This is a genomic window from Devosia sp. 919 (genome assembly GCF_013185965.1).
In the GTDB taxonomy this organism is placed as follows: domain Bacteria; phylum Pseudomonadota; class Alphaproteobacteria; order Rhizobiales; family Devosiaceae; genus Devosia.
Genome location: NZ_JABAOL010000001.1, coordinates 960425 through 1070781, shown reverse-complemented (window position 1 = coordinate 1070781; position 110357 = coordinate 960425). Strand labels below are relative to the sequence as shown.

113 protein-coding genes, 1 tRNA gene, 1 other RNA gene and 1 riboswitch (2 of these 116 running past the window's edge) are annotated in these 110357 nt (G+C 63.4%); of the genes, 49 read left to right on the top strand and 66 right to left on the bottom strand.

The genetic code is table 11. From position 1 onward, the window contains the following. The 3 genes from HRQ64_RS05160 to HRQ64_RS05150 form a co-directional block, all read left to right on the top strand. Positions 1–981, top strand: partial view of a peptidoglycan-binding protein gene (locus tag HRQ64_RS05160; protein ID WP_172122464.1) — the 3' portion only. Its footprint begins 2610 nt before the window's first position; 981 of the gene's 3591 nt are visible here — the last part of the coding sequence; its start codon lies off the left edge, out of view; its stop codon occupies positions 979–981. Between the two features lie 141 nt (positions 982–1122). Beyond that, positions 1123–2049: a sulfite exporter TauE/SafE family protein gene (locus tag HRQ64_RS05155; protein ID WP_127752052.1), complete on the top strand. Its 927-nt coding sequence runs from the start codon at positions 1123–1125 to the stop codon at positions 2047–2049. After that, positions 2046–2807, top strand: a complete 762-nt coding sequence (locus HRQ64_RS05150) for a TIGR02186 family protein (protein ID WP_172122463.1) — start codon at positions 2046–2048, stop codon at positions 2805–2807. The genes HRQ64_RS05155 and HRQ64_RS05150 overlap by 4 nt, the downstream gene beginning before the upstream one ends. A 1-nt stretch (position 2808) precedes the next feature. Here HRQ64_RS05150 and pdeM read toward each other — a convergent pair whose 3' ends face one another. Next, positions 2809–3516, bottom strand: coding sequence for a ligase-associated DNA damage response endonuclease PdeM (pdeM, locus tag HRQ64_RS05145; protein ID WP_172122462.1), 708 nt, complete (start codon positions 3514–3516; stop codon positions 2809–2811). A 44-nt stretch (positions 3517–3560) separates the two neighbouring features. Further along, positions 3561–6086 carry a ligase-associated DNA damage response DEXH box helicase gene (locus HRQ64_RS05140; protein WP_248305228.1) on the bottom strand — a complete coding sequence of 842 codons (2526 nt, stop codon included), beginning with the start codon at positions 6084–6086 and terminating at the stop codon, positions 3561–3563. A gap of 24 nt (positions 6087–6110) precedes the next feature. On the opposite strand from HRQ64_RS05140, the gene HRQ64_RS05135 reads away from it, so the two are divergent. From HRQ64_RS05135 to HRQ64_RS05125, 3 genes are all read left to right on the top strand, one after another. Further along, complete coding sequence (locus HRQ64_RS05135; protein ID WP_164854675.1) at positions 6111–6458, top strand: DUF6460 domain-containing protein; 348 nt, start codon at positions 6111–6113, stop codon at positions 6456–6458. Next, positions 6455–7123, top strand: coding sequence for a nucleoside/nucleotide kinase family protein (locus HRQ64_RS05130; RefSeq protein ID WP_172122460.1), 669 nt, complete (start codon positions 6455–6457; stop codon positions 7121–7123). Before HRQ64_RS05135 ends, HRQ64_RS05130 begins: the two co-directional genes overlap by 4 nt. A 91-nt stretch (positions 7124–7214) precedes the next feature. Further along, positions 7215–8570, top strand: a complete 1356-nt coding sequence (locus HRQ64_RS05125; protein WP_172122459.1) for an MATE family efflux transporter — start codon at positions 7215–7217, stop codon at positions 8568–8570. Here the strand turns inward: HRQ64_RS05125 and HRQ64_RS05120 are convergent. Continuing rightward, positions 8567–9676: a quinone-dependent dihydroorotate dehydrogenase gene (locus HRQ64_RS05120; RefSeq protein WP_172122458.1), complete on the bottom strand. Its 1110-nt coding sequence runs from the start codon at positions 9674–9676 to the stop codon at positions 8567–8569. The two genes, HRQ64_RS05125 and HRQ64_RS05120, sit on opposite strands and share 4 nt — an antisense overlap. Beyond that, on the bottom strand, positions 9673–10026 hold the full coding sequence (locus HRQ64_RS05115; RefSeq protein ID WP_172122457.1) for a DUF952 domain-containing protein: 354 nt from the start codon (positions 10024–10026) through the stop codon (positions 9673–9675). The genes HRQ64_RS05120 and HRQ64_RS05115 overlap by 4 nt, the downstream gene beginning before the upstream one ends. 130 nt (positions 10027–10156) lie before the next feature. Between HRQ64_RS05115 and HRQ64_RS05110 the strand changes: the two genes are divergently transcribed. Continuing rightward, on the top strand, positions 10157–10798 hold the full coding sequence (locus HRQ64_RS05110; RefSeq protein ID WP_127752043.1) for a helix-turn-helix transcriptional regulator: 642 nt from the start codon (positions 10157–10159) through the stop codon (positions 10796–10798). A 79-nt stretch (positions 10799–10877) separates the two neighbouring features. On the opposite strand, the gene HRQ64_RS05105 is transcribed toward HRQ64_RS05110, so the two are convergent. After that, positions 10878–12500: a lysine--tRNA ligase gene (locus HRQ64_RS05105; protein ID WP_172122456.1), complete on the bottom strand. Its 1623-nt coding sequence runs from the start codon at positions 12498–12500 to the stop codon at positions 10878–10880. Between the two features lie 138 nt (positions 12501–12638). Between HRQ64_RS05105 and HRQ64_RS05100 the strand changes: the two genes are divergently transcribed. Further along, positions 12639–13217 carry a hypothetical protein gene (locus HRQ64_RS05100; protein ID WP_172122455.1) on the top strand — a complete coding sequence of 193 codons (579 nt, stop codon included), beginning with the start codon at positions 12639–12641 and terminating at the stop codon, positions 13215–13217. Here the strand turns inward: HRQ64_RS05100 and HRQ64_RS05095 are convergent. Both HRQ64_RS05095 and metZ read right to left on the bottom strand, forming a co-directional pair. Further along, on the bottom strand, positions 13156–13983 hold the full coding sequence (locus HRQ64_RS05095; RefSeq protein ID WP_172122454.1) for a transporter substrate-binding domain-containing protein: 828 nt from the start codon (positions 13981–13983) through the stop codon (positions 13156–13158). The genes HRQ64_RS05100 and HRQ64_RS05095 overlap by 62 nt on opposite strands. Further along, positions 13984–15189 carry an O-succinylhomoserine sulfhydrylase gene (gene metZ, locus HRQ64_RS05090; protein ID WP_172122453.1) on the bottom strand — a complete coding sequence of 402 codons (1206 nt, stop codon included), beginning with the start codon at positions 15187–15189 and terminating at the stop codon, positions 13984–13986. A 35-nt stretch (positions 15190–15224) separates the two neighbouring features. After that, positions 15225–15301: riboswitch (SAM riboswitch) on the bottom strand. Positions 15302–15363: 62 nt separating this feature from the next. Between metZ and HRQ64_RS05085 the strand changes: the two genes are divergently transcribed. Continuing rightward, a complete protein-coding gene (locus tag HRQ64_RS05085) occupies positions 15364–16473 on the top strand; it encodes a 2'-deoxycytidine 5'-triphosphate deaminase (protein WP_127752038.1) in 1110 nt (369 codons plus the stop codon). A 42-nt stretch (positions 16474–16515) separates the two neighbouring features. Here the strand turns inward: HRQ64_RS05085 and HRQ64_RS05080 are convergent, their stop codons facing one another. Together HRQ64_RS05080 and HRQ64_RS05075 are read right to left on the bottom strand one after the other, a co-directional pair. Beyond that, a complete protein-coding gene (locus HRQ64_RS05080) occupies positions 16516–17046 on the bottom strand; it encodes a YidB family protein (protein WP_127752037.1) in 531 nt (176 codons plus the stop codon). A 23-nt stretch (positions 17047–17069) separates the two neighbouring features. Further along, the gene (locus HRQ64_RS05075) at positions 17070–17321 is read right to left on the bottom strand and encodes a GlsB/YeaQ/YmgE family stress response membrane protein (protein WP_172122452.1); all 252 of its coding nucleotides are present in this window, start codon (positions 17319–17321) and stop codon (positions 17070–17072) included. A 134-nt stretch (positions 17322–17455) separates the two neighbouring features. On the opposite strand from HRQ64_RS05075, the gene HRQ64_RS05070 reads away from it, so the two are divergent. The 8 genes from HRQ64_RS05070 to HRQ64_RS05035 all read left to right on the top strand — a co-directional run bounded on the left by HRQ64_RS05070 (position 17456) and on the right by HRQ64_RS05035 (position 26679). Beyond that, a tRNA-Gly gene (locus HRQ64_RS05070) sits at positions 17456–17529 on the top strand. 247 nt (positions 17530–17776) lie between these two features. Continuing rightward, a complete protein-coding gene (locus HRQ64_RS05065) occupies positions 17777–19324 on the top strand; it encodes a UbiA family prenyltransferase (RefSeq protein WP_349236671.1) in 1548 nt (515 codons plus the stop codon). A gap of 66 nt (positions 19325–19390) precedes the next feature. Continuing rightward, on the top strand, positions 19391–19789 hold the full coding sequence (locus HRQ64_RS05060) for a GtrA family protein (RefSeq protein ID WP_172122451.1): 399 nt from the start codon (positions 19391–19393) through the stop codon (positions 19787–19789). Then, complete coding sequence (locus HRQ64_RS05055; protein ID WP_248308193.1) at positions 19786–21114, top strand: FAD-binding oxidoreductase; 1329 nt, start codon at positions 19786–19788, stop codon at positions 21112–21114. Before HRQ64_RS05060 ends, HRQ64_RS05055 begins: the two co-directional genes overlap by 4 nt. Positions 21115–21118: 4 nt before the next feature. Beyond that, entirely contained in the window at positions 21119–21859 is a 741-nt protein-coding gene (locus tag HRQ64_RS05050; protein ID WP_172122449.1) for an SDR family oxidoreductase, read from the top strand. 1 nt (position 21860) lies between these two features. Then, positions 21861–23492: a hypothetical protein gene (locus tag HRQ64_RS05045; RefSeq protein ID WP_172122448.1), complete on the top strand. Its 1632-nt coding sequence runs from the start codon at positions 21861–21863 to the stop codon at positions 23490–23492. Then, positions 23492–25027 (top strand): hypothetical protein, encoded by a 1536-nt coding sequence (locus tag HRQ64_RS05040; RefSeq protein ID WP_172122447.1) that lies wholly within the window; start codon positions 23492–23494, stop codon positions 25025–25027. The genes HRQ64_RS05045 and HRQ64_RS05040 overlap by 1 nt, the downstream gene beginning before the upstream one ends. After that, a complete protein-coding gene (locus HRQ64_RS05035; protein ID WP_210258510.1) occupies positions 25024–26679 on the top strand; it encodes a hypothetical protein in 1656 nt (551 codons plus the stop codon). The genes HRQ64_RS05040 and HRQ64_RS05035 overlap by 4 nt, the downstream gene beginning before the upstream one ends. Here HRQ64_RS05035 and HRQ64_RS05030 read toward each other — a convergent pair. Next, on the bottom strand, positions 26592–27755 hold the full coding sequence (locus HRQ64_RS05030) for a glycosyltransferase family 87 protein (RefSeq protein ID WP_349236732.1): 1164 nt from the start codon (positions 27753–27755) through the stop codon (positions 26592–26594). The two genes, HRQ64_RS05035 and HRQ64_RS05030, sit on opposite strands and share 88 nt — an antisense overlap. Before the next feature lie 112 nt (positions 27756–27867). After that, positions 27868–28086, bottom strand: coding sequence for a hypothetical protein (locus HRQ64_RS05025; protein ID WP_127752029.1), 219 nt, complete (start codon positions 28084–28086; stop codon positions 27868–27870). A gap of 108 nt (positions 28087–28194) precedes the next feature. Between HRQ64_RS05025 and HRQ64_RS05020 the strand changes: the two genes are divergently transcribed. The 4 genes from HRQ64_RS05020 (at position 28195) to HRQ64_RS05005 (ending at position 32077) form a co-directional block, all read left to right on the top strand. Then, positions 28195–28932 carry an SGNH/GDSL hydrolase family protein gene (locus HRQ64_RS05020; RefSeq protein ID WP_172122445.1) on the top strand — a complete coding sequence of 246 codons (738 nt, stop codon included), beginning with the start codon at positions 28195–28197 and terminating at the stop codon, positions 28930–28932. Between the two features lie 155 nt (positions 28933–29087). After that, positions 29088–30032, top strand: a complete 945-nt coding sequence (locus HRQ64_RS05015; RefSeq protein ID WP_172122444.1) for a tripartite tricarboxylate transporter substrate-binding protein — start codon at positions 29088–29090, stop codon at positions 30030–30032. Then, a complete protein-coding gene (locus HRQ64_RS05010; protein ID WP_172122443.1) occupies positions 30029–30514 on the top strand; it encodes a tripartite tricarboxylate transporter TctB family protein in 486 nt (161 codons plus the stop codon). Before HRQ64_RS05015 ends, HRQ64_RS05010 begins: the two co-directional genes overlap by 4 nt. Positions 30515–30529: 15 nt before the next feature. Further along, positions 30530–32077, top strand: coding sequence for a tripartite tricarboxylate transporter permease (locus tag HRQ64_RS05005; protein WP_172122442.1), 1548 nt, complete (start codon positions 30530–30532; stop codon positions 32075–32077). Between the two features lie 116 nt (positions 32078–32193). Here the strand turns inward: HRQ64_RS05005 and HRQ64_RS05000 are convergent, their stop codons facing one another. From HRQ64_RS05000 to HRQ64_RS04980, 5 genes are all read right to left on the bottom strand, one after another. Continuing rightward, complete coding sequence (locus HRQ64_RS05000) at positions 32194–32367, bottom strand: hypothetical protein (RefSeq protein ID WP_164854717.1); 174 nt, start codon at positions 32365–32367, stop codon at positions 32194–32196. A gap of 197 nt (positions 32368–32564) precedes the next feature. Continuing rightward, positions 32565–34427, bottom strand: coding sequence for a glycosyltransferase (locus tag HRQ64_RS04995; RefSeq protein ID WP_172122441.1), 1863 nt, complete (start codon positions 34425–34427; stop codon positions 32565–32567). A 143-nt stretch (positions 34428–34570) separates the two neighbouring features. Then, positions 34571–35557 (bottom strand): Hsp33 family molecular chaperone, encoded by a 987-nt coding sequence (locus HRQ64_RS04990; protein WP_248305311.1) that lies wholly within the window; start codon positions 35555–35557, stop codon positions 34571–34573. Between the two features lie 185 nt (positions 35558–35742). Continuing rightward, entirely contained in the window at positions 35743–36669 is a 927-nt protein-coding gene (argF, locus tag HRQ64_RS04985; protein WP_172122440.1) for an ornithine carbamoyltransferase, read from the bottom strand. A 39-nt stretch (positions 36670–36708) separates the two neighbouring features. After that, entirely contained in the window at positions 36709–37890 is a 1182-nt protein-coding gene (locus HRQ64_RS04980) for an aspartate aminotransferase family protein (RefSeq protein WP_172122439.1), read from the bottom strand. A 372-nt stretch (positions 37891–38262) separates the two neighbouring features. Here HRQ64_RS04980 and HRQ64_RS04975 point away from each other — a divergent pair, with 372 nt between their 5' ends. Next, positions 38263–38838, top strand: a complete 576-nt coding sequence (locus HRQ64_RS04975; RefSeq protein WP_282567795.1) for a GcrA family cell cycle regulator — start codon at positions 38263–38265, stop codon at positions 38836–38838. Between the two features lie 174 nt (positions 38839–39012). Here the strand turns inward: HRQ64_RS04975 and HRQ64_RS20440 are convergent, their stop codons facing one another. Further along, a complete protein-coding gene (locus tag HRQ64_RS20440; protein WP_172122437.1) occupies positions 39013–40227 on the bottom strand; it encodes an ATP-binding protein in 1215 nt (404 codons plus the stop codon). A gap of 157 nt (positions 40228–40384) precedes the next feature. Between HRQ64_RS20440 and ppk2 the strand changes: the two genes are divergently transcribed. Continuing rightward, a complete protein-coding gene (gene ppk2 / locus HRQ64_RS04965) occupies positions 40385–41242 on the top strand; it encodes a polyphosphate kinase 2 (protein ID WP_348983126.1) in 858 nt (285 codons plus the stop codon). A 93-nt stretch (positions 41243–41335) separates the two neighbouring features. Next, positions 41336–42103 carry an N-formylglutamate amidohydrolase gene (locus tag HRQ64_RS04960; protein WP_349236670.1) on the top strand — a complete coding sequence of 256 codons (768 nt, stop codon included), beginning with the start codon at positions 41336–41338 and terminating at the stop codon, positions 42101–42103. A 9-nt stretch (positions 42104–42112) separates the two neighbouring features. Here HRQ64_RS04960 and HRQ64_RS04955 read toward each other — a convergent pair whose 3' ends face one another. Next, a complete protein-coding gene (locus HRQ64_RS04955) occupies positions 42113–43585 on the bottom strand; it encodes a mannitol dehydrogenase family protein (protein WP_172122436.1) in 1473 nt (490 codons plus the stop codon). A gap of 158 nt (positions 43586–43743) precedes the next feature. Here HRQ64_RS04955 and HRQ64_RS04950 point away from each other — a divergent pair, with 158 nt between their 5' ends. Then, positions 43744–44652, top strand: a complete 909-nt coding sequence (locus HRQ64_RS04950) for a sugar kinase (protein WP_172122435.1) — start codon at positions 43744–43746, stop codon at positions 44650–44652. Here HRQ64_RS04950 and HRQ64_RS04945 read toward each other — a convergent pair. From HRQ64_RS04945 to HRQ64_RS04935, 3 genes are read right to left on the bottom strand one after another with little or no spacing between them, the layout of a single operon-like run. Further along, entirely contained in the window at positions 44649–44828 is a 180-nt protein-coding gene (locus HRQ64_RS04945) for a hypothetical protein (RefSeq protein WP_172122434.1), read from the bottom strand. The genes HRQ64_RS04950 and HRQ64_RS04945 overlap by 4 nt on opposite strands. Before the next feature lie 48 nt (positions 44829–44876). Continuing rightward, positions 44877–45422 carry a DUF924 family protein gene (locus tag HRQ64_RS04940; RefSeq protein WP_172122433.1) on the bottom strand — a complete coding sequence of 182 codons (546 nt, stop codon included), beginning with the start codon at positions 45420–45422 and terminating at the stop codon, positions 44877–44879. A 48-nt stretch (positions 45423–45470) separates the two neighbouring features. Continuing rightward, positions 45471–46391 (bottom strand): VOC family protein, encoded by a 921-nt coding sequence (locus HRQ64_RS04935; RefSeq protein WP_172122432.1) that lies wholly within the window; start codon positions 46389–46391, stop codon positions 45471–45473. A gap of 371 nt (positions 46392–46762) precedes the next feature. Here HRQ64_RS04935 and HRQ64_RS04930 point away from each other — a divergent pair, with 371 nt between their 5' ends. After that, complete coding sequence (locus HRQ64_RS04930; protein ID WP_127752012.1) at positions 46763–47188, top strand: organic hydroperoxide resistance protein; 426 nt, start codon at positions 46763–46765, stop codon at positions 47186–47188. Positions 47189–47326: 138 nt separating this feature from the next. On the opposite strand, the gene HRQ64_RS04925 is transcribed toward HRQ64_RS04930, so the two are convergent. After that, entirely contained in the window at positions 47327–49135 is a 1809-nt protein-coding gene (locus tag HRQ64_RS04925) for an ABC transporter ATP-binding protein (protein WP_172122431.1), read from the bottom strand. Positions 49136–49765: 630 nt separating this feature from the next. On the opposite strand from HRQ64_RS04925, the gene HRQ64_RS04920 reads away from it, so the two are divergent. Next, positions 49766–51007: an aminopeptidase gene (locus HRQ64_RS04920; RefSeq protein WP_172122430.1), complete on the top strand. Its 1242-nt coding sequence runs from the start codon at positions 49766–49768 to the stop codon at positions 51005–51007. Further along, entirely contained in the window at positions 50998–51591 is a 594-nt protein-coding gene (locus tag HRQ64_RS04915; RefSeq protein WP_172122429.1) for a YdcF family protein, read from the top strand. Before HRQ64_RS04920 ends, HRQ64_RS04915 begins: the two co-directional genes overlap by 10 nt. Positions 51592–51596: 5 nt before the next feature. Here the strand turns inward: HRQ64_RS04915 and HRQ64_RS04910 are convergent, their stop codons facing one another. Then, positions 51597–52976: an FAD-containing oxidoreductase gene (locus HRQ64_RS04910; RefSeq protein ID WP_172122428.1), complete on the bottom strand. Its 1380-nt coding sequence runs from the start codon at positions 52974–52976 to the stop codon at positions 51597–51599. A gap of 159 nt (positions 52977–53135) precedes the next feature. On the opposite strand from HRQ64_RS04910, the gene HRQ64_RS04905 reads away from it, so the two are divergent. Next, positions 53136–53981, top strand: coding sequence for a TIM barrel protein (locus HRQ64_RS04905; protein WP_172122427.1), 846 nt, complete (start codon positions 53136–53138; stop codon positions 53979–53981). Here the strand turns inward: HRQ64_RS04905 and sthA are convergent. Beyond that, positions 53978–55399, bottom strand: a complete 1422-nt coding sequence (sthA, locus tag HRQ64_RS04900) for a Si-specific NAD(P)(+) transhydrogenase (protein ID WP_172122426.1) — start codon at positions 55397–55399, stop codon at positions 53978–53980. The two genes, HRQ64_RS04905 and sthA, sit on opposite strands and share 4 nt — an antisense overlap. A gap of 115 nt (positions 55400–55514) precedes the next feature. Further along, positions 55515–56366, bottom strand: coding sequence for an LOG family protein (locus HRQ64_RS04895; protein WP_248307218.1), 852 nt, complete (start codon positions 56364–56366; stop codon positions 55515–55517). A 247-nt stretch (positions 56367–56613) separates the two neighbouring features. Between HRQ64_RS04895 and ffs the strand changes: the two genes are divergently transcribed. The 4 genes from ffs to recR all read left to right on the top strand — a co-directional run bounded on the left by ffs (position 56614) and on the right by recR (position 59613). Further along, an RNA gene (gene ffs / locus HRQ64_RS04890) (signal recognition particle sRNA small type) lies at positions 56614–56709 on the top strand. Between the two features lie 64 nt (positions 56710–56773). Then, positions 56774–58591, top strand: coding sequence for a DNA polymerase III subunit gamma/tau (locus tag HRQ64_RS04885; RefSeq protein ID WP_172122425.1), 1818 nt, complete (start codon positions 56774–56776; stop codon positions 58589–58591). Beyond that, the gene (locus tag HRQ64_RS04880; protein WP_172122424.1) at positions 58588–58911 is read left to right on the top strand and encodes a YbaB/EbfC family nucleoid-associated protein; all 324 of its coding nucleotides are present in this window, start codon (positions 58588–58590) and stop codon (positions 58909–58911) included. Before HRQ64_RS04885 ends, HRQ64_RS04880 begins: the two co-directional genes overlap by 4 nt. A 105-nt stretch (positions 58912–59016) precedes the next feature. Then, positions 59017–59613, top strand: a complete 597-nt coding sequence (recR, locus tag HRQ64_RS04875) for a recombination mediator RecR (protein ID WP_172122423.1) — start codon at positions 59017–59019, stop codon at positions 59611–59613. Here recR and HRQ64_RS04870 read toward each other — a convergent pair. Further along, entirely contained in the window at positions 59610–60113 is a 504-nt protein-coding gene (locus HRQ64_RS04870) for a hypothetical protein (protein WP_172122422.1), read from the bottom strand. The two genes, recR and HRQ64_RS04870, sit on opposite strands and share 4 nt — an antisense overlap. A 140-nt stretch (positions 60114–60253) precedes the next feature. Between HRQ64_RS04870 and HRQ64_RS04865 the strand changes: the two genes are divergently transcribed. Continuing rightward, positions 60254–60472 carry a DUF2945 domain-containing protein gene (locus HRQ64_RS04865; protein WP_172122421.1) on the top strand — a complete coding sequence of 73 codons (219 nt, stop codon included), beginning with the start codon at positions 60254–60256 and terminating at the stop codon, positions 60470–60472. Positions 60473–60481: 9 nt separating this feature from the next. Here HRQ64_RS04865 and rmuC read toward each other — a convergent pair whose 3' ends face one another. Then, positions 60482–61627 (bottom strand): DNA recombination protein RmuC, encoded by a 1146-nt coding sequence (rmuC, locus tag HRQ64_RS04860; protein ID WP_172122420.1) that lies wholly within the window; start codon positions 61625–61627, stop codon positions 60482–60484. A gap of 172 nt (positions 61628–61799) precedes the next feature. On the opposite strand from rmuC, the gene HRQ64_RS04855 reads away from it, so the two are divergent. Then, positions 61800–62039: a hypothetical protein gene (locus HRQ64_RS04855; RefSeq protein ID WP_172122419.1), complete on the top strand. Its 240-nt coding sequence runs from the start codon at positions 61800–61802 to the stop codon at positions 62037–62039. Positions 62040–62071: 32 nt separating this feature from the next. On the opposite strand, the gene HRQ64_RS04850 is transcribed toward HRQ64_RS04855, so the two are convergent. Genes HRQ64_RS04850 through HRQ64_RS04840 form a run of 3 tightly spaced genes read right to left on the bottom strand, consistent with a single transcriptional unit; the run spans position 62072 to position 63331 of the window. Continuing rightward, a complete protein-coding gene (locus tag HRQ64_RS04850) occupies positions 62072–62536 on the bottom strand; it encodes an SRPBCC domain-containing protein (RefSeq protein WP_172122418.1) in 465 nt (154 codons plus the stop codon). Beyond that, positions 62533–62895 carry a metalloregulator ArsR/SmtB family transcription factor gene (locus tag HRQ64_RS04845; protein WP_248307217.1) on the bottom strand — a complete coding sequence of 121 codons (363 nt, stop codon included), beginning with the start codon at positions 62893–62895 and terminating at the stop codon, positions 62533–62535. The genes HRQ64_RS04850 and HRQ64_RS04845 overlap by 4 nt, the downstream gene beginning before the upstream one ends. Before the next feature lie 49 nt (positions 62896–62944). Continuing rightward, the gene (locus HRQ64_RS04840) at positions 62945–63331 is read right to left on the bottom strand and encodes a GFA family protein (protein WP_172122417.1); all 387 of its coding nucleotides are present in this window, start codon (positions 63329–63331) and stop codon (positions 62945–62947) included. Positions 63332–63450: 119 nt separating this feature from the next. On the opposite strand from HRQ64_RS04840, the gene def reads away from it, so the two are divergent. The 3 genes from def to truA all read left to right on the top strand — a co-directional run bounded on the left by def (position 63451) and on the right by truA (position 65895). Beyond that, entirely contained in the window at positions 63451–63966 is a 516-nt protein-coding gene (gene def, locus HRQ64_RS04835) for a peptide deformylase (RefSeq protein WP_127751996.1), read from the top strand. A gap of 124 nt (positions 63967–64090) precedes the next feature. Next, complete coding sequence (gene fmt, locus HRQ64_RS04830; protein WP_172122416.1) at positions 64091–65011, top strand: methionyl-tRNA formyltransferase; 921 nt, start codon at positions 64091–64093, stop codon at positions 65009–65011. A 146-nt stretch (positions 65012–65157) separates the two neighbouring features. Further along, entirely contained in the window at positions 65158–65895 is a 738-nt protein-coding gene (truA, locus tag HRQ64_RS04825; protein ID WP_172122415.1) for a tRNA pseudouridine(38-40) synthase TruA, read from the top strand. On the opposite strand, the gene HRQ64_RS04820 is transcribed toward truA, so the two are convergent. The 5 genes from HRQ64_RS04820 to HRQ64_RS04800 all read right to left on the bottom strand — a co-directional run bounded on the left by HRQ64_RS04820 (position 65892) and on the right by HRQ64_RS04800 (position 69980). Next, positions 65892–66464, bottom strand: coding sequence for a hypothetical protein (locus tag HRQ64_RS04820; RefSeq protein WP_172122414.1), 573 nt, complete (start codon positions 66462–66464; stop codon positions 65892–65894). The two genes, truA and HRQ64_RS04820, sit on opposite strands and share 4 nt — an antisense overlap. Positions 66465–66478: 14 nt before the next feature. Then, positions 66479–67021, bottom strand: a complete 543-nt coding sequence (locus HRQ64_RS04815; protein WP_172122413.1) for a hypothetical protein — start codon at positions 67019–67021, stop codon at positions 66479–66481. Further along, the gene (dapE, locus tag HRQ64_RS04810) at positions 67018–68169 is read right to left on the bottom strand and encodes a succinyl-diaminopimelate desuccinylase (RefSeq protein WP_172122412.1); all 1152 of its coding nucleotides are present in this window, start codon (positions 68167–68169) and stop codon (positions 67018–67020) included. The genes HRQ64_RS04815 and dapE overlap by 4 nt, the downstream gene beginning before the upstream one ends. 84 nt (positions 68170–68253) lie before the next feature. Further along, complete coding sequence (gene dapD / locus HRQ64_RS04805; protein ID WP_172122411.1) at positions 68254–69096, bottom strand: 2,3,4,5-tetrahydropyridine-2,6-dicarboxylate N-succinyltransferase; 843 nt, start codon at positions 69094–69096, stop codon at positions 68254–68256. Positions 69097–69143: 47 nt separating this feature from the next. Then, positions 69144–69980: a prephenate dehydratase gene (locus HRQ64_RS04800; protein ID WP_172122410.1), complete on the bottom strand. Its 837-nt coding sequence runs from the start codon at positions 69978–69980 to the stop codon at positions 69144–69146. 256 nt (positions 69981–70236) lie between these two features. On the opposite strand from HRQ64_RS04800, the gene HRQ64_RS04795 reads away from it, so the two are divergent. After that, positions 70237–71109, top strand: a complete 873-nt coding sequence (locus HRQ64_RS04795) for a cytochrome c family protein (protein ID WP_127751988.1) — start codon at positions 70237–70239, stop codon at positions 71107–71109. Between the two features lie 70 nt (positions 71110–71179). Next, positions 71180–72118, top strand: a complete 939-nt coding sequence (locus HRQ64_RS04790; protein ID WP_172122409.1) for a glyoxylate/hydroxypyruvate reductase A — start codon at positions 71180–71182, stop codon at positions 72116–72118. Between the two features lie 230 nt (positions 72119–72348). On the opposite strand, the gene HRQ64_RS04785 is transcribed toward HRQ64_RS04790, so the two are convergent. Then, positions 72349–73707 (bottom strand): leucyl aminopeptidase family protein, encoded by a 1359-nt coding sequence (locus tag HRQ64_RS04785; protein ID WP_172122408.1) that lies wholly within the window; start codon positions 73705–73707, stop codon positions 72349–72351. 263 nt (positions 73708–73970) lie between these two features. On the opposite strand from HRQ64_RS04785, the gene HRQ64_RS04780 reads away from it, so the two are divergent. After that, a complete protein-coding gene (locus tag HRQ64_RS04780; RefSeq protein ID WP_172122407.1) occupies positions 73971–74609 on the top strand; it encodes a tetratricopeptide repeat protein in 639 nt (212 codons plus the stop codon). Between the two features lie 121 nt (positions 74610–74730). Here HRQ64_RS04780 and HRQ64_RS04775 read toward each other — a convergent pair whose 3' ends face one another. The 8 genes from HRQ64_RS04775 to HRQ64_RS04740 all read right to left on the bottom strand — a co-directional run bounded on the left by HRQ64_RS04775 (position 74731) and on the right by HRQ64_RS04740 (position 83045). Then, positions 74731–75738, bottom strand: a complete 1008-nt coding sequence (locus HRQ64_RS04775) for a type II secretion system F family protein (RefSeq protein WP_127751984.1) — start codon at positions 75736–75738, stop codon at positions 74731–74733. A 24-nt stretch (positions 75739–75762) separates the two neighbouring features. Continuing rightward, the gene (locus HRQ64_RS20435; protein ID WP_127751983.1) at positions 75763–76737 is read right to left on the bottom strand and encodes a type II secretion system F family protein; all 975 of its coding nucleotides are present in this window, start codon (positions 76735–76737) and stop codon (positions 75763–75765) included. Between the two features lie 3 nt (positions 76738–76740). Beyond that, a complete protein-coding gene (locus HRQ64_RS04765) occupies positions 76741–78225 on the bottom strand; it encodes a CpaF family protein (protein ID WP_172122406.1) in 1485 nt (494 codons plus the stop codon). A gap of 39 nt (positions 78226–78264) precedes the next feature. Continuing rightward, complete coding sequence (locus tag HRQ64_RS04760) at positions 78265–79533, bottom strand: AAA family ATPase (RefSeq protein WP_172122405.1); 1269 nt, start codon at positions 79531–79533, stop codon at positions 78265–78267. A gap of 32 nt (positions 79534–79565) precedes the next feature. Next, the gene (locus HRQ64_RS04755) at positions 79566–80981 is read right to left on the bottom strand and encodes a type II and III secretion system protein family protein (protein WP_172122404.1); all 1416 of its coding nucleotides are present in this window, start codon (positions 80979–80981) and stop codon (positions 79566–79568) included. Positions 80982–80993: 12 nt separating this feature from the next. Continuing rightward, a complete protein-coding gene (cpaB, locus tag HRQ64_RS04750; protein WP_172122403.1) occupies positions 80994–81947 on the bottom strand; it encodes a Flp pilus assembly protein CpaB in 954 nt (317 codons plus the stop codon). A 169-nt stretch (positions 81948–82116) separates the two neighbouring features. Continuing rightward, the gene (locus HRQ64_RS04745; RefSeq protein WP_248305223.1) at positions 82117–82617 is read right to left on the bottom strand and encodes a prepilin peptidase; all 501 of its coding nucleotides are present in this window, start codon (positions 82615–82617) and stop codon (positions 82117–82119) included. Between the two features lie 248 nt (positions 82618–82865). Further along, a complete protein-coding gene (locus HRQ64_RS04740) occupies positions 82866–83045 on the bottom strand; it encodes a Flp family type IVb pilin (protein WP_127751978.1) in 180 nt (59 codons plus the stop codon). Positions 83046–83397: 352 nt separating this feature from the next. Here HRQ64_RS04740 and HRQ64_RS04735 point away from each other — a divergent pair, with 352 nt between their 5' ends. From HRQ64_RS04735 to HRQ64_RS04720, 4 genes are all read left to right on the top strand, one after another. Beyond that, complete coding sequence (locus HRQ64_RS04735; protein WP_127751977.1) at positions 83398–83847, top strand: pilus assembly protein N-terminal domain-containing protein; 450 nt, start codon at positions 83398–83400, stop codon at positions 83845–83847. Positions 83848–83959: 112 nt separating this feature from the next. Further along, positions 83960–84526 carry a TadE/TadG family type IV pilus assembly protein gene (locus HRQ64_RS04730; RefSeq protein ID WP_172122402.1) on the top strand — a complete coding sequence of 189 codons (567 nt, stop codon included), beginning with the start codon at positions 83960–83962 and terminating at the stop codon, positions 84524–84526. After that, positions 84526–85092 (top strand): TadE/TadG family type IV pilus assembly protein, encoded by a 567-nt coding sequence (locus HRQ64_RS04725; RefSeq protein WP_172122401.1) that lies wholly within the window; start codon positions 84526–84528, stop codon positions 85090–85092. The genes HRQ64_RS04730 and HRQ64_RS04725 overlap by 1 nt, the downstream gene beginning before the upstream one ends. Positions 85093–85155: 63 nt before the next feature. After that, on the top strand, positions 85156–85776 hold the full coding sequence (locus tag HRQ64_RS04720) for an HAD family phosphatase (RefSeq protein WP_127751974.1): 621 nt from the start codon (positions 85156–85158) through the stop codon (positions 85774–85776). Positions 85777–85796: 20 nt separating this feature from the next. Here the strand turns inward: HRQ64_RS04720 and HRQ64_RS04715 are convergent, their stop codons facing one another. From HRQ64_RS04715 to HRQ64_RS04650, 14 genes are all read right to left on the bottom strand, one after another. Beyond that, positions 85797–86192, bottom strand: coding sequence for a VOC family protein (locus HRQ64_RS04715; protein ID WP_172122400.1), 396 nt, complete (start codon positions 86190–86192; stop codon positions 85797–85799). Further along, a complete protein-coding gene (gene upp / locus HRQ64_RS04710) occupies positions 86193–86837 on the bottom strand; it encodes a uracil phosphoribosyltransferase (protein ID WP_127751972.1) in 645 nt (214 codons plus the stop codon). It abuts the gene before it with no gap. A 4-nt stretch (positions 86838–86841) separates the two neighbouring features. Further along, positions 86842–88074 (bottom strand): phosphopentomutase, encoded by a 1233-nt coding sequence (locus HRQ64_RS04705; RefSeq protein ID WP_172122399.1) that lies wholly within the window; start codon positions 88072–88074, stop codon positions 86842–86844. Positions 88075–88079: 5 nt separating this feature from the next. Further along, a complete protein-coding gene (deoA, locus tag HRQ64_RS04700) occupies positions 88080–89414 on the bottom strand; it encodes a thymidine phosphorylase (RefSeq protein ID WP_172122398.1) in 1335 nt (444 codons plus the stop codon). Positions 89415–89431: 17 nt separating this feature from the next. Next, positions 89432–91810 carry an aldehyde dehydrogenase family protein gene (locus HRQ64_RS04695; protein ID WP_172122397.1) on the bottom strand — a complete coding sequence of 793 codons (2379 nt, stop codon included), beginning with the start codon at positions 91808–91810 and terminating at the stop codon, positions 89432–89434. Between the two features lie 19 nt (positions 91811–91829). Further along, entirely contained in the window at positions 91830–92249 is a 420-nt protein-coding gene (locus tag HRQ64_RS04690) for a hypothetical protein (RefSeq protein WP_172122396.1), read from the bottom strand. Between the two features lies 1 nt (position 92250). Beyond that, complete coding sequence (gene deoC, locus HRQ64_RS04685) at positions 92251–93240, bottom strand: deoxyribose-phosphate aldolase (protein WP_172122395.1); 990 nt, start codon at positions 93238–93240, stop codon at positions 92251–92253. Next, on the bottom strand, positions 93237–94031 hold the full coding sequence (locus HRQ64_RS04680) for a purine-nucleoside phosphorylase (RefSeq protein WP_172122394.1): 795 nt from the start codon (positions 94029–94031) through the stop codon (positions 93237–93239). Before HRQ64_RS04680 ends, deoC begins: the two co-directional genes overlap by 4 nt. A gap of 194 nt (positions 94032–94225) precedes the next feature. Then, the gene (locus HRQ64_RS04675; RefSeq protein WP_127751966.1) at positions 94226–94636 is read right to left on the bottom strand and encodes a cytidine deaminase; all 411 of its coding nucleotides are present in this window, start codon (positions 94634–94636) and stop codon (positions 94226–94228) included. A 28-nt stretch (positions 94637–94664) separates the two neighbouring features. Then, positions 94665–95633: an ABC transporter permease gene (locus HRQ64_RS04670; RefSeq protein WP_172122393.1), complete on the bottom strand. Its 969-nt coding sequence runs from the start codon at positions 95631–95633 to the stop codon at positions 94665–94667. Between the two features lie 3 nt (positions 95634–95636). Continuing rightward, positions 95637–96767, bottom strand: a complete 1131-nt coding sequence (locus tag HRQ64_RS04665) for an ABC transporter permease (protein ID WP_127751964.1) — start codon at positions 96765–96767, stop codon at positions 95637–95639. Then, positions 96764–98359, bottom strand: coding sequence for an ABC transporter ATP-binding protein (locus HRQ64_RS04660; protein ID WP_172122392.1), 1596 nt, complete (start codon positions 98357–98359; stop codon positions 96764–96766). Before HRQ64_RS04660 ends, HRQ64_RS04665 begins: the two co-directional genes overlap by 4 nt. A gap of 12 nt (positions 98360–98371) precedes the next feature. After that, entirely contained in the window at positions 98372–99376 is a 1005-nt protein-coding gene (locus HRQ64_RS04655) for a BMP family ABC transporter substrate-binding protein (RefSeq protein WP_172122391.1), read from the bottom strand. A 176-nt stretch (positions 99377–99552) separates the two neighbouring features. Further along, complete coding sequence (locus HRQ64_RS04650) at positions 99553–100029, bottom strand: SRPBCC domain-containing protein (RefSeq protein WP_172122390.1); 477 nt, start codon at positions 100027–100029, stop codon at positions 99553–99555. Between the two features lie 233 nt (positions 100030–100262). Between HRQ64_RS04650 and HRQ64_RS04645 the strand changes: the two genes are divergently transcribed. The 3 genes from HRQ64_RS04645 to HRQ64_RS04635 are packed head-to-tail and all read left to right on the top strand — an operon-like array spanning position 100263 to position 103985. Beyond that, on the top strand, positions 100263–101489 hold the full coding sequence (locus tag HRQ64_RS04645) for a cell surface protein (RefSeq protein ID WP_206524685.1): 1227 nt from the start codon (positions 100263–100265) through the stop codon (positions 101487–101489). Between the two features lie 29 nt (positions 101490–101518). Beyond that, on the top strand, positions 101519–102463 hold the full coding sequence (locus tag HRQ64_RS04640; RefSeq protein ID WP_127751960.1) for a DUF6384 family protein: 945 nt from the start codon (positions 101519–101521) through the stop codon (positions 102461–102463). 4 nt (positions 102464–102467) lie between these two features. After that, positions 102468–103985 (top strand): hypothetical protein, encoded by a 1518-nt coding sequence (locus tag HRQ64_RS04635; protein WP_172122389.1) that lies wholly within the window; start codon positions 102468–102470, stop codon positions 103983–103985. 23 nt (positions 103986–104008) lie between these two features. On the opposite strand, the gene HRQ64_RS04630 is transcribed toward HRQ64_RS04635, so the two are convergent. Continuing rightward, positions 104009–104758 (bottom strand): SDR family oxidoreductase, encoded by a 750-nt coding sequence (locus tag HRQ64_RS04630; protein ID WP_172122388.1) that lies wholly within the window; start codon positions 104756–104758, stop codon positions 104009–104011. 100 nt (positions 104759–104858) lie between these two features. On the opposite strand from HRQ64_RS04630, the gene HRQ64_RS04625 reads away from it, so the two are divergent. Continuing rightward, positions 104859–105281 carry a helix-turn-helix domain-containing protein gene (locus HRQ64_RS04625; protein WP_127751957.1) on the top strand — a complete coding sequence of 141 codons (423 nt, stop codon included), beginning with the start codon at positions 104859–104861 and terminating at the stop codon, positions 105279–105281. On the opposite strand, the gene HRQ64_RS04620 is transcribed toward HRQ64_RS04625, so the two are convergent. The 7 genes from HRQ64_RS04620 to HRQ64_RS04590 all read right to left on the bottom strand — a co-directional run. Further along, complete coding sequence (locus HRQ64_RS04620) at positions 105278–105676, bottom strand: VOC family protein (protein ID WP_172122387.1); 399 nt, start codon at positions 105674–105676, stop codon at positions 105278–105280. The genes HRQ64_RS04625 and HRQ64_RS04620 overlap by 4 nt on opposite strands. A gap of 34 nt (positions 105677–105710) precedes the next feature. Beyond that, positions 105711–106469, bottom strand: coding sequence for an ABC transporter ATP-binding protein (locus HRQ64_RS04615; protein WP_172122386.1), 759 nt, complete (start codon positions 106467–106469; stop codon positions 105711–105713). Further along, positions 106466–107431 carry an iron chelate uptake ABC transporter family permease subunit gene (locus HRQ64_RS04610; protein WP_349236731.1) on the bottom strand — a complete coding sequence of 322 codons (966 nt, stop codon included), beginning with the start codon at positions 107429–107431 and terminating at the stop codon, positions 106466–106468. Before HRQ64_RS04610 ends, HRQ64_RS04615 begins: the two co-directional genes overlap by 4 nt. Before the next feature lie 31 nt (positions 107432–107462). Next, positions 107463–108434 (bottom strand): ABC transporter permease, encoded by a 972-nt coding sequence (locus HRQ64_RS04605; protein WP_172122384.1) that lies wholly within the window; start codon positions 108432–108434, stop codon positions 107463–107465. A 75-nt stretch (positions 108435–108509) separates the two neighbouring features. Continuing rightward, positions 108510–109436 carry an ABC transporter substrate-binding protein gene (locus HRQ64_RS04600; RefSeq protein WP_172122383.1) on the bottom strand — a complete coding sequence of 309 codons (927 nt, stop codon included), beginning with the start codon at positions 109434–109436 and terminating at the stop codon, positions 108510–108512. A 157-nt stretch (positions 109437–109593) separates the two neighbouring features. Continuing rightward, entirely contained in the window at positions 109594–110139 is a 546-nt protein-coding gene (locus HRQ64_RS04595; protein ID WP_248308192.1) for a copper chaperone PCu(A)C, read from the bottom strand. A gap of 49 nt (positions 110140–110188) precedes the next feature. Continuing rightward, on the bottom strand, positions 110189–110357 hold the final stretch of the coding sequence (locus HRQ64_RS04590; protein ID WP_172122381.1) for a LysR family transcriptional regulator. It continues 743 nt past the right edge of the window; the window shows 169 of its 912 coding nt (coding positions 744–912); its start codon lies off the right edge, out of view; it ends in the stop codon at positions 110189–110191.

Genomic DNA, 110357 nt, shown 5'->3' with positions numbered 1-110357 from the left:
CCCGAGGCCCTGACCGAAGACGCCGTTGCGGCAGCCATGGCTTACCTGCCGCTTGATCCTGCCGCAGGCGAGCCGGCCGGGCTGGTGACGGGAAGCACTCCCGATACCAGCGCGCCGGTGCAGAGCTTTGGCTTGCCACCCGAGGCGATCGGTCCGATCGAGTTGCGCCAGGCGGCTGCCGATGGCGATGCCAAGGCCCAGTTCGAAGTGGCTGCGATCTACACCGAAGGCCAGGCAATTGCCCAGGACTATGCCGAAGCTGCCATCTGGTATGAGCGCTCGGCAGCGCAGGGTTTTGGCCCGGCGCAGTATCGGCTGGGCAATCTTTATGAGGCCGGCAACGGCGTCGACAAGGACCTCGAAGTCGCCAAGCTCTGGTATCAGCGCGGCGCAGAGGCCGGCAATCGCATGGCCATGCACAATCTGGCGGCGCTTTATGCTGGCGGGCAAATGGGCGAGCAGCAGTTCGAGCTAGCCGCCGAATGGTTCGAAAAAGCGGCAATGCTCGGAATGACCGACAGCCAGTTCAATCTCGGCATGCTTTATGCCCGTGGCCTGGGCGTCGAGCAGAATCTCGAGCAGTCGTTCAAGTGGTTCTCGCTGGCGGCGCGCAGTGGCGATGCGGATGCGACCAAAGCGCGCGATGACGTGGCCAAGTCTTTGACGGCCGACGCCGTCCAGACCGTGGGTGACGAGATTGCGGCTTGGCGGGCCCAGCCCATCGATCTGGCGGCGAACTATGCTCCGATCGGGACCTGGCTGGCCAACTTCGAAGCGGGCGAAACCATCACCAAGACCGATGTTGTGGCCAAGGTGCAGCAGGCGCTGGCGAAACTCGGCTTTGATGTGGGCACGCCCGACGGGATGGCCGGCCCCAAGACAGCCGAAGCCATCAAGGCCTTCGAGCGCGGCACGGGCATGAGCGAAAGCGGCGCCATCAATCCGCGGCTGCTCGCGGTGCTGGGTAGCCAGCCGGCCTGACCCGAGCCGTTTGACACGAGCGGGATGGGCACGTAAGCCCATCAAGCATTGCGGGTTCCGGGGGTGCAAAACACTGCCGGGACCCTGCCGCGTTTTTTGGCAGGCCTGCCAGCGGGCGGCCGCCCTGGATGGATTTGGATCTTGCAGGTTTATCTGCCGATCGCCGAACTTTCCATGAACCTCTTCTTTCTCGTGGGGATCGGAGGGGCGGTCGGCTTTCTGTCGGGCATGTTCGGCGTGGGCGGCGGATTTCTCCTCACCCCGCTCCTCATCTTTTCGGGCGTGCCGGCGCCTGTTGCCGTGGCCTCGGTAACCGGCCAGGTGGTGGCCGCGTCCACCTCGGGAGCCCTCAGTCATTATCGACGGGGCGGGATCGATTTGCATCTGGCGATGTATCTCATCTTGTCGAGCGTGCTCGGCGCCTTTGCGGGCGTAGCGATGTTCTCGTTCTTGAGCGCGGCGGGGCAGCTGGACCTCGTGATCTCGCTGGGCTTTCTGGTGCTGCTTGGCTCGATCGGGATCATGATGCTGATCGAATCTAGCCGCGCCATCCTGCGGCGGCGGTCGGGCGTGGTGGTGCGGGAGCGGCAGGCCAACCAACATAATTGGATGCACGGCCTGCCCTGGCGCGTGCGGTTCAAGAAGTCGCGCCTTTATATCAGCGTGCTGCCGGTGCTGGTGATCGGGCTGTTTATCGGCTTTGTCGGCTCGCTACTCGGTATTGGCGGCGGCTTCATCATGGTGCCGGCGCTGGTTTATCTGCTGCGAGTGCCGGGCAATGTGGTGATCGGGACGTCCTCGCTGCAGGTGGTGGCGATGATGTCGGTGACGACGGTGCTGCATGCCGTGCAGAGCCAGAGCGTCGATATTCTCCTCGCCTTCTGCCTGATGGTGGGGGGCGTGGTGGGGGCGCAGTTCGGCGCTTCGGCCGGCAAGCAGTTGCGCGGCGAGCAGTTGCGGGGACTGCTGGCGCTTTTGGTGCTGGCGGTGGCGATCCGATTTGGCTTGTCGTTGGTGCTGACTCCGGCCGATCCGTTCAGCATGGCCGTGATTGGGTCACTGCAATGATCCGACTGGTGCTCTGGCTCGTCGCCGCTTTGCTTCTCGCCATGCCGGCGCAGGGCGCGCGGCTGGTGTCCCAGCTCTCCAGCGATACGGTGGATATCACCTCAAGCTTTTCGGGTGAGCGGATGACGTTTTTTGGCACCATCGCGCCTGATGTGGGCTCGAGCCAGTTGACGGTGCCTGGGCCGTTCCATGTGGTGGTGGTGGTGGTCGGGCCGACCCAGAACCGGGTGGCGCGGCAGAAAACGCATAATCTGGGGATCTGGCTCAACACCGACCAGGTGGTGTTTCCCAACTTCCCCAGCTACTTCCATGTGCTTTCGAGCGGGCGGCTGCGTGACATCACCAATCTGACGACGCTGACGGCCGAAAAGATCCTACCCGAAGCCTATACGCTCACGCCCAATGATGCCGGCTGGTGGAAGACAGCGGTGTTCGGGCGCGAATTGGTGCGCCTGATGACCGAGCAGGGCTTGTTTGGGGTGGATGAGAACGCCATCAACTTTCCCACCGAGAACTTTTATTCGGCGCGCCTGACCCTCCCCAGCAATGCGCCGCCCGGCCCTTATCTGGCGCTCACTTATGTGTTCCAGAATGGCGAGGTGATCGCCCGCAAATCCGAGGGCTTTGCCGTGCGCAAGATCGGGTTCGAGCGGTTTCTGGCGATCACCTCCAAGCAATACCCGCTGGCTTACGGGCTGATCTGCGTCGTGCTGGCTCTGTTCACCGGCTGGGCGGGTGGGGTGATCTTCCGGCGCTAGCTTAGCCGCGCACCAGGCGCCTGGGGCTGACCGGATAAAGCCGGTGCTTGCCCAGCATGGTGACTTCGAGCGCTGGCCAATGGAAGAGGCCGACAAAGGCGGGCGAGAGGATATTGAGCGATCCCGTGGCTGCGCCATAGGCCGGCAGGATCAGCAGCCGGTTGTCGTGCACGAAACAGGGCCGACGCGTGGTGCGACCGGCCATATGGAGATGAGCGCCGGGATGCAGATGGCCCGCAATGAGGCCAGGCCGGTCGCGACGTGGCTCGTGCGTCAGGTGCAGGCCCGCCAGATCGAGATGGGGCAGGCAGCGCCCGCCCAGAGCGTGGGGCGCGGGATCGTGGTTGCCGGAAAGCCAGAGCCATTCGGCCATGTCGGTCATGCCATCGAGCCGAGCACGATCGCCGTCGTTGAGGGTGCGCGAGCCTTCGTCGCGGTGGAAGCTGTCGCCCAGGGCAATAAGGCGGGTCGCGCCCGTGCGGCGCAGGTCCCGTTCCAACTTGGCGAGCGTGACCCCCGTGTCATAGGGCGGCAGCATCTGGCCATGGCGGGCATAGGAGCTGAGTTTTTCCAGATGCAGGTCAGCGACCAAAAGCGTCCCTTGGGCGTGCCAATACAGGGCGCCCGAAGGGAGCGGCTCAAACAAGTGTCCGGCAAAGCGCAAGACCGGGGTCTCCGTGATCTCGGCTGTAGATAAGACTTGGCTCAAAGCTTGTCCTTGCCCTTGGAGCGCAACTCTCCGGGCCGTCCGTATTAAACCGCTTCGCCGGAGCGCTGTTGTCCTTCGGGGCCACTCATGGCCTCGCGCATCAACTCATCGGCGGCATCTGCCATAGCTGATTCGCGCCCTTCCCCATAAATCGGCTCACGGCCGATATCGAGGAGAATTGGAACGGCGAGCGGGGAAACGCGATGGAGCGGCTTGTGGACGATGTGCTGGCGGATGCGGCGCAGCATCTGGCCAAGGCGCTCGATATCAAGGAGGCCGCGGGCGGCATCGCGGCGGGTGGCCTGGATCAGGATGTGGTCTGGCTCGTGCTGGTAAAGCACGTCATAGATGAGATCGGAGGACATGGTGAGCTGCCGCCCGGTTTTCTCCTTGCCGGGATGGCGGCGTTCGATCAGCCCGGCAATGATGGCGCAGTTGCGGAAGGTGCGCTTCATCAAAGCGGATTCATCGAGCCAATCCTCGAGGTCTTCGCCCAGCATGTCTTCGGCAAAGAGTTCGTCGAGCGAAAGCCGGTCGGTGCGGATCAGAGCGGAGAGATCACCGAGACCCCAGATCGCCAGCGCATATTCGGAGGCGACGAAACCAAGCGGTCGCGCGCGGGCGCGTTCCAGCCGGCGCGTCAGCAGCATGCCCAAGGTCTGGTGGGCGAGCCGGCCTTCAAAGGGGTAGCAGACCATGAAGTTCTGGCTGCCGCGCGCGAAGGTTTCAACCAAGAGACTATCCGAGCGGGGCAGCACCGAGACTTCCTCCTGCAGGCGCAGCCAGTCGCTGACCTGATCGGGGAGCTTGGACCATTCATGGGGATCATCGAGCAAGCGGCGCACCCGATCGGCGAGGTAGGTAGAGAGGGGAAAGCGGCCGCCCATATAGGAGGGGATCTTGGGATCGGTGGACTGGGCCCGGCTCACATAGGCCTCGTTGTCCTTCATGCCCTCGAAGGCGACGATTTCACCGCCGAACATGAAGGTGTCTCCCAGCAGCAGGGTGCCAAAAAAGTATTCCTCCATTTCCCCCAGCACGCGGCCACCATAGCCGATTGGGCCAGTTGTGGCGCCGCGCTTAAAGCCGCGGCCCCGAACGAGGCGCACCTTGACCATGGGCTCTTCAACAATGGTGCCGATATTGAGCCGATATTGCTGGGCGACCTGGGGATGGGCGATGCGCCAGCGCCCGTCGGGCATGAGCTTCAACCGGGCATAGCGCTCATAGGCGCGCAGCGCATAGCCACCGGTGGCGACAAAGTCGAGAATGCGATCGAACTGAGAGCGCGCCAGATCGCGATAAGGCCAAGCGCGACAAATCTCGGCAAAGAGCTCATCGGGGTGGAAGGGCTCGGCACAGGCCATGCCCAGGATGTGCTGGGCGAGAACATCATAGGCGCCCGAGGTCGGGTCCTCACTATCCTGATGGTTCTCCGAGACAGCTTCCACCGCCGCTTCGCATTCCAGCACTTCAAAGCGGTTGGAGGGGACCAGCAGAGCCTTGGACGGGTCATCGAGCCGGTGATTGGCGCGGCCGATGCGCTGGAGCATGCGCGACGAGCCTTTGGGCGCGCCAACCTGCACGACGAGATCCACATCGCCCCAGTCGATGCCGAGATCAAGCGTCGAGGTGCAGACCACGGCCTTAAGGACACCTGCAGACATAGCCGCTTCCACCTTGCGGCGCTGCTCGACCGAAAGCGAGCCGTGGTGGAGGGCGATGGGCAGCAGGTCCTCGTTCTGCGCCCAGAGGCCTTGGAATAAGGCCTCGGCCTGGGAGCGGGTATTGACGAAAAGGAGCGTAGTGCGGTGCTGTTTGATGGTCTCGTAGAGTTCACGATGGGCATAGGCCGCTGAGTGCCCTGCCCAAGGCAGCCGTTCTTCGGTCTGAAGGATCGCCAGCTCGGGCGGGGCGCCACCGCCAGCCGTCAGCAGATGCGTAGGCGCTTCTGGGAGTGGCTGGGCGATCCAGTCGCGCAATAGATCGGGTCGCGCAACCGTGGCGCTGAGCGCGGTGATGCGCATATCGGGCGCCATCCGCGCCAGCCGGGCAATGGCCAGCGACAGCAATTCGCCGCGCTTGGAGGTGACCAGCGCATGGAGTTCATCGAGCACGATGCGGCGCACCGAGCCGAACAGCAGCTCGGCCTGAGGGTGGCTGAGCAGCAAGGCGATCTGTTCGGGGGTGGTGAGCAGGATTTGGGGCGGATTGGTGCGCTGGCGGGCGCGGCGCGACGCGGGCGTGTCGCCGGTCCGGGTCTCAACCCTGATCGGCAGGCCCATTTCCGCAATCGGGGTTTCAAGATTGCGAGCGACGTCCACCGCGAGGGCCTTGAGCGGGGAAATATAGAGCGTGTGCAAGCCCGGGCGAGGCTCGGCAATCAGGTCGGCAAGCGTGGGGAGAAAACCGGCCAGCGTCTTGCCGGCTCCGGTCGGCGCAATCAGCAGCGCCGAGGCACTGGCATTCCAGCTCTCGAGCACCGCCAGCTGATGGGCGCGCGGCGCCCATCCTTTGCTGGCGAACCAATCGGTGATCACAGGGGGCAGTTGCGGGAGGAGTTCGGTCACAGACACGCCAAGGTCTTGGGCAAGATGCAAACAGCCTATATGGTGACGAGGCGGCACAGAAGCGAGGTTGGCGGCATGATCGAGGATCGCGATGAATTGGTTGATCACCGCTCCTGGCTGGAGCGCTTCATGGGCGGCCGTCCCGGTGGCGTGATCCTGCGGTTGATCCTGTTATCGCTGGTGGCAGGCTTTTTCATGTCGGTATTCGGGGTTGATGCCACCGAGATCTTCCGGGGTGCCGTTGAACTGGTGCGCGAAACGCTGCGCGACAGTGCCGGGGTGGCGCGGACCACGCTCAATTATGTGCTGACGGGCGCAGCACTGGTGATCCCAATCTGGCTGCTGCTGCGCTTGACGGGCAAGCGCCGATGACCGCGACGCTCCATCTCACCCCGGGCGAGGCGCTGGGGCGGTTGGTGCCCCATATTCTGGAGCTGATGAGCCAGAAGCATGGCCGCATCGGGGTGGGGATCGCCGGGGGTCCGGGCGTGGGCAAATCGACGCTGGCGGCAGAACTCGTGACCATGATCAACGCGACCCATCCCGGGATTGCGGCCCTTGTGCCCATGGACGGGTTTCACATGCGCCATGCCAAGCTCGAAGCGCTGGGGCAGACCGACCGCAAGGGCGCGCCCCACACCTTCGAGGGCGAAGCCTTCGTCGACTTCCTGCACCAGCTGAAGCGGGCAACGGAAACCATCAGCGGCCCGGGCTATTCGCGCAAGATCGAGGATGTGGTGGAGGATGCCTTTGCAATTGGTCCGGAAGTGCGGGTGCTGATTGTCGAGGGTAACTACCTGCTGCTGACGCAGGGGCCATGGGCCGGCGTCAAGTCGCTGCTCGACTATTGCGTCTTCATCAACGTGCCGCGTGAACGGGTGGAGCAACGATTGCTGCGGCGCCACGCAGCCGAAGGGCTGTTCACCGAGGAGCGCAATCGCGCCCACATCGCGCGCAATGACCTGCCCAATTATGACCTGGTTTGGGAATCGCGCGACCGCGCCGATGTGATCATCGAACTCGATACCGAAAGCTGAAACTGTGCTGAACAGCCACTGGCAGCACGGCGAAATGCCGTTATAAGCTGGGAGCTGTTGCCCCTCCCCTGCTTTTCCCCCGAGTTGATCGATGACCACGACCACGCCGCTGCGGCCGCAATATCCATTCGTGGTGCGGCATGGTGATGTGTGGAAAATCGCCCTGCCCGCGAGCCTGGCCTTTATCACCGAGCCCATTGTGGGGCTGGTTGATATCACGGTAATCGGGCGGCTGGGCGATGCGAGCCTGCTGGGCGGGCTGGTACTGGCCGCACTGCTGTTCGATGTGCTGTTTTCCTTGGCTTATTTCCTGCGCATCGGCACGGCCGGGCTGACCGCCCAGGCGGTTGGCGCGCGTGAGGCCAATGGTGGGCTGGTGCATGCCAGCCGGGCCATCGTGCTCGCGGTGCTGATCGGGCTGGCGATGATCGCGCTGGCCGGGCCGATCCTGTGGTTGAGCAATCGCTTGCTTGCCCCCGAAGCGGGAGTATCCGCTGCAATGGACGAGTATTTTGCCGTTCGCATCTGGGCGGCGCCCTTTGCGCTGTTGAACTATGCGCTGCTGGGGTGGTTTTACGGCCGGGCGCAGGCCACCACCGGCATGATGCTGCAAATGCTGCTCCATGGCATCGATATCGTACTCAGCATCTGGTTCGTGCATGGCCTGGGCTGGGGCGTGCCGGGCGCGGCCTGGGCCACGGTGATCGGCCAAGCGGTCGCGGCCCTGCTTGGGCTGGGGCTGCTGGTGCGCCATTTCGGCGGCTTGGGCCGGATCGCTCACCTTGTGCCACTGACCGAGCTGCTCGATCCGAAGGGCCTCAAGCGCATGTTCGGCCTGAGCCGGGATCTGATGATCCGGTCCATGGCGCTGATGGGCGCCTATGCGTGGTTTGCCGCGCAGGGCACGCGCATGGGCGAGGTGGCGCTATCGGGCAATGCCTTGTTGCTGAACCTCCTCATGGTGGCCGGGTATTTTCTGGATGGCATCGCGCAGGCGGCCGAGCAATTGAGCGGCAAAGCACTCGGCGCCAATTGGCGGCCAGCCTTTGATCAGGCTTATCGGCTCAGCTTTGCCTGGGGTTTCATGTTGGCGGCGGGGCTGGGCCTGGCCTGGTTCGCCGGCGGGCCCTGGATCATTGGCCTCATGACGACCAATGCGGAAGTGCAGCAGCATGCCCTGCTCTACCTGCCCGTGGCGGCGCTCTGTGCCGTCACCTTCATGCCGGCCGTGGTGTTTGACGGCATTCTGGTGGGCACGACGCTCAATGTGCTGATGCGCAATGGCATGGTGGCGTCGCTGGTGGTGTTCTTGGCCGCCGTCGCCGTGCTGCAGCCGCTGTGGGGTAATTGGGGCCTGTGGGCCGCGCTCCATTGCTGGTTTTTGGCGCGCGGCGCGATTTATTGGTGGGCGTTGGAGCGGCGCAAGGCCGGCTTGTTCGCCGCCTAGGGGGTGGTGGCGTCGCCAGCCCAGTGCTCGACACGGGTGCCGACGAGCTCGCTTATATTGGTTTTGCCCTGGGCGCGCACGGCAGCGGCAAGGCCCTGCTTGATGCGGTCGAGCAGGTCCAGACCGCCAAACACCAGCGCGGAATAAAGCTGGACGGCATTGGCACCCGCTTCGAACTTGGCGAGAGCCGTTTGCGGCGAATGAATGCCACCGACCCCGATGATGGGCAAATCGCCGACACGCTGGCGCGTTTGGGCCAGGCGTTGCGTAGCGCGGTTGAACAAGGGCTTGCCCGAAAGCCCGCCCGCCTCGGAGGCGTTGGATTGGCCCTGCACAGTGTCGCGGCTGAGCGTGGTGTTGGAGACAATGAGGCCATCAAGATCGGTGGCCAGCACCACTTTGGCGATGGCATCGAGCGCAGCTTCGTCGAGATCGGGGGCGATCTTGAGGAAAACCGGAACCCGGACGCGGCTCTTGGCGCGGGCCTGCAGCACTTCACCCAGGAGACGACGCAGGGCCTCATCGCTTTGTAGATCACGCAGGCCGGGCGTGTTGGGCGAGGAGATATTGACGGTCAGGTAATCGGCGAGATCGGCAAAGCGCTGCACACCCAAGACGTAATCGGCGACGAAATCGGGGCTGTCCTTGTTGGCGCCGATATTGATGCCAAGGGCGGCAGGAACGCGGGCGTCCTTGAGGCGGGCAAAAACCGCTTGGTGGCCTTCATTGTTGAAGCCCATGCGGTTGATAACGCCCTCGCCCTCGGGCAGGCGGAACAGACGTGGCTTGGGATTGCCCGCTTGCGGACGCGGGGTGACGGTGCCGATCTCGACCATGCCAAAGCCCATCAGGGCCAGGGGCCGTGCCACTTCGGCATTCTTGTCGAAGCCGGCGGCCATGCCCACGGGATTGCTCAGCTCCAGCCCGCATAAAGTAGTGCGCAGCTCGGGCGGATCAGCCTGGGTCTGTTCGGGACCGAGACCCAGTCGCAGCGCCTTGATCGTGGCGAGGTGGGCGGTTTCCGCATCGAGCTTGAGCAAGGCGTCGCGCGTCAGCTCCTGAACCGGGGCGAGACGCAGCAATGGTGAAAGAGCCGAAAAGATCATTGCACGGCCTCGGGCAAGATGCAGGTGCCGTCAGCCGCAACAGCAAGCGGCGCTTCCCAGACAATGGCCGTTGTGGGTAGATCAGCATAAAGATGGGGGAAGAGCTGGTCGCCGCGCGAGGGCTCCCAGACGAGCAGTTGCGCCAGATCGGCCGTGCGCACCGCCAGCAGCACCAGGTCGGACTGACCGGCGAAGTGGAGGCGCAGGGTTTCGGGCAGTTGCGCAGCCGTAGAAAAATGCATGTAGCCATCGGCAGCATCAACCGGCATGCCGGGAAAAGCCGGCGCATTCCGGTAAGGCGCGAATGCGGCCTCGGTGGCAATCTTGTAGATCAGAACGGGCGTGGTCATGGCGCGACCCTAATCACCACTTCGGCAAAGGGGCAAGCGGCTCTGACTTTACAGGCGGTGGGAAGATGTGTAGAAAATAGGACTTATTGCCTAAGAGAGACAAGTTTCCTGCCGCAGTGAGTTGCCACCCATGTTGTCACACCGAGCCGTTTGGGATGGGATCGACGCCCTAGCGCGCCGGCAGCGCCTGTCCGTTTCAGCGCTGGCCAAGCTTGCGGGGCTCGATGCCACGGCGTTCAATGTGTCCAAGCGCGTGAGCAAGGATGGGCGGGAGCGCTGGCCATCCACGGAAAGCCTCGCCAAGATCCTCGAAGCGACGGGCGAGGGTTTCGATACGTTCCTGGCCGGCACCGGGGCCTTCATGCAGATGCCCGAGCGTGGATCAGCCCCTACTGTGCCACTGCTGGGCTTGGCGCAGGCCGGTTCAGGCGGGTTTTTCGACAGCGCGGGTTTCCCAGCCGGTCAGGGCTGGGAGGAGATTGCCCTGCCCACCCCTGGAGAAGCCGGGATCTATGCGCTTGAGGTGCAGGGCGACTCCATGGAGCCGCTGTATCGCGAAGGCGACCGGATCGTGGTGTCGCCTACCGAGCAGGTGCGGCGGGGCGACCGGGTCGTGGTCAAGACGCGCGATGGCGAAGTGATGGCCAAGATCCTCGCGCGGCAAACGGCCAAGCAGATCGAGCTGCATTCAGTCAATCCCGCCTATGAGCCGCGCTTGATCAACACCGCCGATATTGAATGGATCGCGCGGATCATCTGGGCCAGCCAATAAGGCGGCCCCGATGGTGATGGCCCCCGGCTCAGAGCCGGGGTGACAGCCGGATGTGGCGGACGAATCTCGTCCAGTCAGGTCAGGCGGCGGATGAGTTCAGCAGCTTGCCTTCGAGGGCGTCCTCGATGAGCCTGCGCGTTTCCCCCACGCCGTAAAGGGCGATGAAGGAGCCGAAGCGCGGGCCTTGATCCTCGCCGAGCAGCACCTGGTAGATAGCCTTGAACCAGTCGCGCAGCGGCTCGAACTTGTGGGCCTTGCCGATTTCGTAGACCAGGTTCTGCAGCGCCTCGGCATCGGTCGAGCCGGCATAGGCCTCGAGCTGGGTGCGCAGGTCCTCAAGCGCGGCGCGCTCGTGGTCGGTTGGCGCGCGGTAGATCTTGAACGGCTTAACGCGGTCGTTGAAGTAGCGCACCGCATAGCCGGCGAGCTTGTCGAGCTCGGGATGGGTCACGGGGCTCGCGCCGGGGATGTAGCGCGAGATAAAGCCCCACATCACCTTGGTATCCTGGGCATTGGCAGTAGCGACCAGGTTGAGCAGCAGCGCAAAGCTGAGCGGCACGTCGGGGTTCGGCACGTCGCCGTAGTGGACGTGGAACGCAGGGTTCTCGAGCCGGGCAGCCGCGTCCTGCTCCTGATAAGCGGCGACATGGGAATAATAGTCGTCCACCTGGCGCGGGATGACGTCGAAGTGCAGGCGCTTGGCGACGCGCGGCTTGAGGAACATGTAGAGCCCCAGACTCTCGGTCGAGGCATAGGTCAGCCATTCATCGATGGTTAGCCCGTTGCCCTTGGACTTGGAGATCTTCTGGCCCTCGGAATCCAGAAAGAGCTCGTAGACATAGTGCTCGGGCGGGGTGCCGCCGAGAATGGCGCAGATCTTGTCGTAGATGTGCTGGTTGGTTTGATGATCCTTGCCGAACATCTCGAAATCGACGCCCAGGGCAGCCCAGCGCATGCCGAAATCGGGCTTCCACTGCAGCTTTACGTGGCCGCCGGTGACCGGGACCGTGGTGTCGCGTCCATCTTCGTCGGTGAAGGTGACAGTGCCGTCCTTGGCATTGACCTCCTTCATCGGCACGTAGAGCACGCGGCCGGAGATAGGGGAGATGGGCAAAAAGGGCGAGTAGGTTGCCTGCCGCTCGGCACCCAGGGTCGGCAGCATCACCGCCATGATGTCGTCGTAGCGTTCGGCGGCGAGGCGCAGCACCGTGTCGAAGCGGCCGGACTTGTAGTAGTCGGTAGCGCTGGCGAACTCGTAGTCGAAGCCGAACGTGTCGAGGAAACGCCGGAGCATGGCGTTGTTGTGGTCGCCGAAGCTGTTGTGCTCGTTGGTCCACGGGTCCGGCACGGAGGTCAGCGGCTTTTGCAGATGCGGCTCCATCGCCTCCTTGGAGGGCACGGTTTCCGGGATCTTGCGCATGCCGTCCATGTCATCGGAGAAGCAGAGGAGCCGCGTGGGTACCTGGTCGCGGGTGAGCAAGCGAAAGGCCGTGCGCACCATGGTGGTACGGGCCACTTCGCCGAACGTGCCGATATGGGGCAGGCCCGAGGGACCATAGCCGGTTTCGAACAGGGCTTCCTTTTTCCCGGTTTTTTCGAGCCGCGCGACGAGCTTGCGGGCTTCCTCAAACGGCCAGGCGCGGGCGGTTTGGGCAGCGTCAAAAAACGCAGGATCGAGTTCGGGCAGCGGAGCGGGCGACAATGCAACAAGCCTTTCGGAGGAGGTTTGAGCGTGTGTTGCATCCCCTGCCCCTTGCGTCAATTGTGCTGGCGCTTGCCGCCCGCCCGCCAACTGCCTAGGGTCGCCCGCGCAGAGACAAGGAAAAAGGCCGTTTCGTTAATGATTTCTGAAGAGGCAGCAACGCGGCCCGATGCTCTTGCCGGCTTTGCCGAGCGGTTTCCCGGCATTCAACTGCGCCTGCATTATGAGCGGATTGCGCCGGGAACAGCGACAGTCGGGGTGCAGGAGATCACCGACCGCGCGGCTCTTGGCGACGTGTTCACCGCCTACCGCGGCACGGAGCGGCAGGTGGAGGTGTCGATGAAGAACCTATTCGCGCGGCCAATGCGCATCGGCGATATTGCGGCGCGGCTGGGTGAGTTCCCGGTGGCTAACCGGCAAGCCTTTATCGCCTATCGCGATCGCTTTGCCCAAGAGGCGGGTCCGATCACCGTTGACGCACCGGCTTATGATCTGGGTGCGGGGCGCTTGCTGCTGCTGGACGGCAATCATCGCGCGACGGCCCTGTTCATGGGCGAGGTGCCGTTCGTGTTGCGCCTGCATGTGCTGAGCGCGCCGGTCAGCCGGCGCGTGCTCATCGACCTCAAATACTGGGATGGCGGCTGGCGGCGCCTGTTCAGTAAAATCCGACCGGGAACCAGCGCAGATAAAGCTCGTCCAGCGCACCGCTTTCCTTGAGCTCCACCAGCGCCCAATCAATGGCGTGACGGATGGCGTCGTTGCCGGCGGGAACGGCGATGGCCAAGCCTTCCCCAAACAGGGCCGGACGGAAATAGGCGGGCCCGGCAAAACCGCAGCAGCTCAGATTATCGTTGAGCCAGAAGGATGCGCGCATGCCGTCACCGAAATAAGCGTCGACCGTGCCCTCGGCTACCGCGGCAAGGGCAGCCGCTTCGCTGTCAAAGCCCTGGATGGTGGCGCCCGGCAGGTAGCGGGTCATGAAGGTTTCGTGGGCGCTGCCGCGGCGCACCGCCACCGTCTTGCCCGCAAGCTGGGCCGGATCGAACTGCTCGATATCGGCGGCTCGGGTCACAAAGCGCCCTGGCAGGGCCAAGTAAGTGGTGGAATAATCAAAACGCTGGCCGTTCTCGGGCGAAAGCGCGAGGCCTGCGATCAAGGCGTCGCCCTGATTGTCCGCCAAGGCATTGGCAGCCTGATCCCAGGGCCAGGCCTGGATGGTGCAGGCGGTATCGACCTGAGTGCAGATGCGCCGAGCCAGATCGATGTTGAAGCCGATCAGTTCGCCGCTGGCGTCACGGAAGTTGAACGGCGGGAAGTCCGCCGTGGTGAGAAAGCGGATTGCCGGCACCTGCGCGAGGCTAGGCGCGATTTCCCGTGCGCTGGGATCGGCGTGATAAGGCAAGGGCTGCGCCTGTGCCAACGCTACGCCACCCAGCGCACTCGCCAACAGGACGATCAGGCGCAGAAACGCGGGGGCGCGCATCTAGACCTGATCCAGTCCGTAAAGCAGATCGGCCAGCAGATCCTCAGTTGCTTCTAGCCCCACGGAAAGACGCAGCAGGCCGGGGGTGATCCCCGATTCAAGCTTGACCTCTTCGGACAAGCGCTGGTGAGTGGTGGTGCGCGGATGGGTAATGATCGACTTGGCGTCACCCAGATTGTTGGAAATCAGGATCACCGCCAATGCATCGGCCATGCGGAATGCCGCTTCCTGGCCGCCCTCGACTTCGAAGGCGACAAGGGTGGAGCCAGCGCGCATCTGACGCATGCCGAGTTCGTATTGGGGATGATCGGGATGGTGCGGATAAAGCACCCGGCTGATCTTGGGGTGATCGCTCAGCGCATTGGCAATGGCCGCAGCCGAGGCATTGGACTGGCGCAACCGGATCGGCAGGGTTTCCAGTCCTTTAAGCAGCGTCCAGGCGTTGAACGGGCTCATGGATGGGCCGGTCTGGCGGATAAAAGTATGGATATCGCCCCCGATCCGCTCTTGGCTGCCTAGAATGGCGCCACCCATAACGCGGCCCTGGCCATCGATATGCTTGGTGGCGGAATAAACGACGAGGTCGGCACCCAGGGCCAGGGGCGACTGGTTGATGGGGGTGGCAAAGACATTGTCGACGATCAGCACGGCGCCATGGGCGTGCGCAATATCGGCAACGGCGGCAATGTCGACCAGCTCGAGCGTGGGGTTGGTGGGCGTTTCGAGAAACACCGCTTTGGTATTGGGCTGCATGGCGGCGGCAAAATTGTTGGGGTCGCGGCCATCAACCAAGGTGGAGCTGACGCCCCAGCGCGGCAAATAGTCTTCCACGACATAGCGGCAGGAGCCGAACAGGGCGCGCGCCGATACGACGTGATCGCCCGCGCGCAGCTGGCTCATTAGCGCCAAGGTCACGGCAGCCATGCCCGTTGCCGTGCCGCGCGCCGCCTCGGCCCCTTCCAGCAGCGCGATACGGTTCTGGAACATTTCGACGGTGGGATTGGAAAAGCGCGAATAGATATAGCCGGGATCGTCACCCTTGAAGCGCGCTTCGGCTGCGCCCGAACTGGGATAAACATAGCCCGAGTTCAAATACAGGGCCTCGGAGGTTTCGCCCGCCGGCGAGCGTTCAGTGCCACCATGGACCAGCTGCGTTTCGGGGGCCCTACGCGCAGGATCGAATAGCGGATTTTCGGTCTTGGACATGGTGATCTCAACAAAAAACCGGCGCGCAGGAAAGCGGCCGGTGTGAAACGGTCCTTTAGCGACTTATTTTAAGTGGCTGCAATCGGCCGGCCAAATCACCACTTCGCGCATCTAAAGGCAATTGCTCGCCGCCGTCAATTGTTGCTAGGGGTTGCGGCGAACTTGGAGAAGCGCATGGACAAGCAGGGCGACTGGCCATCGGGGGTGTTCCCAGCCCGGCTGATCGAGGCCTTGCATGCGCAAGGCGCCATCAGGACCGAGCGGGCATTCGATGCCGACCAGGTGCAGCCGGCAAGCCTTGATCTGCGGTTGGGAGCGGTGGCTTATCGGGTGCGCTCAAGCTTTTTGCCGGGCCCGGATCATTCGGTGGCCGAGCGGATCGATGCGCTCAAGCTGCATGAGATTGACCTTTCGGGCGGGGCGGTGCTGGAGCGCGGCTGCGTTTATCTCGTGCCGCTGCAGGAAAGCCTGGCCTTGCCGCCAAGCGTAAGCGCTTCAACCAACCCCAAGAGCTCGACCGGACGGCTCGATGTTTTTACCCGGGTGATTGGGGACCGCGCGCGCGGCTTTGACCAGATGCCGGCGGGGTACCACGGCCCGCTTTATCTCGAAGTCAGCCCGCGCACCTTTCCCATTCTGGTGCGCAGCGGCTCGCGGTTGTCGCAGATGCGCTTTCGGGTGGGTGACTCGCGGCTGTCCCAGGCCGAGCATGTGCAGCTGCACGGCCTTGAAAAGTTGGTGTTTGGCGGCGATCATCCGGTGGGTGACGGGGTGGCGTTGTCCATCGACCTCAAGGGCGAGGGGCGCAACGGGCTGGTTGGGTTCCGGTCCAAACGGCATACGGCAGTGGTGGATGTGGATCGCAAGGGCGCGCTCGATGTGCTCGATTTCTGGGACCCGCTCTACAATCGCGGCAGCGATGAGCTGATCCTTGATCCCGACGAATTCTATATCCTGGTCAGCGACGAAGCCGTGCATGTGCCGCCCACCCATGCAGCCGAAATGGTGCCGTTTGATCCGCTGGTGGGGGAATTTCGCGTGCATTACGCCGGGTTCTTCGACCCCGGCTTTGGCCATTCGCCCGCCGGGGGCACGGGTAGCCGGGCGGTGCTCGAAGTGCGCAGCCGGGAGGTGCCATTTCTCTTGGGCCATCGGCAGACCATTGGCCGGCTGGTTTATGAACGCCTGGCGGAGCGCCCGGAGCGCCTATACGGCACCGAGCTCAACTCGAACTACCAGGCGCAGACGCTCAAGCTGTCGAAACACTTCAAGCCCTATCCGTAACCGGAAAGGGCTTGAAGTGCAGACCAATAGCTGAGGTTCGCCTCAAGTGATCAGGCGCGCAGCCTCTTCCTCGGTGGGAATGTGGCCGTCAGGCGTGAAGTGGTTGACGGCTTCAGGCAGGGTCTGGCTCAGGCGCTGCAGCAATTCGGTGCGGGAAAGCCCGGTTTGCTGGGTGAGCGAGGTGATTGTGTCCTCGCCCAGCGTTTCTTCCAGATCGCTGGTGTCGAGCGGCTCGTTGTTGCCGGGTCCAACCCAGCTTTGAGCCTTGTTGCCGCGTCCCGACTGATTGAAGCTATCCATCAGATCGCCGAGACCGCCGCTCAGCATGCCGCCCAGACCGCCTGCTGCGGCGCCCCCGCCCAGGAGGCCACCGAGCATGCCGCCCAAATTGCCCAGGCCGCCGCCTTGGGCGCCGGTTTGGCCGGGTTCGCCAAGACCACCCTGACCGCCCTGGCCCCCTAGCCCTCCCTGCCGACCGGCGTTGCCGAGCAGTTCGCCGAGTTTATCGCGGTTTTGATAGCCGGCTACCGCCAGCAAGCCCAACAGGGCCATCATGGAAGGGCCACGTTTCATTTTGCTTCTCCTTCAGGTGCCGCTTAGCGGCGACGGGCGATAAAGCCCCAGATTGCCAGCACGATTACTGCGCCGACGATTGCGCCAATAAAGCCTGCACCTTCATCGGCGCTGTACCAGCCGAGCGCCTGACCAAGGAAGGTCGCGACAAAGGCACCAACAATGCCGAGGATAGTGGTGAGGATAAAGCCCGAAGGCTCATTGTTGCCCGGCATGATAAACTTGGCGATGATGCCGGCGACGAAACCGATGATGATGGTCCAGATAATACCCATGACGCTGTGCTCCAAAGAGATGGTGCTCAAGCAACGCCGCCACTGCCGCGCGGTTCCCCCGCCAGGAGGTTTGACGGTTAAGGCGGGCGGAATCGCTTGACGGCTCGGGAGGTTTCGCGCATCTAGAAACCCGTGCGGGTGTAGCTCAATGGTAGAGCAGAAGCTTCCCAAGCTTACGACGAGGGTTCGATTCCCTTCACCCGCTCCAACTTTTCCATTCAGCTTGTTGGTTTGCCGGGGCCCGAGAACATGACTCAGCCGCGATTCATCATGCTTGAAGCCGCTTGTTGCGGCCATTTTTCAGCCCTTTTACAAGAACATAGCTCCCATGCAGCTTTCGGGGGGCGAAGGCGCGCTTTCATTGCTTCACATTATCGATGACCAATGAAGGGAACGCGCACGGGCTTTCTCTGGTTTCGGGTGGGGTTCGGCCCTTCTTCCCAAGCAGGTGATACGTGAGTGAACTTGAACAGCATGCAACAGAAGTCTTGAAGTTCTCGGCACGCAATGCCCGGCCCAAGCGGCCAGCCTATCTGCGGGACGCAACGGTGGATTCCGATGGGAATATCGCCGTTCTCAAGCAAAGCGAGCATCTTCGGCCTTTGGTCGTGGATCTCGATGGCACCCTGTTGCGCTCTGACCTGTTGATTGAGACGGCGTTCGCCGAACTGTCCCGGCGCCCCCTCGCGCTGCTGGAACTGATCGCCGCGCTCAAGCAGGGCAAGGCGGCGCTGAAGCATCGCCTGGCGGCGACGGCCGTATTTGACCCGGCCGTTTTGCCCTATGACGAGGAAGTGCTGCGTTGCATTCGCCAGGCGCGGGCCGAAGGGCGTCCGGTTTATCTGGCCTCAGCCAGCCATGAAGTGCTGGTTGGCGCCGTGGCAGATCACCTCGAGCTGTTCGATGGCTGGTTCGCAACCGATGAGTTGACCAATTGCGCGGGCAAGGTGAAGGCGCACAAGCTGGTGGAGGCTTTTGGGGAGAAGGGCTTCGATTACATCGGCAATGATGCGGCCGACCTGCATGTCTGGCCACACGCCGCCAAGGCCCTGGCGATCCGGGCCCCAGCGCGGGTTGGGCGGGCGCTGGCAAGTTCCAGCGACGATGTTGAGCACTTGACCCATGAGCGGGCGGGCTGGAAAGCCTGGGCCAAGCTGATGCGGGTGCATCAATATGCCAAGAACGGCCTCGTCTTTGTGCCTCTGATCACCAGCCAGATGTTTGAGCTGGCGGCATTCATGCACGTCCTCGTGGCAGCAATTGCCTTTTCGCTTTGCGCCTCCAGCGTTTACATCCTCAACGACCTGATCGACCTGCAGGACGACCGCGGCCACCGCAGCAAGCGGCATCGCCCGCTCGCCAATGGCTCCGTTCCGCTTTCGGAAGCCATGCTGGCTATCCCGGTTCTGCTCGGCATCTCGCTGGCGCTGGGCGCCTGGGTTTCCCTGCCCTTCCTTGGGGTCCTGCTGGGCTATTTTGCTCTCACCAGCGCTTATACTTTCCTGCTCAAGCGCAAGATGATTGCCGATGTGATCACGCTCGCTGGCCTTTATTCCGTGCGCGTCGTCGGCGGTGCCGTGGCTTTGTCCGTGGTGCTCTCGCCCTGGTTGCTGGCGTTCACCATGTCCTGGTTCCTGTCGCTCGCACTGATCAAGCGCTATGTAGAACTTCAGGCCCGGCGCGAAGCGAACCTGCCCGACGCCACCAGCCGCGACTATCGCAACGACGACATCCACATGGTTGGGGCGCTCGCCGCAGCGGCTTCGCTCAACGCCATCACACTGTTCCTGCTTTATGCCTCGAGCGAAAGCGTGGTCACCACCTTCAGCCGCCCGGAAATCTTGTGGTTCGTGGCGCCCATTCTGGCTTATTGGATTGGCCGGGCCTTGCTGGTTGCGCGCCGTGGGGAAATGCATGATGACCCGGTGGTGTTCGCTCTCAAGGATCGACTCAGCGTGGCAACGCTGGCGACCGCCGGCGTTCTTTTCGTGGCAGCCTTCTAGAACAAGCAGGACCTGAACCATTTGCTACCCTGTTCCCTATCCGCGTTCGCGTGAGGCAAGGCCCGCATGAGCATTGCCTTTCGCTATGTCCTGTTCGCCATTCTTTCGAGCTTGATCAATTTTGGCGTCCAGGAACTGGTCGTCACCGGGCTGCCCTGGGCGCCGCTGATGCTATCCATTCTGGCCGGAACTGCGGCGGGCTTTGCCGCCAAATATGTGCTGGACAAGAACTGGATCTTTTTTGACAGCTCAAGCTCCCACGGGGAGGAGGCGCGCAAGGTGGGCCTTTACGGCCTGTTCAGCGTCTTCACCACTATCGTTTTCTGGAGCTTTGAAATCGCCGCCTGGTCCATCTGGCAGACCGACGTGGCCAAATACTCCGGCGGCGCGCTCGGCCTTGCTATCGGCTATGTCGCCAAATACTGGCTCGACCGGCGCTTTGTGTTCCGGACGGAGGCATCTTGATGCGCCTGGACGGCTGGGGACGCTATCCAAGCCTGGATGGCCGGGTTGTCGCTGCCGCGAGCCCGGACGACCTCGCGCGGCTCATGCGCGATGGCTCCGGTCTGGTGGCTCGGGGCAATGGCCGCGCCTATGGCGACGCCGCCATGGGCGAAGCCCTGACGGTGCTCGGCCGCAGTCTCAATCGCATGAAAGAATTTGATCCGGTCAGCGGCAATCTTACGGTCGAGGCCGGAGTGCTGCTATCCGATATTCTCGACACCTTTGTGCCACGCGGGTTTTTCCCACCGGTAGTGCCGGGCACCAAGCTCGTGACCGTGGGCGGCATGATTGCCTCCGATATTCACGGCAAGAACCATCATCGCGATGGTGGCTTTGGCGCTTATTTGCAGAGCCTTGATCTCGTGGTGCCAGGCGGCGAAACCGTTCATTGTTCGCGCGAGAACAATAGTGAGCTGTTCTTCGCTACGATCGGCGGCATGGGGCTTACGGGCATCATTGCGCAAGCGACAATGACACTGCGCACCATCGAAACAGCCTGGATCGACCAGCGCACCGTGGTTGCCCCTGATCTTGGCGCCGCGCTGCAGGCCCTCGATGACTCGAGCGAGGCGACATACTCGGTAGCCTGGATCGACTGCATTGCTGGCGGCGCAGCGCTGGGCCGCTCGCTGGTTTATGTGGGTGAACATGCTACCCGGGATCAACTTGCCGCCGCGCAATCCAAACGTGGTGTGCTGGCCCCAGCCCCTCGGGCAAAACTGGGCGTGCCGCTGGAATTGCCCAGCTGGACGCTGAACCGGGCTTCGGTCCGGGCCTTTAACGAGGTTTACTTCCGCGCGGGGTCCCGCACCGAGCAGGCTTTGGTGCACTTCAATCCGTATTTCTTTCCGCTGGACGGCGTGGACCAGTGGAACCGCATCTATGGGCGGCGCGGCTTCCTGCAGCATCAATGCGTGGTGCCGCCCGACAATGCCCATGCCGTGCTGAGCGAAATTCTCGAGCGGTTTTCGCGTTCGGGCAAGGCATCGTTCCTTGCCGTGCTCAAAAAGCTCGGGGATGGCACCGGCCCGCTGTCCTTCCCAATGCCAGGCTATACGCTGGCGCTGGATGTGCGGGTCACCGACGAGATCTTCGCGCTTCTTGATGAGATCGATGCTATCGTGGTGCGCGCCGGCGGTCGGCTTTATCTCACCAAGGACGCGCGCCAGTCACGGGATACCTTCGAGGCGGGTTATCCGCGCCTGGACGAGTTCCGGCAGGTGCGGCGCGCGGTGGGAGCCAAGGGCCGGTTGCAATCCCGTCTTTCCAGCAGGCTAGGTATATAGGCGAATGTCCAAGACGCTTCTTTTGATCGGCGCAACTTCCGATATCGGCCATGCTACGGCGGGCGCCTATGCCGCGCAGGGCTGGACCGTGCTGCTGACCGCCCGCAATGTGGCCAGCGCCGAGCGCAACCGCGCCGACCTCGCGGCACGAAGCGGCGGCGCGGTTTCGCTCCATATGCTGGATGTGACCGACAGTTCTAGCTTTGAGAGCTTCATCACCGGCCTGCCGGCCCTGCCCGACACCGTGGTGTGCGTGGTCGGCGAAATGGGTGAGCAGGAGCGCGCCCAGAGCGATCTTGATCATGCCGCCGTAGTGTTGCGGACCAATTTCGAGGGCCCCGCACTGCTGTTGGGTCTGCTGGCGCAAAAGTTCGAGGCGCGCGGCTCGGGCACGATTGTGGGCGTGAGCTCGGTAGCGGGCGACCGCGGTCGTGGCTCCAACTATGTTTATGGGGCGGCTAAGGCCGGGTTCAGCGCCTTTCTTTCGGGCCTGCGCAACCGGCTGTCGCAAACCGGGGTGCGCGTCGTGACGGTCAAGCCGGGCTTCGTGCGCACACGGATGACGGCGGGGATGAAGCTGCCGCCGGCGCTGACCGCCGAGCCCAAAGAGGTGGGCGACGCCATCCTGGCTGCGGCCGACGGCGCCCGGCCCCGCGACGTGATCTATGTGCGCTGGATGTGGCGCTACGTGATGATGATCATCACCGCCATTCCCGAGCCGGTATTCAAGAAGCTCCGGCTCTAGCATGGTGTCGGCGGCAAGCCATTCGCGGGGTGTGCTCGAACAAGAGCGCAGCCGCTGGCGTGCGCCGGCGCTGCTGATTTTCGGGCTGGGCGTTGTGCTGGCGCTTGTTCTCGCCTTGCCGGGGGAAACGATCGCGACGAGGGGGCTGGAGGACCTGTTTTCGATCCTCGACGGCGCTCATCGCATTGCCTGGGGCCAGGTGCCGAACCGGGATTTCCATTCCGCTTTGGGGCCGCTCGTTTATTACCTGCCCGCTTTTGGGCTTGGCCTGAGCGGAAGCTATGGCGCTGCCCTGCCAATCGGCATGGGGTTGCTGCTGGTGGTGGTCGCTGCGATCGCGGCGCATGTACTGAGCTCGCGGCTGCATCTGGCGCTGGCCCTGCCCTTTGCCGCTTTTCTGTTCCTGGTCCTGGCCGTGCCCATGCATTTGGGCGAAGGCGTTACGGCGCTGTCGTTCCTGTTCTTTCATAACCGCATCGGCTGGGTGTGCCTGGCGCTGCTGCTGGTGATGTATGTCGAGCCCAAGAAAGCCGTTGGTCGTGGCGTGGCGCTCGATATTGCCTGCGCCACGATCCTCGTCTTGGTGATGGTTTATACCCGCGCCACCTATGGAATGGTCGGTGGTGCGTTCCTGCTGCTGATGCTGATCACCGGCCGTTGGCGCTGGGCGGGTGGGGCGCTGCTCGGTACGCTGTTGGTTGCTGGCGGAATCGAGTTGGTGTGGCACGGCTCGGCCAGCTATGCCGGCGACGTGCTGATGGCGTTGCAGACCGGGGGCTGGTGGCGCGGAACGCAGGGTAGCATCATTGATCTGCTGCTCGGCAATTTCGCCGATTATCTGCTGTTTGGGCTGCTGGTGGCCCTGTTGTTCTGGCGGCGGTTCAACTGGCGCGACCTGTTGTTCTTTTTGTTCTGCGCCGTCGCCGGCTACTGGCTCATCAACCAGAGCGAGCAGCGCTGGGGCATCCTCACCCTCCATGCGGGGGCAGCGGTGGCGGCCGAATATCTGTTGCGCAACATGGCCGCGCGCGCTGGTCGCCCGGCCGGGGCCGTGGTGAACCCGCCCGGGGTCACGCTCTACTTTGCGGCCTTGCTGCTGCCCACCATCGTGCATTGCTCGACCGCCCTGCTGCTGCATGCCGGCACGGCCTTGGTCAATGGCGGGCAGGCCCTGGCCATTCCGCGCCTCGAAGGCGTGCGGCTGGCCAATCTCTGGACCAATGGCGATTTCAATGGCAGCACCTGGTATCTCGGCACCATCACCGATGGGCTGGCCGCGCTGGAGAACCTTCCGGAGCCAACGCAAACCGTTCAGGTCCTCAACACACCCAACCCCTTCTCGCTGGCGCTGAACTTGCCACCGCCGGCGGGCGACAAGCTCGATCTGCGCTGGAATGCAACGCTGAACGAAACCTTCCATCCGGCCCCGCAAGACCTCTTTGCCGATGCGGCCGTGGTGATGGAGCGGATCAGCGCGGGCGGGAGCGGACCTGTCGGCCAGCTCTACCTGCCCTATGTGACTGAAAACTATTCCCAGGTGGCGCAAACGCCGAACTGGCGCCTGTTCCGCCGCAACCCGGCGGATACCGGCATGCCAGCAGCTTCCGCCGACCCTGCCCCGCTCGCGCCGTGATGAGCGCCCGGGCCACTGCGGCTGTGCTTGCCGGCTTGTCGCTGGTTTGCGCGCTGTTGCTGGCGCTGCCCGCCCGCACGGTCACATCGGCCTATGTGAACGACCTGCTTCTGTTTCTTGATGGGGCACATCGGGTCGCCTGGGGGCAAGTGCCCAATCGCGATTTTCACACTGCGCTTGGGCTGCTGGCCTATTATATCCCGGCGGCAGGGCTGTGGGTTTCGGGGCAAATGGGCGGCGCCCTCCCCGTAGGGATGGCGCTGCTGATCGTGCTGTTTGTGCCGCTGCTGGTGCATGTGCTGGTTGGCCGCTTGCGTCCGGTGCTGGCCCTAGCGCTTGGCGCCTTCCTTGTCCTCGTGCTGGCGGCGCCAATCAATCTGGGGGACTCGCTCTCCTCGATCACCTTTGCGATGTATTACAACCGCATCGGCTGGGTTGCCCTGGCGCTGCTGGCGGTGATGTATCTGCGGCCGCGACCGCAAACCCGTCTCGGCATCTGGCTCGATGCCGCCACGGCCGCGATCCTTGTCGTGCTGCTGATCTATCTCAAGATCACCTATGCCCCCGTAGCTCTCGCCTTCGTGATTTTCATGCTGCTTGACCGCCAGCAATGGCGCTGGGCGGCGCTAGCACTGCTGCTGATTGCAGTGGCCATGGCGGTGGTGGAGCTGTTCTGGCGGGGCAGCTGGCTTTACCTCCAGGACCTGCTGGAAACCGCCCGGGTGAGCGGCCAGCGCGATCCCATGGGCTATGTTTATGCGCTGCTGCGCAATTTGTCCGACCTGCTGGTGTTTGGGATTTTAGCCGGGTTAGCCCTCACTCAGACGCGCAGCTGGCGCGACCTGCTGTTTTACATCTTCTGCTCGGTCGCCGGGCTGCTGATCCTGATGCAGAATGCGCATAACTGGGGCATCATCACCTTGTTCGCCGGCGCGGCGGTGGCCGCCGAAACCCTGTTGCGCGGCCTCGAGCAGCGGGGCCGCAGGCTGGCACTGAGCCCAGGCGCACCGCTGCTTTTCCTGTTCATGGTGCTGCCGGGGCTTGGCAGCCACACAGTCGCCTTGATGTCTCACTTCACCATGGCCGTTTCCGGGTGGGGACAACCGCTGGGCCTGCCCGGTCTGGAACAGGTGCGGTTCGGTCGCTTGTGGTCGCGCGGCGATCAGGGCTTCACCGAAAAATATATCGGCACCTTTGGCGCAGGAGCAGATGCGCTGGCGCAAGCAGGCGTTGTGCCCGAACGCGTGCTGGTGCTGGATTTCGCCAATCCGTTCTCGGCCGGGCTCAACCTGGCGCCGCCTAAGGGCGATCTTTCCTGGATGCATTGGGGGCGCAATATCAACGCGGCGGTCTTTGTGCCGCCTGAACAACTCTTCGCCGATGTGATGGTGGTGATGGTGCCTACAGTCGGCATTAATGTGGGGCAACTTGAGGGGCTCTACGGTGCTTATATCGCCCAAAATTTCGTCCTGGCCGGGCAAACCGAGCTTTGGCGAGTTTATGTCCGCCCGCCCCAGCCAGGAGCACCCGCATGACGCTTGCGTCCCCCAGCACCCAAGCACTTTCGCGGTGGCCCGGCACCATGACAACGGCGCGCCGGCTGGGCTGGGCAGTGCTCGCCCTGGGCGTGTTGTTTGCGGCCATGCTCGCCGTGCCGGGGCAAACGGCGACGAATAAATACGTCAACGACCTCTACATTTTCCTTGATGGCGCGCATCGGATTGTCTTGGGGCAAGTGCCCAATGTGGACTTCCACACCTCTCTTGGGCCGCTGGCCTTTTATCTGCCGGCGGCAGGACTGGCGCTGAGCGGCAGTTTGGGGGCAGCCATGCCGGTGGGCATGGCGCTGGTCGTGCTGATATTGGCCTGCATCGGCGCACCGCTGATCGCCAGCCGCATGCACCCCATCACCGGCATGGCCGCCGCCGTCTTCCTGCTCGCCGTAGCTGCCGTCCCGGTCAATCCGGGTGAAGCAGTCTCGGACCTGTCCTTTGCCATGTTCTACAACCGGATCGGCTGGTCGGCGCTCGGATTGTTGCTGGTGATGTATCTGCGACCATTCAATGATAGCCGGCAGCAGGCGCTGGTGGATGCCGCTTGTGCCGCACTGCTGGTGTTGCTGATGCTTTACACCAAGGCGAGCTACGGGCTCGTGGGCTTCGCCTTTTTGGTGTTCATGTTGCTCGATCGGCAACAACGAGGACGCATGGCGCTCGCCCTGGGGCTTTGCGCCATCTCTATCGGCGCGATCGCGCTGCTCTGGGGCGGCACTCTCAATCATGTCGCTGATCTGCAGCTCGCCCAGGAGGTCAGTGGTGGATTGCCTGAGCTACAGCGGCTGGCCGAAACCATGATGGTCAACCTGGCAGATCTGGTGGTGTTTGCGCTGTTCGCCGCCCTGCTGCTGTTGGCGCGCCGCCGTTTTCGCGACCTGCTGTTTGTTGGCTTTTGCGCCTCGACGGGCATTTTGATCATCGAGCAAAACTTCCAGATCGTCGGCATTCTGACGCTCGGGGCCGGTGCGGCGGTGATTGCCGAACTGCTGATGCGCGAGCCCAATTCCCAGCGCTACCCCGTCGCACTGAGCGGCGCCGGCGTACCGCTGCTGCTGGCGACGCTGCTGCTTCCAGTGGCGGTGCAAAATGTCTTTTCGCTTGGCGTCCATGCCGCCATGGCGAGCAGTCGTGCCGGCGAGCCTTCCCCCCTGCCCCAATTTGGCGGCGTCCGGCTGGTTCGCCTCTGGTCGGATGGCGCCTACCGCAACTTCGTGCGTTACCATGAAACTCTGCTGGATGGGGCCTTGGCGTTGGAGAGCCTCGACCGGCCGCTGCAGAATGTCCTGGCGTTTGACTTCGTCAGCCCGTTTGCAGCGGGACTGGATCTACCGGTGAGCCAAGGCGACAGCCCCTGGTTCCACTGGGGCCGAACGCTTGACCATGACCATTTTCCACCGGCGGCGGAGATCATGGCGGACGTCGAGATCATCATGGATCCAAAGACGCCGATCGAGCACTGGACCGCGGACGGCATGCGCGAGATCTATGCCGACTATATCGCGCAGAACTTCGAACTGGCGAGCGAGACCCGCCACTGGCGCGTTTATGTGCGGCGCGGAGCAGACTTGGTTTCTGTGCTGCCATCCGAAAACAGCAGCACTATCAAGCAAAGCACCAGTGCCCAGCCATAGGCCGAGCCCAGCGTGAATTGCAGCCATGGCTCGGCGCCGAAATAGCCAAGGATCTTGGGAACCGGGACGACCAGGAGCGCGGCCACGATCCACATCGCCCAATGCTGGCGATGTGCAACGATCACGGGCAGCAAGAACAGGGTGTAGTGGATCCAACCCAAAGGCGAGGCCAGAACTGCGGCGAGGAGCCCTAGGGCGCTGACCTGCATGATGCCGGGCCGACGGAACCACGCCCAGGCTGCGAGCGCGAGCAGCAGTGCGGCGCTGAGCGCTGTTCCCAGGAAGGGCACGCCGGCACGGGCGGTAAGCCCGGAGATCGAAGCATTGGTGAGGAAAAACGCCCGTTCCCCATCAGAAACCACCAACTCTAGCCATTGGCGGTAAATTTCAGGCCCATAGATGGCGAGAGGAATGGCGCTGATAACAGCGGCGGTAAAGACCGATACCAGGCTGGGCAGGCGCTGCCCCGACAGGAACAGCAGCACCGGCCAAACGAGGAAGTTGGGCTTCATGGCAATTACGAGCCCGATCAACACACCGGCCCAGATGGGTTGGTCACGATCCAGCAGCAGCCAGGCGCCAACCGCAGCCAGGACCAGCGGCACATAGATCTGCCCAAGGTAAAGCGTGTCCCAAAATCCAGCGAGCCCGAAGGCCCAGGCGACGAGGACGATAGCGCGCCAGTCCGGCGCATAGCGTTGCGCCAGCAGCAACACGGCGGCGGCATAAAGCGCAACTGAGATCCAGGACCAGACCCAGAGCGAGTGCTCGGGCGGGGCCAGATCGAACAGCTGGAACAGCAGCGCGGAAATGGGGGGATTCAAGTTCGGGTTCCAGGCTTCAAAGCCCGGAAAAACCACATGAGGGGTCAGCGGCGGATAAACGCCATAGGGATTGAGGCCCTGGGCTGCCGCGCGTCCGGACGCAACAAAGGCCCCGAAATCCCAGAGCCCGTGGGGCGGAAGCACGCGGCGAAGTTCGCCCGAGATCGCCCACAAGGAAAACGCGACCAAACATAGTGCCGCTGCCAAGGCCAGCAGACGGTAGGGAAACGCGGTGGACGTGCGCGCCTGCACCGGGATCAACGGAACACCTGCATAATCCTAACCCGAATAGATATACCGACGCGAACGAACCGCTTCAGGGCACAAGCCCGAAGCGGTCCTTGCTTGAGTCAGCCGCGTGCCATTATGGCGTGGCGGGAGCGGCAGGGGTAGTTGCTGGTGCAGCTGGGGTCGTGGTCGTGGGTGCTGCAGGGGTAGTGGTCGTTGCCGGTGCGGCAGGTGCCGTGGTTTCGGCCGGAGTGGTCGTCGTTCCGGTATTGGTGCCGGAATTATTCATCAGGAAGAGCGCGATGATAACCACCACGACTACGACGATGATGCCGATTATTACGTTCCTGTTCACAAGTAACCTCCATTTTGGCGCAGACTCAACTCGCCAGAGCCACATTGGCTCCCGGCTATAACCGGAATCAATTCCCCGCGATCAGCGGAGCGTTGAGCCGAGTTGTCCTTGGTCGCGAACATGCTCTTGATACGCATTTACCGCGGGGAACGGAAGGCGCTCTATGGCGTCGGTGAGGATAGATCAACCTCACGCGGCATAAAAACCACCATGCACCTGGTCTTGCTCGGCGACTCAATCCTTGACAACGGCGCTTATGTGGAACCCGCGGGCTCCGTGCTGGAGCAGTTGCAACAGGAAGTGGGCTCGAGCGCGCAAGTCAGTCTTCTGGCCCGCGATGGCGCACTGATCGCGGGCACCATTGAGCAACTTGCCCGCGTTCCCCGTGGTGCCACGCATCTGGTGGTCAGCGCGGGCGGCAATGATGCGCTGCGCCATACGGGCGTGCTGCTGGAGCGGGCCACATCGGTTGCACAGGCCTTGAGCAAGATCGAGCCGGTGCGGGATGGCTTTGCGAAGGGCTATCGAGCAATGCTCGACACCGCGGCCGGCCTGAAGCTGCCGATCGCGCTGTGTACCATCTACGATGTTCAGTTTGATGACCCCGTGCAGCGTCGCATGTCCAATCTGGCGCTGGGCCTCCTCAACGACGTCATCACGCGCGAAGCGGTTCGACGCCGCTGGCCCGTGATCGACCTGCGTGTGCTCTTCGATGCTCGCGGCGATTATGCCAATGCCATCGAGCCCTCGGCGGCGGGCGCCGGCAAGATTGCGTTGACCACGGCACAGATCGTGCGCAACCACGATTTTGCCGGACCGTCGGCATTTTATGGAGACGCACGCTAGCGCGGGTTGGAAGCGGCCTTCTCGCTCAGAATGGCAATTGCGCGCGAGGCCCGAAAATGCGCTATTGGAGGCACGCCGGCAACTGTCCGGCACCGGAACGCGGCATCATGCAGGCATGAGGCAAGGACGTTCCGATTTTCTGTTTTGGAGGACTTATGAACAAACTGGTTTTTGCTGCGCTGATCACCGGCGCACTTGCGGTGCCAGCTTTTGCTGCCGATTACACCATCATGGCGCCCGCGGCCCCAGGCGGTGGCTGGGACCAGACCGCGCGCGCCATGCAGGAAGCGCTGCAGTCCGACGGGATTTCGGGCAATGTGCAGGTCACCAATGTTCCCGGCGCCGGTGGCACGATCGGGCTGGCGCAGTTTGTCAACCAGTCGACCGGCAATCCCAACGCCCTGATCGTGGGCGGCTATGTGATGGTCGGCGCCATTCTCACCAATGCATCTCCTGTGACCTTGGAACAGGTGACGCCCATTGCCCGCCTTACCGGCGAGGCCGTCGTGGTGGTGGTGCCGGCAGCATCGGACTTGCAAACCATGGATGACCTGGTTGCCAAGCTCAAGGCCGATCCGGGCTCGGTGTCTTGGGCCGGCGGCTCGGCGGGCGGTGCCGATCACATCACGGCAGGGCTGATCGCCAAGACCGTGGGCGTGGATCCCACTGCTGTCAACTATATCGCTTATTCCGGCGGTGGCGAGGCTCTCGCAGCCCTCCTCGGCGGACAGGTCACCGTCGGCATTTCGGGCTACAGCGAATTTGCTTCGCAGATCGCGGCTGGCGAATTGCGGCTGCTGGCTGTATCGAGCGACGAACGCATCCCCGGCGTCGATGCGCCAACCCTGCGCGAAGCCGGTATCGACATGGCGCTGCAGAACTGGCGCATGGTTGCCGCCGCTCCCGGTATCACCGACGAGCAGAAGGCTTCCATCACCGCCGACATCGAAAAGATGGTGAACTCGCAGAGCTGGAAGACCACGCTTGAAACCAAGGGCTGGGTCGACACCTATCTCGCCGGTGACGAGTTCGCAGCCCAGCTTGCCGCCGATACGGCAGCGACCGAGGCCATCCTGAAAGACATCGGCCTGGTGCAATGACCTCTGGCGAACCCAATCTCTCGCGCCGCCCCGATGGGGCGGCGCTTGTCATAGCGGCGGTCCTTGCGGCGATTGCGGGGGTGATCATCTGGCAGACCAGCCAGATGCGCGTCCCGCCCATTCAGGCCAAGGTCGGACCGACCGTGTTCCCTTATGTAATTGCCGGTGGACTACTGCTGCTTTCGGCCGGGACACTGGTTGAGGCCATGCGGGGCAAGTTTCCTGCGCGCGACCGCGATAATTACGTGCCGATCCTTTGGATCGTTGGCGGCCTTGTGGCGCAGCTGCTGTTGCTGACCACTGTGGGTTTCTCCATCGCCACCGGCGTGCTGTTTGCCTTCACCGCCCAGGCATTCGGGCGCGGCCCACTCTGGAAGACCATCCCGATCGGCATCGTCTTTGCCTTTATCGTCTGGTTCATCTTTGCCAAAGGCTTGCAGTTGTCGCTGCCTGCGGGTCCGCTGGAACGCCTTATCCCCTGATCGAGAGCTGATGTAATGGATACTTTTGGTCTTTTGGGTGAGGGCCTGCTGGCTGCATTGCAGTGGCAGAACCTGCTTTATGCGCTGATAGGCGTGACCTTGGGCACCGCTGTGGGCGTGTTGCCAGGTATTGGCCCCGCGCTGACCGTCGCACTGCTGCTGCCGGTGACCTACAAGCTCGATCCTGCGGGATCGCTGATCATGTTTGCCGGCATTTATTATGGCGGCATGTATGGCGGCTCGACCACGTCGATCCTCCTCAACACCCCTGGCGAAAGTGCCTCGATCGTCACCGCGCTCGAGGGCAACAAGATGGCGCGCAAGGGCCGCGGCGGGCCCGCGCTCGCAACGGCCGCCATCGGCTCGTTCGTGGCGGGGCTGATCGCGACATTGGCGCTGGCCTTTGTCGCCCCCTGGGTGGTGAAATTTGCGCTGGCTTTCGGCCCAGCGGAGTATTTCGCGCTGATGGTGCTGGCCTTCATCACTGTCTCAGCGGCCTTTGGCGACAGCGCGCTGCGGGGGCTGACGGCGCTGTTTATCGGGCTGGGCCTCGGGGTGATCGGCATTGACCTGCAGACCGGGCAATCGCGTCTCGCCTTCGGCATCCCCGACCTCCTGGACGGCATTGAGGTGACCACGCTGGCCGTGGCTTTGTTCGCCATCGGCGAAACCCTCAAGATCGCATCGGATCGCTCGCAGGTGAACGAAGAAGTGCTCGCGGTCAAAGGTTCAGTCTGGATGACCAAGGAGGACTGGAAGCGCAGTTGGATCCCGTGGCTGCGCGGCACCGCAATCGGCTTTCCCATAGGCGCCATGCCGGCAGGCGGGGCGGATGTCGCAAGCTTTTTGTCCTATAGCGCGGAAAAGAGCTTTGCCAAGCGGCCTGAAGAGTTCGGCCAAGGCGCGATCGAAGGCGTCGCCGGGCCGGAAGCTGCGAACAACGCCTCGGCGGCGGGCACGCTCGTTCCCCTGTTGACGCTCGGCTTGCCGACCACCGCGACGGCCGCGATCATGCTGGCCGGTTTTCAGCAGTTCGGGCTGCAGCCAGGGCCGCTCCTGTTCACCAGCAACGCGTCGCTGGTGTGGGCGCTGATCGCGAGCCTCCTCGTCGCCAATTTCATGTTGATCGTGCTGAACCTGCCGCTGATCGGCGTGTGGGTGCGGCTGCTGACCATTCCCAAGCCCTGGCTCTATGGTGGAATTTTGGTATTTGCGACGCTCGGAACGCTCGGCGCCAATGGCGGCATATCCGGGCGGCTAGGGCCAATCAGCTATTCATTCGAGTTGCTGCTGTTATTGGCGTTCGGGATCCTCGGCTATCTGCTGCGGCGTTTTGGCTATCCGATCGCACCCGTGGTGGTCGGGCTCATCTTGGGGCCGATGGCGGAACAGCAATTGCGGCGCGCATTGGCAATCAGCCAAGGGGATCCCCTGGTGCTGTTCCACTCCCCCATCGCGATAACGCTTTATGTCGTGGCCTTGTTGGCAGTCGCCCTGCCCTTTTATCTGCGCTGGCGCGGGCGCGGGCAGATGCTGAGCCAGCTAGCGAGCGACGAGGACTAACCGGCACAGAGTGCCAAACAAAAAAGCCCGGACAACCAAAGGTCGTCCGGGCTTTTCAACGTTCTCAGGCAATTCATCGGGTCGCGGGAGGGAGGCGCGCCCCTGACCCTTGCGGGTTAGAACTTGCCGACAGAACGGAAAGCGGCCTCATCGATGCCGAGCGTACGAAGGTGCCGGGCCTTGGGCTGACGTCCTGCCTCGACTGCCGCCGCTGCGGCAGCAGCGCTGCCAAAGACGTCGGCGATGGTGCCAAGGGTCGCAAACAAATTCTTGCTGCGCAGGGTGCTCATGATCGGGTCCTCGTTCAAGCCCGACACATCGCCGGGCCGCTTTCATGACCTCAAGATGGTCCCGAGGGACCCGATGTACCAGAGCCAAAGGGGCATTCCAGCCATGCGCGGGGATCAGCCCTGCCAGCTCTCTCCCAGCTAAACCGCCGTATTTGGCACCCCTTCAAGCCGAGACATGCGCCAGGCGCATTGCTCCATTACCGACCCGCGAACAACTGCCAACCGGTTCGTGCCGGTGCGGGGAGACGCAATCGGTTACGGGACACCGGCCGGTGCCTGGTCTTGCTCCAATGGAATGGCCTATTGGTGAGTTCGTGCAGAGCGCGCAAGGTCGCTGCGGCCGACAAGAGCCAATAGAACGGCAACAAGAGTTGGACCAGCAGCAGGTCGTCGCGCTCGAGGCGACGCAAGCCCGCCCAAGTGGTCGCGACCGCACTGCCATAACCGAGCGCGAAGATCCCCAGATAAAGCAGGGACCAAAAATCCCAGCCGCTCGCCCAAGGCGAAACCCCCAGCAGCCAACGCGCGAGGAGGGTTGCGAGCAGGCCCACATGCAGGAGGGGCGCGATGATCATGCTCAGGATCATGAGCTCGAAGGCGAGCGTTCGGCCAAGGCCGGCATGGCGCAGCAAGAGTCTCGGATCGCGATTGTGGACGATGAAGGTCTGCATCCAGCCTTTCATCCAACGCGAGCGCTGAGCCATCCAGGTGCCCAACTGTGTGGGAGCTTCTTCAACGGTGCCGATATCGATGGTTTCCACCGCGTGATGCAGTCGCGCCAGCCGCATGCCGAGATCGGCATCCTCCGTGACATTGAACGCGTCCCAGCCGCCCATGCTTCGGAGGGTATCAACTCGAAAGTGGTTGGAGGTGCCACCCAGTGGCATCGGCAGACCCCAGCGCGAGAGCGCCGGCAACACAACGGTAAATAGTCCCGCATACTCGCCGGCAAACAGTGCCGTCAGCCAGTTCTCGGTGCCATTGTCGATCACCAGCCGCGCTTGCACGCATTGCAGCTGCGGTGCATCGCGGAAGCGGTGGGCGACGCGCCAGAGCTGGTCGGGATGAGGCGTATCCTCGGCGTCAAAGATCACCACAAACTCCCCCCGGCACAGGGGAAGGGCGAAATCGAGCGCCTTTGGCTTGGTCCGCGGCGCCGCGTCAGGCACGGCAACGAGGGAAAACTGGGGGTGGTGCAGTTGGGCCTGCACTGCCTCCACAGTTGTGGTCGAACTGGCCTCCACGACGAAGATGATATCGAGCTTGTCGGGTGGATAGTTGAGCGCAGCCATTGCCTCGGCAAGTTGCGGCACCATCGCGGCTTCATCGCGGAGCGGGATCAGCACGGAATAAACCGGCAGATCGGCGTCATTGCCTCGTTCGCTTGATTGGGGTGCCTCGTGGGGCGTTACTGCAAGGGCAGCGATCCGCACCAGGGCGGGAACCACCAGCATCAGGATGGCGAACGGCAACAAGTAGAGCTGACTGACATAGGGCGCCATCAGCACTAAGGCCACCAGCATCACGACACCCAGCACGAAGGCAGAGCGCGCACCGGCGGTCAGCTCCAGCTGGGCTGCCGCACGCGGCCAGCGCCGGCTCAGGTTCTGCCGCGCGCTGTCGATCAGCGCCCTGCCCGCACCACGCACGAGGTAGCTGCGCAAGCTACGCTCAGGGACGAGACATAAATAACGGGCCAGTTCGGGATGCTGCCGCAGCGCGGCTTTGAGGCGTAAAAGCCCCAGGAAATCGGGGGCGCAGAACGCTACATCTCGGTCCAGCACCTTGAGGCGTACCAGCCGGACGTCCCGGAGAGCCTCCAGGCGCAACGGTTGCAACTGACCTTCAAGATGGCTTGGCACCTTGGGGTAAAAGGCCAGCCCTATCCACGCGGCGGCACGCTCCATAAGCGCGGCGTCGCTGACGCCCAGCACCGTGGCGCAATAATGCAGCGGATCAACCTCTCGCTCCAGCGCCGTTTCGAGAATGGCCCGGGCCATGCTCGCATCTAAACAGGCATTGCCGAGCACCTGCCCGATCAGTTCCACAGCATCGGACATCTCGGTCGCCGCCCCAGCCCCTAGGGGTTTATACTGGCACAGGAGCAAAGCAACGCAAGCTGCATCTGCGTAAAAAGGTTTACGCAGCAAAATGCCGCCACCCCTTGAGGGGCAACGGCAATAGCCAAATACTTCAAGGATACTTAGTGCTTGGCGTCAAACTGGTGCGGATTGAAGCGATAGGCGGTCGAGCAGAACTCACAAACCACTTCGATCTCACCGTCTACTGCCATCTCCTGACGCTCCTCGGAGGAGAAACTATTGGCCAGCATGTCCTCGATGCGATCGGCAGAACAGGTGCAGCGCTCGACCATGGGCAGCGGGGAGAACACCCGCACTCCGGTTTCATGGTAAAGTCGGAACAGCAGCCGCTCGGGCGAAAGATCAGGATCAGCCAGCTCCACGTCTTCAAGGGTCGTCAGCAACGTCTTGGCTTCGTTCCAGCCGTCCGGCTCCTCGAAGTCAGGATCGGCAGTCTCTGGATTGTCCCAATTGCCATCGCCCGGCAGGTCAGCCATCACCGACATGCCGGTTTCGGGCAGATGCTGGATCAGCATGCCGCCGGCACGCCAATGAGGGCGGTGATCGCCCTTGCGGGTGAACTCGGCAACCGCTAGGCGCACCATGGTGGGGATCTGCTCGGACTGCATGAAGTAGGTATGCGCCACTTCCTCGAGCGAGTTCCCGTCGAGTGCAACAATGCCCTGATAGCGCTCGGTATGCGGGCCCTGGTCGATGGTCATGGCAAGATGGCCATGACCCAGCAACTGGCCGGGCTGGAGCTTGCCTTCTTCGGCAGCCTTGGTGAGCGCTTCGCGGTCAAAGCGCGCATAGCCACGCAGGCCGTCAGGCGCATCGAAATCGACAACGATCAGGTTCACCGGGCCATCGGTTTGGGTCTGCATGATGAAGCGACCCTCGAACTTCAGCGAGGAGCCAATCAGTGCTGCCAGCACCACCGCTTCACCCAGGAGGCGGGCGACCGGGGCCGGATAGGCGTGGCGCGACAAGATAGTGTCGAGAGCATCCCCCAGGCGCACGGATCGACCACGGGTGTCGAGCTTGTCGAGCGTAAATGGCACCACGGCGTCGTCCCCGGTTTCGGGCCGGTCCAGCCCCAGGGATGACATCAGGTTCTCAGTGGCAGCAGTGTCCGTCATTGGCTTAAACTTTCGCATGGCTGGAAACCCAGGACAGTCAACCCGAACCGGTCACTGTTGTCACCGCCACCAACCCTCCGGGTCGGCAACTCAGTTCTCAATGGAGAACCGGAACAGTGCTTTGCGCATAATCCGGCCCGGCCGGCAGCACGATTTCAGTTCGTTTCGACCCCGAAGGCCCAGCACAGAATGGCTTTTTGCGCGTGGAGGCGATTTTCAGCCTCGTCCCACACAACTGACTGCGGACCGTCGATCACGTCGTCGGTCACTTCGTCGCCGCGGTGGGCAGGCAGGCAGTGCATGAACAAGGCGTTCTTGTCTGCCTGCGCCATCAAATTGGTGTCCACGCGGTAAGGTTTCAAGACCCGGCGGCGCTCGGCAGCATCGGTATCGCCCATGGAAACCCAGGTATCGGTGATCACCAGATCGGCGCCTGCTACGGCCTCGCGGGGATCCTCGATGAGATTGACCCAGGAACCGGCCTTCTTGATGTCTTCCATCAAGTCTTTTTCGGGCCAATACTCGTCGGGCACCGCGATGGTCAGCTCGCATTCAAACAGTTCGGCGGCGTTGACCCATGAATGGAGCACATTGTTGCTGTCGCCCACCCAGGCGATCTTGGCGCCCTTGATGGGACCGCGATGCTCTTCAAAGGTCATGAGGTCAGCCATGATCTGACAGGGGTGAGCGCGGCGCGTCAGACCGTTGATCACGGGTACGCTCGAGCCTTCGGCCAGTTCCACGAGGTCGGCATGGGACAGGATGCGGATCATGATGGCATCGACATAGCGGCTCATCACCCGCGCAGTGTCCTGCAGCGTTTCTTCGCGCGACAGCTGCATTTCCTGGCCCGAGAGCATCAGGGTTTCACCCCCGAGTTGGCGCATGCCGACATCAAAGGACACGCGGGTGCGGGTAGATTGGCGCTCGAAGATCATGGCCAGCACCTTGTCCTTGAGGAGCTGGGGGCGATCGCCCTGCTTGAGTCGGTCCTTAAGGGAAACAGCGGCGTTGAGCATGCCCCGCAGCTCGCCATAGGTGAAGTCGTCGATATTGAGAAAGTGTCTAGTGTCGCCGGTCATGTTAGCTGGGTCCGGTTGTTCTTGGCTGCGATGCAGCGATTAGTTCGTTTCTGTCTGGATGGCCTCGAGGGCGGCAGCGATCTTGCCCACCGCTTCTTCGATATCAGCCTCGGTCACGATCAGAGGGGGCAGGAGGCGCAGCACATTCTCGCCGGCGCCGATGGCTAGCAACTGGTGATCGCTCCGGAGGCGCTCGACGAAGTCGCGCACCGGGGGGGTGATCTTGATGCCAGCGAGGAGGCCCTTGCCGCGGAGTTCCAGGACCTGGTCGGGAAAGCGTTGTGCCAGTTGCTGCAGATGCCAGGCGAGGCGCTGGCCCATCTGGTCGACATGCTCGATGAAGCCGGGCTCAAGGATACGGTCGAGCACGGCATTGCCCACCGCCGTGGCGAGGGGATTGCCACCATAGGTGGAGCCATGGGTGCCAGGCACCATGGAAGCCGCGACATCACCCTTGGCAAGACAAGCGCCGAGCGGAAAGCCGCCGCCAATTGCCTTGGCTACGGCGACGATGTCGGGCGTAATGTTGCTCCACTCAAAGGCAAAGAACCGGCCAGTGCGGCCATAGCCGCACTGCACTTCGTCGAGCACGAGCAGCATGCCGTGCTCATCGCACAGCCGGCGCAAGCCCTGCATGAATTCAGGGGTCATGGCAGAAACGCCGCCTTCGCCTTGAACCGTCTCGATGAGAATGGCGCAGGTCTGCGGCGTGATCAGCGCCTCCACCGCAGCCAGATCACCGGGAGCGGTGTGCTTGAAGCCAGGGACCGGCGGGCCGAAGCCTTCGAGATAGTTGGGATTGCCGCCAGCGGCGATGGTGCCCAGGGTCCGGCCGTGGAAAGAGCCGGTAAAGGCGATGATCTCATAGCGATCGGTTTCGCCCTTGGCCCAGAAGTAATGCCGCGCGGTCTTGATCGCGCATTCGAGGGCCTCGGCGCCCGAATTGGTGAAGAACACAGAGTCCGCGAATGTGGCCTCAACCAGCCGTTGACCCAGCCGCTCCTGCTCGGGAATAGTGAACACATTGGAGGTGTGCCACACCTTCTCGGCCGCTGACTTGAGCGTTTCCACCAGATGGGGATCGCCATGGCCCAGCGCATTGACCGCGATGCCGGAATGGAAATCAAGATAGGCCACGCCGTTCTGGTCATACAGGCGCATGCCTTCGCCTCGCTCAAAGGCGAGACCGGAGCGGGCATAGGTGCCGTAGAGCGCAGACATGGTGGTGCAATCCTTCTTGGTCGGCGAGCAATGGGCGGGAGCGCAGCAATTCTGCAACTACGTCCCCGAAAAAATCAAAAACGCGCCATAATCTGCAGCGCGTCGCGCGGCCAATTGAGCCGTTTCGCGCACCAAAGTCAATGTGGCCGCCGGCAAGTGCCTGATTTGACTCAAGCTTTCTTTACCCCTTCTTAACCATTCATTTTCCGGGGAAAGTGGCTGGGGACTCTTGATCCCGATTCCGCCGATAGCGTACTCTCTGACCTATCGGGAGCACGATATCTCGTGTGGCGGACCCGCTAGACATACGAAGTGTAGACGACCACGACTGCCGGAGCTTCTGGCGGGACAATGAAGGATTCTGCTTTGACAATGGTTTCGGAGACACAGCCACAAGGCTGGACAGACGACCGCGTGGAGCTCTTGAAGAAGCTTTGGATGGAAGGTTTGAGCGCCAGCCAGATCGCTGGCGAACTGGGTGAAGGGGTCACCCGCAATGCGGTGATCGGTAAGGTGCACCGGCTCAAGCTGTCGGCCCGCGCCAAGCCCACCAACACGGCGGCCCGCTCACGGCCAGCCCCCCGCCCGGCACCGCGCCGGATGTCTTCCCCTTCCACTGGATCGTCGAGCCCGATGACGGCCGCGGCAGCTTCCTCCAAGCCGCGCCAGATGGCGAGCCGGCCCCAGTCCATCGGCGCTACCGCACTGGCGGTGAGCCCGGAAATGGAAAGCCAGCTTTATGTGGCGCCCGCGGCGGCTGAAATCTTCATCCCCGAAGACAAGCGCCTCAGCCTGCTGCAGTTGAGCGAGCAGACCTGCAAGTGGCCAATCGGCGACCCACTGGCCAAGGATTTCTACTTCTGCGGCGGCCACGCCCAGGAAAGCGGCCCCTATTGCGAGTTCCATTCGCGCCGGGCCTACCACCAGATCGACAAGAAGCGCCGCTGAACAGCGTCGCGACGGCGGGCGCAACGGCGCCCGCGCCCGGTGATAAGGCCTGGGCGCGCGGTTGAGGCTGCCTGGTAACCGCAGTTTTCCAGAGGCCAACGCCTCAATCCCTCTTTGCCAGAACCTAGTCCCTGCCCCGATTTCAGGCGGACAGACCTCACATCACGCCAGGTGTCAGGGCAGCAGCACGTCTACCCGCATGCCTTGGCCCAATTCGCTGCGGATGCTGAGTTGTCCGCGATGGCGGCTGACGATGTGCTTGACGATCGCTAGGCCAAGCCCGGTGCCCTTCCGCTTGCGGCTGGTTTCGGCATCGATGCGATAAAAGCGCTCGGTCAGGCGCGGCACATGCTCGGGCGGCACGCCGGGCCCATGATCCACAACGCTGACCATATGGGCAAAGCCAAGCTTGTTGGCGGGCAGCAGGACGACCTCCACCGTTTTACCGCCCGAGCCGTATTTCAGCGCATTATCGATGAGGTTCTCGAACACCTCGTAGAGCTGACCGCGATCGCCAATGGTTCGGGCGGGTCCTTCGGGCAGGCTGAGGACGATGTCGAGCCCGGCCGCTTCGGCCTGGGTTTGCAGCCCGTCGCGGACCTCGCGCAACAAGCCGGCGAGTTCGATGGTCCCTGTTGGCCTGATATGCTGGTGCATCTCAATGCGTGAAAGCGAAAGGAGGTCATCGACAAGCTTGCTCATGCGATCGGCCTGGCCGCGCATGATGCCAAGGAACCGCTCGCGCGCAGCCGGATCATTGGCTGCCGGGCCAAGCAGGGTGTCGATGAAGCCCAGCAGCGATGCCAAGGGCGTGCGCAATTCATGGCTGGCATTGGCGATGAAGTCGCTGCGCATGGCATCGACGCGCTTAAGTTCAGTCAGGCTCTGCACCGTCATGATCAGTTGCTGGGAGTGCTCGCCGGCGCGCAGCAGGGGCGCAATCACCACTTTGTCCCAGGTCTCGGAGGGCAACGTCTCGTGAATCTCGATGGTTTGAGCACGGCCGGTCCGTTGCGCCGCTTCAACCGCTTGCACCAGTTCGGGGTTACGCAGGGCCAGGGTCAATCGCTTGCCCACGGAAATCGCTGGAAAGCGGCGCTGCGCAGCGCCATTGGCGTGAACCAAGGTCGCGCGTGCATCGAGAACCAGGCAGGGGTCGACCAGCGCATCGGCAAAGGCGGCTACAGCAGCGTCGTCTTCCGCGGCTTGCGCAGCCAATGCAACGCTTGGGGCTGTTATCAAATCCGTCGGTCGCGCCGCGATGGGGAGACAAAGAATGGTTGCCGCCAGCACGGCAAAACCTAAACAGGCGCCCCACCAGGTCAACCCGCACCAGGTTACCAGGGCCAGCAGCACGCCCGCCACAACCACCAGCAGAATAGCGGGCACAGGTAATTTCGGCGCGGCCACTGTGCCAGCTGAAAGAACAGTTTGAGGAATGTTGGCGTCGTCCATTGGCTTTGGAGTACCGACCGCCCAAGTTTGGCGGCTCTTGCGTGCTAAATAATCTCTATAACACGGTCCACGTGACAGCGGAGCGACAAGATTGAGCGATCCATTCGACGACTTCGATATCGACAATCCCAAACTGCCAGAAGCGATCAAGAAGAACGCGATGCGCTCGGGTGGATACCCCTATGCCGACAAGCTCGACCTCGAGATCTACGAGGCGGAGATGTATGAACTCCAAAAGCAATTGGTGCTGCTGCAGGCTCATCTGCTGACGACGGCCGAGCGCGTCATGCTGGTGTTCGAGGGACGCGACGCGGCGGGCAAAGGCGGCACGATCAAGACTTATCTTTCCAATCTCAACCCCCGACACAATCTGATTGCGGCACTGCCCAAGCCCAATGATCGGGAAAGGACGCAGTGGTACTTCCAGCGTTATGTGGAATGGATGCCAGCGGGTGGCGAAACCGTGCTGTTCGACCGCTCCTGGTACAACCGGGCGGGGGTCGAACGGGTAATGGGCTATGCCACGCCCAAGCAAGTGGAGCACTTCCTCCAGGAAGCCCCCGAATTTGAGCGCCGCATCACCGATGACGGCATCCATCTGTTCAAGTTCTGGCTCTCGATCGGCCGGGAAATGCAGCTCAAGCGCTTTCACGACCGCCGTCACGACCCGCTCAAGGTCTGGAAGCTTTCGCCGATCGACATCGAAGCTTTGGGACGCTGGGAAGCCTATAGCGGGGCGCGAGACGCCATGTTCGAGCATACCGATGTGCCCCACGCCCCCTGGATGGTGGTGCGCTCCAATGACAAGCGCCGGGGACGGCTCAACCTCATCCGCACGGTGCTGCATCGGCTTGACTACGCCGGCAAGGATGTCGATGCGATCGGGCCGATCGATCCCCTGCTCGTGATGGACACCAAGTCCTTCATGGCCCTGGTGGACCAGCACTGATGGTTCAGAGGAATTCGGCGGTCGCTGCGTTGACAGCTTGCCCGAGGCTGGGGTTAGTGCGGCTCGCGAGCGGACCTGTTCGGGGGCAAAGTAGTGGTATCGTCCGATAAGGCCGTGGTGGTCACCAATGCGCGGGGCACATCGCCCTTCGTGATCGTGTGCGACCACGCTTCCAACCGCATTCCCGAACGCTATGGCGATCTTGGTTTGTCGCAGGTCCAACGGCTGAGCCATATCGCCTGGGATCCGGGGGCACTTGCCGTCAGCCGGGCCTTGTCCGACGCGCTCGACGCGCCCCTCGTGCAATCAACGGTGTCGCGGCTGGTGATCGACTGCAATCGCGCGCTCGATGCACCCGATTTGATCTGGACCTTGTCGGAAGCAACGCCGATCCTGGCCAATGGGAATTTGGATGAAGCCGAGCGGCAATTCCGGATCAGCCACTTCCACCAGCCCTATCACGCCTCCATCCACACCTTGCTGGAAGCGCGACGCCATGCCGGACGGGAAGCGGTTCTGGTTTGCGTGCATTCCTTTACCCCCGTTTACCACGGGGTAGCGCGACCTTGGCCCATCGGGTTGATCCATGGCAGTGACCAGCGCTTCACCCGGGCGCTCTATGACGCGCTCAAGGCCGAGGATCCCGAACTCAATGTCGGCTGGAACCTGCCTTATGCCGCCCAGAGCGGTGTGACCCTGACGCTGGAACAGCATGGCGACGGCCGGGGGCTTGAGTCCACGATGATCGAAATCCGCCACGACGAGATCCTCGAAGTGGCTGGCGTGCAGTTCTGGTCAGAGCGGCTGGCCCGCTGCTTGGTGGCAGCGCGCCAGCGGCGCAAAGGTGCGGTGCGCGGCTAGGCTAGCGGCTCAGCCTCGTACCACCTCGGCGACTGTCTGGGCAGCGCCGATTTCGTAGAGGCTGTCGAGATGAGCGAGCACTGCCGCACGGAACGCGGCATTGTCCGGCAGGTCGGTGCCGAACACCTCGCTGAGAGCGACCAGACCATCGAACAGCGCTTCGGGATCATCACCGGCATCAGCCGCGATCGCCATCATTCGCATGGCGAGCGGATCGCGCACATCGATGCTTTCGCCGCTTTCATCCACACCTGTGACATAGCGCATCCAAGCCGCAACCCCGAGCGCGAGCCGGGTGAATGGCTGGTCGGCCGCCAAGCGGTCGCGGATAGTGCCAAGCAGGCGCTGGGGCAGTTTCTGGCTGCCATCCATGGCAATCTGCCAGGTCCGGTGCTGCAAGGCCGGGTTGCTGAACCGCTCGAGCAACTGGTCGCGATAGGCGCCCAGATCCACGCCCGGCATGTGGAGCGTAGGCATGACTTCCTCGGTCATCAAACCACGGATCAGCGCGGCGAAAGCCGGATCGCCGACGGCGTTTGCGACATATTGGTGGCCCGCCAGAAAGCCCAGATAAGCCAAGGTAGAGTGGGAGCCGTTGAGCATGCGCAGCTTCATGCGCTCGAAGGGCTCGACGTCCTCGGCAATGGTAGCACTCGCCCGCTCAAACTGGGGCCGGCCAGCCGAGAAGCTGTCCTCGATCACCCATTGGGTGAAGGGTTCGGTCATGATCGGCCAGGCATCGGCAACGCCGGTCGCCGCCTCGATCATGGCGCGATCGGCGTCAGTCGTCGCGGGCACGATGCGGTCGACCATGGTGCTGGGGAAGCGCACATTGTCCTCGATCCAGCGCGCCAGTTCGGCGTCGCGCAGCGCCGCAAAGCGGGTGATGATGCGGGCGGTGGTGTGGCCATTGGATGGGAGATTGTCGCAGCTCATCACCGTGAACGGGGGCAGCTGCGACGAGCGGCGACGGGCCAGGGCTTTCACGATGATGCCGGGAGCCGAGCGGGGTTCGCTGGGATGGGCCAGATCGTAAGTGATGTCGGGATGATTTTCGTCGAGCTCGCCGGTGGCCGGGTCGTGGCAATAGCCTTTCTCGGTCACTGTCAGCGAAACGATGCGGATGGCAGGAGAGGCCAGGAGCGTCAGCAATTCCTCGCGCTGGGTGTTGGCATCCATTACGCTGAGGATCGAGCCGATGATGCGTGTGCTGGTGCCCGCCACGTCGCGCACGGCAACCGTATAAAGCCCATCCTGCGGCCCGAGTGCATCCTTGGTGTCGGGGCGGCGCAGGCTCGCGCCCACAATGCCCCAACTCGGGTCCTGAGCTAGCAGATCGTCGACATAGACCGCCATGTGGGCCCGGTGGAACGCGCCGATGCCGAGATGGACAATCCCGGGTGTCACCGCACCTCGATCGTAATCGGGCACACGGACGCCTTGTGGCGGATTGGCGAGCAAGGAAGCGTTCAGACGCGGCATCGGCAAGTAAACTCCTGTAAGCGGGCGCACCATAAGCAGCTTCGCGCTTGTATGGAAGATGGAGTTGAGCGCTTTCCAGCGGTGAAGCTGTCGCAGCCGCCCTTGCGGGGCGCCAGGCTTTTCGCCCATAAGCGAAGCCACAACAGGAGGGTTCAGCCTTGAGCAAGCGCTTCGTGAGCATCGGAGAATGCATGATCGAGATGAGCGGGGGCGAGGACCGGCAATACCGGCTCGGCTATGCCGGCGATACGCTCAACACCGCCTGGTATATGCGTGCGCTCCTTGAGCCTGAGTGGTCGGTGGACTACTTCACGGCGCTCGGCGAAGACCGCTATTCCGCCGATATCCGGGCGTTCCTTGAGCAGCACCGCATCGGCACCCAGCATATCGGCACGATCAAGAACCGGCGCCCGGGGCTGTATCTAATCCATCAGGAAGGCGGGGACCGGCACTTCACCTATTGGCGCGACCAATCGGCAGCGCGACTATTGGCCGAGGACAAGGGTGCTCTCCACGCCGCGCTCGAGGGCGCCAGCATGGTGTATTTCTCCGGTATCACGCTGGCCATCCTGCAGCCGCGGGCGCGGGGCCGCCTGCTGGGGGCTGTAGTGGCGGCACGTGAGGCGGGGGCGACTGTCGTGTTCGACACCAATCTGCGCCCGGCGCTGTGGACCAGCCAGCGCGTGATGGCGTCCATGCTGACGGCGGCCGCAAGCCTTTGCGACATCGTCCTGCCCACTCATGGCGACGAAGCGCCGGTGTTCGGTGATGCCAGCGTCGAGGAAACGGCAGAGCGCTATCTCGAGCTTGGTGTGGGAGAAGTGGTGGTCAAGGATGGTGGCAACCCCGCCCTGGTGGCGACGGCCAGCGAGCGGGTGAAGGTCGCGCCACCGCCGGCCGGGAGCGTGGTTGATGCGACGGGCGCAGGGGATTCGTTCAACGGCGCTTATCTCAGCGCCCGGCTGGCCGGCAAGGGCCTGCAGGAGGCGGCAGAGGCGGCGCACCGGGTCGCTGGCATTGTGATCGGGCAGAAGGGGGCGCTGGTCGACCCGGCGCTGCTCAGCTAGGTGCGGTCGCGGTCTTCGGCCTGGTAGGTCGCGCGGGTTGCAGCTTCCGTGACTGCCTTTTCGCCCGAGCTGCGATTGCGGTTGCGCATGATGCCGAACACCACGGCGAGCGCGAGGGCGATGACGCCGATGGTGAGCAGGATCAGCCAGATGGATGGGCCGGATTGAACTTCCATTATCGATCTCCTTTTGCGCTCAACGGAGCGAGGGAGAGCATGGTTGCGCTAAAACCTGCGATCACCCGCTTCGGCCATGTAGTGCTCTTCCTCGGGGGTGCTGGTGCGGCCTAAGGCCTTGTTGCGGAAGGGAAAGCGGCCGAAGCGCTCAATGGCGTGCAGGTGATCGAGCATGAACTGCAGCTGCTCGGGATCGCCCAGTGCCTGATAGAGGCGAACCCCTTCATGCTGGATGATGATGGACTCCGAATGCATGAAGGGCAGGTAGAGAAACGGCCGCCGGATGGCTTCCACGGCATGGTCGGCATCTAGCGCCAGGGCTTCTTGCGCCAGAGCTAAGGCCATGGAATCCCAGGCGAAAGCCTGGCCAGTGCCGCGATGAAGCTGGCGCGAGAACTGGTCGAGCACGATGATCTCGGCGAGGCGCCCGGCGGGGCTGTGCCGCCAGGTCCAGGCTTCTGCCTTGCCGACCCGGGCGTGGGTGTCGGCAAAGCTCTCGCTGAGGGCAGCATCGAACTCGGGCTTGCCGCCAAACCAGTCGTCCGGGCCATGGTCGACGAACCAGAATTGCAGCACGTCATCGGCGTTTTTCATGGTTCTGCCACCTTGATGAACGGGTTCTGAACGCCTGTTCACCAGGGCTCAGCCAACCACAATATGCACGCGGTTGCCGAATGGGTCACGCGTTTCGATGCCACCCTCGATCGGGGCGATCGCAGCGCCCGAATTTTGCAGCCGCCCTTCAACAGCCGCGAGGGTCGCCGCATCCGGCACGATGATGGTGAACCAGCGCAGGCCGGCCGAGCCGGGCGGCGGCAGCACGGCATCGGGACCCGACCAGATGTTGTAGGCCAGGGTATGGGGCATGTAGTCGAGCCCGACATCGCCCATGCCAAAGGAATGGATCAAGAGGAACCCGGCAAAGCCGATGACGTCGCGGTAAAAGGTGGTGGCGAGGTTGAGGTCGGAGACATGCAGATGGATATGGCCGATCCGGGTGCCGGCCGGCATCGACTGCTGCGGCAGTGGGTTGGGGCCGAGTTCATCAGCCAGCAGAGCGCGCAGATCGATGGGGTCGCGGCCCGAATGGGGCTGGCCATCGGCGGTGACGGCATAATGACCCTGATCGGGATGGCCGAGCGTGCCGCGCCAGGGCGTCTCGAAGGTGATCTCGATGCCATTGCCGTCGAGGTCCCAGAGATAAATGGCTTCGGACACCAGATGGTCGGTGGGCGCGATGCGCACATTATGGGCGAGCGCGCGCAGGGCCAGTTGCGCGAGGTCGGCGCGGCTGGGGACGTGGATGGCCACATGATAAAGCCCGATCGTGCGCGCCACGGCTGGCCGCAGGGCGCCGGTTTCGAGCACGATGAGGGGCTGGTCCCCTGCCCCCAGCACCAGCGCATTGCCGGTTTCCGACAGCAGGCGCAGGCCAACAACGTCGCGCCAGATGGCGAGGGCCTTGGCGCGGTCGGTGACCGCAAGATGGACGGGACCCAGCCGCGTCGTCAGCGGCAGGAGGGGCTGGGAGCGAATATCGGTTTGAACGCTGGCGTCGATCATGGTCGGGCCTTTCGGAGACGGGGATGGCTGATTGTCCCCCTTGATATAGAGCCCCCGCATTGTTCCAACCATCGGGCGCGAGGCGAAGGCATTGTTCGCTGGAGCGGGTGCAATGGGGCTCAGCTCCGGGAAGCTCCGGTGTGATGACACGACGACCCCCTCCCTCGGTCCCTCCCCTCAAGGGGGAGGGACGGCAAGGCCTCAGCAATGGTGCAGGTAGCTTCGGCCGGTTGAGGCCTTCCTGCCGCCGATGCGACCATATTAGCGATCGAGGCGTTCAATGAGACGTAACCAAGCCCGTCAAAAGCCTTGCAACGGCAAGCACTGGACAGACTAAGCTTGGGGCTCGACCCAGCAAAGGATCAAAAGCAATGACGAAGATCATGTACACCGCCCGCGCCACTTCCACCGGCGGCCGCTCCGGCCACGGCGCGACCGATGATGGCGTGCTCGATGTGACGCTGACCACACCCAAGGAACTGGGTGGCGACGGTGCGCGTGGCACCAATCCCGAGCAGTTGTTTGCCTTGGGCTATTCGGCCTGCTTTCTGGGCGCGATAAAGGGTGCGGCGCGCAAGACCAAGACCCCGATCAGCGAGGATTCGACGGTGACGGCGGAAGTCAGCTTCCGGGACCGCGAAGACGGTGAGGGTTTCTGGATCCAGGCGGCGCTCAAAGTGCACCTGCCGGGGCTCGACAAGGCCACCGCCGAGGATGTGGTGCAGCGCGCCCATGTGATCTGCCCTTATAGCGAAGTGTCGCGCAAGGGTTTTGAGGTAACGCTCGAAGTCGAGTAGTTTTGAGTTTTGAAGGGGTGTGGGGCGATGAGGTTTGGGCCTCTCGTTCCCCCCACCCCGTCCCTCTCCCGAGGGGAGGGTGACGCTCCCGATCAGCGGTGATCGACCGCTTGGAGCTGGGTGATTGCCGCGCTTTCCTCAGGCGATCTTGAGGCCTTTGGTGAGTTCGAGGGCCTGGCGTTCGAAGAGACGGCGGTAGATGCCGGCTTTGAGGGTGATCAGCTGGTCGTGGGTGCCTTCCTCGACGATGCGGCCCTTGTCGAAGACGAGGAGGCGATCGAGGGCGCGTACCGTTGAGAGGCGGTGCGCGATGACAAGGGTCGTGCGGCCGACCATCAGGCGTTCCATGGCCTGCTGGATCAGCACTTCGCTTTCGCTATCGAGGCTCGAGGTCGCTTCATCGAGGATGAGGATGCGCGCATCGGCGAGGAATGCCCGAGCGATGGCCACGCGTTGGCGCTCGCCGCCCGAGAGCTTGACGCCCCGCTCGCCCACCATGGTCTCGTAGCCCTTGGGCAGGTTCATGATGAAATCATGGGCGCTGGCCTGGCGGGCAGCCTGCTCGATCTGGGCGCGGCTGGCACCGGGACGGGCATAGGCGATGTTTTCGGCCAGGGTGCGGTGAAACAGGATCGGCTCCTGCTGCACAATGGCGATCTGGCCGCGCAGCGAGGATTGCTGCACGTCGGCGATGTTTTGCCCATCGATGCGAATGGCGCCCGAATTGACGTCATAAAGGCGCTGGATCAGCTTGACGAAAGTGGTCTTGCCCGAGCCCGAATGACCCACGAGACCCACCCGTTCGCCCGGCGCGATCTCGACCGAGAAATCGCGGTAGAGCGCAGTCTGGTGCGAACCGTACTGGAAGGTGATGTGGTCGAACTCAATCGCACCCGCAGTGATGCGGATGGGTCTGGCGCCCGGCTTGTCGTCGATACCGAGCGGCTCGTGATTGAGACGCACCAGTTCTTCCATGTCGTTGACCGAGCGCTGCAGGTTGCGGATGTGCTGGCCGACATCGCGCAGATGCCCCTGCAGCACAAAGAACATGGTGAGGACAAAGGTGATGTCGCCCGGCGAAGCGGCGCCCTGGCGCCAGAGCAGCAGGGCCGTGCCGAGGACCGCGGCCTGCATCAGCGCCATCATGGCGCCCTGCACGCCGCCATTGATCGTGCCACGCGTCCAGACCCGGCGGGTGCGCGAGCGCCATTTGGCGACGACACTTTCAAGCCGGCGCTCCTCGCGCTCCTCGGCGCCGAACGCCTTGACCACCGAATTGCAGCTGACCGCGTCGGCCAGCGCGCCGCCCATACGGGTATCCCAGGCATTGGCAAGGGCGCCGGCGGGAGCCACGAAATTGACCGACATCAGCACGGTAACAGTGACAAAAATGATCGAGCCGATGCCGACGACAAGGCCCATGACCGGCCAGGCCAGGCCCAAGATGACGGTGGCGCCAATCAGCATCAGCAGCGAGGGCCAAAGGGCGACCAGCAGCGTATCGTTGAGCAGATCGATGGCGCCATTGCCCCGCGTGATCTTGCGCACGGTGGAGCCGGCAAAGCTGTTGGCGTGCCAATCGGTCGAGAAGCGCTGCACCCGATGAAAAGCGGTGTTCACCACATTGCTCATGATGCGCAGGGTGAAGGGAATGATGTTGAAGTAAACGAGCTGGCGCAGCACGACCGAGCTCAGATAGAGCCCGACCATGGTCCAAAAGGCGATCACCGCCGTCCACCAGAAGCTCTCGTCCTGCCCCGAACCCGAGGCCACGGCATCAACGAGGCGCCCGGCAAAAATGGGGGTCAGCGCTTCGGCCAGCGTTGCCAGCAGAACGAGGGTCGCGATGGTGGCGATGCGCCAGGGCTGGCCCCGCCAGTGGGCAAAGGTGAAGCCGAGCACGTCGCGAAAGGCATCGGCGCGGAAAGGAAGCTTGTTTGACGACATTGGGGGTTTCCGGCGGCGTTGGCGCACCGGTCCTCGATGGCAATGGGAAAAACGCACAACCGGAAGGGCTTAAAGGCCCCGGGGCAAGACATGAGGTTGTGGCGGAATAAGCGGCGCCGCGAGGGGCAGCCCGGGCAACGCCTAAACTAGCGTCGACCCGATGGGGAAACGGTGATCGATACTGTCATGCAACGCCTCCCTGGCCCGGAACAGGGGATGGTTCTTAGAGGAAGAGCCGCGTTTTGCCAAGAGCCAAAACTCACGCCAATGTGAGGGGTGGCAAGGTGAGGGGCAAAAAAACAACGGCGCGGCTTCCGGGAAGGGAAGCCGCGCCGCTGGTCGGGTGGGAGTGCCGGGGGCTCGATACAGAGTGCCCAGCCGAGAAAATCAGATCGTGTCGGTGGTGTATTCGCCATAAGCCAGGGCTGCCATGAAGGCTGCGAACATGGCAACAATTGCAGCGACGATGAGAATGGTCATTTCCGGCTCTCCGTTGTTTCTGGAGAGGGTTCTAGCCCCGGCGGGAGATGCGCTTCTTGATCTAGATCAAACGGAGTAGCGTTTTGGCTGGCCGGGCGCGGTGGGAGCGGGTAGTTTGGCCGCTGTTGTTCACTGCTTCGGTTTTATTCCATGACCACCAATGGCCCCATCGATCCCGTCAAGCTCGACAAACTGGCGCAAGTTGCCATCAAGGTGGGCCTGCAGCTGCAGCCCGGCCAGGACCTGGTGATGACGGCGCCGCTGAGCGCGGTGCCGCTGGTGCGCCGGATCACCGAGCATGCCTATAAGGCAGGCGCCGGGCTCGTGACCACGATCTATGCCGATGAGGAAGCAACGCTCGCGCGCTACAAATACGGCAATGAGGCGAGCTTTGATCGCGCCGCGGGCTGGCTCTACCAGGGCATGGCCGATGCCTTCAAGAACAACGCAGCGCGGCTGGCGATCTCAGGCGACAATCCGATGATGCTGGCGGGCCAGGATCCCGACAAGGTGGGCCGGGCCAATCGCGCCAATTCGGCGGCCTACAAGCCGGCGCTGCAGCTGATCACCGGCTTCGACATCAACTGGAACATCGTGTCCTATCCGGGCGCGGCCTGGGCCAAGCTGGTGTTCCCCCATGACAGCGAGGAAGTGGCGGTGAGCAAGCTCGCCGACGCCATCTTTGCCGCGAGCCGCGTCGACCAGCCCGATCCGATCGCCGCCTGGGCCGAGCACAATGCCAATCTCAAGCGCCGCTGGACCTGGCTCAATGGCAAGGCGTTTTCGGCCCTGCATTATACCGGGCCAGGCACCGATTTGACGGTGGGCCTTGCCGATGGGCATCGCTGGAAGGGCGGCGCCTCGGAAGCCAAGAACGGCATCACCTGCAACCCCAATATCCCCACCGAAGAAGTGTTCACGACGCCGCACCGCATGCGCGTGGATGGTTATGTGGCGGCGACCAAGCCGCTGTCGCATAATGGCGCGCTGATCGAGGAGATGCAGGGCCGGTTTGAAGGCGGGCGGCTGGTGGAGCTCAAGGCATCCAAGGGGCAGGATATCTTCAACAAGGTGCTCGACACCGATGAGGGCGCTCGTCGCTTGGGTGAAGTGGCGCTGGTGCCCCATTCCTCGCCGATTTCGGCGTCGGGGATCCTGTTCTTCAACACGCTTTATGACGAAAACGCTTCCTGCCATATCGCGCAGGGCCAGTGCTATTCGGATTGTTTCGTGGGTGGCAAGGATTTGAGCCAGGAGCAGATCAATGCCCAGGGCGGCAACAGCTCCAATATCCATATCGACTGGATGATCGGCTCGGACAAGATCGACATCGATGGCGTGCATGCCGATGGCTCGCGCGAGCCGGTTATGCGCGGGGGCGAATGGGCCTAGCCCGGCGCGTTTACCGCGCCATCATCGCCGCAAGCCTCTTGCTGGTGCTGGTGTGCGGCGGCATGGCTTTCGATATCTGGCGCTATGGCGAAGCGAGCTCGGCCGAGCCCGCTGACGCCGCCTTGGTGCTGGGGGCAGCGGTGATCGGGGAGCGGCCGACGCCGGTGCTCGAGGAGCGGCTGCGCCATGCCCAGGAGCTGCACCAGCGCGGGCAAGTCAGACAGATCGTGGTAACGGGCGGCCTCAGCCCCGAGGATGATTTGACCGAGGCAGAGGCCAGCCGGCGCTGGCTCGTGTCGCGCGGCGTGCCCGAGGGCGATGTTGTGCTCGAGGATCAATCGCGCACGACGATCGAGAACCTCGCCTTTGGCAAGGCGGTGCTGGAAGCGCATGGGATCGGCAGCGTGTTGATCGTGTCGGACCCCATCCATATGCGCCGCGCAATCATGATCGCGGACCGGCTGGGCGTTATCGCCAGACCCTCGCCGACGCCCACGACGCGCTATCGCAGCTGGCAAACCCAGGTGCCGTTTTTGGCCAAGGAAGTGTGGTTCATGGCGCAGTATCTCGTGACGGGGATGTAGCGGGGCTAATCCAGCGGCTTGAGGCCGGCAAGGAGGGTCGGCAAGAGTTCGGTGACGGTGGGGTGGATGTGCATCGTCTGCGTCATCGAAGTGTAGGGCAGATCGCCGGTCATCAGCTGCAGCAGCGATTGCACCACCTCGTCGCCGCGGATGCCGAGGATCGCGGCGCCGAGGATGCGCTGGGTTTGCGCATCGACAAAGACCTTCATCAGCCCCTCGGTTTCGCCGCGCTCGCGGGCGCGGGCGACCTTGCTCATGGGCATGGTGGCACTGAGCACCGGGCGGCCGAGCTTGCGCGCTTCGCTTTCGCCGATGCCGATGCGTCCCAGGGGCGGGTCGATGAAGAGGCCGTAGACGGTGGTGCGGCCGGCAATGGAACGGGTGCCGCCATCGAGGAGGTTGTCGGCGACGATCTCGAACTCGTTGTAGGAGGTATGGGTCCAGGCGCCGCGGCCGTTGATGTCGCCCATGGCCCAGATGCCGGGTACCGCCGTGCGCAGGTGATCATCGACGGGAATATAGCCGTGCTTGTCGGCTTGGAGGCCGGCGGCGGGGAGGTCGAGGTCTTCGCTGTTGGGGGTGCGGCCGAGCGCGAGGAGGAGATGACTGCCCGAGAGCGTGTGCTCGCCATCGGGGCCGCGCAGGGAAAGGGCGATGCCGGGGCCGTCAGGACGGACGGACTGCACTTCCGTGTCGAGGAGGAACTGGACGCCGTCGCGCTCGAGGATCTGGCGGATGGCGGCGGAGATGTCGGGGTCTTCGCGGCTGGCGGGACGGTCGCCGCGGGCGAGGATCGTGACCTTGGCGCCAAAGCGCGCATAGATCTGGGCAAACTCGAGCGCCACATAGCTGGCGCCCGCAATCACCAGATGCTCGGGGAGCGTATCGAGCTCGAGGATGGTGGTGTTGGTGAGATAGGGCACGTCCTTGATCCCCGGCCAATCGGGGATGCTGGGCCGGGCGCCGGTGTTGATGAAAAGGCGCGGGGCGGTGAGGCGGCGGTTGTTGACCTCGATCTCAGTGGGCGAGACGAAGCGGGCGGAGCCGGTGATGAGTTCGAGCCCCTCCGTGTTGCCGAGCCAGTCGGTCAGGCTTTGCACGGAAGCATTGACGACCTTGTCCTTGCGCGCCTTGACCGCCCGCATGTCGACGCGGACCGGGCCGTCGAGCACGACACCATAATCGACGGCATGGCGGGCCATCCAGGCGGCGCGGGCGCTGGCGACGAGGGTCTTGGTCGGGGTGCAGCCATCATTGACGCAAGTGCCACCGAGATGGGTGCGCTCGACCAGGGCCGTCTTGTGCCCGGCCTCGGCGAGCCGCGCGGCCAGGAACGGTCCGGACTGGCCGGCCCCGATGATGATGGCATCAAACTGCTCGGCCATGGGAACCCCCTTGCTGCCCATCAGCTTAGTGCGGGATGGGCGGAGCCGCCAGCCCCCGGGCCGGCGTGGTTAAGCGGGCGATAGCCAGTCACCCCGATCCGGCTTGCACCCGTTGTCCCCGCGGGCCAGTGTTCGGGGACCCAAGAGGAGTGTTGTTGCATGACCCCCGAAGAGCGAATTGCCGTTTCGAGCTGGTCGCTGCACCGGCTGCTGGGCAGCACCTATCCCCATGATCTGACCCGCAATGAAGTGGGGAGGGAGGAGCTGACCTATGGGGAGGGCAGCGAAACCCTGCTCGACCTGCCATCCGCGCTGAAGCGGCATGGTTATCATCGGCTCGAATTGGTGTCCTTTCACCTGCGCAGCCGCGATCCGATTTATCTGGAAGAACTGCGGGCGAGCCTTGCGGTCTCGGATGTGCGGCTGCAGACCCTGTTGATCGATGCCGGCGACATCACCGATCCCGTGCATGGCGATCGCGACCGGGACTGGATTGCCGGCTGGATCGAAGTCGCCAATACACTGGGCGCAGACAATGCCCGGGTGATTGCCGGCAAGCAAAAGCCGACCATGGCGGCGCTGGATCGCTCGGTGGCTGCGCTGCGCATCCTCGCTGATCGCAATGCGGGCTCATCGGTGCGGCTCGTGACCGAGAACTGGTTTGACCTGTTGCCGACGCCGCAGCAGGTGCATTGGCTGCTCGATCAACTGGACGGACGCGTTGGATTGCTGATGGATTTTGGCAATTGGTCGGGGCCGGGCAAATACGAGGCGCTGGCATCCATCGCGGGGCGGGCGGAGCTCTGCCATGCCAAGGCGCATTTCTCAGATATTGGGGTTCTCGATGAGGCGGATTACTCCGCCTGCATCGTTGCGGCCGAAAATGCCGGTTACCGCGGCCCCTATACCCTGATTTATGACAATGACGTGCTGCGCGAATGGGACGGCTTGCGCCATGAGCGGGACTTCGTGATCGGCTGGTCCGAGCACGAAGAAGAGGTCTAGGGCAAGGCGGCCGCGAGCGGGGTGGTCTGGCGCGGCATGCGGTTCCAGGCGTCCAGCGCGGCGATCTTGTAGGCTTCGGCCAAGGTCGGGTAATTGAAGGCATTCTCGACGAAATAGTCGAGCGTGCCGCCCAGATTGAGCACGGCCTGGCCGATATGAATGAGCTCGGTCGCGCCCTCCCCCACGATGTGGACGCCCAGCAATTTGCGGTCCTCGAGCGAAAACATCATTTTCATCATGCCCGACTGCAAGCCCATGATGTGGCCGCGCGAGGTTTCGCGGAAGCGCGCCACGCCGCTTTCATAAGGAATGCCTTGCGTGCGCACCTGCTGCTCGGTGAGCCCAACAGTTGAAATCTCGGGCACGGCATAGATGCCATAGGGGAAGAACTCGGGAGCGGGGTGCATGGCCGCGCCGCAGGCATGAAGGGCCGCAATCCGCCCCTGCTCCATGGACGTAGAGGCGAGCGAGGGAAAGCCGATTACGTCGCCGGCGGCATAGATGTTGCGCACATTGGTTTGGAAGGTGGCAGGGTCGACCTTGAGGCGGCCGCGATCCTGCGGGGTGATGCCAGCGTTTTCGAGCCCCAGATTGGCGGTCGCGCCAGAGCGGCCGGCCGCATAAAGCAGCATGTCGGAGCGAATGCGGCGCCCGTCGGCGAGGATCGCGATCGGCCAGCCCACGGAATCGAGCTCGACCTGATCGACCTTGGCTCCGAGACGCAGGGTGACGCCGCGCTGGCGCAGTTCGTGGGTGAACTCCTCGATGATCTCGCGATCGATGAAATTGAGAATGGTGTCCTTGGGCTCGATGATGGTGACGGGCACATCGAGCGCCGAAAAGATGGTGGCGTATTCGATGCCGATCACGCCGGCCCCGACCACGGTCAGGCTCTTGGGTACGCGCGGCTCAAACACGAGGCTATCGCTATCCACTACGGAGCGGTCGTTGAAGGGGATATTGGCGGGGCGATAAGGGGTGGTGCCTACGGCGATCACGGCGTAATCAAAGGAAAAGACGTGCTCTTCGCCATCGGGGTCGGTGACGCTGATCCGGTTGGTATCAAGGAAGCGCGCCATGCCGCCAAAGGTGCGCACGCCATTGCGGGCGAACTGATGCTCGAGCACTTCGATCTCGTAATCGAGCGTCTTGCGCAGGCGCGAGCCGAGATCCTTGCCCTCGATCTCCTTTTTCACCCGATAGGCGAGACCATAAAAGCCGCGCTCGCGCCAACCCGAAAGGTTGAGCACGGTTTCGCGTAGGGTTTTCGAAGGGATAGTGCCGGTATGGACCGAAACGCCACCGAGGCGCAGCCGGTTTTCCACCACCAGCACCGAGCGGCCGAGCTTGGCTGCCTGCACGGCGGCACGGCGGCCGGCGGGGCCGCTGCCGATCACCACGATATCATAATGGTCCATGAAGACTCCTTGAGGTGCCGGTGACGGGAGGCGATTTCACCCTTCCAGGGCAGGACGGGCAAGACGAAGCGGCGCGAGAACGTTAAGAGTGCGGGCTAGGCGGGCGGCGCTCCGGTCAGAGCGCCGCAACCGGGGCGGGCAGGTCATAAAACTTTTGCACCACGTCCCAGCCCTCCTGGGCGGTGTCGACCACGTTGAACAGTTCAAGATCATTGGGCGAGATGGTTCCGGCTTCCGCCAGCGCCTCGAAATTGATGACCTTGCTCCAAAAGCTCGCGCCAAACAGCAAGAGCGGCACCCGGGCCATGCGGCCGGTCTGGATCAGGGTCAGCGCCTCGAAGAATTCATCAAGCGTGCCAAAGCCGCCGGGGAACACCGCGACTGCCTTAGCGCGCAGGAGAAAATGGATCTTGCGCGTGGCAAAATAATGAAAGTTAAACGAAAATTCCGGCGTGACGAAGAGATTGGGCGCCTGCTCATGGGGCAGAACGATGTTGAGCCCGATGGAGGGCGCGCCCACATCGGCCGCACCGCGATTGCCCGCTTCCATGACGCCCGGGCCGCCCCCGGTCACCACCACAAATTCCTTGAAATCAAGGCTGCGCGAGGTTTCCGAGGCAAGGCGCGCGAAATCGCGCGCCACATCATAGTAGCGCGAGGCGGCTTCCAGATTGGTTTTCTGGGTCTGGTTCTTGGCGGCCCAGGCCGGCTTGCCGGGCTCGGGAATGCGCGCACCACCAAACAGGACCACGGTGGAATTGATCCCCGCTTCGCGCAGACGGAACTCGGGTTTCAGATATTCCAGCTGGAAGCGGACGCCGCGGATGTCCTCGGAGGTGAGAAAGTCGTCATCGGCGAAAGCCAGGCGGAATGCGGATGACTGGGTCTGGGGCGTATTGGGAGCGCGCTGGGAAGCGTCAATATCCTCCTGAGAGGTACGCAACGGGGTGGGACGGCGTCTGGCCAAGAAAAGCTCCGATACGGGCAGTTGGGTTTTGTGGTGAGTTAAGCGGGCGGGGAACGCGGGGTAAAGGGTCGCACCCCGCAAAGGGCTGCGCCCTTATCATATAGGTATTTGGACCCGATCTTGAAGACGATGGCCGCAGCGGCGGGCAGATTGGTCGCCTTCGAGCCGCGCGCGAGCGCGGATCAAGGGCGCGCTGCACCGGTCTTGCCCCTTGCCTTTACGGCCATTTATTCGCATATAGCGCCTCGGGAGGTTGGCGCGGACGTGTTCCTCGCCAACCGGGTCAGGTCCGGAAGGAAGCAGCCCCAACGAGACCTGCACGGGTCGTTGCCAGCCTCCTATTTATTCCCGAGCTGAGCCAGCGGCTCCCCGGTTTTTTCCTTTTTCACCATGCATTGGAGGGCAGGATGGCGGACGCTCAAACCTCGCCTTATCTGGTGCTGGCCCGCAAATATCGCCCGCGCGACTTCTCGACCCTCGTGGGGCAGGACGCGATGGTGCAGACGCTGGGCAATGCGTTCAAGCAGAACCGCATCCACCACGCCTTTATCCTGACCGGCGTGCGCGGCGTGGGCAAGACCACGACAGCACGGATTCTCGCGCGCGCCTTCAACTATGAGGATGCGAGCGGGCGGCACCCCACGCTTGACCTCTCGGTCGAGGGCGAGCATTGCCGCGCCATCATTGAGGGGCGCCATGTCGATGTGGTGGAGATGGATGCCGCGTCCAATACCGGCATCAACGACATTCGCGAGATCATCGACTCGGTTAAGTACGGCCCGGTTTCGGCGCCGTTCAAAGTCTATGTGATCGACGAAGTGCATATGCTCTCGACAGCGGCCTTTAACGGGCTGCTCAAGACGCTCGAAGAGCCGCCGCCCTATGTGAAGTTCATTTTCGCGACCACCGAGATCCGCAAGGTGCCGGTGACCATCCTGAGCCGCTGCATGCGGTTCGACCTCAGGCGGATCACTCCCGAGGTGATGACGGCCTATCTGCAATCGATCCTCGAGCAGGAAGGGATCGGGTTCGAGCCCGAGGCGCTCGCCATGATCGTGCGGGCCGGTGAAGGCTCGGCGCGCGACAATCTTTCGCTCCTCGACCAAGCGATCGCCCATGGCGATGGGGCGGTGACGGCGGCGACGGTCAAGGCGATGCTGGGGCTGGGGGACCGGTCGCGGATCATCGACCTCTTTGAAGAAGTGATGGCCGGGCGGATCGGGGACGCGCTGCAAACGCTGCGTTCGCTTTATGACCTCGGGGCCGATCCGCAAACGCTGATGGCCGATCTTGCCGATTTCACCCATCTCGTAACGCGCATCAAAGTGGTGCCGGCGGCGGGCGAGGATTTGTCGCTGACCCCCGACGAGCGCGTGCGCGGGGCCGAATATGCCGGGCGGCTACCGATGCGGGCGCTGTCGCGGGCCTGGCAGATCCTCTTCAAGGGCCACGAAGAAGTGGGGCGGGCCAACAATGCCCTGCAGGCCGCCGAAATGGTGCTGGTGCGCCTGGCTTATGCGGCCGATCTGCCGACGCCCGACGAGTTGATTGCCAAGCTGGCCAACCAGCCTGCCCCCGCGCCGGCGCTGTCGCCGGGCGGCGCCTATGGGCGTGCTCCGAGCGGTGGTGGTGGCGGGCAGGCGATGCGCGTTGAGGCGCCGCCAGCCTTCCAGAACGAGCCGGCCGTGTCTCGGCCCCTGCCCTCCCCTGAGGATGCGCCCCAAGCTTTGGCGCAGCCGGTGCTGGTGGCGACGCAGCCGCCCGAAACCGTGCAGCCCGCTCCCCCGCCGCCCCCGGCCATGGCCAAGGTGGGCAGTTATCGCGAACTGATTGCGCTGGCGGGCGCCAAGCGGGACGTGCTGCTCAAGCTGGCGCTGGAATCGCAGATGCGGCCCGTGTCGTTCAGCGAAGGACAGATCGAGGTGGCGCTGGCCGAAGGCGCCGATCCCGGTGTCATCGCCATGTTGTCGGCGCGGCTGCAGCAATGGACGGGTTCGCGGTGGCTGGTGACCGTATCGAGCAAGCCGCCCGAAGGCCTCACGTTCCGGCAGGAGCAGCAGGAGCGGCAAAAGGCGGCGCATGCGGCGGCGCATGAAGATCCGCTGGTGCAGGCCATACTTGAGACCTTTCCGGGTGCGAAGGTCGTGAATGTGAAATTGCGTGACGATGCCGTCGCGCCCGAGGCCGATGCGGCCCCCCCGCCAGCAGAAGAGGACGAGGAATGAAAGACATCATGGGCATGATGAAGGCCGCCACCGAGATGAAGAGCAAGATGGAGGCCATGCAGGCCGAGCTCGGCGACCTCGTGGTGGAAGGCCAGGCGGGCGCGGGCATGGTCACCGTCTCGCTCAATGGCAAGGGCGAGATGCGCGGCGTCACCATCGATCCGAGCTTGTTCAAGGACGACGATGTCGAGGTTCTTGAGGATTTGATCGTGGCCGCGCACAACGATGCCAAGAGCAAGGCGGAAGCCGAAATGCAGCGCAAGATGGCCGAAGTCACCTCCGGCCTGCCGCTGCCTCCGGGCATGAAGCTGCCGTTCTAGGTTTGTTGGACTGATGTGAAGGCGCGGGGCATTCCCGCGCCGATCCCGTTGCGGCGCGTGGCGCCACCTCTTCGCCCACCGGGCGTCGGGGCAGGAATGATGTTGATGGCGAGCGGCGGACCCGAGATTGAACAGCTGATCCAGCTGATGGCGCGCTTGCCGGGCCTGGGGCCGCGTTCGGCGCGACGGGCGGTGCTGCAGCTGATCAAGAAAAAGGATCAGCTGATGATCCCGCTCTCGGCGGCGCTTGACCGGGCCGTCGTGGCGGTGCGCACCTGCGAAGTGTGCGGCAATGTCGATACGCAAAGCCCCTGCGCCATCTGCGCCGATCCGCGGCGGGGCGAAAGCGGCATGCTGCTGGTGGTGGAAGACGTGGCCGACCTTTGGGCGCTCGAGCGCGCCGGCGTCGGCGCGGTGAAGTACCATGTGCTCGGGGGCGTGTTGTCGCCGCTCGATGGCGTCGGGCCCGATGATCTTTCGATCGAGGCCCTGCTGGCGCGGGCACCCGAGTTCAGCGAGATCGTGCTCGCGATCAATGCGACGGTCGAGGGGCAGACCACCGCCCATTACATCACCGACCGGCTGGGGCATGGCACCACCAAGGTGACGCGCCTCGCCCACGGGGTGCCCGTGGGCGGGGAGCTCGATTATCTCGATGAAGGCACGTTGAGCCAGGCGCTCAAGGCGCGCACGCTGGTTTAGCGGACGCCCTTGTCGGGATCAAAGCCGTCGCCTTCTTCCCATTCGGTTTCATCGAGCGGCTCGGGCTCGTCTTCGTCATCATCGAAGGGAGCGCTGTCGGCCGCTTCCCCGGTGATGGCGGCGCGGCCATCCACATCATCGGGCGAGAGGGCATCGAGGTGGTCCTCGGGATCCTGCGCCAGAACGCCCGTGGCATTGCCATAGTCGAATTCGTCGTCGGCATCGGCCAGCGAGCCCGAGAGTTCGGCAATGGCGCGATCGATTTCGTCGAGCAGCGGATCGGTATCGGGATTGGTGGCAAGATCGCCGGCCTGGCGGGCGCGGATCTGGTCGGCCAGTTCGCGCAGGCGATCAACGCGTTCGCCCGCCGGGCGGTCCTCGCCATAAAGCAGGTCGTCCACCTCATCCTGGCTGATCGGTTGGCCGACAATGACTTCGTCGACGGCATCGGCCGGTGCGGTGTCCTGCGGCAGGATAGAGCCGGGATGGTTTGTGGGCATGGCTTGCTTCCTTGAGCGAGAGTGTTCGAAGCACACAACGCGCCGGAGCGAGCGCGGGTTCACTGCACCGATCAACTGCTTGGGGGGACTGCAACGGGGCGCCGGCCGGCTCGTTGCTGGATCAACGCAAGGAGCGGTTGATGAGCAAGGCATTGCACAAGGGCACGAAAGTGACGTGGAACTGGGCCGGCAGCACGGCACAAGGCACGATCGTGGAGCGGTTCACCGATAAGGTCACCCGCACCATCAAAGGCGCCGAGGTGACGCGCAATGCCAGCCAGGAGGAACCGGCCTTTTTGATCCGGCAGGAGGATGGCGACGAGGTGCTCAAAAGCGCCAGCGAGCTGGAACCGAAGTAAGCCGCGGGCTTACTCGCCGGCCAGCCGGGGTTGTTCCTCGAAATCCATGGCGTCGATGCGCTCGCCGCGCTTGTTGATCTTGCCGGTGGAGGTGAGGATATCGCCGATATCCCGGCTGGCCTGGTTGAAATGGGTCTGCAGCTTATTGACCCGCTCGTCGAGGCGCCCGAGATCGGCCAGCAATTCGCGCACCTCGCCCTGGATCAAATGGGCCTGTTCGCGCATGCGCACATCGCGCAAGAGGGCCTGGATCACCTGCACCGAGAGCATCAGGAGCGCGGGCGAGACGATGACGACGCGGGCGCGCGCCGCCTTTTGCACCACATCGGGGAAATGCTCGTGAATATCGGCAAAGATGGATTCGGAGGGCACGAACATGAAGGCGGTGTCCTGGGTTTCCCCCGCGATGAGGTATTTCTCCGCAATTGCCTTCACATGCACGCCGATATCACCGCGAAACTGGGTTTGCGCGGCGCGCAAGGTTTCGGGTGAGTCAGCCATGCCGAGGCGCTGCCAGCTTTCGAGCGGAAACTTGGCATCGATCACGAGGCTCGGTGCGCCATTGGGCATGAGCACGAGGCAATCGGGGCGGCTGTTGTTGGAAAGCGTAGTCTGGAAGGAATAGCTGTTGGGCGCCAGCCCATCGGCAATGATCGCTTCCATGCGCCCCTGCCCGAAAGCGCCGCGGGTTTGCTTGTTGGCCAGAATGGATTGCAGCGACACGATCTCGCTCGAGAGCGAGGTCATGGTGGATTGGGCGCGATCGATGACCGCGAGGCGCTCATGGAGCTTTGACAAGCCCTCATCGGTCTTGGCGCGGGTTTCCTGCAGGGCCTGGCCGACGCGTTGAGAGGTGGAATCGAGCCGCTCGTTGACCAGACGCGCCAGATCGGAGGTGCGCGAGCCAAAGATCTCGGACATGGTTTGCATGCGGCCCGTCATCTCCGACTGCACCTGCATAAGCCCGGCGAGATGGCGCTCCATGGCTTCCGAGCGCGCCAGCACCGCCGCAGTTTCCGCCGCTCGCGCTTGCCCGGTGCGCAGCGCCGCCAGCACGAGCACCAGCAGCAGCAGGACGATGAGCCCGCCACCCGCCGCGAGCGCCTGGAGCGGAGTGACTGCGAATTGGCCGAAAACAAGAAGCGGGCTGTCCATGCTGCTGGTTTAGGACGATTCGGGCGTTCCTCCTATGTTCTTGTGCGGCGCGGCGCCAACTGGCGACCAGTTGCGGGGGGAGTGACCCGGATTTTACGGGGCAACAACACAGGTTTAGGGAATGCCTACTCCCACCCCCCCGGCGCGTTGCGGGTGGAGCCAGGAGAGAGCCATGCCACTATATTTCTTTGATACCGATGATGGTGACGTCTTGTTCAGGGACGAGATCGGCTCTGACCTGGCTAGTGACCACGCCGCGCGCGACGAAGCCTCAAGCGCCCTGGCGGAACTGGCCAAGGACCATATTCCCGGGGCCTACCCGCAAAAGAACATCACCATGTGGGTGCGCAATGAAGAAGGTGAGCCGATCCTGCAACTGGCGCTGAGCTTTGCCATCCGGCCCCTGAAATAGCGGCGTGGGCGCTGCCGACCAGTTCGCGCAATTCAGTCGAGCTCCCCGGCGTAAGCGGCCAACTGATCAATGGTGGTGCCCCAACCTTCATCAAAGCCCAGTTCGGCGTGCTTGTGGCTATCGGCGGCGTGGAGGACACGAGCGGAATAGCGGGTGCCCGGCCCTTCGGGCGTAAAGGTGATGATCGCCGTCAGCGCCAGCCATGGCTCGGTGGGACGCCAGCCTTCGGCCAGGGCCGTGGTCCAGACCAGGCGCTGCTCGGGCAAAACCTCGAGAAAGCAGGCTTCCACATGGGGTTGGAATGGCCCCTCCCCTTCGCGCATCCGGGTTTCAAAGCCGCCGCCGGGGCGCAGATCGAGCTTGACCACCTCGCATTCGATGGGCGCCGGGATCCACCAGCGCGCGAGATGCTCCGGCCGGCTCCAAGCGGTCCAGACCTTGGCGGGCGCTGCGTTGATGAAGCGAGTAATGGTGAGTTCGTTGTCGCAAACAGTCATGGATTTGGCTCCTCGGCCAGATGGTTTTCGACATAAGCCGCGAGCCGATCCGCCCCGGCGCTCCAGAATGCGCGTTGCTCGGCCAGCCAGCTTTCGGCTTGCAGCAGCCGCTCGGGCTCGATGCGGCAGGTGCGAATACGGCCGGTTTTTTCCGTCGCGATCAAACCGGTCTCCTCAAGCACCCGCAAATGCTTGAGAAAGGCGGGCAGACCCATGGCGAAGGGCTCGGCCAGTTGCTTGACCGGCTTGGGGCCAGCCAGCAGCTGGCGCAGCACCGCCCGCCGGGTCGGGTCGGCAAGGGCGTGAAAGGCTCCGTCAAGGGCTGGGTCAAAGTTCTCCATGTGGTGAACTATAGACATCAGTTCACCACTTGGCAAACTAAACCTGTTGCGCGTTAGTAAGTGGCGCTCAGGCGGCGTGCGGTGGGTCTTGCTCGAACTGACCCCCGCCCTTCACCGGTGTGAGCCAGGGTTCGCGGCGCTTGATCCAGCCTTCGCGGGTGGGCACGAAGGCGGCCGGGACCTGATCGAGCGAACCCAGCACGATTTCAGCGCCGGTTTCGTCGAGGTGGAAGAGCGGCGCGCCGCATTGGGGGCAAAAGCTGCGCCCCTCAAAAGTGGCGTAAGTGCCGGTGACCGAGAAGCGATCGACCGGCCAGTCGGCATAATACAAAAAGGTGCTGCCGGTTTCGCGCCGGCAGTCGGTGCAATGGCAAAGGCCGACTTTGAGCGGTTCGCCCGTCACTTGGTAGCGCACCGCGCCACAGCGGCAACCACCCTGATAGGTTGTTGGCATGGCGTTATTCCTCCCTGTTGCGGCAACGGAACGGCCTTGGCGGGGTTCCAGCGCAGTTGACCGGAAGCGCCGAAAATACCATATCGGGAACAATTCCCATTTTGCCTGGACGAATTAACATGGCTATCCGCCCCATTCTTGTGTTGCCCGACCAGCGGCTGCGTGCCGTCGCCGACGCCATCCCCGAGGTGGACGAGGAGATCAAGACGCTGGCCAAGGACATGCTGGATACCATGTATGACGCGCCCGGCATTGGTCTTGCCGCCCCCCAGATCGGGGTGATGAAGCGCATCGTGGTCATGGACCTGGCGGGCGAAGGCGAAACGCCCGATCCGCTGGTGATGATCAATCCCGAGATCACCAAGGTTTCCGACCAGATCCAGGTGACCGAAGAAGGCTGCCTGTCGATCCCCGAGCTCTACTATGAAGTGGAGCGGCCTGACGCGGTGACGGTGAAGTACACCGATCTGGATGGCAATGAAGTGGTTCGGGATGCCGATGGCAAGCTGGCCGTTTGCATCCAGCACGAGATCGATCATCTCGATGGCGTGCTTTACATCGACTATCTCAGCCGCCTCAAGCGCGACCGGGTGATCAAGAAGTTCGACAAGGCCGCCAAGCGCGCCGCGGGGTAGCCGCACCACGACCACGTGGTTCGAGGCTGCGCTGCGCACCTCACCATGAGGTCTACTGCAGGAGCGCAGCAGACCGATCATCTAAAAGTCTACCGAAGCTGTAGGCGTGCCCAGGAGTTTGCCGATGCGCGTTGTTTTCATGGGCACGCCCGAATTTGCCGTGCCGACCCTGTCCGAGATCGTTTCGAGCGGGCATGAGGTGGTGGCAGTTTATACGCGCGCCCCAAAGCCAGCCGGGCGCGGGCAGGCCGAGCGCAAGTCGCCGGTGCATCTGGCGGCGGAAGCGATGGGCATTCCCGTGCTGACGCCGCGCTCACTCAGGGGCCCCGACGAGCAGGGCGTATTTGCGCTCCATGATGCCGATCTCGCGGTGGTGGTGGCCTATGGGCTCATTCTGCCCAAGCCCATTCTGGAAGCGCCGCGTGAGGGCTGCCTTAACCTGCATGGCTCGCTGTTGCCGCGCTGGCGGGGCGCGGCGCCGATGCAGCGCGCGATCATGGCCGGGGACACGCAAACCGGCGTCATGGTGATGCGCATGGAAGAAGGGCTCGACACCGGGCCTGTCGCCCTGGGCGAAGTGATCCCCATCGGCCCCGACACCACGGCGGGCGAATTGCACGATACGATGATGCGGGTTGGCGCCGATTTGATGGGCCGGGCGCTGGCGGCGCTCGAGCGCGGCAGCCTTGATTTCACCCCGCAGCCCGAAGCTGGCGTGACCTATGCCAAAAAAATCGAAAAGGGGGAAACCCGGATCGACTGGTCGCGGCCGGCCGCGGAGGTGCACAACCATATTCGCGGCCTTTCGCCCTTTCCCGGCGCCTGGTTCGAGATCGAGCTCGGGGGCAAGCCGGTGCGCGTCAAGGCGCTGCGCTCGACCCTCGCGGCAGGATCAGGGGCGCCCGGCACGGTATTGCCGGAGCTGACCATTGCCTGCGGGACTGGCGCCGTGCGGCTCGTCCAGGTGCAGCGCGAAGGCAAGACCGCGATGGATGCGGCGACGTTTCTGCGCGGCGCCGGTGCGCTGCCGAGGATGCTCAGTTGATCGCGAACTTCGAGATTTGTGCTCCCTCCCCCCTTGAGGGGGAGGGCCGGGGTGGAGGGTGGCCTTGTGGGTCACTGATGGACCCCCTCCCCCGGCCCCTCCCCTCAAGGGGGCGGGGAGGCCAGACCTTGGGCCGGTGCTGAGCCATGGCGCGGTTCAAGCTCGTTCTGGAATATGACGGCACCCCGTTTTCGGGCTGGCAGGTGCAGCCGGCCCGGCTGAGCGTGCAGGGCGTGCTGGAAGACGCCATCGAGCGCTTTTCGGGCGAGCGGGTGGTGACGCAAGCGGCCGGGCGCACCGATGCGGGGGTGCATGCGTTGGGCCAGGTGGCGCATTTTGACCTTTCGCGCGCATGGGACCCGTTCCGGGTGCGCGAGGCGCTCAATTATCACTTGCGGCCCCATCCGGTGGCGGTGATATCGGCCGCAGCGGTGGACGAGAGCTTTGAAGCGCGGTTTTCCGCCACCGCGCGCCATTACGAATACCGTATCCTCAATCGACGGGCGCCGGCGGTGATCGAGCGCAACCATGTGTGGCACTTGCCCATGCCGCTCCAAGCCGAGCCGATGCACGAAGCGGCGCAGGGCATTCTGGGCCTGCATGATTTCACGACGTTCCGGGCGGCTGAGTGCCAGGCCAAGTCGCCGCTGCGCACGCTCGACCGGCTCGATGTGCGGCGCGAGGGCGAGCATATTGTCGTGGTGGCGAGTGCGAGGAGCTTCTTGCATCACCAGGTGCGCTCGCTGGTGGGCTCACTCAAGCTCGTGGGTGAGGGCAAATGGGCGCCGGAACGCTTGCGCCAGGTGCTCGATGCGCGAGACCGGCGTCAATGCGGGGCGATGGCGCCGTCAGCCGGGCTGTATCTGACCGGGGTCGACTACTAGACGGGCGGCGGCGGCACTGCCGGCATCAGCATGCCGTAGAACAGCAGCAGCCCGATGCTGGCGCCCACCAGCTGGGCGACGATGAACATCGCCACCTGCATGGGCGAGAGCGTCACGATCAGGCGGGCAATGTTGATGTCGATGATGATCACGACGATGATCACGCCGAAAAAGGCAATGCCGCCGCCATCGCCCACCAGCAGCAGGAGCAGCGACAGGAAGGCAGTAAAGAACGTGGTCCAGTTATCGGCGACCAGGAAGGGCACGAAGCCATCGGTGCGCCCGAGCTGGCGCAGCACCACATAGGCGAGAGCCGCCTGAAGCAGGAACAACACGCCATTCATCAGCAGGCCACGGGTGGCTAGGCCCGGCTCAAGCCCAAGGCCGAACAATTGCGGCACGAAGGCCGAGATCGCGTTGGCCAGGAGGAAGGCAATAAAGGAGCCGATCAGGCCGCGCTGGCTGAAATCGAAAAAGCTTGCTGCCTGCCGGTTGCCGGTCAGGAGCGCAAAGCAGCCGCGTGCCGCACTGGCCAGTTCATCGCGAAAACTCGTGGTCGGCTGGGCCAATGGTTACTCGGCAATCATAGGGGGGACGCGGCGGGGTTCAGGAGCATGTAAAGGCTCACCGGCATGCCGACAAGCAGCGCGATCGTTAAAACTGCAAATGCGACCGAAACGCCTCGGCTCCAGCCGGCCGCAACACGGCCGAGGCGATAAAGCAAATAGCCCAGCGCGAGCCAGACCAGCAGCAGCGCGGGGCCGCCGATGAGGGAAACCACCGTCCCGGCAACAAGATAGGCCACCAGCGCATAAATGCCGGGGACCAGCAAAGTGCGCAGCGCGGCCGGGCTGGCCAGAACGCGCTTGGTGATCTGGATGGCCAGCAGCAGCGCCAGGATGGACAGCGCCTGCACCACCAGCGCCGAAGCGATGCCCATCATGCTGGGCATGCCAACGCCCATGGAGGCGAAGGCGACGGACAGAAAGGCGAAAAACAGGAAGATGGACAGCGCGGCCGCGAGGCCTGCATTGGTCAGGGTGAAGTGCTGCGACCAGGCGGGGTCACCGCGCAGCAGCAGCATCCAGCCGCGCCAGGCCCGGGTGAGCGCCGCCCAAAGCTTCACGGAACCGCACCGGCAAAAAAGCGGCGCATGAATTGCGTGTAGATCTCGGTCAGCCCGGTGAGATCGGAGATGGCGATGTGCTCGTCGATCTTGTGCATGCTGGGGCCCACAAGACCACATTCCACCACCGGACCATAGGGGGCAATGAAGCGGGCGTCCGAAGTGCCGCCGCCGGTGGAATATTGCGGGCGCTGCCCGGTGCAGTCCGCGATGGTGTCCGACAGCAATGCAACATGCTCGCCGAGGGGGGACAGGAAGGACAGCGAGGGGCGGCCGATGACCTCGAACCGCACGGTGGTGCCGGAGGGATCCACCTCGGCGATGCGCTCGCGCACCCATTGTGCCAGGGTGTCGGGGGTCCAGCCATCGTTGAAGCGGATATTGAAGCGCAGCGTCCCGGCGGCGGGGATCAGATTGGCGGTGGGATTGCCCACATCGATCGAGGTGAGCTCGAGATTGCTGGCGGGGAAATGCTCGGTCGGGGTGTCGAGGCGCGTTTCGCTCAGGGCGAGAGCAATGCGGGACAGTACGGGGAGCGGGTTGTTGGCCTTTTCCGGATAGGCGACATGGCCCTGGGTGCCCTCGACGGTGACAACGCCCGAGAACGAGCCGCGCCGGCCGATTTTGATGCTGTCACCCAGGGTGGCGGCGGAACTCGGCTCGCCCACCAGGGCGAAGTCGAAACGGTGACCCTGTTCATTGGCCCAGGCCATGAGCTTGCCGGTGCCGTTGACCGCGTCGGCTTCCTCGTCATTGGTGATGGCGAGCATGATCGTGCCGGCGTCAGCGGGAATGGCGGCGGCCGCGGCGACAAAGGCTGCAATGCCCGACTTCATGTCGGCGGCGCCGCGGCCATATAGCTTGCCCTCGCTGTGGCGGGCGGTGAAGGGGTCACTGGTCCAGAGGGCTGGATCGCCAGGGGGCACCACATCGGTGTGGCCGGCGAACAGGAGCCGGCGCCCGCCCTGCCCCCGCATCGCGAAGAGATTGTCCACCGGGCAGGAGCCGTCGCCCTCAAAGCGCAGGCGCTGGACCGAAAAGCCCAGACTTTGCAACTCGGCGCCGAGCAGGTCGAGCGCGCCGGCCTCTTCGGGGGTGACCGAGGGGCAGGCGATCAGGCGGGTAAGGAGGTCAACGGGGTCGGTCATATCGGGATGGTTCCGAGAGCGTGGCCCACCCCACCCTGCCTCCTCCATTGAGGGGGAGGGGAAGGAGGAGCCTGCGCTGGCGACTTAATCGCGGAGGAGCTCGTTGATGCCAGTCTTGGAGCGGGTTTGGGCGTCCACGGTCTTGACGATCACGGCGCAGTAAAGGTTGGGGCCGGGCTGGCCATTGGGCAGGGGCTTGCCCGGGAGCGAGCCCGAAACCACTACGGAATAAGGTGGCACCTTGCCGATATGGATTTCGCCGGTGGCGCGATCGACGATCTTGGTGGAAGCGCCGATGAAGACGCCCATGGAGATCACCGAGCCTTCGCCAACGACAACGCCTTCAACGATTTCCGAACGGGCGCCAATGAAGCAATTGTCCTCGATGATGGTAGGAGCCGCCTGCAGGGGCTCGAGCACGCCGCCAATGCCGACGCCGCCGGAGAGGTGGACGTTCTTGCCGATCTGCGCGCAGGAGCCGACCGTGACCCAGGTGTCGACCATTGTGCCTTCATCGACATAGGCACCTAAATTGACAAAGCTCGGCATCAGGATGACGTTCTTGGCGATAAAGGCCGACTTGCGGGCGATGGCGCCGGGCACGGCGCGGAAGCCGGCATCGCGCCACTGATTGTCACCCCAGCCTTCGAACTTGGTCGGCACCTTATCCCACCAGGTCGAGCCTTCAGCGCCACCGGTCATGGCCTTGTTGTCATTAAGACGGAAGGACAGGAGCACGGCGCGCTTGAGCCACTGATTGACCTGCCACTCACCATCGATCTTTTCGGCCACGCGGGCCTGGCCGCTATCGAGCAGGTTCAGCGCCGTTTCGACGGCGTCACGCACTTCGCCTGTGGTGCCGGGATTGATCTCGGCGCGGTTGTCAAAGGCGGTGTCGATGATGCGGGCAAGATCGGCATGGGACATGGGGGAACTCTCGAAAGATAGGGGGTGTGAAGGGAAAGGCGGGGCCCTCAGGCCGGGGCGCTGGCGTGATCACTGGCAGGATAAACGCCCAGAATGCGGAACTGGTCGGTGAAAAAGCCGAGCTCCTCAAAGGCCAGTTGCACCGACCGGTCGGTGGGATGGCCCTCGATATCGGCATAGAACTGGGTGGCGGTGAAGGCGCCCCCGACCATGTAGCTTTCCAGCTTGGTCATGTTGACGCCGTTGGTGGCAAAGCCGCCAAGCGCCTTGTAAAGCGCCGCGGGGACGTTGCGCACGCGGAACACGAAAGTGGTCTTGGTGTTGCCCGGAGCGGCGCGGCGTTCCTCACGCGAGAGGACGAGGAAACGCGTCGTGTTGTGGTCGGCGTCCTCGATATTGGAGGCCAGAACGTCGAGGCCGTAGATCTCGCCGGCAAAACGCGATGCGATCGCCGCCAGCGTCGGGTCGCCTTTTTGCGCCACTTCGCGGGCCGAGCCCGCGGTGTCGACCGCATTGATGGTGCGAAAGCCGTTGTCGGCGATGAATTTGCGGCATTGTCCAAGCGCCACCGACAGGGACTGGACGGCGCGAATATCGGACAGTTGCGTGCCGGGAAGGCCCAGCAGGTTCATTTCCACCCGGAGATAGGTTTCCCCGATGATGAAGAGCCCGCTCTGGGGCAGCAGGTGGTGGATGTCGGTGATGCGGCCATAAAGTGAGTTTTCCACCGGCACGACGGCGAAATCGGCGCGCCCGCTTTGCACCGCGGCCAGGGTTTCCTCGAAGGTCACGCAACCCATGACTTCGTCGAGAGGAAACACATTGCGTGCCGCCGCATGGCTGAAGGCGCCATTTTCGCCCTGAAACGCAATCTTCCTGCTCATCGATACACTCCGCTCGGCTGTGGGTGCAGCTTTTGAACCCGAGCCCGGCGGGTGTCAATTCGGCCAAGGCCCCGGCAATGAGCCCGGGCGGGGGAAATGTCGCACCACCGGATTGGGCAGTTGCGCCTTGATGGGCTTTGCGACTATCTTCCGCGCGCGGCGAACCGGGTGGTTGAGGGCAGCTTCTTTAGGCAGTCGCAAGTTGAACCCGCTTGGACTATCGTTCGTTCGGGGATGGACTGGTAGAGAGTTTCACATGGATTCGTTTGAGATTAACAAGATCATGGGCGCCGTACTCGGCACCCTGGTGTTTGTCATGGGTGCCAGCTTTGTGGCTGAAGCCATCTACCACCCCATTGAAGGGCGTGGCCCCGGCTATGCGCTTCCCGAACCCGAAGCGACCGAACTGGTGGCCGATGCAGGGCCGGCGGAAGCCGCAGCGCCCCTGGGCGTGCTGCTGGCGAGCGCCGATCCCGCGCGTGGCGCAACCGCCGTTCGCAAGTGCCAGTCCTGCCACAATTTCGGCGAGGGCGAAGGCAACAAGCAGGGCCCCCATCTTTATGGCGTTGTCGGCCGCCCCGAAGGCGCGGTGGAAGACTTTGCTTATTCCGACGCCCTGATCGCCCACAACGCCGCGGGCGATGTGTGGAGCTACGAGAATCTCGACGCCTTCCTGACCAGCCCGCGCGATTATGCGCCGGGCACCAAGATGGCGTTTGCCGGCGTGCGCAGCCCCGAAGAGCGTGCCGATATCCTGGCTTACCTGCAGACCCTGTCGCCCGATCCGGTGCCGTTCCCGGCAGCGGATGTGCCCGCGACCGAAACCGAGGCAGGCGCCGAGCCCCAGGCTGAAGAGCCGGCCGGCGAAGAAGCCGATGTTGCGCCGGCAGATCCGGTTGCGCCCAGCAATCCGGCCAGCACCGCGCCCGAAAACATCACCGTGCCAGTGGCGCCCGATGCGGCGGTGGAAACACCCGAGGAAACCATGACCGAATCACCGGTGGTGGGCACCCCGACGGGCAGCGGCACCCCCGCAACGAACCAGGCCCCGGCCAATCCGATGGCGCCGACCCAGGCCCCTTCGCCAGCGCTGCCGAACGATCCGGGCACGCCCCCAGCCGCACAGTAAGCGGTTCAAGCCTTCATCAAGCCGCGCCCTAAAGCGCGGCTTTCTTTTTGTCTAAACCCAGGACCTTCTCATGCTGCTGCTGCACCTTTCCGATCTGGACGAGGCCGGCTGGGCCGAGCGCCTGCGGGCAGCGCTGGGCGATTACCCGGTGGTGCGGCGCGGCGACCGGTTCGATCCGGCCGCCATACGCTACCTGCTGGTGTGGAAGCCCAAGCCCGATGCATTCGAGGGGCTCGACAATTTGGAACTGGTGCTTTCGATCGGAGCGGGCGTTGATGCGCTGCTCAAGCATCCCGGCCTGCCCGATGTGCCATTGATCCGGTTCGTGGACGAGGATCTGACGCAGCGCATGACCGATTATGTGGTGGCGCAGGTGACCATGCATCACCGACTCCATAGCCGCTTCCAGGCCGACCAGAAGGCGCGGCGCTGGAGCCAGCTTTACCCGCCCGCCGCCAGCGAAACCTGCGTCGGTATCATGGGGCTGGGCGTGCTTGGGCAGGATGCGGCGCGGCGCCTGGTGCCGCTGGGCTTTGCGGTGCGCGCCTGGAGCCGCACGCCCAAATCGGTGGACGGGGTTGAGGCATTCGTGGGCGCCGAGCAGTTCGACGATTTTCTTGCCGGCACCGATATTCTGGTGAACCTCTTGCCGCTGACGCCTGAAACCGCGGGCATCCTCAATATGGAAACCTTCCGCAAGCTGCGGCGCGGCAAGCTCGATGGTGGGCCGGCGATTGTCAATGCAGCGCGAGGCGGGCACCAGCGCGAGGCTGACATCGTCACGGCGCTAGGCGACGGTACGCTGGGGGCCGCGAGCCTGGATGTGTTCGAAACCGAGCCACTGCCGGTTGATAGCCCCCTTTGGGACATTCCCAACTGCTACCTCACGCCACACATCGCGGCGATCTCCAACCCGCAAACCGGGGCCACCTATTTTGCGCAGGTGATTGCCGATCACGAGGCGGGCAAGCCGCTGCGCAATGTGGTGGACCGCGGGCGAGGGTATTAGGAGCGGGCTTAGCGGGACGCGACAGCCTCTACGAGGCTGCGCGGGGGACCGCGAGGGCGCGACAGCCTCTACGAGGCTGCGCGGGGGACCGCGAGGGCGCGACAGCCTCTACGAGGCTGCGCGGGGCTGAACGCGACAACCCTGCGGGTTGCGCTGGGGCGATTAGCTTGCGGGTTGCGGCGGGCCGACAACCTTGCGGGTTGCGGCGGACTGCGCGGGCGCGACAGCCTCTACGAGGCTGCGCGGGGGTACCGCGCCTTGAGTACACCGTAGACGGCGCGGATGCCGTGGTCGGTGGCGCCGAAGGGGCGGCCGGCGCGCGCTTCGGGGGCCCAGGCCATGATGTCGAGATGCACCCAGGCGCCGGCATTGGCGACAAAGCGGCGCATGAACAAGGCGGCGGTGATGGAGCCGGCAAAGCCGCCCTGCCCGGCATTGTTCACATCGGCGATCTTGCTGTTCATCATGGCATCGTAGGGCGACCACAGCGGCATTTGCCAGAGCGGATCGTCCAGGGCGAGGCCGGCGGTCATAAGCTCGCGCGCCAGCGCATCATCGGTGGAAAACAGCGCGGGCAGTTCCGGGCCGAGCGCAACGCGGGCAGCACCAGTGAGCGTTGCCATGTCGAGCAGCAGTTCGGGGCTCTCCTCATCGGCCAGCGCCAGCGCATCGGCCAGGATCAGCCGGCCCTCGGCATCGGTGTTGCCGATCTCGACAGTCAGGCCCTTGCGCGATGGGAGCACGTCGCCCGGCCGGAAGGCGGCGCTGGCGATGGCGTTTTCCACAATGGGGATGAGGACGCGCAGGCGCAGGCCGAGCTTGGCCGACACGATGGCATGGGTGAGGCCCAAAATATTGGCGGCGCCGCCCATGTCCTTTTTCATCAACAGCATGCCGGCCGCGTTCTTGATGTCGAGCCCGCCAGTATCAAAGGTCACGCCTTTGCCCACCAGCGTCACCTTGGGATGGCTGGGATCGCCCCAGGAAAGGTCGAGCAGCCGCGGCGGCTGGTGCCCGGCGCGCCCCACGGCATGGATCAGGGGAAAGCCGGCGGCGAGCAGATCCTCGCCGACAGTGGCGGCAACACTCATGCCCCGCTCTTGGGCAAAGGTGCGGATCTGACGCTCGAATTCTTCGGGGCCAAAATCATTGGCCGGGGTATTGATCCAGTCACGCGCCAGGGTCGCCGCTTCCACGAGGCGCTCGACTTCGGCGGGATCGGCGCCTTCGGGCAGTGCCAGCTGCGGGGCGGGCTTGCCTTTTTTGTAGCGGGCGAAGCGATAGGCGCCGAGGCGGAACGCCACTGCCGCGAGCGTCGGATCGCCAAAGGCTCCGGCCAGGCGGTAATCGCCGGGCGCAAGCTTGGCGCCCGCCAGGCCCAGCACCATGGGGGAACGATCGCCCGCCTCGCCAAGCCCGAACAGATAAGCGCCAAGCGCGCCGTTTTCGCCTGGGACCGGCAGCAAGCGGCCGTGCTCGCCATCAAACGCATTGGCCTGCGCCCAGGCCAGCATGGTGGGATTGAGGCCGGCCCCATCGAGCCCGCCGGGTGCAAGGCAGATGATGGCAATGGGCTGGGTGGTGGTCATGGCTTGGTCCCTGAGATCGTGCAGTTTCTTAGCGCGCGTCGCGGTGCACCGGCAATCGCCAAAGCCCGACTTAACGGCGCGTTAGGGTTAATGTTCTACTAAAGCGCAGGCTTTCCTGGTTCGAGGTGTTTGCCGTGCTTGCCCTGCCCTGCCTACCCCCATTGCTGCGCTGTGCCGTGTTGGCGGGGATGACGACACTGCTGCTGGCCGGTTGTGCGTCGAACCGCTCGCTCACGGGGCCGGACGGAGCGGGAGTGCCCGCAGTGCAGAGTCAGCAGGGCCTGGGCGAACTGACCGAGCGCTACAAGCGCCAGCCCAAGGACAAGAACCTCATCATCCAATATGCCGCCGCGCTGCGCGATGCGGGCCAAAGCGGGCAGGCCGTGGCCGTGCTGGAAGCGGGGATGACGCATCACCCCACCGATACCGAAATCACCATCGCCTATGCCAAGGCGCTGACGGCCGATGGGCGCTTTACCCAGTCGCTGGCAGTGATCGACAAGGCCATCCGCCCCGATGCGCCGGACTGGAATGCACTGCTGGTCAAGGGCGCAACGCTGGACCAGCTGGGACGCAATGAGGAGGCGCGGCGGCTTTATACGCAAGCCCTGGCCCTCGCCCCCGGGGAAGCCCCGATCGAGGCCAATCTGGGCCTGTCCTATGCCATGACCAATGAACTGCCCCGGGCCGAGCAGCACCTGCGCCGCGCCGTGACCATGCGCGGTGCCAATACCCGCGTGCGGCAGAACCTGGCGCTGGTTGTGGGCCTGCAGGGCCGGTTCGACGAAGCGCGTGCGCTTTATGCCGCCGAATTGCCGCCCGAGCAGGTGGAAAGCAACATGACCTATGTGCGCTCGCTGCTGACCCAGCAGAATCGCTGGGAACGGGTCGGGCGGGGCTGAGGCTTGAGCCGAGCTGGCGCTTGCGGGGCGCTACAAGCTGCGATCGAGCGGGAGCGACGGGCTGCGCTCGCGCTGGAGCGACGAGCTGCGCTCGCGCTGGAGCGATAAGCCGTGCTTGCGCTTACATCCCCGTGTTCATCGGGGTGGCAAAAACCTTGATCATGGCGGGGGCCAGGATGACGACGAACAGCACGGGCAGGAAAAACAGGATCAGCGGCACGGTGAGCTTGGGGGGCAGCGATGCCGCCTTTTTCTCGGCTTCCGACATGCGCGATTCGCGGCCTTCCTCGGCCATGACGCGCAGGGCCTGGCCAACGGAGGTGCCGTAGCGATCAGCTTGGATCAGCGCGGTCATCACGGAACGCACATTGTCGAGCCCGGTGCGGCGCCCCAGATTTTCATAGGCGCGGCCGCGATCTTCGAGAAACGACAATTCAGCGGTGGTGAGGGTCAGCTCTTCAGCAAGCTCGACGCTTTGCTGGCCGATTTCCTTGGCCACGCGCTTGAAGGCATGTTCCATCGACATGCCCGCTTCCACGCACAGCAGCAGCAGATCGAGGCAATCGGGCCAGGCCTTGCGGATGGAGGCCTGGCGCTTGGAGATGGCGTTCTGCAGCAGCAGCTTGGGCAGGTAGGAGCCCGCCAGCCCCGCGCCGATGCTGTAAAGCAGGCTGAGATAAACCGGCCGTTCGGGCGAGGGGGCCATGACAAAGAAGTAAAAACCCACCAGCACGAAAATGCCGATCGGCGTGGCAAAGCGCATGAACAAATGGGTGGTCAGGTGCCCCTGCCCGCGATAACCGCCCATGGCGAGCTTGTCGACGGTGGCATCGTCCTGGAACGCTTTTTTGAGGTCGAACCGCTCCACCACCTTTTTCATATAGGTTTTGGTTTCGGCATTGCGGCGAATGGAGGAGCGGCCATCGCTTCCCAGCGCGCTGCCGCGCAGCCGCGCCATCTCCTCGGCGCGCATCTTGTCGCGTTCCAGCGCCACGCGCTTGATGCGGGTCTTCATCTCCGTCTTGACGATCAGGCTCGAGCCAAAGGTGAACACCACCGCAGCCGCGGAAACCGCGGCCAGCACGGCAATCAGGAATTCGCGCTGGGTCAAAAGCTCGACAATGTTCACAACAGCACGTCCTTGCCCAGGAGTTTAGAAATCGAACTGGATCATCCGGTTCATCACGAAGACGCCGAATGAGAGCATCACAAAGGCGACGCCCAGCCACATATTGCCGAGCGGCGTGGTGAAAAGCGGCGCCAGATAAGCGGGCGACACGACGCTGACCAGCGTGGCCACGACGAAGGGGAGCGAGCCGATGATCCCCGCCGAAGCCTTGGCTTCGGACGACATCGCCTTGACCTTTTGCTTCATCTTCTTGCGGTTGCGCAAAACGCGGGCGAGGTTCCCCAGCGCTTCGCTCAGATTGCCGCCCGCCTGTTGCTGGACGCTGATCACCACCACAAAGAAGTTGACCTCGGCCAGGGGTACGCGCTCGAGCAGCACCTGCACCGCGTCGGTCATCGACATGCCAAAGCTTTGCTGGTCGAGCACGCGCTGGAATTCGGACTTCACCGGCTCCTTGGCGTCCTTGGCAACCACGCGGATGGAATCGTTGAGCGGCAGGCCGGTCTTGACGCCGCGCACAATGGCTTCCACCGCGTTGGGCAGTTCATCGAGGAACTTGTCCTGGTATTTGCGGCGCTTGCGGCTGACATACATGCGCGGGCCGAGATAAGCGCCCGCCACGGCAAAGATCGCGGCGAAATAAAACGGCACCTGCACCAGAACCAGCAGCAGGAAGATGATCACGCCGGCGATGATGCTGTTGCGGATAAAGGTCGCTGGCTTGATGGTCATGCCGGCCTGGAACAGCAGCTGCGGCAGGTGCACGCGCTTTTTGGCGTTGAGGGCATCGGTCTGGCTCTTGAGCGCGTCCTGCACGCTTTTGCGGCGCTGGTCCCGCACGCGGGCGCTGTCGGTCGCAAGGCGCGTACCCCGGTCGACCTTGAATGCGGCGCGGCGCTTGGCGGCCCTGCGGCTACTCCCCAGTGCCGAAGGCACCAAGGCAAAGCCTGCGGCGCCGACCGCCACCATAGCCAGAAGAGCAAGCAGGAGCGCGTTCACCGGCTATGCCCCCAACAGCTCGTTCTGCTCGACATTGGCGTTTTCCAGCGCCTCGATCAGATTGGCTTCTTCGTTGAAATAGCGGGCGCGCTCGCTGAACTGGGGCTTGGTGATGCCGGTGGAGCGGTGGCGCCCCAGCAGCATGCCGTTCTGATCTTCGCCCATGATGTCGTAAAGGAAGATGTCCTGGGTCACGATCACATCGCCTTCCATCCCCAGCACTTCGGAAATATGGGTGATGCGGCGCGAACCATCGCGCAGGCGCGCGGCCTGCACGATCACGTCGATGGACGACACGATCATTTCGCGGATGGTGCGGCTGGGCAGCGAATAGCCGCCCATGGTGATCATGGATTCAAGACGCGACAGCGCTTCACGAGGGCTGTTGGCGTGCAGCGTGCCCATGGAGCCGTCATGGCCGGTGTTCATGGCCTGGAGCAGATCGAAGCTTTCGGGGCCACGCACTTCGCCCACGATGATGCGTTCGGGCCGCATACGCAGGCAGTTCTTGATGAGATCGCGCATGGTGATCTCTCCTTCCCCCTCGAGATTGGGCGGGCGGGTTTCAAGGCGCACCACATGGGGCTGCTGCAGCTGCAGTTCGGCGGAGTCCTCGCAGGTGATGACCCGCTCGTCCTTTTCGATGAAAGCGGTGAGGCAATTGAGGAGAGTGGTCTTGCCCGAGCCGGTACCGCCCGAGATCAGCACATTGGCGCGCACGCGGCCCAGGATGCGCAGCACTTCGGCGCCTTCGGGTGAGATCGAGCCATATTTGACCAGCTGCTGAAGGGTCAGCTTGTCCTTTTTGAACTTACGGATGGTGAGCGCAGCCCCGTCGATGGCGAGCGGGGGCGCAATGACGTTGACGCGCGAGCCATCGGGCAAGCGGGCGTCGCAGATGGGGGAGCTTTCATCAACGCGCCGGCCGACCTGGCTCACGATGCGCTGGCACACATTCATCAGATGGGCGTCGTCGCGAAAGCGCACATTGGTGAGCCGCACCCGGCCGCCCACTTCGATATAGCATTTCTGGGAGCCGTTCACCATGATGTCGGCGATGTCGTCGCGCGCCAGCAAGGGCTCGAGCGGGCCATAGCCCAACACGTCGTTGCAGATATCCTCGAGCAGGTCTTCCTGCTCGGAGATCGACATGATGATGGATTTCAGCGCGATGATCTCGGCGACGATGTCGCGAATTTCCTCTCGCGCCGCGTCCTGGTCCATGGTGGCCAGTTGCGACAGGTCGATGGAATCGATCAGGGCGTTGAAGATGGCCGACTTGGTGGCGAAATATTCCTTGTCGCGCTGCGCATCGACCGGGGTGCGCACATCAACCACCTCCTCGCCGCGAAGGCGCATTGCGGCAGCCTCGTCGCTGGCCCGGCGCACCGGATCGGAACGGACGGGCGCACGCTCGGGCGGCCGGGCCGGCGGGGCTACATTGACGCCGGGAGTATTGCCGCCAAAGGATGTACGCTTACCAAACATGCTCGTTGTACCGTTCTAGCCAGCGCTTGCCAAAGCGCCTCAGGCTCGCTTTTTCAGGAATGAAGGCATTTTGAGGCCGGAGGACTTGCCCGCCCCGCCCGGTGCCTGCCGGCCAGTGACGTGCAGGCCGACGGCGCGGAACACTTCGTTGATCTTGTTGTTGGCCGAGACCTCGGCGATCATCTGCCCATTATTGGCTGCCGTGCCGAAGAGAGCCGCATCAAACGGCACCTGGCCCAGTAGCTGGCATTCGATGGAATTGGCGAATTCACTGGCGCTGATCTCGGGCCGGCGCGGCAGGCCGACCTTGTTGAGCACAAGGCTCGGGGCACTTTCGGTGGGGCGCAGCGCCTTGATGGTGTCGGACAGGTTCTTGGCGTTGCGCAGGTTGGCGAGATCGGGCTCGGCGACGATCACCACCTCGTCGATGGTTGCGAGCGTGTGGCGCACCCAGGCGCTCCAGCTATGGGGAATATCGAGCACCACCACCGGCATGGACGACTGGCACATCTCGATGATGCCTTCGAACTCGCGTTCTTCGAAATCATAGGTCTGGTCGAGGGTGACCGGTGCGGTCAGCAGGTTGATGTGGTTGGCCGCCTTGCTCATCAGGCGATCCAGCATGGTCTGGTCGACCTTCTGGTTGGCCAGCAGCGCATCGGCGAGCCCATGGGGCGGATCCTGGTTGAAGTTGAGCCCGGCGGTGCCAAAGGCCAGGTCCATGTCAACGATCAAGGAATCCTGGCGCAGCGTCTGGGACACCATCCAGGCGACGTTATGGGCGATGGTAGATCCGCCGGCGCCACCCTTGGCCGACACAAAGCCCACAGTGCGCCCGATCGGGGCGGCGCCATCGGAGGCAAAGAGTTCGGTGATGGCGCCGACAATGGTCTGGGAGGTGGCGGGCAGGACGATATATTCCGATACGCCGGAGCGGATCAGCTCGCGATAAAGCATCACGTCATTGACATGGCCCAGAACGACTAGCCGGGTGGAGGCATCGCATACTTCGGCCAGACGCTCCAGTTCGCGCGAAATCTCGGCGGGCTGGAGGGTGGTTTCGATGATGACCAGATTGGGCGTAGGGTTGGATTTATAGGTTTCCACTGCCCCATCGAGCCCACCATTGTGAGTGGTAAGGGCCACCTTGGACATGCGCCGGTCGTGAATGGCGCTTTCCACCAATTGGGCGGTCTGGCTGTTTTCGCAAAAGGCCTGGATGGTGATGCGCGGAATGAGGCGAGCGCCCGAGGCGATCTCGGCCGCACCTTCTTCGATCTTGCGGGGCTCGGGGGTCAGAAAACTCATAACACTATTCTCCTTTGGCGCCTGCTGCCGCATCAATCGAGCATGAAGCCGACCGAGCCGCTGAAGCCGCCCCGCATTTCGGCGCGACCGCCGACGCCATACATTTTTTCCATCTTGCCCAGGAAAACCGCCTCGGCATCGCTGGCCGGTTCGCTGAAATCGGTGGGCACGGCAATGGTGCCGTGGGTGGGCTGCACCAGGTATGGCGTGACCAGGATCACGAGTTCGGTTTCCTGGCTTTGGTACTGACGCGAGCGGAAGAGCGCACCGAGGATCGGGATATTTCCCAAACCGGGCATCTGGTTGATGCCTTGGCTGACCCGCTCCTGCAGTAGCCCGCCGATCGCGAGGGTGGTTCCGGCAGGCAGCTCAATGGAGGTGGAGGCGCCGCGCTTGCTCAGCGAGCCGTCGGTCTGCGGCTCGGACACGCTGGTTTCGACCTTGAGGCCAATCTGACCGTTAGACTTAACGATCGGGGTGAAATCAAGCTCGACACCATAAGGCTTGTAGTTGGTGATGCGGCGGCCGTCATCGTCGAGATCGTAATAGGGCAGTTCGCCACCGGCGAGGAAATTGGCAGTTTGGCCCGATATGGCGGTCAAGGTTGGCTGAGCCAGAATCCGCAAGGCACCGCGGGTTTCAAGGGCACGGATTTCGGCATCGATATTCACATTGGCGATGGGGAAGTTGCCCGTCGCCCCATTGGTGGTGAAGTTGGTGCCAGCAGTGGTGTTGTTGAAGCCAAGATTGACCCCGCCAATCACCGCCGTTCCGGCCAGATTGATCCCCAATTCCTTGGCGGTGTTGCGGTTGATCTCGGAGACGGTGACCTGCAGCATGACCTGCTGGGCGCCCGCCACATCGATGATGTTGGCGACGTTCTTGGGATCACCAGCGAACTGAATTGCCACTTCCAAGGCACGATCTCGGTCCTCGGCGGATTGCACCGTGCCGGTCAGCACGACGCGATTGACCTCTTCGCCGAGTTGGCCGAGGGTAACGGACTCAACCTGGATATTGGAACCTGGGATGACGCGGGCCAGGGCGCCTTCCAGGGCGTTGCCGACCTGGGAGGGCTCTTCGAGCACCTTGATGTCGAGCACGCTAATGGTGCGGCCTTGGTCATCGAGAAAGAAGATGTTGGTATCGCCACCACCGATGCCCTGGACGATGGCGCGGGTGCGGGTGCGCATGATCGCCGCGGCCACGGTGGGCTGGGAGACGATCACTTCGGCGACTCCGGCCGGCAGGTCGACGATCAGCGATTTGTTGAGAGCCACGGTGGTGGAGCGAACCGCGCCATAAGCCGCTGCAGAGATGCTGAGTTGAGCGTCCTGGGCCTGCACCGGAGCGGTTGCGGCCGAGGGGATCAGCAGCGCCGCGCAAAGCGTAGGCAAGAGGCAACGGCGAAGGGCAGAGCGGGAAAAACGGGCGGCGGGGCTGATCATGGTTTTCACCGCTTACTGGAGCACGACCGCGGGGGGCGCGGAGGCTGCGGGCTCTGGTTGGCTGACGGCGGCCGGCACAACAGCCGGCAGAGCCGCATTGGGCTGAGTGGATTCCGGAACAGCGACGCTGGGCTGCGCCTGAGTGTTGCCCGACATAACACTTTGCTCGCGGCCGAAGCGGATCAGGCGAACGGTCTGGCTGCTGCCCACCGAAGTCGCGGCTTCGTTGAAATCGGCCATCGAGCGCAAGGTCAGCGACAACTCGCCCTGACCGGTGGAATTGACGAGGGTTTCGGCCTGGGAAGGATCAAGCTCCAGCGTGGCGATGGTGGCGTTCTCGAAGGCCTGGCCCTGGGTGCCCGATCCCGAGCCGGATTGGGCCGGATCGCTTTGGGTGCCGGCGCCGGTAACGCCCACTTCGCCAAGGCGCGTGCCGATGGCGAGAACGCGCACATTGGGCAGCACCACTTCGGAGACCTGCCCCATTTCGGTGGAGCGGGTCAGGAGCACATCGACATGGTCATTGGGCACAATGAAGCCCCCCGCGGCAGTGGCGGGTGCGACCGGCACCGACACGCCGCGCTTGCCGGATGCCAGAACGGCCGAGAGATAGCCCTGCCCCGTGGTGACCAACTTTTCCTGGCGGATGGGTTCACCCGGGAAGAACTCGAACCGCGCGACGGCGCCAGTCAGCTCTTCGGGCGCCTGCGGCATGGCGGAAATGGTGACGTATTCGGGCCGGATGGCGCTTTCGGGCCAGTCCTGCCATTGCACGGCCGCGCTGGACAAGCGCTCGCCGACACCGATGGGAGCGGCCGCCACCAGGATTTGCGTTTTGGTTTCAGCCGGCGCTGCCTGGGTAACCACCTGGGGGCCGGGCTGTTCGCCGCCCCGCATGACCAGGAATGCTGCAAGACCACCGGCGATCAACGCTACCAGCAACAGAATCAGACGCGCCGGCCTCATTGCCTACTCCGCTTGGTGGAGGGACACGGTTGGTCCCTTGATCCACCAAACAATGAGGCCAAAGGGTCAAAGTTTGGTTAAAGGAAGCTTGGCAATCGGAGTTAACGGGCTGCTAAGACTTGCATAATGCAAAGACGAGCAGTGTTGAGCGACGTGCTCAACTGAAGACTCAGGATGCGAGGCGCTCGAATATAGCGGAATTGGAATAAACCAAGAGACCCGCCATGGCCAATGCGACGCCATAGGGCACCCCTGACTTGCTGTCATGCAGCCGCTCGAGCCACTCGAAACGGGCCAGAAATGGCGTGAGCGGCAGTCGGCGCAGGGACAGAATCGCAAGGGTCAGGGCGCCCCCGAGCAGGGCGGCATAGACCAGGTAAGGCAGAGTCAGCCCCACGCCGAGCCACAGCGTGGTCGCTGCCGCCAGCTTGGCGTCTCCGCCACCGATCCAGCGCATTGCAAAGAAGGCAAAGCCGACCACCAATACGGCGAGGGCGCAGGCGATATGCATCGCCACGAGTTCAAGAGGTAGGCCAATGGCGAACGCCGTCGGCGCAAAACCCGCGACCAGCAGGAGCACCAGCTTGTTAGAAATGCGCATGGTCAACAGGTCGGACGAAGCCGCAAATGCCATGGCAAAGGGGAAAAACAGCAGGGCAAGCGTGGACAAGGAACCTGTCTCCAGTAATCGGGCTAGGCCCGCCGACACCGAGCATCGCAGATCATACTAACTCCTCTGAGCGCGGTTAGACGAGCACGGGCCAGCGGACATGCGCACACACTGTTGCAACAAGGAATGCTAACGGAAAGCGGCAAGGCACTCGGGTGCCGAGGCGAATAGCCTGCAGAACCAGGCCTAGCCACGATGAAGGGGAGGGGCAACTTGCTCCCTCCCCTCTGGCAATTTCGCAGCAGGAATTACGCCGCTGGAGCAGCAGTCGTCAGGCGTCCGGAGATTCTGCCAAATAACGCGGCCAAATCGGTACCCAGCGTGGTAGCTGCAGCAATGATTGCCACGGCGATCAGTGCGGCGATCAGGCCGTATTCAATAGCCGTCGCGCCGGACTCGTCCTGTGCGAAACGTGCGAAAATGTTCATTCCCAAGCTCCTTGCTCTCGTCATCGGGGTGACGCCATCGAGTGACAGGCCACGCATCGAACATGGCCCTAAACTATTCGGCAGCTGTTGAAATTGAGTTAAACGAAAGAGAACCCAAGTCGCGGGTTTGCTTATGATGATCAAGACCCTAACGGAAAGACTTGCATTTGAAGCAAGCAATGCAAGTCGCAAGTAGAGCTTGAATTTTGCTTTATTGCCCAGGTCCGCCGGCAGTAAGTTGGGTCAGGTGCAAGAACGCAGGGCCTCGAGTGGCGCAAGAACAGGTTCGTTCTCCCTTTATTTACCAATCTCGGTAACTCTAGCGGCATTGTACCCGAGTCCGGACCTGCCCATGCGCTCCCGTGTCGCCGCCTGCCTGGCTGCCTTGTTCGCCCTTGCCCCCCTGCCCGCTCTCCAGGCGGCGGAAACGGGGCCGATCAGCGTCAGCGTCAACATGGCCCGGGTGCTGCGCATCAGTGCGCCGGCGGCCACGGTGATCGTGGGTAATCCCGGCATTGCCGATGTGACCATTCAGGATTCCAAGACGCTGGTGTTGACCGGCAAGAGCTATGGCCAGACCAACCTGATCATCCTCGATAATGTCGGCAACCCGATCGCGGACACACTGATCGATGTGGTGCAGATGAGCTCGGGCGTGGTGACGGTGTATCAGGGCCTGCAGCGCACGAGCCTTGCCTGCGCGCCGATCTGCCAGCCCACCATAATGCTGGGCGACCAGAATGAGTATACCGCCAATACGCTGGCGTCCTCGCAGCTGGTCGGCACCGGTACCGGCAACTAAGCCAGTTTAGCCCCGCTTAACCATCCGGGCGAAGCTTCGTTGCCGAACCCTCGATCCTAACCATGGCTTAGGGGTACAGGCTTATTGTCTCGTTGCTAAAGCGAGCACCGCGATGATCCCAACCCTTCTTGCGCCCATTGCACGAGCCAGGCGCCTGCGCGCAGGCCGTCGCTTTGCCGGCGACAGCCGGGGCGCCGTCGCGGTGGAGTTCGCCCTCCTGGCCCTACCCTTTTTTGCAATCATCGCGGCCATTCTGCAGACCTCGCTGGTGTTCCTGTCCACCCAGGTGCTGGAAAGCGCGGTGCAGGATGCGTCCCGTTTGATCCGCACCGGTCAAGCCAAGACTGCCGGTTTTGACACGGCGCGGTTTCGTACCGAGGTGTGCAGCCGGCTGTACGGGCTGTTCCCCGATTGCGCCGGGCTGCATATCCGCGTGTCAACGGTAACAAATTTCACATCGGCGACAACGACGTCCCCGGTTGACCCCAACTGTACCACCGACTGCGAATGGACTGTCCCCTCCGGCTACGATGGCGGCAACCGATCCGATGTGGTGATGGTGCAAGTCTATTACAAATACCCAATCTTAGTGGACATTGGTGGGCTGGGCCTCGCCAACCTGCCGCAGAGCCAGCGCTTGCTGGGTAGCACGACAGTGTTCAAGAACGAGCCGTTCTGATGAAGGCCTGGCAAAATCTCTCGCAACTGATCATCCGCTGGCGTCAGGACAATCGCGGAGCTGCGGTGGTGGAATTTGCCCTCATCCTGCCAATCATGCTGGTCCTATATGCTGGCTCGATCGAAGCCAGTACGCTCATCACCATGGATCGCAAGGTACAGTCGACCGCCGGCGCCGTTGGCGACCTCGTGGCCCGCTCAGATGACGTGATCAGCACCACTCAGATCAACGACTATTTTCAGGCTGCTTCGAGGATACTTGCCCCATATTCAGCAGCTAACCTCAAGCAGGTAGTAACCTCGGTGCAGATCCGGGCCGACGGAACGACGCGGGTAGATTGGTCCCTCGGTTTTAACGGAGGAACCCCGCACGCCGTCAACGCCAGCATCGAGTTGCCAAACGCCATAAAGGACATCGTGCGCAACAAATATATCATCGTTGCCGAGGCATCTGCCCCGTTTGTGCCCATGTTCGACCTAGTCTTCCAGCAGGATATTCCCCTTTACCGCCAGAGCTTTTTCATGCCCCGGTTCCAGGGCGATCGCATCCAGTGTCAGGGCTGCTAGCTCGCTTGCACGACCCCCGCCGTCGTGCCACAAGCCGGCATCTGTCCACAGCCGGAAATTGCCATGACTGATACCCTCATCCCCGTGTTCGACATTGGCGGGGTCTTTGTGGACTGGAACCCCATGTATCTGTTCCGCAAGCTCTTTGAGAGCGAGGAAGATGCATTGTGGTTTCACCAGAATATCTGCACGCCCGACTGGAACTTGGAATTCGATGCCGGCACGCTTTACTCCGAAGGCGTCGCCAAGCTCGTGAGCCGGTTCCCCCGCTATTGGCGCGAGATCCAGGCGTTCGATCACCGCTGGACCGAAACCTTTGGGCCGATGATCCAGGGCACGATCGACATCCATGACGAGTTGATCGAGCAGGAGATCCCGACCTTCGCCATCACCAACTTTTCCTGGGAAAAGTGGATGACGCGGCTGGGGGAATGGCCGTTCCTCGAAAAGTTCGACGGGGTGATTGTTTCGGGGCTCGAAGGCCTCGTAAAACCCGATCCACGCATTTACCGCGTGTTCTGCGAACGCTATGGAATGGCGCCGGAAAGCTGCGTCTTTATCGATGACAGCGAGCCCAATGTGGTGGCGGCGCGCAAGTTCGGCATGCAGGCCATTCATTTCCAGTCGGCCGAAGACACGCGCCGCGAACTCATTCAGCTTGGCCTGCCGCTGCGCGAGCGCTGAGCGGCAGACCCGAAGCGGGGCTAGCCGAAGCGGCGGCCCCGCTCGATCACCTCGATCTTGTAGCCATCAGGGTCGGTGGCAAAAAAGAAACGCGCCACGAGCGTGTCGCCGTTCTTGAAATCGACGAGCTTGCCGACCGTAATGCTCTCCGCCTGGAAGCGCTGGTGCTCGGCATCGAGATCGTCCACCACGACGGCGAGATGACCATAGCCATCGCCCAGCTGATACGGCTCGGTGCGCCCTTTGTTGATGGTCAGTTCCAGCTCGAAGGCAACATCATCGCCGCGCAGGTAAACCAGGGTGAAATCGGGAAAATCGATCCGCTCGGCGATGTCGAGCCCAAAGGCACGGCGGTAAAACTCTACCGAGCGCTCCTCGTCGAGAACGCGGATCATGGTGTGAACGAGCTTGGCCATTTATTTGGTCCCGTACATGCGATCGCCGGCGTCGCCAAGGCCGGGCACGATATAGCCCTTGTCGTCGAGATGGCTGTCGATTGAGGCGGTGAACACCGGCACATCGGGATGGGCCGCGGTGAACCGCTTGATGCCCTCGGGCGCCGCGAGCAGGCACAAAAAGCGGATATTGTTGGCGCCGCGCTCCTTGAGCTTGTCGATGGCGGCCGTCGCCGAATTGGCGGTGGCCAGCATGGGATCAACCACGATCACCAGGCGATCGGCCAGGTTCGAGGGCGCCTTAAAATAGTATTCGACGGGCTCTAGCGTTTCATGGTTGCGATAAAGCCCGATATGGGCGACGCGAGCAGCTGGGACCAGGTCGAGCATGCCTTCGAGCAGGCCATTGCCGGCGCGAAGGATCGAGGCGAAAACCAGCTTCTTGCCCTTGATGGTGGGCGCATCGATCCTTTGCATCGGGGTTTCGATCGAGACCATTTCAAGCTCGAGATCGCGCGTGACCTCATAGCAAAGCAGCAGCGAAATCTCCCGCAGCAGCCGCCGGAAACTGGCCGTCGAGGTTTCCTTGTCGCGCATGATCGTGAGCTTGTGCTGGATCAGCGGGTGATCAACCACGGTGACGTTGCTGGGCAGGACATCGGTCATGGGATCACCTGAAATTGGGGGAAAGAAAGCTGCTGCCGTGTCGCCCCGGCGGCAGGGAAAGCCACTGGGCAAGGCTTTCGCCAATATCGGCGAAGCTGGGTCGGATGCCAATCTCGCCTGGCGAGAGCGCTGGGGAAAACACCAGAATGGGGATTTGCTCGCGCGTGTGGTCGGTGCCCGGCCAGGTCGGGTCATTGCCGTGATCGGCGGTGAGGACGAGGAGGTCATCGTGGCGCAGGGCCGCGATCAGCTCGGGCAGGCGCGCATCGAAATATTCGAGCGCTGCGGCATAGCCCGCGACATCGCGGCGGTGCCCGTATTCGCTGTCGAAGTCAACGAAATTGGTGATGACCAGCGCGCCCTCGGGCGCCATTTCCATTGCCTCGAGCGTGCGGTTGAACAATTGGGGCAGCCCGGTCCCCTTAAGCTTGTGGGTGACCCCATGGCCGGCATAGATGTCGGAAATCTTGCCGATGGCGTAAACCGCGTTGCCGGCCTCGGCATTGCGGTCGAGCAGGGTCGGTTCGGGCGGGGCGATGGCGAAGTCGCGCCGGTTGCCGGTGCGCTTGAAGCTGCCGCGATCCTCCCCGACAAAGGGGCGGGCGATCACCCGGCCGATCTGGAGCGGCGCGGTCAGCGCAAAGGCGGTCTGGCACAGTTGGTAGAGCCGATCGAGGCCGAAATGGGTTTCGTGCGCGGCGATCTGGAACACCGAATCCACCGAGGTGTAGCAGATGGGCATGCCGGTACGGATCGACTCTTCGCCCAGTTCGGCAATGATCTCGGTGCCCGAGGCGTGCTTGTTACCCAAAATACCGGGCAGGCCTGCCTGCTCGATAAGGGCAGCCGTCAGCTCGGGCGGAAAGCAGGGCTCGGTCGCGGGAAAATAGCCCCAGTCGAAGGGCACGGGCACCCCGGCGATTTCCCAATGCCCGGATGGCGTGTCCTTGCCCTTGGAGACTTCCCGGCCCACGCCGAAACGACCGCCGCGCGGTGTCGCGGACAACCCGGGCGGCACAGTGCCGGTGGAGAGCCGGACGGCGGCGCCGAGGCCCATGGCGTCGAGATTGGGCAGGCGCAGCGGGCCGCTGCGAAGGGCCGGGCGGTCGGCTTTGCCAGCGGCGGCATATTCGGCGATATGGCCCAGCGTATTGGCGCCCTCGTCGTCATAGGCCGCCGCATCGGGCGCGCCGCCGATGCCGACGCTGTCGAGAATGCAGAGAATGGCGCGGGGCATGGGCGTCAGGTCCTTGGGGTAGCGGGCGGCGGCAGCACGGCGGCGATCAGCGGCTGATCGGGCGCAGTTTCGCCCAGGCGGTAGGCAGCAACAAGGCGGCGTTCGGCCTCATCAGCACTGGCGGCGTCGCGGGCATGCAGGCGGGCGATGGGGGTGCGGTTATCCACCCTGGCGCCAAGCGGCAGCAGGTGGTCAAAGCCGACGCGATGATCGATCGTTTCCCCCGGCGATGTACGCCCGCCGCCTAATGCCACCACGGCCATGCCGACGCCTCGGGTATCGATGCTGGCCACAACACCCTCTTCCGGCGCAAACACGTCGCGCACCAGCGGTGCCGGAGCGAGATGGCGGTCCATTTGCTCGACGAAGTCCGTCGGTCCGCCCAGCGCCGCCACCATGCGGCTGAAGCGTTCGGTGGCGCGCCCGCTGGTGAGGGCTCCCTCGGCCAGTTCGAGCCCCGCTGCCTGGTCGGGCACCACGCCGCTCAGTTCCGCAAGGGCGGCGGCAAGGGCGAGCGTCACCTCACGCAGGCGAGCATCCTGGTGCTTGCCGGTGAGGAAATCGACAGCATTGCGCATTTCGAGCCCATTGCCGGCCGCGCTGGCGAGGGGCTGGTTCATGTCGGTGATCAGCGCTGATGTGCGCAGCCCTGCCCCATTGGCGACATCGACGAGGCTTTGCGCCAGTTCGCGCGATTGTTCGAGCGTCGGCATGAAGGCGCCCGAGCCGGTCTTGACGTCAAGGATCAGGGCCCCCAAACCGGCCGCCAGCTTTTTCGAAAGGATGGAGGCGGTGATGAGGGGGACCGACTCCACCGTGCCGGTGACATCGCGAATGGCGTACAGCGTCTTGTCGGCAGGGGCGAGATCGGCGGTCTGCCCGATCACGGCGCAGCCCACCTCGCGCACCACCCGGCGGAAAAGCGCATTGTCGGGGCTGGTGGAATAGCCGGGAATGGCATCGAACTTGTCGAGCGTGCCCCCGGTATGGCCGAGCCCGCGCCCCGAAATCATCGGCACGAACATGCCCATGGCCGCCAGGATGGGCGCCAGCATCAGGGACACATTGTCCCCCACTCCGCCGGTGGAATGCTTGTCGGCTACCGGCCCATCGAGATCGGACCAATCGAGCACGGTGCCGCTGTCGCGCATGGCCAGGGTCAGTGCTACCCGCTCGGGCATGTCCATGCCGCGGAAATACACCGCCATGGCCAACGCCGCCGCCTGGGCATGGCTGACCGAACCATCGCCAAGGCCGGCAATGAAACGGGCAATGTCAGCGGGCGGCAGAGCCCGGCCGTCGCGCTTGCCGAGGATGATTTCCTGGGGGAGAAAGCTCATCTACGAACCCTCCCCGCTCACGCCCCGTATGGGATCCAGACATTTTTGATCTGGGTGGCTTTGGCGAGGAAGTAGTCGCCGGCGAATTTTTGTGCGTCGGTGAAGTCGAAGCGGCGGCCGCTTGTGGTCCAGGTTTGCTTGAGATTGCCGGCCGAAACCTTTTCGAGGAGGGCAGAGGCTTCCGCCGAGCCGCAGAACCAGAGGGCGTCGACGCCGTGGTGTTCGGCCAGCGTTTTGCCCAGGCTCTCGCCATTGCCGGTGACGATGTTGACGACCCCTGCCGGAACGTCCGAGGTTTCGAGTACCTGGTAGAGGTCGGTGACGCTGAGCGGCGCAGGGGCGGATGGCACCAGCACCACAGTGTTGCCCATCGCAATGGCCGGGGCGAGCAAGCTCACCGCCCCCAGCAGCGGTTGCTCGGCCGGCGCGACAATGCCCAATACGCCGATGGGCTCGACCATGGCGGCAGCGACGGCCCGTGTGGGCGGATTGTGGATGGCGCCATCATATTTGTCGGCCCAGCCGGCAAAGGCGAAGAGCCGCTCGATGCTGGCGGCCACTTCGGCTTCACCATCCCCGCCGGTTTGCGCCGCGATGCGGCGGGCAAATTCGGCGCGGCGGTAGTCGAGGTTTTCAGCGAGGAAATAAAGGATCTGCGCGCGATTATGAGCGGTCGTATTGCTCCAGCCCAGCGCCTTGCGCGCTGCTTCCACGGCGTTGCGGATATCCTTGCGATTGCCTTCGCCCACTTCGCCAATCAGGCTGTCATCGGTGCCATGAACGGGCAGCGAATAGCCGCTATCGGGGCGGGCCTGCTTGCCGCCGATATAAAGCTTGGCCGTCTGGTCGAGGCTGTCGAGCGGATTGGCGGATGGCCGCGCCGGTGCTTCGAGCGGCTCGGCATCCGGGGCAGCGGCGAGCGGCAATTCGTGTTCCCAGGCGGGGCGCAGATAGCTTGCCATGCCTTCGCGCCCGCCTTCGCGACCAAAGCCGGATTCGCGCACGCCGCCAAAGCCCACGGCCGCATCGAACTGGTTGGTGCCGTTGATCCACACCACGCCCGCCTTAAGTTTTGGGGCAATATCGAGCGCCAGATTGATGTTCTCGCTCCAGATCGTGGCAGCGAGGCCAAATTGGGTGTTGTTGGCCAGCGCCACTGCCTCCTCGGGCGTCCGGAAGCTCATCGCCACCAGCACCGGCCCGAAGATTTCTTCGGCCACCAGCGTATTGGCGGGCGAAACATTGGTGACCAAGGCGGGCTTGAGGTACGCGCCCTTGGCGGGCAGTTCGCCCTCGGCCTCGAAGACTTCGGCCCCCTGGGCGATGCCCTTGGCCATCAGCTTGCGGACGCGCTCCACCTGCACCGGGTCGATCATGGCGCCCACATCGATGGATTTATCGAGCGGATCGCCGAGGCGCAGCGTGGCCATGCGCGTCTTGAGCTTCTTGATGAAGCGCTCGGCGATGGATTCCTGCACGAGCAGCCGCGAGCCGGCACAGCAGACCTGGCCCTGGTTGAACCAGATCGCGTCCACGAGCCCTTCGGCGGCGCTGTCGAGATCGGCATCGTCAAAGACGAGGTAGGGGCTCTTGCCCCCCAGCTCGAGCGAAAGGCCCTTGCCCGAACCGGCAGTGGCGGCGCGGATGGCCTTGCCCACTTCGGTCGAGCCGGTAAAGGCGATCTTGTCGATGCCGGGATGGGCGACGATCGCCTGGCCCGTGTCGCCGGCGCCAGTGACGATGTTGACCACGCCCGGTGGCAGGCCGACCCTCTCGCAGATTTCGGCAAACAAGAGGGCCGTCAGCGAGGTGAATTCGGCCGGCTTGAGCACCACAGTATTGCCGGCGGCGAGAGCCGGCGCGATCTTCCAGGCCAGCATCAGCAGCGGAAAATTCCACGGGATGATCTGCCCGCAAACGCCATAGGGCACCTGGCCTGGAAAGCTGCGCGCGGCATGCTGGGCCCAGCCGGCATGATGGTAGAAATGGCGCGCCACCAGGGGAATATCGATGTCGCGCGATTCCCGGATCGGCTTGCCATTGTCGAGGGTTTCGAGCACGGCAAACAAGCGCGCATGCTTTTGCACCGCGCGCGCCAGCGCATAGAGATATTTAGCGCGCTCAAAGCCTGAAAGCGCGCTCCAGCGGGGGAAAGCGGCGCGGGCGGCGCCCACGGCGGCGTCCACATCTTGAGCGGTGCCGGGGGTGATCAGCGCAAGGGGTTCGCCCGTCGCCGGATTATGGGTGGGGAAGGTCGTCCCCGGCGCGGTCCACTGCCCAGCGATGAAGTGACCAAAGCGTCTGTTGTGCCTATCGAGCCAGGTGATCGCGGCATCGGCGGCTTCGGGAGCAGGGCCGTAGTCGAGGGTTTCGAAGATTTGCGCGATCTTGTTCATAACTGGCGTCCCCTTCTGGCTAGCCGCCGCGTTGTACGTCTTGCGAAAGTGCCTTGCGTCGTTCCGGATCAGAAATGCTTTCGGCACAGAACATTGCGACGAGGCGCCCTGCACTGTCCGGGCCGAACCACATTTGGTGTTGATCGAACCAAACGGGTACCATTTCCACTTTGCTACACCCAAAGTCCACCCAGCAAAAATAGGCGCCTTTGAACTGAAAGCCGGCTTGTTCTTCCATGAGTTCAAGGCGACAGGTCGTGACTGCTACCTTGTCCGCGATGGTGGGAGCAGGCACGGCCTCGAACTGCTCTCCCAGGAAGCTGGCCACCGCGTTTGGTGCCGGATGGAAAGCACCGTCATCCGGAAGCAGTATGGGCTGTTGAACGCTTGCAGCTACCAGCGGCCACAGCGATACCAACTTTGGAAGGAACGGGAACATCTCACACCATCGGCTGGCGATAATCCGCGGCGTAGTGCCCGGTTACGCCATGCTCGAGCTGGCGCTCGATATCGGTGAGCAGGCTCGAAGCGCCGAAGCGGAACAGATGCGGCTGCAGCCAATGGGTGCCCAGCTCTTCTTTCATCAACGCCATATAGGCCAGCGCGTCCTTGGCCTGGGAAATGCCGCCGGCCGGCTTGTAGCCGATCTCGATGCCGGTTTCCTCGGCAAACCAGCGGATCATGCGGATCATGGCCAGCGAAGTCACGAGATTGGCGTTGGTTTTTTCCTTGCCGGTCGAGGTCTTGATGAAATCAGCGCCAGCCAGCATGCAGACGAGCGACGCCTTGGCAATATTGGTGAGGGTTGCCAATTCCCCGGTGCCCAGAATGGTCTTGATATGGGCGTCGCCACAAGCCTGCCGATAGGCGCGGATCTGATCGTAGAGCCCCTGCCAGTCGCCCCTGAGCACGGTGCCGCGCTCGATGACGATGTCGATTTCCCGCGCCCCATCGGCAACGGAAAGCTCGATTTCGCGCAGCTTGGTTTCAAGGGGCGCAAGACCATGCGGAAAGGCGGTGGATACTGCCGCCACGGGAATGCCGCTGCCTTCGAGCGCGTGCACGGCCGTGGCGACAAAGCTATGGTAGACGCAGACTGCGCCGGGCACGATGCGCAGCTTTTCCGCGCCCAGGCGCTTGAGAATTTCGGGGCGCACCGGCTGGCGCGCCTTGGCGCAAAGCCGCTCCACCCGCGCGGGCGTGTCATCGGCATTGAGCGTCGTCAAATCGAGCAGCGTGATCGCCTTGAGCAGCCAGGCGAGCTGATAATCCTTTTTCACCGTGCGGCGGGCGCCGATCGTGCCGGCCCGGCGCTCGAGGGCGGACCGGTTCATCACCGTTCTTTCCACCCAATCGAGATCGAGGGTGAAGCCGGGATTGCGGCGATGCACCGGGGCGGTTGGTTGCTGGTTGACGACCCTCAGGCTCATAGTTCCTCCACCAGCGCGGGGATCAGCTGCTTGAGCTTGTCCGCGCCCGCAACGGCCATGGTCTTGGTGTGCTCATGGCTGATGTTCTCGCTCGACAGGCCCGCGCCCATATTGGTGATCGAGGAGCAGGCCCACACCTTCATCCCAAGGAAACGCGCGAGGATCACTTCTGGTGCCGTGGACATGCCGACGGCCTGGGCGCCCAGGCGGATTGCCATCTGGATTTCGGCTACAGTTTCAAAGCTCGGGCCGGAATACCAGAGATAAATGCCCTCGCCCAAATGCAGCCCCCGCCGCTCCGCAATGTCCATGGCCTTGGCGCGCAGCTCGGGGGCATAGCAATCCACCATATTGGTGAAGCGCCGGTCGGTGGCCTCCCCGATCAGCGGGTTCATGCCGGCATAATTGATGTGATCGGAGATCATCATCAGATCGCCCGGGCGCAGGCGCTCATCGATCGAGCCGGCCGAATTGGTCAGCAGCAGGGTGTGCGCGCCGAGCTCCGCCATGGTTTCAAGCGCCGGGCGCATGGCGGCGGCATTGCCATGCTCATAATAATGCTCGCGCCCGGTCAGCACCGCGATGCGCTTGCCGCCCATCGTGCCGATCAAGAGGTCACGCCCATGGCCCGAAACGCCGCCACCCGGAAAGCCCTTGAGCTCGCTATAAGGGATGGCGATGGCGTCCGCCAACTGCTCGCCAATCGAGGACAGCCCCGAGCCCAGCACAATGGCGGCGCTGATGGGTTCCTTGCCCGCGATCTGGCGAATGGTCTTGGCGGCTTTGGTCATGGTTTTGGTCTCGTTTTTGGTTTTTTATATGTGGCGGGTTTGGTGCGGGACCTAAACCCCTTCCTGGCCCTACTTAAGGGAAGGGACACACATTCTTGGCTGAGCGAAGCGGAACACAAGGCGGGCGGCTCCTGCCCTCCCACCCCTCAAGGGGGAGGGGACGCAGGCAACCAGACCCCGCCTTCCCAAAAAACTCACTTCGGCAGGTATTCTGGCCCGAAACTGTGCGGCAGCAATTGTTCGAGCGTCGTCAGCAGCGGCTCGCCCTCGACGCCATGCGAGATCACCGTGACATCGAGATCGGCAAATTCGCGGATGCGCTGGCGACAGCCGCCGCAAGGGGTGACCGGCGCGGCCCCAGGGCCCGTCACATAGATGCGGGCAATGCGCTTGCCGCCCCCGGCGATCATCGCGGCAATGGCCGAAGCTTCGGCGCAATTGCCGACGGGGTAAGCTGCGTTTTCGATGTTGCAGCCGCTATAGATCTGCCCGTCATCGGCGAGGATTGCCGCGCCCACCGTAAAGCGGGAATAGGGCGCATAGGCCTTGGCGCGGATGGCTTCTGCGGCCTGGAACAGCGCCTCGTCGGTGGCATCGCTCAGCATGGCAAGGGTCCTTTCGGGGGCAAGAAAGCTAGCGCTCCTTGGTATAGGCCACGCCGCCCGCCTTGGGGCCCACGGCCTTGCCGATAAAGCCCGCGAGCAGCACCACGGTCAGCACATAGGGCAGCGCCTGGATGGCCTGCACCGGCACGACGCCGATGATCGGCAGCTCGAAGTTCTGCAGGCGGATCTGCAGCGCGTCGAGGAAGCCGAACAGGAGGCAGGTGAACATGGCGGGCACCGGCTTCCACTTGGCAAAGATCAGCGCGGCGAGCGCGATATAGCCCTTGCCGGCCGTCATGTTGTTGCCGAAACCCGAGCCCTGGGCGATGGAGAAATAAGCGCCAGCGAGCCCGCAGAGCACCCCGGTGATCAGCACGGCCTGGAAGCGCAGCTTGTTGACCGAAATGCCGGCGGTATCGACCGCCTTGGGGTTTTCGCCGACCGCCCGCAGGCGCAGGCCAAAGCGGGTGCGATACAGCACATAGGCGGTGACGGCCACCATGGCGAAGGCGACATAAACCAGGATGTAGTGGCCCGAGATCAGGTCGGCATAGATGGGGCCGATGATTGGCACCCCGGACAATTCACGCGCGAAAGGCAGCTCGATCGTGCCGAAGCGCCCGCTCGGCGGCAAGGCCGGGGTGCGGCCGCCCTGGCGGAACCATTGCTGCCCGAGAAAGGTGGTCAGCCCCGCCGCCAGCATGTTGATGGCGACGCCCGCGATCAGCTGGTTGCCCTTGAGGGTAATGGCGGCGACGCCCTGCAACAGGGCGGTCGACACCGAAACCAGCGTGCCGGCGAGCAAGCCCAGCCAGACCGAGCCGCTGACGGCCGCGACGGCGGCGGCGGCAAAGGCGGCCGCCAGCATCTTGCCTTCCAGGCCGATATCGAAAATGCCGGCCCGCTCGGAATAGAGGCCGGCAAGGCACGCCAGCAGCAGCGGGGTCGAGAGGCGCAGCGTCGCATCGAGAATGGACAGAACGGCCGAGATATCCATGGCTCAGCTCTCGCTCGAAACGGTGGAGCGCGCGGCCGCTTCGGCGCGCGATTCCGGGCTGATGAGGAGAAAGCTGCGTTGCAGGGCGGGCCGAAACAGGCCTTCCATGGCACCGGTAAAGAGGATCACGAGGGCCTGGATGATCACCACCACGGTGCGATCGAGCCCCGAAATCACATATTGCAGCTCGTTGCCGCCCTGGTAGAGCGCCCCGAACAGGAGCGCGGCCAGCGCAATGCCCAGCGGATGGTTGCGCCCCATCAGCGCCACGGCAATGCCGACAAAGCCGGCATCGGCGACGAAATCGAGCACCAGCCGGTTCTGCACGCCCAGCACTTCGTTGAACGCCACCATGCCCGCCAGCGCGCCCGACAGGGTCATGGTGATAATGATCATCTTGCTGTTGGAAATGCCGGCATAGCGCGCGGCGGTGGGGTTCTGCCCCATGGTGCGCAGGGCATAGCCAAAACGAGTATGCCAGATCAGCACGTAAACGGCGACGAGCGCCAGCAGCGCGATGCCAATGGAGAGATTGACCGGCGTATAGTTGAAGGGCTCAAAGAACTGCCCCAGCTTGGGCATGCGCCCGGCTTCGGCGATCATGCGGGATTCCGGGCCCGATACATTGGCGGGCTTGAGGACGCGGTTGAGCATGTAGATCATCAGCGCCGAGGCGATGAAATTGAACATGATGGTGGTGATCACCACATGGCTGCCGCGCTTGGCCTGCAGATAGCCCGGAATAAACGCCCAGGCCCCGCCAAACAGCGCTGCTGCCAAGAGCGCCACGGGCGCCACGATGAGCCAATGGGTGGTATCGAGCGCGGTGGCGGCCAGGATCACGCCGAGCCCGGCGACATAGGCCTGCCCATTGGCGCCGATATTGAAGAGCCCGCCATGGGCCGCCAGCGCCACGGCCAGCCCCGTGAAGATGAAGTTGGTGGTGTAATAAAGCGTATAGCCGATATTGTAGCCATTGCCGAAGGCGCCGGTCACAATGGCCCAGAGCGCCACGAACGGGTTCTGCCCGATCAGCAGCAGCACGATGCCCGACACGATGAAAGCCAGCACGAGATTGAGCACCGGCAGCAGGGCAATATCGGCCCAGCGCGGCAATGGCCGAAGCGCACTCATTGGGCGGCCTTTCTGTCGGTGACGCCGGCCATCATCAATCCAAGTTCGCCTTCGGTGGCGGTGGCGGGATCGGCTTCCCCCACGATCTGGCCGTCAAACATCACGAGGATGCGGTCCGACAGCGAGCGGATTTCGTCGAGCTCCACGGAAACGACGAGGATCGCCTTGCCGGCATCGCGCATCCTGATGATCTGGTTGTGGATGAATTCAATGGCGCCGATATCGACGCCGCGCGTGGGCTGGCCCACCACCAGCACATCGGGATTGCGCTCCATTTCGCGCGCCAGCACGATCTTTTGCTGGTTGCCGCCCGAAAACAGCGCCGTCTTGAGGTTGATGTCGGGTGGGCGCACGTCGAAAGTGGCGATGCGCTCGGCCGCGTCGCGCTTGGCGGCGGCAATATCGAGCAAGGGTCCGCGCCCATAGGCGGGATCGTCCTGGTAGCCGAGAATGGCGTTTTCCCATTCGGCAAAGCTCGTGACGAGACCCATGCGCTGCCGGTCCTCGGGCACATGGGCGAGGCCCGCGGCCCGGGCGCGCGCCGCGCCATCATCGCCGCGCAGGGACAGCGGCTTGCCATTGAGGATCACCTCGCCTGCGCGCTGGTCGCGCATGCCGGTGACGGCCTCGAGCAGTTCGGTCTGCCCATTGCCCGACACCCCGGCAATGCCGACGATCTCGCCGGCCCGTACGGAAAAGCTGACATCCTTGACCCGCACAATGCCCAGATCGTCGGCAACGACGAGGTTGCGCACCTCAAGCAGGGTCTTGCCGGGATGAGCGGGGCCCTTTTCGATGCGCAGCAAGACGCGGCGCCCGACCATCAGCTCAGCGAGCTGTTCGGGATTGGTGTTCCTGGTGGGGAGCGTCGCCACCATTTCGCCGCCGCGCATCACCGAAACATTGTCGGTGATGGCCATGATCTCGCGCAGCTTGTGGGTGATGATGATGACCGTCTTGCCTTGGTCGCGCAGGGTTTGCAGCACCCGGAACAGGTCGTCGGCTTCCTTGGGCGTCAAAACGCCGGTGGGTTCATCGAGAATGAGCGTTTCGGCGCCGCGATACAGCGCCTTGAGGATTTCCACCCGCTGCTGCTGGCCAACCGAGATATCCTCGATCACCGCGTCGGGGTCGACCTCAAGGTCATATTCGGCTTCGAGCCGCGCCAGTTCCTTGCGCGCCCGCGCCAGGCTTGGGCGCAAAAACCCGGAATCCTCGGCGCCCAGCACCACATTTTCGAGCACGGTGAAGTTTTCCACCAGCATGAAGTGCTGGTGCACCATGCCGATGCCGAGCTGGAGCGCATGGCGGCTATCGGTGACGGCCTGCACCTGCCCGTTGACGCGGATCGTGCCGCTGTCGGCGGTGTAAAAGCCATAGAGGATGGACATCAGCGTCGACTTGCCGGCGCCGTTTTCCCCCACAATGCCGTGGATTGTGCCGCGCGCGACCTTGAGGTCGATGTCCTTGTTGGCATGGACCGGGCCGAAGCGCTTGTTGATCCCCTCAAGCTCGATGGCCCAGCCCGCTGCCGGGACGGGAACAGCGGCCGGGTCCGGCCGCTGTGGATTGGTGGGATCAATACCGCTCATTAGCGCAGGGCTTTACAGCGGGCAGTTGTTGTCGGTGGTGTAATCATGCACTTCGATCTCGCCTGAAGCGATCTTGCCCTTGAGCTCATCGAGCTTGGCCTGGTCTTCGGGGGTGATGAGGCTCTGGTTGTTCTCGTCGACGGCGTAATCGACGAAATCGCCCTCCAGACCCAGAATGGTGAGGCCCGGCTTGAAGGTGGCGTCATCGCCGCCATTGGTGAAGGCTTCCACGACGGCATTGTCGACGCGCTTGAGCATCGAGGTCAGCACCGAGCCGGGGTGCAGATAGTTCTGGTTGCTGTCGACGCCGATCGAATACTTGCCCTGGTCGGCCATGGTCTGCAGCACGCCGAGACCCGAGCCACCGGCAGCGGCAAAGATCACGTCGGCGCCGGCGTCGGAAGCGGCGGTCGCCAGTTCACCGGCGGTCACCGGGTCATTCCAGGCGGCCGGGGTGGTGCCGGTATAGTTTTCGATCAGCTTGATGTCGGGGTTCACCGCCTTGGCGCCCTGGGCATAGCCGCAATAGAATTTGTGGATCAGGGGCACATCCATACCACCCACAAAGCCGATCGTGCCGGTTTCGGACTTCATCGCCGCGAGCGCACCGACAAGGAACGAGCCGGTATGCTCGTCAAACAGGATCGACTGGACATTGGGAGCATCCACCACGGCGTCGATCACGACGAAATTGGTGTCGGGAAATTCGGCGGCGAGCGGGGCCAGCACCGATTCCCACATGAAGCTCATCACGACGATTGGGTTGGCGCCTTGGCTGGCGAAGCGGCGCAGGGCCTGTTCGCGCTGGGCGTCGTTTTGCAGTTCCAGTTCGAGATAGTTGCCGCCGGTGTCTGCCTTCCACTTCTCGGCGCCGTTATAGGCGGCCTCGTTGAAGGACTTGTCGAACTTGCCGCCCAGATCATAGATCAGTGCGGGATCAGCAAAGGCGGCACCCGAAAGCAGTGCGCTCAGCGCGATCCCGCCGGCCAGTGCCTTGATGGAGCTTGCAAACTTCATGAGGTCGTCTCCCTGTCTCGCAATGGAGCGTTGGCGCCACGCCCAACGGTGAATTCTCCCTGCGCTCTGGGGGGATACAATCGTGCAATCCCCTTGTCCGCAAGCAAAAAAGCAGCGCCTTCAATGATCTGAACAAAGATTGACCATGCCGCCGCTCCGGTAGGCGCGGCCGGCGGCTAACCCGCCTGCTCTGGCGGTGGCAGCGGAGTCACCGCGGCGCCCATCGCATCGCCGAAGCGGGCGAAAAAGCCATCGATGATCTTTTGCGCGGAGTTGCCAATAATCGCCTGTCCCAGGCGCATGAGCTGGCCCGAGGCGCCGCCGGTGGCGGTGAACACGAGTTCAGTCTGTTCGCCCCGGTCGGTCAGCACGATATCGGCCGCCCCTTCGGCGAGCCCTAACAGACCGCCCTTGCCGCGGCCCGTCAGCGTATAGCGCTCGGCCGGAACGATATTGGACAGGTTGAGCCCGCCTTTGAACACGGGATGCACCACGCCCAGATTGACCTTGATCTCGAGGTCGAGCGCTGTCGGGCCCGACCATTCGATGCGATGGCAGCCGGGAATGGCGGCTTGCAGCACCGCGGCGTCATTCAGGGCGAGCCAAACCACGGGACGGGGCGCAGCAATGAGATAACGGCCACCGAACTGCATCAGCGCATGCCCAGCGCGACGGGCGGAAAAATGGCAGCGCTGTGGCGAAAATACCGTGGTTTGCAAATGCTTTGCACTGTTTTTGCCCCTGCCCTTTACGTGCGGCTTTTTCGCACCAATATGGCCTAAATAGTCGGCCTGTGGCGCAGATGCAATTGTCACGCGTTAGGCCAGCAGCAATCTATAGCGCAACCAGGCGATCTCGCCGATGCCGCGCAGAATCAGGAGCGAACATGGCCAGCCAAGTCACCACTGCTACGCCCACCGCCAATTCGGTGCCTTCCGCCGTTGCCGAGCAGCCGCTGCAGTATCTGGACAAGGCCGTCAACGCGATCCGAAATCTGGGGATCTGGCCAGAACAGCAGGGCGAACAGCCCATCACGGGCCTCTTGCAACAGATCACCGACCTGGATGAAACCCGGGTGATCCTGATCGGGCGCACGCTGTCCCAAGCCAGCGCCTTCAACGAGGTGGTGCGCGAGCAGGTCGCGGCCGTCAAGATCGGCGAGCGCTACGAGGACATCACCAAGGGCTTTGACTCCATCCGCGACGACGCCAAGGCGATGGTCGACCAGTTGGCCGACAACAAGATCAACCTGGTGGAACGCGTCAGCAATGTGTGGATGAAGGTCAGCCGCGGCGACATAGCCACGCGCTTCAATTCAATTCGCGACACCTATCTCGCGGTCACCGCCGACACCAAGGACCAGATCGAGCGCGAGCACACCATTCTCGAGGCCTATCGCGATTTCCGCGGGGCGCTGAAGCAAGCCGAGGTGATGGCGCTCGAAGTGCTGGCCACGGCCGAGCAGCGGCTGGAAGAAAAGAAGAATATCTTGCAGGCTGCGGCCGAGGAACTGGCCGGCTATGCCGGCACTGTGCCGGCCGATCGCGCCCGCCTTGAAATGGCGCGCGACGAGCGCCTGCGCGAAATGCAGAACGAGGAAAAGCGCTACCAGATCGCCAAGGACCTTTCGGACAATTTGACCATCTCCTACAACACCTCCGAAGTGGTGATGGCCCGGCTGATGCAGACCACCAATGCCAAGGAGCGGGTGTATCAGCAGTCGATCTCGTTCTTTTCCACCAATGAAACCGTTTTGACGGCCCTGTCGGCCTCGTTCACCGGCATGTTTGGGCTCAACGAATCCACCGCCACGCTCAATGCGATGAAGGAGGGGATGAGCAAGAGCCTCGAGACCCTCTCGGAAATCGGCGACCGGGTGGGCGAGGAAGCGGTGCGCGCCGGGTATGGCCCGACCGTGCGTGCCGATGCAGTCAAGAAGCTCGTCGACAGCGTCATCAACTTTCAGGAAAAGTCGCGCACCATCATCAACGAGATGCGCGTGGCCTCGACCAAGAATTCGGCCGAGATCCGCGATGCAGTTGAAGACGGCAAGCGGCGCCTCGCGACCCTCGCGACCGAAGGCAATGCCTTGCTGCTTGAATCTGGCCGCTGAGTAGGACGAGCGCGGATGCAGGCCCGACCATGAGCGATGTTCAGGCGAAGGCCCCTGCCCCTGCCCCGCTCGACGAGGTCATGCTGGCGATGGACGTGGTCGACACGCTCCGTCACCGGCAGGACCTTGCCGTGCGTGAACTCGAAGGGGTGACCCGCGAGCAGCAGCTGATCGACAAGCTGCGCGAGGTGTATCGCCACCAGGGCATCGAAGTGCCCGACCATATCCTGCGGGAAGGCGTGGCGGCGCTGGCTGAAAGCCGGTTCGTTTATGACCCGCCCACTCCGGGCTGGCGCACCACTTTGGCGCGGCTTTATGTCGGGCGCAAAAGCTGGGGCAAGCCGGTGGGCGCGCTGCTGCTGGTGCTGCTTGTGTGTGCCGTCGGCTATTTCGGCGCCTGGCGGCCTTATCAGTCGAGCCAGGCTGAGCAAGCGCGCATCGAGCTCAGCGAAGGCCTGCCCGCGCAGATGGACATGCTCTACCAGACCATTTTCGAGGAAACCAAGGTGCAGCAGGCCGTGGTGGAGGCCGAAGTGCTGCGCTCACGCGGCAAGGCCTTTGCCGCCGAAGGCAATCGCGCGGGCGCGGAAGACGCGGTCAAGCGGCTGACCGACCTGCGCGACCTGCTGCGCCAGCAATACACCCTGCGCGTGATCAACCGGCCCGATCAGCAATCGGGTTTCTGGACCTTCCCCGAGATCAACACGGCCGCGACCAATTACTACATCGTGGTGGAAGCGGTAGGACCCGATGGGGACGTGTTGTCGCTGCCGGTGCTCAACGAGGAAACCATGGAAACCGAGACCGTTTCGGTCTGGGCCATCCGCGTGCCCGAGGCGGTCTACAACGCCGTTGCCGCCGACAAGCGCGACAACGGCATCATCGAAGCCAATGAAGTGGGCCGCAAATCGGACGGGTTCATGCAGGTCGAATATCTGATGCCGGTTCTCGGCGGGGCACTGACGCGGTGGTAAAGCAATGAGCATCCGCGGACCCCAGGCCCTGGCCAGCCTCGACGAGGCCATGCGCGACATCCGGCGCGAAGAGGACGAAATCTCGCGCCGGCTTGCCCGCTCCGCCGAGCGGCTGAGCAAGATGCGCGAAAGCGAAGCGGAGCTGTTCCGGCAGCTGGCGCAATTACGCCTCGATCCGGGCGTGCAGGGCGAACTCGACGGGCGCATTTCGCTGGCCGAAAGCAAGGCGCGCGAAATGCTCAAGGACCATGCGCGCCATCTGAGCCAGGCCGAGGAAGGGCTCGCCGCCGCGGATGCGGAGTTGGCGGGGCTGACCGAGCAGCGCGCCCAGGCGCTGGCGGAACTCGAAACAAGGCAAAGCGAGCTCAAGGCACTGGGCGCGCGCCTCCAGGCGCAGATCAGCACCGACCCCGCCTGGATCGCCAAGCGGCAGGAGGCCGAGGAACTCGCCGAGATTGCCGCCCAATCCATGCGCAAGACCGAGCAGGCGGAAGCCGACCAGGCGCAAAAGGGCAGCCCCTATCGCAGCGATCCGCTGTTCATGTATTTGTGGGAAGCCGGCTACGGCACCTCGCGCTATCGCGCCAACAATCTGGTGCGCTTCCTTGATGGCTGGGTCGCGGGGATCGTCGGCTTCAACAAGGCGCGGCCCAATTTTGCCATGCTCAACGAATTGCCGATGCGCCTGCGCGAACATGCCGAGCGCCAGATCGCCAATGCGGAAGCGGCGCAGGCCGAGCTCGACCGGCTCGAACAGGTCGCCATCGACGAAGCGGGCGGTCGCCCCTTGCGCGAAGCGCTCGCGGCCATGCAGGCCCGCATCGAGGCGATCGACGCCGAGATCGTCGCCGCCGAAGATCGCCGCGACGGCGCCGCCCAGGCGCTCGGAGCCATGGCGCAGGGGCGCGATCCCTCCTTTGCCGAAGCGCTCGATACGCTCGCGACCGAGCTGGGGCGCGAGGATATCCAGACGCTGCTGGCCGAAGCGCGGCTGACCCGCACCGGGCGCGACGACACCATCGTCGCCCAGATCGACGATGCCCGGGCGCGCATGAAGGAAGAAGACGCCGAGGTGCGCGAGCAAAAGGCGCGCCTCAAGACCCTCGCCGCCCGCCGGCGCGAGCTCGAGGACATCCAGTGGGAGTTCAAAAAGCAGCGCTTTGACGATCCCCGCTCGAGCTTTGGCGAAGACCGGCTCGTGGGCGACATGCTCAACGATTTCCTGCGCGGTGGGATTTCCGCCGCCTCCTATTGGGAGCATTGGCGGCGCTCGCAGAACTGGAACCCCGGCACCAGTGATTGGGGTGGCGGCGAGGGCCTGCCCAATAATGGGCGCAGCGCCAATCCCTGGCCGCAAGGGGGGGGCGGCTTCCAATGGCCCGAAGGCAGCTTTGGCGGTGGCAGCAGGCGCGATGGCGGCGGTGGGCGCCCGCCCGCAGGCGGCGGCGGTTTTTCGCGCCCGCGCACCGGCTCGAGCGGCACCCGCAAGCATGGCGGGTTCAAGACGGGCGGCGGGTTCTAGCCGCCGCCACCCGATCTCCGGCCTCAGGCCGGGTTGATGAAGCCGAACACCGCAGCGGCATTGCCGCTCTGCTCGGCAAAGCGCTGGCGATGCACCCGCTGCACCAGCACCTCGCCATTCTCGGGTCCTGTCGCCAGCAGCTGCATGGTTTCGCTGATATAGTCAGCCAGCGGCATGGCATTGGGATCATTGGCCTGCTTTTCGCCCTGCAGCGTGGTTTGCACATAGGGCGGGGCGAGCTCGATCACCTCCACACCCGTGTGGCGCAGCTGGTAGCGCAGCGATTGGGAATAGCTGTGGATTGCCGCCTTGGTGGCGCTGTAGGTCGGCGTCGAGGCCTTGGGCACAAAGGCGAGGCCCGATGACACAGTCAGCACCGCGGCCTGGGGTTGCGCCAGCAGATGCGGCAGCAAGGCAGCCGTAAGACGGATCGGGCCCAGCAGATTGGTCGCCACAGTCGCCTCGGCGATCGCCAGATAGTCCCCCGCGACCAAATCTTCATCGACCATGATCCCGGCATTGTTGATCACGGCGTTGAGCGCGGGAAACGCCGCGATCACCCGCTGGGCAAAGGCGCGGATCGCTTCGGGGTCGGTCATGTCCACGGTGAATGCCGCCATGCCGGGATTGGCGGCGGTGACCGCATCGAGCGCGTCCTGGCGCCGCCCGCTGATGATCACCTGATTGCCCGCGCGGTGAAAGGCTTCGGCCAAGCCGCGGCCGATGCCGGAGCCGCCGCCGGTAATGAGAATGGTATTGCCGCTCATGCGCATGAAAACTCTCCTTGGCTTGTGTCGCCCAGAGTTAAGCCGCATACTCTCCATCGGGAAGTAGGCACCCAAAAGATCCATACGCACCCAACGGAGAGTGTCGATGCCGCGAGAAGTTTCGGCCCCCTCGATCTACCAGTGGAGCGAGCGCGCTGGCGGCAAGCCGCTCGATCCCGAACTCGATCGCCTGGTGCGCGACATCATCGGCAAGGTCGCCGACAAATGGACCATGCTGATCCTTGAAGCCCTCAATGATCACGGCACGCTGCGCTTCACCGATGTGGGACGCAAGGTCGGCGAGATCAGCCAGAAGATGCTGACCAAGACCCTGCGGCAGATGGAAGCCGATGGCCTCGTGCAACGAACCGTGCATCCGGTGATCCCACCCCATGTGGAATACAGCCTCACCCCGATGGGCCGGAGTCTCGGGGGCGCGTTTTGCGGCGTCTGGCTGTGGGCGGAAGAGCATCACGCGGCTATCGAGGCGAGCCGCAAGGCCTTTGCCGAACGTAATGGCGCGGCTTAATTGGCGGTTGGGGTCGCCATCAGTTCCCAGACATTGCCTTCGCTGTCGGCGAAGTAAGCCGAGTAGCCCCATTCGGACGATGTGCCCGGGGTAATGATCGAGCCACCCGCCACCAGCACCTGGTCGAGAATGGCATCGACTTCGGCGGCATCGGCGGCACGGTGGCTGAGCACAAAGCCCGGCGAGCCCGCTACGGGGGCTTCGAGCCCCGCGGTCTCGGCAATCTGGGTGCGCGGGAACAGCACAAAGCTCAGCCGCTCATCGAGGAAAAACGCCACATGGTCGTCCCCTGCCCCGATCTGGTCGTCGCCCAGCTCGAACAGCGCGCGGTAAAAGGCAAAGGCGCGCGGCAGATCATCGACGCCGATGGTGATGATGCTGATGGTTGGCTTCATGGCTGGCGCGCTCCTCGGGCGGTCTCAGTAGGCGTTATTCGTAGTACACGCTGATGCGCTGGCCGCCGATCTCATGGACCTTGATGTCCATTTCGTAAATGCCCGACAGCACTTCGGGGCGGATCATTTCGTCGGCCGGGCCCTGAGCCGCGACCTTGCCATGCTTCATAGCGATGATGAAATCGGAGTACCAGGACGCAAAATTGATGTCGTGCAGCACCAGCACGACCGTCTTGCCCAGCTCATTGGCCGCCTTGCGCAAGAGCTTCATCATGCCCATGGCATGCTTCATGTCGAGATTGTTGAGCGGCTCGTCGAGCAGCACATAATCGGTATCCTGGCACAGCACCATCGCCACAAAAGCGCGCTGGCGCTGCCCACCCGAAAGCTCGTCGAGGAACCGGTCCGACAGCTCGCCCAGATTGAGATAGCCAATGGCATCGTCGATGCGCTTTTCGTCGTCGCGCGTCAGCCGGCCGCGCGAATAGGGGAAGCGGCCAAAGGAAACGAGGTCGCGCACGGTCAGGCGCGCGGTCATGTGGTTGTCTTGGCGCAGGATGGACAGGCGCCGTGCCAGCACTTCGCTGCCGGTCTTGCTGACATCGAGCCCATCGACGGTGACGGTGCCCTTGTCCATGCTCATGAGGCGGCTGACCATGGACAGCAGGGTCGACTTGCCCGCCCCATTGGGCCCGATAATGGAGGTGATGCCGCCAGCGGGAATGGACAGCGTCACGCCATCCACCACGCAGCTGGCACCATAATGTTTGGTGACGTTGGTGGTGATGATCATCGCCCCGCCCTCCGCAAAACCAGGAAAATAAAGACGATACCACCGAGAAACTCGATGATGATCGAGAGCGCCGTATCGAACTCAAATATGCGCTCGAGCACGGTTTGCCCACCCACAAGGCAGATCACGGCCAGCAGGACGGCCGTCGGCAGCACATATTTATGCTTGCTGTTGCCGACCAGCGAATGGGCGAGGCTCGCTACCAGGAGCCCAAAAAAGGTCACCGGGCCCACGAGTGCCGTCGAGACCGCCACCAGCACCGAAACCATGATCAGCATGGCGGTGATGGTGCGCTTGTAATTGACCCCAAGATTGATCGCATTGGCGCGCCCAAGGGTCAGCACATCAAAGACCGGGATCATCCGGATCACGGCAATGGTCACGACCGCAAGGACCGCATAGGCGAAGAGGAGATGGTCGGTATCGACGCGCGAAAAGCTGGCGAAGAAGCTGTCCTGCAGCACGTTGAAGGCATTGGGATCCATCAAGCGCTGCATGAAGGAAATCACGCTGCGGAACATGATGCCAAAGACAATGCCCACCAGCACCAGCAGGTGCAGGCTGCGCTCCTGCCACACGAAGAGCCAGGAAAAGAGCGCGCTGGCAAAGCCGATCATCACCACCATTTCGAGGAGGAAATGCAGGTCGGGATTGAGGCTGATGAGGCTGCCAATGCCGAAAAAGAACACCAGCGAGGTTTGCAGCAGCACGTAAAGGCTATCAAAGCCCATGATCGAGGGCGTGAGGATCCGGTTATTGGTGGCGGTCTGAAACAGCACGGTCGAGAGCGCCACCGAATAGCCAACGAGGATCAGGCCGAGGAGCTTGCGGCCGCGGAACGGGATCACGAAGCTCCAGCTGCCCTTGGCCCCCAGCGTCATGAAGCAGACGATGGAAACCAGTGCCAGCAGCGACAGGAGGACGAGCACCAGCACCGGCCGGGTCCAGGTGCGGCGCGAAATGCCCAGGAACGGGGCGTGAGCCGTGGAGAAATCAGGCGGCACTGCGACGGGTCCTGAGCAACAGATAAAGGAAGATGACACTGCCGATGACGCCGACAACCACCCCGATCGGGATCTCATAGGGGTAGCGGATCACCCGCCCCAGAATATCGCAGGCCACCACGAAGGCCGCGCCCGACACGGCTACCCAGGGCACGGTGCGCCGCATATTGTCCCCGACCAGGAGGCTGATGACATTGGGCACGACGAGGCCGAGGAAGGGGATGATGCCGACGGACACCAGCACCACCGCGCTCGAGATCGAGACGATGATGAGCCCCAGGGTCATGGTTTTGTTGTAGTTGAGCCCCAGATTGGTGGTGAAATCCTCGCCCATGCCGGCGACGGTGAAGCGGTCGGCGGCCCAGTAAGCCGCGACGGCACAAACCAACCCGATCCAGAGCAGTTCATAGCGGCCCCGCAGCACGCCAGAAAAATCGCCGAGCTCCCAGGCGAGGAGCGAGGGCAGCAGGCCAAAGCGATAAGCAAAAAAGCTCGTCACCGCCCCGATAATGCCCGACAGCATGATGCCGATCAGGGGCACGAGCAGCACATCGCGGGGCGGCACGCTGCGGATCACCCGCAAGAACAGGAAAGTGCCGGCGAGGGCAAACAGCGCTGCCACCATCATCTTGGCCATGATGGGCCAACCGGGTGCCAGCAGAGTCACGAGCAAAAAGCCCAGTAGCGCGGACTCCGTGGTGCCCACCGTTCCCGGCTCGACAAAGCGGTTGCGCACGACGATCTGCATCACAAGGCCGGCAATGGCCATGGAGGAGCCGGCGAGCAGCAGAGACAGGGTACGCGGCACGCGGCTGATCAGCAGCACCTGCATCGGCCGCCCTTCGGGGCCACCCGAAAACACTCCCGCCAGCGTCACATCGCTGACCCCGATAAACAGGCTCGCAATCGCCAGCAGAAGCGTGGCCACACCAGCGATAATCAGCAGCGGCAAGGCCCGCATGGCACCTCGTTCTCAAATGGCAGAACCCGGCGGAATGATCCGCCGGGCTGAATGATTGATCGCTAGGGGCCGGTGTTAGCTGTTGAGGCCTTCCAGCACCTGATCGAGCATCAGCATCAGGCCGTTATAGCCATGCATGGTGACATAAGCGGCTTGGGGGTCGAGGTAAACAATGTGACCTTCCTTGGCGGCGGTGGTCTGGTTCACCAATTCGTTGTCGAGCAGGGCGGCAGCAGCGCCGGTGTTCTCGCCAACGCCGGCATCACGGTCGACCACGAAGAGCCAATCGGGATTGGTTTCGAGGATGAACTCGAAGGAAACGCTGTCGCCACCGTGATCGCCGTCTTCCACATCGGCCATGGCCGAGGGCATGCCGAGTTCATTGTAGATCCAGGCGACACGCGAGCCGGGTCCGTAAACGCCGACATTGCCGGCATTGGTCACGAGCACGAGCGCGGTGCCCTTGCCTTCGGCCGCAGCTTTGACTTCGGCGATCTTGGCTTCGAGATTGGCGTTGAGTTCGGCGGCCTTCTCTTGGAGCCCAAAGATCTCGCCGAGCTTGGTGATGTTGGCTTCCACGCCCTCGACCAGATCGGCATTGTCGACGGTCAGGTCGATGGTGGGCAGGATTTCGGCGGCGGTCGGGTACGCGGTGCGCGAGCGGGCAGCGACGATATAAAGATCGGCGTCGGCGGCAGCGATGCCTTCGAAATCGGGCTCCTGGAGCGAGCCGATCTTGAGCGCGTCGGCGGGAACGGAGTCAGCGAGGTAAGCGGGCACATTGGACGAGGGAATGCCAGCGACCGGAACGCCGAGCGAGGTCAGGTTGTCAAAGGCTGCCCAATCGGACACCAGCACTTTTTCGGGTACGCCGGTGATGGTGGTTTCACCCTGGGGATGGGTGACGGTGACTTCCTGAGCCTGGGTGCCCAGGCTGGTAAAGGCCAGCGCGCCAGCGACGAGCGCGGCGAGCAAGGAGGGGGTGCGGGTGATGGTGTTCACGAGACTTCCAATCCAGGGTTTGGGCAAACAGCTCTGCACTGCCAGTTTTAAGCTGACGTTGCTTGTCGGGTTACCTAACCGGGCGGAAGCGCCGAGTCAAAAGATAGTTGAGGCCGCCACTCACCTATACAGGGCGAGTGGCGCCGGGGTTTAGTCCCTAGTGGCTGTGCTCGCCCTCGGGCGCTTCATGGCTGTGCTCGCCTTCGGGGGCGTCATGGGCGTGCTCACCCGCGCCATGGGCCTCGGTCGCATCGGCGGCCTGCACCGGGATTTCGATTTCGACCGGGCCGGCATGCTCGAAGACCAGGGTCACAGGGACGCTCTCGCCTTCAACGAAGGGCTGGGTCAGGCCCAGGAACATGATGTGCAGCCCACCGGGCTCGAGCGCGACGGTTTGGCCCGCTTCGATGGTGATGCCGTCGGCCATGGGGCTCATCTTCATGACATCCCCTTCCATTTTCATCTGGTGCAGTTGCACCGTGCCGGCAGCGGGGGAAGTGGCGGAAACCAACCGGTCGGACGCATCGCCCGTGTTCTCGATGGTCAGATACCCGCCCGCGACGGGAGCATTGGGCAGGGTCGCGCGGGTAAAAGGCACCGAAATGTTGAGAGGGCCGTGATGCACCACCCCGTTATGAGCAAAGGCGGGCGCTACGAGCAGCAGGGCAGAGACGATGGCGGCGGCACGGAAACGGCGGAACATCGGAGTGATCCTGGGTGAGCGGATGAACGGGCGCCAGCATAACGCGCCACTAGGGCGTAGGTGCATAGGTTTCACTGACCAGCGACAAAAAGCCCTTCACTGGTGCTGAAAGGGGCGTCGAGCGGCGGCGCGCCACCAGCAATTGGCGCAGCGCCCAGCTATCGGCGAGTGGGGCACAGGCGAGGTCCGTGCCCGCCAGCAGATGCAGGCTCGTCGAG

What these genes read in the sequence shown, in the direction of transcription:
- HRQ64_RS05150 (WP_172122463.1), top strand. Translation starts at nt 2,046, where the DNA reads ATGATCCGACTGGTGCTCTGGCTCGTCGCCGCTTTGCTTCTCGCCATG.
- HRQ64_RS05135 (WP_164854675.1), top strand. Translation starts at nt 6,111, where the DNA reads ATGCAAACAGCCTATATGGTGACGAGGCGGCACAGAAGCGAGGTTGGC.
- HRQ64_RS05130 (WP_172122460.1), top strand. Translation starts at nt 6,455, where the DNA reads ATGACCGCGACGCTCCATCTCACCCCGGGCGAGGCGCTGGGGCGGTTG.
- HRQ64_RS05125 (WP_172122459.1), top strand. Translation starts at nt 7,215, where the DNA reads ATGACCACGACCACGCCGCTGCGGCCGCAATATCCATTCGTGGTGCGG.
- HRQ64_RS05120 (WP_172122458.1), bottom strand. Translation starts at nt 9,676, where the DNA reads ATGATCTTTTCGGCTCTTTCACCATTGCTGCGTCTCGCCCCGGTTCAG.
- HRQ64_RS05115 (WP_172122457.1), bottom strand. Translation starts at nt 10,026, where the DNA reads ATGACCACGCCCGTTCTGATCTACAAGATTGCCACCGAGGCCGCATTC.
- HRQ64_RS05110 (WP_127752043.1), top strand. Translation starts at nt 10,157, where the DNA reads ATGTTGTCACACCGAGCCGTTTGGGATGGGATCGACGCCCTAGCGCGC.
- HRQ64_RS05100 (WP_172122455.1), top strand. Translation starts at nt 12,639, where the DNA reads ATGATTTCTGAAGAGGCAGCAACGCGGCCCGATGCTCTTGCCGGCTTT.
- HRQ64_RS05095 (WP_172122454.1), bottom strand. Translation starts at nt 13,983, where the DNA reads ATGCGCGCCCCCGCGTTTCTGCGCCTGATCGTCCTGTTGGCGAGTGCG.
- metZ (WP_172122453.1), bottom strand. Translation starts at nt 15,189, where the DNA reads ATGTCCAAGACCGAAAATCCGCTATTCGATCCTGCGCGTAGGGCCCCC.
- HRQ64_RS05085 (WP_127752038.1), top strand. Translation starts at nt 15,364, where the DNA reads ATGGACAAGCAGGGCGACTGGCCATCGGGGGTGTTCCCAGCCCGGCTG.
- HRQ64_RS05080 (WP_127752037.1), bottom strand. Translation starts at nt 17,046, where the DNA reads ATGAAACGTGGCCCTTCCATGATGGCCCTGTTGGGCTTGCTGGCGGTA.
- HRQ64_RS05075 (WP_172122452.1), bottom strand. Translation starts at nt 17,321, where the DNA reads ATGGGTATTATCTGGACCATCATCATCGGTTTCGTCGCCGGCATCATC.
- HRQ64_RS05060 (WP_172122451.1), top strand. Translation starts at nt 19,391, where the DNA reads ATGAGCATTGCCTTTCGCTATGTCCTGTTCGCCATTCTTTCGAGCTTG.
- HRQ64_RS05050 (WP_172122449.1), top strand. Translation starts at nt 21,119, where the DNA reads ATGTCCAAGACGCTTCTTTTGATCGGCGCAACTTCCGATATCGGCCAT.
- HRQ64_RS05045 (WP_172122448.1), top strand. Translation starts at nt 21,861, where the DNA reads ATGGTGTCGGCGGCAAGCCATTCGCGGGGTGTGCTCGAACAAGAGCGC.
- HRQ64_RS05040 (WP_172122447.1), top strand. Translation starts at nt 23,492, where the DNA reads ATGAGCGCCCGGGCCACTGCGGCTGTGCTTGCCGGCTTGTCGCTGGTT.
- HRQ64_RS05035 (WP_210258510.1), top strand. Translation starts at nt 25,024, where the DNA reads ATGACGCTTGCGTCCCCCAGCACCCAAGCACTTTCGCGGTGGCCCGGC.
- HRQ64_RS05015 (WP_172122444.1), top strand. Translation starts at nt 29,088, where the DNA reads ATGAACAAACTGGTTTTTGCTGCGCTGATCACCGGCGCACTTGCGGTG.
- HRQ64_RS05010 (WP_172122443.1), top strand. Translation starts at nt 30,029, where the DNA reads ATGACCTCTGGCGAACCCAATCTCTCGCGCCGCCCCGATGGGGCGGCG.
- HRQ64_RS05005 (WP_172122442.1), top strand. Translation starts at nt 30,530, where the DNA reads ATGGATACTTTTGGTCTTTTGGGTGAGGGCCTGCTGGCTGCATTGCAG.
- HRQ64_RS05000 (WP_164854717.1), bottom strand. Translation starts at nt 32,367, where the DNA reads ATGAGCACCCTGCGCAGCAAGAATTTGTTTGCGACCCTTGGCACCATC.
- HRQ64_RS04995 (WP_172122441.1), bottom strand. Translation starts at nt 34,427, where the DNA reads ATGTCCGATGCTGTGGAACTGATCGGGCAGGTGCTCGGCAATGCCTGT.
- HRQ64_RS04990 (WP_248305311.1), bottom strand. Translation starts at nt 35,557, where the DNA reads ATGTCATCCCTGGGGCTGGACCGGCCCGAAACCGGGGACGACGCCGTG.
- argF (WP_172122440.1), bottom strand. Translation starts at nt 36,669, where the DNA reads ATGACCGGCGACACTAGACACTTTCTCAATATCGACGACTTCACCTAT.
- HRQ64_RS04980 (WP_172122439.1), bottom strand. Translation starts at nt 37,890, where the DNA reads ATGTCTGCGCTCTACGGCACCTATGCCCGCTCCGGTCTCGCCTTTGAG.
- HRQ64_RS04975 (WP_282567795.1), top strand. Translation starts at nt 38,263, where the DNA reads ATGGTTTCGGAGACACAGCCACAAGGCTGGACAGACGACCGCGTGGAG.
- HRQ64_RS04955 (WP_172122436.1), bottom strand. Translation starts at nt 43,585, where the DNA reads ATGCCGCGTCTGAACGCTTCCTTGCTCGCCAATCCGCCACAAGGCGTC.
- HRQ64_RS04945 (WP_172122434.1), bottom strand. Translation starts at nt 44,828, where the DNA reads ATGGAAGTTCAATCCGGCCCATCCATCTGGCTGATCCTGCTCACCATC.
- HRQ64_RS04940 (WP_172122433.1), bottom strand. Translation starts at nt 45,422, where the DNA reads ATGAAAAACGCCGATGACGTGCTGCAATTCTGGTTCGTCGACCATGGC.
- HRQ64_RS04935 (WP_172122432.1), bottom strand. Translation starts at nt 46,391, where the DNA reads ATGATCGACGCCAGCGTTCAAACCGATATTCGCTCCCAGCCCCTCCTG.
- HRQ64_RS04930 (WP_127752012.1), top strand. Translation starts at nt 46,763, where the DNA reads ATGACGAAGATCATGTACACCGCCCGCGCCACTTCCACCGGCGGCCGC.
- HRQ64_RS04925 (WP_172122431.1), bottom strand. Translation starts at nt 49,135, where the DNA reads ATGTCGTCAAACAAGCTTCCTTTCCGCGCCGATGCCTTTCGCGACGTG.
- HRQ64_RS04920 (WP_172122430.1), top strand. Translation starts at nt 49,766, where the DNA reads ATGACCACCAATGGCCCCATCGATCCCGTCAAGCTCGACAAACTGGCG.
- HRQ64_RS04915 (WP_172122429.1), top strand. Translation starts at nt 50,998, where the DNA reads ATGGGCCTAGCCCGGCGCGTTTACCGCGCCATCATCGCCGCAAGCCTC.
- HRQ64_RS04910 (WP_172122428.1), bottom strand. Translation starts at nt 52,976, where the DNA reads ATGGCCGAGCAGTTTGATGCCATCATCATCGGGGCCGGCCAGTCCGGA.
- HRQ64_RS04905 (WP_172122427.1), top strand. Translation starts at nt 53,136, where the DNA reads ATGACCCCCGAAGAGCGAATTGCCGTTTCGAGCTGGTCGCTGCACCGG.
- sthA (WP_172122426.1), bottom strand. Translation starts at nt 55,399, where the DNA reads ATGGACCATTATGATATCGTGGTGATCGGCAGCGGCCCCGCCGGCCGC.
- HRQ64_RS04885 (WP_172122425.1), top strand. Translation starts at nt 56,774, where the DNA reads ATGGCGGACGCTCAAACCTCGCCTTATCTGGTGCTGGCCCGCAAATAT.
- HRQ64_RS04880 (WP_172122424.1), top strand. Translation starts at nt 58,588, where the DNA reads ATGAAAGACATCATGGGCATGATGAAGGCCGCCACCGAGATGAAGAGC.
- recR (WP_172122423.1), top strand. Translation starts at nt 59,017, where the DNA reads ATGGCGAGCGGCGGACCCGAGATTGAACAGCTGATCCAGCTGATGGCG.
- HRQ64_RS04870 (WP_172122422.1), bottom strand. Translation starts at nt 60,113, where the DNA reads ATGCCCACAAACCATCCCGGCTCTATCCTGCCGCAGGACACCGCACCG.
- HRQ64_RS04865 (WP_172122421.1), top strand. Translation starts at nt 60,254, where the DNA reads ATGAGCAAGGCATTGCACAAGGGCACGAAAGTGACGTGGAACTGGGCC.
- rmuC (WP_172122420.1), bottom strand. Translation starts at nt 61,627, where the DNA reads ATGGACAGCCCGCTTCTTGTTTTCGGCCAATTCGCAGTCACTCCGCTC.
- HRQ64_RS04855 (WP_172122419.1), top strand. Translation starts at nt 61,800, where the DNA reads ATGCCACTATATTTCTTTGATACCGATGATGGTGACGTCTTGTTCAGG.
- HRQ64_RS04850 (WP_172122418.1), bottom strand. Translation starts at nt 62,536, where the DNA reads ATGACTGTTTGCGACAACGAACTCACCATTACTCGCTTCATCAACGCA.
- HRQ64_RS04845 (WP_248307217.1), bottom strand. Translation starts at nt 62,895, where the DNA reads ATGTCTATAGTTCACCACATGGAGAACTTTGACCCAGCCCTTGACGGA.
- HRQ64_RS04840 (WP_172122417.1), bottom strand. Translation starts at nt 63,331, where the DNA reads ATGCCAACAACCTATCAGGGTGGTTGCCGCTGTGGCGCGGTGCGCTAC.
- def (WP_127751996.1), top strand. Translation starts at nt 63,451, where the DNA reads ATGGCTATCCGCCCCATTCTTGTGTTGCCCGACCAGCGGCTGCGTGCC.
- fmt (WP_172122416.1), top strand. Translation starts at nt 64,091, where the DNA reads ATGCGCGTTGTTTTCATGGGCACGCCCGAATTTGCCGTGCCGACCCTG.
- truA (WP_172122415.1), top strand. Translation starts at nt 65,158, where the DNA reads ATGGCGCGGTTCAAGCTCGTTCTGGAATATGACGGCACCCCGTTTTCG.
- dapE (WP_172122412.1), bottom strand. Translation starts at nt 68,169, where the DNA reads ATGACCGACCCCGTTGACCTCCTTACCCGCCTGATCGCCTGCCCCTCG.
- dapD (WP_172122411.1), bottom strand. Translation starts at nt 69,096, where the DNA reads ATGTCCCATGCCGATCTTGCCCGCATCATCGACACCGCCTTTGACAAC.
- HRQ64_RS04800 (WP_172122410.1), bottom strand. Translation starts at nt 69,980, where the DNA reads ATGAGCAGGAAGATTGCGTTTCAGGGCGAAAATGGCGCCTTCAGCCAT.
- HRQ64_RS04795 (WP_127751988.1), top strand. Translation starts at nt 70,237, where the DNA reads ATGGATTCGTTTGAGATTAACAAGATCATGGGCGCCGTACTCGGCACC.
- HRQ64_RS04790 (WP_172122409.1), top strand. Translation starts at nt 71,180, where the DNA reads ATGCTGCTGCTGCACCTTTCCGATCTGGACGAGGCCGGCTGGGCCGAG.
- HRQ64_RS04785 (WP_172122408.1), bottom strand. Translation starts at nt 73,707, where the DNA reads ATGACCACCACCCAGCCCATTGCCATCATCTGCCTTGCACCCGGCGGG.
- HRQ64_RS04765 (WP_172122406.1), bottom strand. Translation starts at nt 78,225, where the DNA reads ATGTTTGGTAAGCGTACATCCTTTGGCGGCAATACTCCCGGCGTCAAT.
- HRQ64_RS04760 (WP_172122405.1), bottom strand. Translation starts at nt 79,533, where the DNA reads ATGAGTTTTCTGACCCCCGAGCCCCGCAAGATCGAAGAAGGTGCGGCC.
- HRQ64_RS04755 (WP_172122404.1), bottom strand. Translation starts at nt 80,981, where the DNA reads ATGATCAGCCCCGCCGCCCGTTTTTCCCGCTCTGCCCTTCGCCGTTGC.
- cpaB (WP_172122403.1), bottom strand. Translation starts at nt 81,947, where the DNA reads ATGAGGCCGGCGCGTCTGATTCTGTTGCTGGTAGCGTTGATCGCCGGT.
- HRQ64_RS04740 (WP_127751978.1), bottom strand. Translation starts at nt 83,045, where the DNA reads ATGAACATTTTCGCACGTTTCGCACAGGACGAGTCCGGCGCGACGGCT.
- HRQ64_RS04735 (WP_127751977.1), top strand. Translation starts at nt 83,398, where the DNA reads ATGCGCTCCCGTGTCGCCGCCTGCCTGGCTGCCTTGTTCGCCCTTGCC.
- HRQ64_RS04730 (WP_172122402.1), top strand. Translation starts at nt 83,960, where the DNA reads ATGATCCCAACCCTTCTTGCGCCCATTGCACGAGCCAGGCGCCTGCGC.
- HRQ64_RS04725 (WP_172122401.1), top strand. Translation starts at nt 84,526, where the DNA reads ATGAAGGCCTGGCAAAATCTCTCGCAACTGATCATCCGCTGGCGTCAG.
- HRQ64_RS04720 (WP_127751974.1), top strand. Translation starts at nt 85,156, where the DNA reads ATGACTGATACCCTCATCCCCGTGTTCGACATTGGCGGGGTCTTTGTG.
- HRQ64_RS04715 (WP_172122400.1), bottom strand. Translation starts at nt 86,192, where the DNA reads ATGGCCAAGCTCGTTCACACCATGATCCGCGTTCTCGACGAGGAGCGC.
- upp (WP_127751972.1), bottom strand. Translation starts at nt 86,837, where the DNA reads ATGACCGATGTCCTGCCCAGCAACGTCACCGTGGTTGATCACCCGCTG.
- HRQ64_RS04705 (WP_172122399.1), bottom strand. Translation starts at nt 88,074, where the DNA reads ATGCCCCGCGCCATTCTCTGCATTCTCGACAGCGTCGGCATCGGCGGC.
- deoA (WP_172122398.1), bottom strand. Translation starts at nt 89,414, where the DNA reads ATGAGCTTTCTCCCCCAGGAAATCATCCTCGGCAAGCGCGACGGCCGG.
- HRQ64_RS04695 (WP_172122397.1), bottom strand. Translation starts at nt 91,810, where the DNA reads ATGAACAAGATCGCGCAAATCTTCGAAACCCTCGACTACGGCCCTGCT.
- HRQ64_RS04690 (WP_172122396.1), bottom strand. Translation starts at nt 92,249, where the DNA reads ATGTTCCCGTTCCTTCCAAAGTTGGTATCGCTGTGGCCGCTGGTAGCT.
- deoC (WP_172122395.1), bottom strand. Translation starts at nt 93,240, where the DNA reads ATGAGCCTGAGGGTCGTCAACCAGCAACCAACCGCCCCGGTGCATCGC.
- HRQ64_RS04680 (WP_172122394.1), bottom strand. Translation starts at nt 94,031, where the DNA reads ATGACCAAAGCCGCCAAGACCATTCGCCAGATCGCGGGCAAGGAACCC.
- HRQ64_RS04675 (WP_127751966.1), bottom strand. Translation starts at nt 94,636, where the DNA reads ATGCTGAGCGATGCCACCGACGAGGCGCTGTTCCAGGCCGCAGAAGCC.
- HRQ64_RS04670 (WP_172122393.1), bottom strand. Translation starts at nt 95,633, where the DNA reads ATGGATATCTCGGCCGTTCTGTCCATTCTCGATGCGACGCTGCGCCTC.
- HRQ64_RS04665 (WP_127751964.1), bottom strand. Translation starts at nt 96,767, where the DNA reads ATGAGTGCGCTTCGGCCATTGCCGCGCTGGGCCGATATTGCCCTGCTG.
- HRQ64_RS04660 (WP_172122392.1), bottom strand. Translation starts at nt 98,359, where the DNA reads ATGAGCGGTATTGATCCCACCAATCCACAGCGGCCGGACCCGGCCGCT.
- HRQ64_RS04655 (WP_172122391.1), bottom strand. Translation starts at nt 99,376, where the DNA reads ATGAAGTTTGCAAGCTCCATCAAGGCACTGGCCGGCGGGATCGCGCTG.
- HRQ64_RS04650 (WP_172122390.1), bottom strand. Translation starts at nt 100,029, where the DNA reads ATGCAGTTCGGTGGCCGTTATCTCATTGCTGCGCCCCGTCCCGTGGTT.
- HRQ64_RS04645 (WP_206524685.1), top strand. Translation starts at nt 100,263, where the DNA reads ATGGCCAGCCAAGTCACCACTGCTACGCCCACCGCCAATTCGGTGCCT.
- HRQ64_RS04640 (WP_127751960.1), top strand. Translation starts at nt 101,519, where the DNA reads ATGAGCGATGTTCAGGCGAAGGCCCCTGCCCCTGCCCCGCTCGACGAG.
- HRQ64_RS04635 (WP_172122389.1), top strand. Translation starts at nt 102,468, where the DNA reads ATGAGCATCCGCGGACCCCAGGCCCTGGCCAGCCTCGACGAGGCCATG.
- HRQ64_RS04630 (WP_172122388.1), bottom strand. Translation starts at nt 104,758, where the DNA reads ATGCGCATGAGCGGCAATACCATTCTCATTACCGGCGGCGGCTCCGGC.
- HRQ64_RS04625 (WP_127751957.1), top strand. Translation starts at nt 104,859, where the DNA reads ATGCCGCGAGAAGTTTCGGCCCCCTCGATCTACCAGTGGAGCGAGCGC.
- HRQ64_RS04620 (WP_172122387.1), bottom strand. Translation starts at nt 105,676, where the DNA reads ATGAAGCCAACCATCAGCATCATCACCATCGGCGTCGATGATCTGCCG.
- HRQ64_RS04615 (WP_172122386.1), bottom strand. Translation starts at nt 106,469, where the DNA reads ATGATCATCACCACCAACGTCACCAAACATTATGGTGCCAGCTGCGTG.
- HRQ64_RS04605 (WP_172122384.1), bottom strand. Translation starts at nt 108,434, where the DNA reads ATGCGGGCCTTGCCGCTGCTGATTATCGCTGGTGTGGCCACGCTTCTG.
- HRQ64_RS04595 (WP_248308192.1), bottom strand. Translation starts at nt 110,139, where the DNA reads ATGTTCCGCCGTTTCCGTGCCGCCGCCATCGTCTCTGCCCTGCTGCTC.